Source organism: Rheinheimera maricola, assembly GCF_016918075.2.
GTDB classification, from domain to species: domain Bacteria; phylum Pseudomonadota; class Gammaproteobacteria; order Enterobacterales; family Alteromonadaceae; genus Alishewanella; species Alishewanella maricola_A.
On the sequence record NZ_JAERPS020000006.1, the window covers coordinates 230,687 to 346,029 of the forward strand.

The 115,343-nt window shown below is 48.8% G+C and carries 100 protein-coding genes and 1 pseudogene (2 of these 101 running past the window's edge); 44 read left to right on the plus strand and 57 right to left on the minus strand.

What is annotated here, in order from left to right; translation table 11 throughout:
* The 3 genes from I4W93_RS16590 to I4W93_RS16600 form a co-directional block, all read left to right on the plus strand.
* Positions 1-100, plus strand: partial view of a PA2404 family protein gene (locus I4W93_RS16590; RefSeq protein ID WP_205311909.1) — the 3' portion only. It extends 365 nt beyond the left edge of the window; the window shows 100 of its 465 coding nt (coding positions 366-465); the start codon falls outside the window, past its left edge; its stop codon occupies positions 98-100.
* Positions 101-178: 78 nt separating this feature from the next.
* Positions 179-295 carry a helix-turn-helix domain-containing protein gene (locus I4W93_RS20560; protein ID WP_205311910.1) on the plus strand — a complete coding sequence of 39 codons (117 nt, stop codon included), beginning with the start codon at positions 179-181 and terminating at the stop codon, positions 293-295.
* A gap of 119 nt (positions 296-414) precedes the next feature.
* Entirely contained in the window at positions 415-1,668 is a 1,254-nt protein-coding gene (locus I4W93_RS16600; RefSeq protein WP_205311911.1) for a phospholipase effector Tle1 domain-containing protein, read from the plus strand.
* 14 nt (positions 1,669-1,682) lie between these two features.
* On the opposite strand, the gene I4W93_RS16605 is transcribed toward I4W93_RS16600, so the two are convergent.
* Genes I4W93_RS16605 through I4W93_RS16615 form a run of 3 tightly spaced genes read right to left on the minus strand, consistent with a single transcriptional unit; the run spans position 1,683 to position 4,270 of the window.
* Positions 1,683-2,411 carry an ABC transporter permease gene (locus I4W93_RS16605; protein ID WP_205311912.1) on the minus strand — a complete coding sequence of 243 codons (729 nt, stop codon included), beginning with the start codon at positions 2,409-2,411 and terminating at the stop codon, positions 1,683-1,685.
* Positions 2,408-3,322, minus strand: coding sequence for an ABC transporter ATP-binding protein (locus I4W93_RS16610; RefSeq protein WP_205311913.1), 915 nt, complete (start codon positions 3,320-3,322; stop codon positions 2,408-2,410). The genes I4W93_RS16605 and I4W93_RS16610 overlap by 4 nt, the downstream gene beginning before the upstream one ends.
* A 9-nt stretch (positions 3,323-3,331) precedes the next feature.
* Positions 3,332-4,270, minus strand: coding sequence for an alpha/beta fold hydrolase (locus I4W93_RS16615; protein WP_205311914.1), 939 nt, complete (start codon positions 4,268-4,270; stop codon positions 3,332-3,334).
* A gap of 193 nt (positions 4,271-4,463) precedes the next feature.
* Here I4W93_RS16615 and I4W93_RS16620 point away from each other — a divergent pair, with 193 nt between their 5' ends.
* The 5 genes from I4W93_RS16620 to I4W93_RS16640 all read left to right on the plus strand — a co-directional run bounded on the left by I4W93_RS16620 (position 4,464) and on the right by I4W93_RS16640 (position 9,793).
* The gene (locus tag I4W93_RS16620; protein WP_205311915.1) at positions 4,464-5,540 is read left to right on the plus strand and encodes a sensor histidine kinase; all 1,077 of its coding nucleotides are present in this window, start codon (positions 4,464-4,466) and stop codon (positions 5,538-5,540) included.
* Entirely contained in the window at positions 5,537-6,133 is a 597-nt protein-coding gene (locus I4W93_RS16625; RefSeq protein WP_205311916.1) for a response regulator transcription factor, read from the plus strand. The genes I4W93_RS16620 and I4W93_RS16625 overlap by 4 nt, the downstream gene beginning before the upstream one ends.
* Positions 6,134-6,185: 52 nt before the next feature.
* Entirely contained in the window at positions 6,186-7,082 is an 897-nt protein-coding gene (locus I4W93_RS16630; RefSeq protein ID WP_205311917.1) for a DUF2785 domain-containing protein, read from the plus strand.
* Between the two features lie 113 nt (positions 7,083-7,195).
* Positions 7,196-8,647 carry a dGTPase gene (gene dgt / locus I4W93_RS16635; RefSeq protein ID WP_205311918.1) on the plus strand — a complete coding sequence of 484 codons (1,452 nt, stop codon included), beginning with the start codon at positions 7,196-7,198 and terminating at the stop codon, positions 8,645-8,647.
* Between the two features lie 168 nt (positions 8,648-8,815).
* Positions 8,816-9,793: an aldo/keto reductase gene (locus I4W93_RS16640; RefSeq protein WP_205311919.1), complete on the plus strand. Its 978-nt coding sequence runs from the start codon at positions 8,816-8,818 to the stop codon at positions 9,791-9,793.
* Positions 9,794-9,797: 4 nt separating this feature from the next.
* Here I4W93_RS16640 and I4W93_RS16645 read toward each other — a convergent pair whose 3' ends face one another.
* Both I4W93_RS16645 and I4W93_RS16650 read right to left on the minus strand, forming a co-directional pair.
* Complete coding sequence (locus tag I4W93_RS16645; RefSeq protein ID WP_205311920.1) at positions 9,798-10,445, minus strand: TetR/AcrR family transcriptional regulator; 648 nt, start codon at positions 10,443-10,445, stop codon at positions 9,798-9,800.
* 2 nt (positions 10,446-10,447) lie between these two features.
* Positions 10,448-11,917 (minus strand): coniferyl aldehyde dehydrogenase, encoded by a 1,470-nt coding sequence (locus I4W93_RS16650; RefSeq protein ID WP_205311921.1) that lies wholly within the window; start codon positions 11,915-11,917, stop codon positions 10,448-10,450.
* Positions 11,918-12,084: 167 nt separating this feature from the next.
* Between I4W93_RS16650 and I4W93_RS16655 the strand changes: the two genes are divergently transcribed.
* Positions 12,085-13,287 (plus strand): MFS transporter, encoded by a 1,203-nt coding sequence (locus I4W93_RS16655; RefSeq protein ID WP_205311922.1) that lies wholly within the window; start codon positions 12,085-12,087, stop codon positions 13,285-13,287.
* Between the two features lie 134 nt (positions 13,288-13,421).
* On the opposite strand, the gene I4W93_RS16660 is transcribed toward I4W93_RS16655, so the two are convergent.
* The 3 genes from I4W93_RS16660 to I4W93_RS16670 are packed head-to-tail and all read right to left on the minus strand — an operon-like array spanning position 13,422 to position 17,163.
* Positions 13,422-14,426: a LacI family DNA-binding transcriptional regulator gene (locus tag I4W93_RS16660; RefSeq protein ID WP_205311923.1), complete on the minus strand. Its 1,005-nt coding sequence runs from the start codon at positions 14,424-14,426 to the stop codon at positions 13,422-13,424.
* 21 nt (positions 14,427-14,447) lie between these two features.
* A complete protein-coding gene (locus I4W93_RS16665; RefSeq protein WP_205311924.1) occupies positions 14,448-15,809 on the minus strand; it encodes a glycoside-pentoside-hexuronide (GPH):cation symporter in 1,362 nt (453 codons plus the stop codon).
* Between the two features lie 16 nt (positions 15,810-15,825).
* On the minus strand, positions 15,826-17,163 hold the full coding sequence (locus tag I4W93_RS16670) for a GH1 family beta-glucosidase (RefSeq protein WP_205311925.1): 1,338 nt from the start codon (positions 17,161-17,163) through the stop codon (positions 15,826-15,828).
* 155 nt (positions 17,164-17,318) lie between these two features.
* Here I4W93_RS16670 and I4W93_RS16675 point away from each other — a divergent pair, with 155 nt between their 5' ends.
* Together I4W93_RS16675 and I4W93_RS16680 are read left to right on the plus strand one after the other, a co-directional pair.
* Positions 17,319-18,566 (plus strand): sugar MFS transporter, encoded by a 1,248-nt coding sequence (locus tag I4W93_RS16675; protein WP_205311926.1) that lies wholly within the window; start codon positions 17,319-17,321, stop codon positions 18,564-18,566.
* A 10-nt stretch (positions 18,567-18,576) separates the two neighbouring features.
* A complete protein-coding gene (locus I4W93_RS16680) occupies positions 18,577-21,111 on the plus strand; it encodes a glycoside hydrolase family 3 N-terminal domain-containing protein (RefSeq protein ID WP_205311927.1) in 2,535 nt (844 codons plus the stop codon).
* Between the two features lie 138 nt (positions 21,112-21,249).
* Here the strand turns inward: I4W93_RS16680 and I4W93_RS16685 are convergent, their stop codons facing one another.
* Positions 21,250-24,225 (minus strand): TonB-dependent receptor, encoded by a 2,976-nt coding sequence (locus I4W93_RS16685; protein ID WP_224673512.1) that lies wholly within the window; start codon positions 24,223-24,225, stop codon positions 21,250-21,252.
* 26 nt (positions 24,226-24,251) lie between these two features.
* Entirely contained in the window at positions 24,252-26,885 is a 2,634-nt protein-coding gene (locus I4W93_RS16690) for a glycoside hydrolase family 16 protein (protein WP_224673513.1), read from the minus strand.
* 419 nt (positions 26,886-27,304) lie between these two features.
* On the opposite strand from I4W93_RS16690, the gene I4W93_RS16695 reads away from it, so the two are divergent.
* From I4W93_RS16695 to I4W93_RS16715, 5 genes are all read left to right on the plus strand, one after another.
* Entirely contained in the window at positions 27,305-28,147 is an 843-nt protein-coding gene (locus I4W93_RS16695; RefSeq protein WP_205311928.1) for a substrate-binding periplasmic protein, read from the plus strand.
* An 85-nt stretch (positions 28,148-28,232) separates the two neighbouring features.
* Complete coding sequence (locus I4W93_RS16700) at positions 28,233-28,883, plus strand: hypothetical protein (RefSeq protein WP_205311929.1); 651 nt, start codon at positions 28,233-28,235, stop codon at positions 28,881-28,883.
* Complete coding sequence (locus I4W93_RS16705; RefSeq protein WP_205311930.1) at positions 28,867-29,352, plus strand: DUF2269 family protein; 486 nt, start codon at positions 28,867-28,869, stop codon at positions 29,350-29,352. The genes I4W93_RS16700 and I4W93_RS16705 overlap by 17 nt, the downstream gene beginning before the upstream one ends.
* 9 nt (positions 29,353-29,361) lie before the next feature.
* Complete coding sequence (locus I4W93_RS16710) at positions 29,362-29,742, plus strand: MerR family transcriptional regulator (protein WP_205311931.1); 381 nt, start codon at positions 29,362-29,364, stop codon at positions 29,740-29,742.
* A 68-nt stretch (positions 29,743-29,810) separates the two neighbouring features.
* The gene (locus I4W93_RS16715; protein WP_205311932.1) at positions 29,811-30,389 is read left to right on the plus strand and encodes an NAD(P)H-dependent oxidoreductase; all 579 of its coding nucleotides are present in this window, start codon (positions 29,811-29,813) and stop codon (positions 30,387-30,389) included.
* 225 nt (positions 30,390-30,614) lie between these two features.
* Here the strand turns inward: I4W93_RS16715 and I4W93_RS16720 are convergent, their stop codons facing one another.
* The 11 genes from I4W93_RS16720 to I4W93_RS16770 form a co-directional block, all read right to left on the minus strand.
* Positions 30,615-31,379: a type 1 glutamine amidotransferase domain-containing protein gene (locus tag I4W93_RS16720; protein WP_205311933.1), complete on the minus strand. Its 765-nt coding sequence runs from the start codon at positions 31,377-31,379 to the stop codon at positions 30,615-30,617.
* A gap of 128 nt (positions 31,380-31,507) precedes the next feature.
* A complete protein-coding gene (locus I4W93_RS16725) occupies positions 31,508-31,741 on the minus strand; it encodes an addiction module protein (protein ID WP_205311934.1) in 234 nt (77 codons plus the stop codon).
* A gap of 127 nt (positions 31,742-31,868) precedes the next feature.
* Positions 31,869-33,698, minus strand: a complete 1,830-nt coding sequence (gene glmS, locus I4W93_RS16730) for a glutamine--fructose-6-phosphate transaminase (isomerizing) (protein ID WP_205311935.1) — start codon at positions 33,696-33,698, stop codon at positions 31,869-31,871.
* A 48-nt stretch (positions 33,699-33,746) separates the two neighbouring features.
* A complete protein-coding gene (locus I4W93_RS16735; RefSeq protein ID WP_205311936.1) occupies positions 33,747-34,514 on the minus strand; it encodes a DeoR/GlpR family DNA-binding transcription regulator in 768 nt (255 codons plus the stop codon).
* A gap of 67 nt (positions 34,515-34,581) precedes the next feature.
* A complete protein-coding gene (locus tag I4W93_RS16740) occupies positions 34,582-37,878 on the minus strand; it encodes a sensor histidine kinase (protein WP_205311937.1) in 3,297 nt (1,098 codons plus the stop codon).
* A gap of 267 nt (positions 37,879-38,145) precedes the next feature.
* Positions 38,146-38,904, minus strand: a complete 759-nt coding sequence (locus I4W93_RS16745) for a hypothetical protein (RefSeq protein ID WP_205311938.1) — start codon at positions 38,902-38,904, stop codon at positions 38,146-38,148.
* A gap of 54 nt (positions 38,905-38,958) precedes the next feature.
* Positions 38,959-40,263, minus strand: a complete 1,305-nt coding sequence (locus tag I4W93_RS16750) for a glycosyltransferase family 2 protein (protein ID WP_205311939.1) — start codon at positions 40,261-40,263, stop codon at positions 38,959-38,961.
* A gap of 10 nt (positions 40,264-40,273) precedes the next feature.
* On the minus strand, positions 40,274-41,677 hold the full coding sequence (locus I4W93_RS16755; RefSeq protein ID WP_205311940.1) for a TackOD1 domain-containing metal-binding protein: 1,404 nt from the start codon (positions 41,675-41,677) through the stop codon (positions 40,274-40,276).
* Positions 41,674-42,672 (minus strand): HlyD family secretion protein, encoded by a 999-nt coding sequence (locus I4W93_RS16760; protein ID WP_205311941.1) that lies wholly within the window; start codon positions 42,670-42,672, stop codon positions 41,674-41,676. The genes I4W93_RS16755 and I4W93_RS16760 overlap by 4 nt, the downstream gene beginning before the upstream one ends.
* A gap of 3 nt (positions 42,673-42,675) precedes the next feature.
* Positions 42,676-44,676 (minus strand): hypothetical protein, encoded by a 2,001-nt coding sequence (locus I4W93_RS16765; protein ID WP_205311942.1) that lies wholly within the window; start codon positions 44,674-44,676, stop codon positions 42,676-42,678.
* A gap of 685 nt (positions 44,677-45,361) precedes the next feature.
* Complete coding sequence (locus tag I4W93_RS16770) at positions 45,362-45,919, minus strand: YceB family lipoprotein (protein ID WP_205311943.1); 558 nt, start codon at positions 45,917-45,919, stop codon at positions 45,362-45,364.
* Positions 45,920-46,039: 120 nt separating this feature from the next.
* On the opposite strand from I4W93_RS16770, the gene I4W93_RS16775 reads away from it, so the two are divergent.
* Both I4W93_RS16775 and I4W93_RS16780 read left to right on the plus strand, forming a co-directional pair.
* On the plus strand, positions 46,040-48,919 hold the full coding sequence (locus I4W93_RS16775) for a bifunctional diguanylate cyclase/phosphodiesterase (RefSeq protein ID WP_368735634.1): 2,880 nt from the start codon (positions 46,040-46,042) through the stop codon (positions 48,917-48,919).
* Between the two features lie 134 nt (positions 48,920-49,053).
* The gene (locus I4W93_RS16780; RefSeq protein WP_205311944.1) at positions 49,054-50,193 is read left to right on the plus strand and encodes a dicarboxylate/amino acid:cation symporter; all 1,140 of its coding nucleotides are present in this window, start codon (positions 49,054-49,056) and stop codon (positions 50,191-50,193) included.
* Positions 50,194-50,365: 172 nt separating this feature from the next.
* On the opposite strand, the gene glmU is transcribed toward I4W93_RS16780, so the two are convergent.
* The 3 genes from glmU to I4W93_RS16795 all read right to left on the minus strand — a co-directional run bounded on the left by glmU (position 50,366) and on the right by I4W93_RS16795 (position 53,182).
* Positions 50,366-51,730, minus strand: coding sequence for a bifunctional UDP-N-acetylglucosamine diphosphorylase/glucosamine-1-phosphate N-acetyltransferase GlmU (glmU, locus tag I4W93_RS16785; protein WP_205311945.1), 1,365 nt, complete (start codon positions 51,728-51,730; stop codon positions 50,366-50,368).
* 232 nt (positions 51,731-51,962) lie between these two features.
* Entirely contained in the window at positions 51,963-52,847 is an 885-nt protein-coding gene (locus tag I4W93_RS16790; protein WP_205311946.1) for a TraB/GumN family protein, read from the minus strand.
* A 71-nt stretch (positions 52,848-52,918) separates the two neighbouring features.
* Entirely contained in the window at positions 52,919-53,182 is a 264-nt protein-coding gene (locus I4W93_RS16795) for a hypothetical protein (protein ID WP_205311947.1), read from the minus strand.
* 303 nt (positions 53,183-53,485) lie between these two features.
* On the opposite strand from I4W93_RS16795, the gene I4W93_RS16800 reads away from it, so the two are divergent.
* A complete protein-coding gene (locus I4W93_RS16800; protein ID WP_205311948.1) occupies positions 53,486-55,630 on the plus strand; it encodes a winged helix-turn-helix domain-containing protein in 2,145 nt (714 codons plus the stop codon).
* Between the two features lie 84 nt (positions 55,631-55,714).
* On the opposite strand, the gene I4W93_RS16805 is transcribed toward I4W93_RS16800, so the two are convergent.
* From I4W93_RS16805 to mioC, 14 genes are all read right to left on the minus strand, one after another.
* The gene (locus I4W93_RS16805) at positions 55,715-56,131 is read right to left on the minus strand and encodes a F0F1 ATP synthase subunit epsilon (protein ID WP_027670541.1); all 417 of its coding nucleotides are present in this window, start codon (positions 56,129-56,131) and stop codon (positions 55,715-55,717) included.
* A 23-nt stretch (positions 56,132-56,154) separates the two neighbouring features.
* Complete coding sequence (atpD, locus tag I4W93_RS16810; protein WP_173502589.1) at positions 56,155-57,540, minus strand: F0F1 ATP synthase subunit beta; 1,386 nt, start codon at positions 57,538-57,540, stop codon at positions 56,155-56,157.
* Positions 57,541-57,573: 33 nt separating this feature from the next.
* On the minus strand, positions 57,574-58,437 hold the full coding sequence (gene atpG / locus I4W93_RS16815; RefSeq protein ID WP_173502588.1) for a F0F1 ATP synthase subunit gamma: 864 nt from the start codon (positions 58,435-58,437) through the stop codon (positions 57,574-57,576).
* A 53-nt stretch (positions 58,438-58,490) separates the two neighbouring features.
* Positions 58,491-60,032 carry a F0F1 ATP synthase subunit alpha gene (gene atpA, locus I4W93_RS16820; protein ID WP_205311949.1) on the minus strand — a complete coding sequence of 514 codons (1,542 nt, stop codon included), beginning with the start codon at positions 60,030-60,032 and terminating at the stop codon, positions 58,491-58,493.
* A 14-nt stretch (positions 60,033-60,046) separates the two neighbouring features.
* The gene (gene atpH, locus I4W93_RS16825) at positions 60,047-60,580 is read right to left on the minus strand and encodes a F0F1 ATP synthase subunit delta (RefSeq protein WP_205311950.1); all 534 of its coding nucleotides are present in this window, start codon (positions 60,578-60,580) and stop codon (positions 60,047-60,049) included.
* A gap of 11 nt (positions 60,581-60,591) precedes the next feature.
* Entirely contained in the window at positions 60,592-61,062 is a 471-nt protein-coding gene (gene atpF / locus I4W93_RS16830) for a F0F1 ATP synthase subunit B (RefSeq protein ID WP_205311951.1), read from the minus strand.
* 44 nt (positions 61,063-61,106) lie between these two features.
* On the minus strand, positions 61,107-61,340 hold the full coding sequence (gene atpE, locus I4W93_RS16835) for a F0F1 ATP synthase subunit C (RefSeq protein WP_166838264.1): 234 nt from the start codon (positions 61,338-61,340) through the stop codon (positions 61,107-61,109).
* A gap of 50 nt (positions 61,341-61,390) precedes the next feature.
* Positions 61,391-62,251 (minus strand): F0F1 ATP synthase subunit A, encoded by an 861-nt coding sequence (atpB, locus tag I4W93_RS16840; RefSeq protein ID WP_205311952.1) that lies wholly within the window; start codon positions 62,249-62,251, stop codon positions 61,391-61,393.
* A gap of 15 nt (positions 62,252-62,266) precedes the next feature.
* Positions 62,267-62,647, minus strand: a complete 381-nt coding sequence (locus I4W93_RS16845; protein WP_205311953.1) for an ATP synthase subunit I — start codon at positions 62,645-62,647, stop codon at positions 62,267-62,269.
* A 144-nt stretch (positions 62,648-62,791) separates the two neighbouring features.
* Positions 62,792-63,667, minus strand: a complete 876-nt coding sequence (locus tag I4W93_RS16850; RefSeq protein WP_205311954.1) for a ParB/RepB/Spo0J family partition protein — start codon at positions 63,665-63,667, stop codon at positions 62,792-62,794.
* Positions 63,668-63,695: 28 nt separating this feature from the next.
* The gene (locus tag I4W93_RS16855) at positions 63,696-64,490 is read right to left on the minus strand and encodes a ParA family protein (protein ID WP_205311955.1); all 795 of its coding nucleotides are present in this window, start codon (positions 64,488-64,490) and stop codon (positions 63,696-63,698) included.
* Between the two features lie 19 nt (positions 64,491-64,509).
* Entirely contained in the window at positions 64,510-65,127 is a 618-nt protein-coding gene (gene rsmG, locus I4W93_RS16860) for a 16S rRNA (guanine(527)-N(7))-methyltransferase RsmG (RefSeq protein ID WP_205311956.1), read from the minus strand.
* Positions 65,128-65,140: 13 nt separating this feature from the next.
* On the minus strand, positions 65,141-67,030 hold the full coding sequence (gene mnmG, locus I4W93_RS16865) for a tRNA uridine-5-carboxymethylaminomethyl(34) synthesis enzyme MnmG (protein WP_205311957.1): 1,890 nt from the start codon (positions 67,028-67,030) through the stop codon (positions 65,141-65,143).
* A 585-nt stretch (positions 67,031-67,615) separates the two neighbouring features.
* On the minus strand, positions 67,616-68,053 hold the full coding sequence (gene mioC / locus I4W93_RS16870; RefSeq protein ID WP_205311958.1) for an FMN-binding protein MioC: 438 nt from the start codon (positions 68,051-68,053) through the stop codon (positions 67,616-67,618).
* Positions 68,054-68,216: 163 nt separating this feature from the next.
* Here mioC and I4W93_RS16875 point away from each other — a divergent pair, with 163 nt between their 5' ends.
* The 6 genes from I4W93_RS16875 (at position 68,217) to I4W93_RS16900 (ending at position 75,418) form a co-directional block, all read left to right on the plus strand.
* Positions 68,217-69,992, plus strand: a complete 1,776-nt coding sequence (locus tag I4W93_RS16875) for a DEAD/DEAH box helicase (protein ID WP_205311959.1) — start codon at positions 68,217-68,219, stop codon at positions 69,990-69,992.
* Between the two features lie 157 nt (positions 69,993-70,149).
* Positions 70,150-72,645, plus strand: coding sequence for a M1 family metallopeptidase (locus tag I4W93_RS16880; protein WP_224673515.1), 2,496 nt, complete (start codon positions 70,150-70,152; stop codon positions 72,643-72,645).
* Positions 72,645-73,133 (plus strand): DUF6702 family protein, encoded by a 489-nt coding sequence (locus tag I4W93_RS16885; protein ID WP_205311960.1) that lies wholly within the window; start codon positions 72,645-72,647, stop codon positions 73,131-73,133. Before I4W93_RS16880 ends, I4W93_RS16885 begins: the two co-directional genes overlap by 1 nt.
* Before the next feature lie 65 nt (positions 73,134-73,198).
* A complete protein-coding gene (trxC, locus tag I4W93_RS16890; protein ID WP_438646779.1) occupies positions 73,199-73,621 on the plus strand; it encodes a thioredoxin TrxC in 423 nt (140 codons plus the stop codon).
* 25 nt (positions 73,622-73,646) lie between these two features.
* A complete protein-coding gene (locus tag I4W93_RS16895; protein ID WP_205311961.1) occupies positions 73,647-74,138 on the plus strand; it encodes a YbhB/YbcL family Raf kinase inhibitor-like protein in 492 nt (163 codons plus the stop codon).
* A gap of 92 nt (positions 74,139-74,230) precedes the next feature.
* Positions 74,231-75,418 (plus strand): YbfB/YjiJ family MFS transporter, encoded by a 1,188-nt coding sequence (locus tag I4W93_RS16900; RefSeq protein ID WP_205311962.1) that lies wholly within the window; start codon positions 74,231-74,233, stop codon positions 75,416-75,418.
* A gap of 133 nt (positions 75,419-75,551) precedes the next feature.
* Here the strand turns inward: I4W93_RS16900 and I4W93_RS16905 are convergent, their stop codons facing one another.
* From I4W93_RS16905 to rpmH, 6 genes are all read right to left on the minus strand, one after another.
* The gene (locus I4W93_RS16905; protein WP_205311963.1) at positions 75,552-76,202 is read right to left on the minus strand and encodes an NYN domain-containing protein; all 651 of its coding nucleotides are present in this window, start codon (positions 76,200-76,202) and stop codon (positions 75,552-75,554) included.
* Between the two features lie 518 nt (positions 76,203-76,720).
* Positions 76,721-78,097, minus strand: a complete 1,377-nt coding sequence (gene mnmE / locus I4W93_RS16910; protein WP_205311964.1) for a tRNA uridine-5-carboxymethylaminomethyl(34) synthesis GTPase MnmE — start codon at positions 78,095-78,097, stop codon at positions 76,721-76,723.
* Between the two features lie 181 nt (positions 78,098-78,278).
* Positions 78,279-79,913, minus strand: a complete 1,635-nt coding sequence (yidC, locus tag I4W93_RS16915) for a membrane protein insertase YidC (RefSeq protein ID WP_205311965.1) — start codon at positions 79,911-79,913, stop codon at positions 78,279-78,281.
* 3 nt (positions 79,914-79,916) lie between these two features.
* A complete protein-coding gene (gene yidD / locus I4W93_RS16920; RefSeq protein WP_205311966.1) occupies positions 79,917-80,180 on the minus strand; it encodes a membrane protein insertion efficiency factor YidD in 264 nt (87 codons plus the stop codon).
* Positions 80,135-80,503, minus strand: coding sequence for a ribonuclease P protein component (gene rnpA, locus I4W93_RS16925; protein ID WP_205311967.1), 369 nt, complete (start codon positions 80,501-80,503; stop codon positions 80,135-80,137). The genes yidD and rnpA overlap by 46 nt, the downstream gene beginning before the upstream one ends.
* An 18-nt stretch (positions 80,504-80,521) precedes the next feature.
* Positions 80,522-80,659, minus strand: coding sequence for a 50S ribosomal protein L34 (rpmH, locus tag I4W93_RS16930; RefSeq protein WP_046553411.1), 138 nt, complete (start codon positions 80,657-80,659; stop codon positions 80,522-80,524).
* Positions 80,660-81,098: 439 nt separating this feature from the next.
* Here rpmH and dnaA point away from each other — a divergent pair, with 439 nt between their 5' ends.
* The 9 genes from dnaA (at position 81,099) to I4W93_RS16975 (ending at position 92,797) form a co-directional block, all read left to right on the plus strand.
* A complete protein-coding gene (gene dnaA, locus I4W93_RS16935; RefSeq protein ID WP_205312013.1) occupies positions 81,099-82,469 on the plus strand; it encodes a chromosomal replication initiator protein DnaA in 1,371 nt (456 codons plus the stop codon).
* A 12-nt stretch (positions 82,470-82,481) separates the two neighbouring features.
* Positions 82,482-83,585, plus strand: a complete 1,104-nt coding sequence (dnaN, locus tag I4W93_RS16940; protein WP_205311968.1) for a DNA polymerase III subunit beta — start codon at positions 82,482-82,484, stop codon at positions 83,583-83,585.
* A 3-nt stretch (positions 83,586-83,588) separates the two neighbouring features.
* Positions 83,589-84,707, plus strand: a complete 1,119-nt coding sequence (gene recF, locus I4W93_RS16945; RefSeq protein ID WP_205311969.1) for a DNA replication/repair protein RecF — start codon at positions 83,589-83,591, stop codon at positions 84,705-84,707.
* Positions 84,691-87,108, plus strand: a complete 2,418-nt coding sequence (gene gyrB / locus I4W93_RS16950; RefSeq protein WP_205311970.1) for a DNA topoisomerase (ATP-hydrolyzing) subunit B — start codon at positions 84,691-84,693, stop codon at positions 87,106-87,108. Before recF ends, gyrB begins: the two co-directional genes overlap by 17 nt.
* 61 nt (positions 87,109-87,169) lie before the next feature.
* The gene (glyQ, locus tag I4W93_RS16955; RefSeq protein ID WP_205311971.1) at positions 87,170-88,093 is read left to right on the plus strand and encodes a glycine--tRNA ligase subunit alpha; all 924 of its coding nucleotides are present in this window, start codon (positions 87,170-87,172) and stop codon (positions 88,091-88,093) included.
* Positions 88,093-90,150: a glycine--tRNA ligase subunit beta gene (gene glyS / locus I4W93_RS16960; protein ID WP_205311972.1), complete on the plus strand. Its 2,058-nt coding sequence runs from the start codon at positions 88,093-88,095 to the stop codon at positions 90,148-90,150. Before glyQ ends, glyS begins: the two co-directional genes overlap by 1 nt.
* A gap of 109 nt (positions 90,151-90,259) precedes the next feature.
* Entirely contained in the window at positions 90,260-91,786 is a 1,527-nt protein-coding gene (locus tag I4W93_RS16965; RefSeq protein ID WP_205311973.1) for an alpha/beta hydrolase, read from the plus strand.
* A gap of 113 nt (positions 91,787-91,899) precedes the next feature.
* Positions 91,900-92,421, plus strand: a complete 522-nt coding sequence (locus I4W93_RS16970) for an RNA polymerase sigma factor (RefSeq protein ID WP_205311974.1) — start codon at positions 91,900-91,902, stop codon at positions 92,419-92,421.
* Between the two features lies 1 nt (position 92,422).
* Complete coding sequence (locus I4W93_RS16975; protein ID WP_205311975.1) at positions 92,423-92,797, plus strand: DUF6768 family protein; 375 nt, start codon at positions 92,423-92,425, stop codon at positions 92,795-92,797.
* A gap of 106 nt (positions 92,798-92,903) precedes the next feature.
* Here I4W93_RS16975 and I4W93_RS16980 read toward each other — a convergent pair whose 3' ends face one another.
* The 4 genes and pseudogenes from I4W93_RS16980 to I4W93_RS16995 all read right to left on the minus strand — a co-directional run.
* Complete coding sequence (locus tag I4W93_RS16980; protein ID WP_205311976.1) at positions 92,904-93,407, minus strand: GAF domain-containing protein; 504 nt, start codon at positions 93,405-93,407, stop codon at positions 92,904-92,906.
* A 158-nt stretch (positions 93,408-93,565) separates the two neighbouring features.
* On the minus strand, positions 93,566-94,360 hold the full coding sequence (locus I4W93_RS16985) for a response regulator (RefSeq protein WP_205311977.1): 795 nt from the start codon (positions 94,358-94,360) through the stop codon (positions 93,566-93,568).
* 84 nt (positions 94,361-94,444) lie between these two features.
* The gene (locus I4W93_RS16990; protein ID WP_205311978.1) at positions 94,445-95,506 is read right to left on the minus strand and encodes a GGDEF domain-containing protein; all 1,062 of its coding nucleotides are present in this window, start codon (positions 95,504-95,506) and stop codon (positions 94,445-94,447) included.
* A gap of 489 nt (positions 95,507-95,995) precedes the next feature.
* Positions 95,996-96,208: pseudogene (locus I4W93_RS16995) on the minus strand (type II TA system antitoxin, ParD family); the annotation flags it as partial.
* Between the two features lie 93 nt (positions 96,209-96,301).
* On the opposite strand from I4W93_RS16995, the gene I4W93_RS17000 reads away from it, so the two are divergent.
* Positions 96,302-96,508 carry an excalibur calcium-binding domain-containing protein gene (locus tag I4W93_RS17000; RefSeq protein WP_224673516.1) on the plus strand — a complete coding sequence of 69 codons (207 nt, stop codon included), beginning with the start codon at positions 96,302-96,304 and terminating at the stop codon, positions 96,506-96,508.
* A gap of 18 nt (positions 96,509-96,526) precedes the next feature.
* Here I4W93_RS17000 and tusA read toward each other — a convergent pair whose 3' ends face one another.
* The 3 genes from tusA to fadB all read right to left on the minus strand — a co-directional run bounded on the left by tusA (position 96,527) and on the right by fadB (position 100,364).
* Positions 96,527-96,775: a sulfurtransferase TusA gene (gene tusA, locus I4W93_RS17005; protein ID WP_205311980.1), complete on the minus strand. Its 249-nt coding sequence runs from the start codon at positions 96,773-96,775 to the stop codon at positions 96,527-96,529.
* Positions 96,776-97,030: 255 nt separating this feature from the next.
* A complete protein-coding gene (gene fadA, locus I4W93_RS17010; RefSeq protein WP_205311981.1) occupies positions 97,031-98,194 on the minus strand; it encodes an acetyl-CoA C-acyltransferase FadA in 1,164 nt (387 codons plus the stop codon).
* A 16-nt stretch (positions 98,195-98,210) separates the two neighbouring features.
* Positions 98,211-100,364 (minus strand): fatty acid oxidation complex subunit alpha FadB, encoded by a 2,154-nt coding sequence (gene fadB, locus I4W93_RS17015; protein WP_205311982.1) that lies wholly within the window; start codon positions 100,362-100,364, stop codon positions 98,211-98,213.
* Between the two features lie 198 nt (positions 100,365-100,562).
* Here fadB and I4W93_RS17020 point away from each other — a divergent pair, with 198 nt between their 5' ends.
* The 3 genes from I4W93_RS17020 to I4W93_RS17030 are packed head-to-tail and all read left to right on the plus strand — an operon-like array spanning position 100,563 to position 105,312.
* On the plus strand, positions 100,563-102,467 hold the full coding sequence (locus tag I4W93_RS17020) for a transglycosylase SLT domain-containing protein (protein ID WP_224673520.1): 1,905 nt from the start codon (positions 100,563-100,565) through the stop codon (positions 102,465-102,467).
* A 45-nt stretch (positions 102,468-102,512) separates the two neighbouring features.
* Positions 102,513-103,838 carry a Xaa-Pro dipeptidase gene (pepQ, locus tag I4W93_RS17025; protein ID WP_205311983.1) on the plus strand — a complete coding sequence of 442 codons (1,326 nt, stop codon included), beginning with the start codon at positions 102,513-102,515 and terminating at the stop codon, positions 103,836-103,838.
* A 22-nt stretch (positions 103,839-103,860) separates the two neighbouring features.
* Positions 103,861-105,312, plus strand: coding sequence for a TrkH family potassium uptake protein (locus I4W93_RS17030; protein WP_205311984.1), 1,452 nt, complete (start codon positions 103,861-103,863; stop codon positions 105,310-105,312).
* Here the strand turns inward: I4W93_RS17030 and trkA are convergent.
* Genes trkA through def form a run of 4 tightly spaced genes read right to left on the minus strand, consistent with a single transcriptional unit; the run spans position 105,309 to position 109,479 of the window.
* On the minus strand, positions 105,309-106,685 hold the full coding sequence (gene trkA / locus I4W93_RS17035; protein ID WP_205311985.1) for a Trk system potassium transporter TrkA: 1,377 nt from the start codon (positions 106,683-106,685) through the stop codon (positions 105,309-105,311). The two genes, I4W93_RS17030 and trkA, sit on opposite strands and share 4 nt — an antisense overlap.
* A complete protein-coding gene (rsmB, locus tag I4W93_RS17040; protein ID WP_205311986.1) occupies positions 106,682-107,998 on the minus strand; it encodes a 16S rRNA (cytosine(967)-C(5))-methyltransferase RsmB in 1,317 nt (438 codons plus the stop codon). Before rsmB ends, trkA begins: the two co-directional genes overlap by 4 nt.
* Positions 107,995-108,951: a methionyl-tRNA formyltransferase gene (gene fmt / locus I4W93_RS17045; RefSeq protein ID WP_205311987.1), complete on the minus strand. Its 957-nt coding sequence runs from the start codon at positions 108,949-108,951 to the stop codon at positions 107,995-107,997. Before fmt ends, rsmB begins: the two co-directional genes overlap by 4 nt.
* A gap of 12 nt (positions 108,952-108,963) precedes the next feature.
* Positions 108,964-109,479 carry a peptide deformylase gene (gene def / locus I4W93_RS17050; protein ID WP_205311988.1) on the minus strand — a complete coding sequence of 172 codons (516 nt, stop codon included), beginning with the start codon at positions 109,477-109,479 and terminating at the stop codon, positions 108,964-108,966.
* A gap of 123 nt (positions 109,480-109,602) precedes the next feature.
* Between def and I4W93_RS17055 the strand changes: the two genes are divergently transcribed.
* Genes I4W93_RS17055 through I4W93_RS17070 form a run of 4 tightly spaced genes read left to right on the plus strand, consistent with a single transcriptional unit; the run spans position 109,603 to position 112,867 of the window.
* A complete protein-coding gene (locus I4W93_RS17055; protein ID WP_205311989.1) occupies positions 109,603-110,718 on the plus strand; it encodes a LysM peptidoglycan-binding domain-containing protein in 1,116 nt (371 codons plus the stop codon).
* Positions 110,719-110,744: 26 nt separating this feature from the next.
* Positions 110,745-111,836 carry a DNA-processing protein DprA gene (gene dprA, locus I4W93_RS17060; RefSeq protein ID WP_205311990.1) on the plus strand — a complete coding sequence of 364 codons (1,092 nt, stop codon included), beginning with the start codon at positions 110,745-110,747 and terminating at the stop codon, positions 111,834-111,836.
* A 2-nt stretch (positions 111,837-111,838) separates the two neighbouring features.
* Complete coding sequence (locus tag I4W93_RS17065) at positions 111,839-112,312, plus strand: DUF494 family protein (protein ID WP_205311991.1); 474 nt, start codon at positions 111,839-111,841, stop codon at positions 112,310-112,312.
* A 15-nt stretch (positions 112,313-112,327) separates the two neighbouring features.
* Entirely contained in the window at positions 112,328-112,867 is a 540-nt protein-coding gene (locus I4W93_RS17070) for a DNA topoisomerase family protein (protein WP_205311992.1), read from the plus strand.
* A 16-nt stretch (positions 112,868-112,883) separates the two neighbouring features.
* On the opposite strand, the gene I4W93_RS17075 is transcribed toward I4W93_RS17070, so the two are convergent.
* Both I4W93_RS17075 and purE read right to left on the minus strand, forming a co-directional pair.
* A complete protein-coding gene (locus I4W93_RS17075; protein ID WP_205311993.1) occupies positions 112,884-114,017 on the minus strand; it encodes a 5-(carboxyamino)imidazole ribonucleotide synthase in 1,134 nt (377 codons plus the stop codon).
* A complete protein-coding gene (gene purE, locus I4W93_RS17080) occupies positions 114,014-114,505 on the minus strand; it encodes a 5-(carboxyamino)imidazole ribonucleotide mutase (RefSeq protein WP_205311994.1) in 492 nt (163 codons plus the stop codon). The genes I4W93_RS17075 and purE overlap by 4 nt, the downstream gene beginning before the upstream one ends.
* 119 nt (positions 114,506-114,624) lie before the next feature.
* Here purE and tsaC point away from each other — a divergent pair, with 119 nt between their 5' ends.
* Together tsaC and hemF are read left to right on the plus strand one after the other, a co-directional pair.
* Positions 114,625-115,179, plus strand: a complete 555-nt coding sequence (gene tsaC / locus I4W93_RS17085; protein ID WP_205311995.1) for an L-threonylcarbamoyladenylate synthase type 1 TsaC — start codon at positions 114,625-114,627, stop codon at positions 115,177-115,179.
* 1 nt (position 115,180) lies between these two features.
* Positions 115,181-115,343: the 5' end (the start) of an oxygen-dependent coproporphyrinogen oxidase gene (gene hemF, locus I4W93_RS17090; protein ID WP_205311996.1), read on the plus strand. The gene runs 770 nt beyond the window's last position; the window shows 163 of its 933 coding nt (coding positions 1-163); its start codon is at positions 115,181-115,183; the stop codon falls past the right edge of the window.

Sequence of the window (115,343 nt, forward strand, 5' to 3'; positions counted from 1 at the left end):
GCATTTAAGCAATACAGATAAAGTCTGGCTGACGCTGCAAACCTGGCAGGGTACAACACTCACCACCAGCTGGCGTTTACCGGCAGAGTTACTGCACTAAATTGCCATCAACCCGGCAATGCATTAGCCTGCACACCGGCAATTGCTACTAGTGTTTTGCATCCAGTAGCGCTTGTAATTGCTGCAGCTGTCGTTACAACTGGCGCAGGGTAACAAAACACAGGCCGCCAAATTATTGCAGTTGCCTTACAAAACGCTGCTGTACCGGCTGGAAAAATATCAGTTAAGTCATTAGGTAAGCTGTAACCCACATCGCAGCGCTCATTTTTTAGCCAGCATGCACTATACTTAGCCCTGCAACCGCGCCGTCACTAAACCCAGTGTGGCAGGCTATTGTTACTCAGGAGCTTCGCTATGACAGCTGCAAAACGTATTATTATTTGTTGTGACGGTACCTGGAACGCGCCAGACGACGACCCAACCAATGTAACCAAATTGGTACGCAGCATTAAGCCGCAAGCCGCAGATGGTATGCATCAAGTGGTGTTTTACGACAACGGTATTGGCACCGGTGACGCGGTGGATAAATATATTGGCGGCGCCTTTGGCTATGGTATGGAGAAAAATGTACTCGATGGCTACCGCTTTCTGGTGCACAACTATCACTTGGGTGATGAATTATATTTTCTTGGTTTTAGCCGTGGCGCTTTCACAGCGCGTGCACTGGTGGGGTTGGTCAGTAGTGTCGGCCTGATAGAGAAAGATGGCTTAGATCAGCTTAAAAACGCCTATCAGTATTATCGCACTGCTCCGGAAAAACGCCCAACCTCGCAATATGAAAGCAACTACAAACCTGACATTCAAATGGTAGGCGTGTTTGATACCGTTGGTGCTTTGGGTGCGCCAACTCGGTTGCTAGGGAAACTAACCAAGCCGTGGGTTGGCTTTTACAACACCCATATCAGCTCATTGGTAAAACATGCTTACCATGCCCTGGCGCTGGATGAACGGCGCGGCCCGTTTATTCCAGATTTATGGACCGGCAGTCTAAAGCCGGACCAGGTGATGGAGCAATGCTGGTTTGCCGGCGCTCACGCCGATATTGGTGGTGGCTATCAACAATGTGGTTTGTCTGATATTACGCTACTTTGGATGGTTAATAAGGCACGCAATCTCGGGCTGGATTTTAATCAACATTACCTCGAGACGTTGTGCAAACCTGATCTACACATGCAACCACATAATTCCTATTCTTTCAGTTATAAAATTCTGGAAAAACTCGGTGGCGGCGAATCGGTGCGAAACATTTACGGCGAGGCTGATAATCCGCCAATTAATATCAGCATTCATGACAGCGTTTATCAGCGCATTGCTGCAGGCGCCTATCAGCCGCAAAACCCCGACTTTCCAGCTGCAGATAAACTAGCTGACCGGCGCGGGCAATCCCGTTATCTGGCCGGAAATGCTCCGGCTAGCTTGCAATGGCAAGAGACTGCAGCCAGTTGCCAGTTACTTGACATCAGTAAAGGCGGCGGGGCGCGTATTTTGTTTCAGGGCAAACTGGATACCGGTGACGAAGTCGCGCTGGACAGCGAGCAGTTTGGCCATAACAGCGCGCGTTGTGTATGGAAAAAAGGCAATCAGTACGGCTTGCAGTTTGCCGCCTGATGCCTGGTAAAGGTTTACAACTGGCGAAAGCGTCTGGCGCAGGCCAAGGCAAGCAGCAAGGTGGTTACCAACAGTACCAACAGGTGCCACCCAATAGCCACGCCCTGATCCTGCGCTATGACCTTTAAACCCAGCTGTGACAAATGAAAGCTGGGCCAAATCCAGGCCAATTGCTGCAGCCAACCGGGAAACAGAAACAACGGTAGCCACAAGCCAGACAAAAACGCCATTGGCAGATAGAGCAAGTTCACTACACCCGGCGCCGCTTTATCTGACAAACTTAACCCCAAAAGCAGGCCCAATAATGCAAACGGCAGGGTGCCCAGCAGCATCGTCAATGCCAGCAACAGCCACTGTGACGTGTGCAGCTCGACCTTACCCAAAAGCGCGCCAGCGCTAAATAGTAGCAGCAAAATAACCATTGAAAACACTAAACTGGTACTAAGCTTGCCCAGCAAATAAGCACTAAACGGCATTGGCGATAACTGCTTTAGCGTTAACCAGCCATGAGCACGGTCGCTGGCAATACCGGCCGCAAAGTTAAACATGGCCGGGCCCATAATACCAAAGCAACTATAGGTAACCAGCAGATAATCGGCACCGGCACCGCCACGAAAAAACACGCCGAAAAACAGGTAAAACATCAGTGGAAAGGCCAGTGCTGGTAGCACAAAAGCCGGCGTGCGCACTATACTGAGTAAATCGTAACGCGCCTCTTTGTAATACAGACTTAAACCGCTCATGCTACCTCCTCTTGTGTCGTCAACTGTAAAAACGCCTGCTCCAGCGCTACCGCTTTCACTTCCAGCGCGCTGACATTGGCATCGGCCTGCAATAGCGCCAACACCGTTTGCTCGGCCGCCTGGCTTACCAGACAAATGCGGTGCTGTTGCCGCTCAAGTTGCACCACCGCCGGCAGGGCCAGTAACTGTTGATCAGACAACAGCGTGTGGCAGTAAATCTGTTTACCGCTGATTTGTGCAGTTAGCTGAGCCGGGCTGCCCTGCGCCACAATCTGCCCACCTTGCAATACTGCTATGCTATCGGCTAGTTGCTCAGCTTCTTCCAGATAATGGGTGGTTAGCACTATGCTGACACCACTTTGCTTAAGCTCACGAATTTGCTGCCATAACGCGCGGCGGGCCTGCACATCCATGCCCAGAGTAGGCTCATCAAGAAACACTAAGTCTGGCTTGCCCGCCAGCGCCAAGGCAAACAACAAACGCTGCTTCTGGCCACCAGACAGCAAGCCAAAACGGTTATGCGCTTGCGCTTGCAAACCGGCTATCTGTAGCAGTTCCGCCACCGTTTTGCCGTTACGGTAGTAACTGGCAAACAAATCACACTGCTCGGCCACCGTTAAATTGGCACTGGCCGTGCCAATCTGCATCATCACACCCAGCCGCTGGCGCAGCGCTGAGCTGCGTTTGCTGCCCTGTTGGCGCTGGCCAAACAAGCTGATGTCGCCGCCATCAACCTTTACCAGCCCCAAAATGGCGGAGATCAGTGTGGTTTTACCGGCGCCATTGGGGCCAAGTATTGCCAGAATTTCACCGGCAGCAAGGTCAACCGACACCCCCTGCAGTACCGGCTGGCGGTTATAGGCTTTGTGCAGTGTATTCACTGCCAGCACCGCCTCGGTATTTGCTTGCATGCTGCCTCCTTAACCTTGCTGTTTAGCCAAAAACTGCTGAATTTGCTGATTCAGCCAGTCTGGTGCGTCCGCCATAATAAAATGCTTGGAATCACGGGCAAAAGCGAAGCGGTGAAACTCTGCCGGTGCATTGGCTAACTGCGTCTCGTAATTAGCCTGTACCTGCTCCGGCGTGCTATAGGGTGCGCCATGCTGCAATGCACCCAAGGTCAGCACAGGTACGCGGATCTTGCCAAGCTGAGGCCGTAAATCTGCCCGCATCAGTTCGCCCATTACCCGACCCGAGGTAGCACCGTCTGAGCGGTACATATCTGCCACTATGCGTTGCTGCCATTGCTCATTGCTGGCCATACTTTTTGCCATACTCATTGGGTCAAAGCCGCCGCGGTTTTGCTGTGGTTTGTTATCGCTTGTTGTGCTGCTGGTTTGCCCGTTACCTTGCGCGCTGTTTTGTTTGAAGAGGGCCCCCAATGCCGGTAAGCCGTCAACATTGATAGCAGCTGCAATCGTTTCAGGTGCGTTAGCGGCCAAGGCTAGTGCCAGGTAACCGCCCAGTGAGTGGCCAATTACCACCGGTTTATCCAGCTGTTGTTCACTGATATAACGCAAAATAGCCTGTTGTTGCGTGGCCAGGTAGCCCTCGCCCCAGCTTTGCATTGGTAGCGGTTTTACCCCGGCAAAGCCGGCCAGAGTAAAGATATGCAGTTGATAGTCGGCTTTTAGCAGGTCAACCGTGCTTTGCCATACCTCACCAGATGAAGCCACACCCGGAATAAGTATAACGGCCGGGCCCTGGCCAACGACGGTAACGTCGAAGCAGGCGCAGGCTTGCTGCTGCACCACTGGCGCCCTGTCAGCTTGAGCCGCGCTGGAGCTAAAGCTAACTAAGCCGCCCGTTAAACCTAAAGCCAGAACCAGTGTGCGTAGTGTTGTGTTAAATGCTTTCATGTTGGGTACCCCGTAAATGTTGTTTGGTTTGTTTTGTTGATGAGGCCAGTGTATGCGGCTGGGCTTGGTCACACAGCTAACGCTTGTCAGTAAATGCACATGACAATTGCCACCAAGTAATATGACCTTTGTCACTGGCGCTGCCTGCGGGATCCTGAGTACACTGAGTGCCGGCAAAGTGCGGGAGCAATAAATGGCGCCATACGATAAATTGGAAAGTAAACTGAGCTGGGTTTATCTGATAAACCTTATTTTTTATATTATTCCGTTGTTTACCGTGCGCTTTGTTTTGTGGCAATACGTCAGCATGGCCATGGCACTACTGTTGTTTTTGCTGTGTTACTTTTGGGCGTATCGTTGCAGTCGCAATGACATGCACTGGCCGATTGCCGGTATCGTGTTAGTGGCGACGCTAATCACCCCGGTGAATCCCGGCTCTGTTGCCATGTTTGCCTATGCAGGCTTCTTTATCGGCTACGCTTATTCGCTGCGTCATTTCCTGTGGCTGATGGCAGCGCTGGTTGCTGTGTTGTTGCTATTGGAACTAACCCTGACAATTCCGTGGCGGCTGTTTTTGTACATGGGTGTGCCGATAGTATTGGGCGTGAGTTTTCTCGGCCGTGCCGAACAAGCCAAGCAGCGGCATCGCGCGGCCGAGCTACAAAGTGAAGATGAAATAAAACAATTGGCAACCATGGTAGAGCGCGAACGCATAGCCCGTGATTTGCATGATATTCTTGGCCATACCTTATCCAGCATTATTCTAAAGGCCGATTTAGCCGAAAAACTGCTGGCGCGTCAGCAGGCGGATGCCGCGCAACAGCAACTGACCGAGCTAAGCCAGATAGCACGTGATGCGCTGGGGCAGGTACGGCAAAGCGTGTCGGGTTATAAACATCAAGGCTTGAGCGTAGCAGTCACTAAATTGCTCAGCCGTTTGCGAGATGCCGGTTTTCAGGCTGTGCTAAAAGGCGAAATACCGCAGCTGGATGCCAGACGTGAAACTGCATTAATACTGGCCCTCACTGAATTAGTGACCAATGTGATTCGTCATAGTAAAGGCGACAGTTGCAGCCTGAGTTTTTTGCAGCAAGGTAGTGAGTTTAGCATTTGCCTGAGCGATAACGGCCAAAGCGTTGCCATCACAGAAGGTAATGGCATTTCTGGCCTGCGCGAGCGCTTAGCGGCTATTGGCGCTAGCCTGACGTTGCAGCAACAGCATGGCGTCTCAGCCCTTATACAACTGCCGCAACAGGAGAACGCGCAATGAACATTTTACTGGCTGAAGATCAGGCGATGATCCGCACCGCACTGGCCAGCTTATTGCGCCTGGAAGCTAACTTTACGGTAACTGAAGCGGCCGACGGCACTGCGGCACTTGGGCTTTTAAAACAACAAGCCTTTGATTTACTGCTAAGCGATATTGAAATGCCCGGCCAAACCGGCATTGAACTGGCGCAGTTCGTGCAACAGCAAAAGTTAGCCACCAAGGTGGTGATTATTACCACCTTTGGCCGCGCGGGTTATGTAAAGCGAGCGATGGATGCCGGCGTGGGTGGTTTTTTATTAAAAGATGCCCCGGTAGAGCAACTGGTGCAGGCGATAAAGCAGGTAATGGCCGGTAAGCGCGTGGTCGACAGCGAATTGCTGTTAAATTCACTAGGTGAACAAGACCCGCTAAGCGAAAAAGAGCGCCAGGCACTGCGGCTGGCGGCAGATGGTCAAAGTACCAGTGAGATTGCCGCTGCGCTGTATATTGCCGAAGGCACCGCGCGCAATTACTTATCTGAGGCCATCAGCAAACTCAATGCCGCCAACCGCATTGATGCCGCGCGCATTGCGCGGCAAAAAGGCTGGCTGTAGTATAAAAAGTGGCTTCACGCGCCAAGCAATTAACAAACAAGGACAGCCAGCAATGCAACGGTTCTTATTCATTATTTTCGCACTGCTATGCAGTAGCTGTGCCCTGGCAAATTCTGCCTGTAACAATACTATTAGTGATGCACAGCTGGTTAATTTAAAAGCCAACCAGTTTCAGCCCGCTAAAGGGCAGGTAATTGACCAAGTCGCGCTTAGTTTATTGCCTTGCGTTGGGCATACTAATCCGGCTATTCGCGATGGCGTGGTGTATGAGGCTTACCAGCATTGGCTGCGCAGCAATCTACTCAGTACCAACACCGTGCAACAACTGTTGCAGGCACTACTGCTAAACTTGCAAAACAGTGCCAACGATGCAGAGCAGTTTCGTACTGCATTTTCCGCGCTGATATTGGCAGAGGTCGTCCGGGTTGACCGGATGCAACCCTACCTGAATGCCAACGAGCGTCAGCAGGTGGTCGATAAAATAGCCCAATTTATGACCGCTATTGCTGATTACCGGGGCTTTTCTGAGCAGGAAGGCTGGCGACATAACGTTGCCCACACCGCCGATGCCATATTACAACTCAGCCTGAACAAAGCGCTAAGCGCAGCGCAGGGCCAAACACTGCTGACCGCACTTTTGAGTCAGGTTGCACCGCAGCAGCACTTTTACCATTTTGGCGAACCTAAGCGGATAGCCTTGCCAGTGTTATACCTGTTACTGCAAGAAAAAATCGACCAGCCAGCCTTGCTAAAACAACTGCAAGACCTAGCCAGCCCGGCTCCATTTGCCAGTTGGCAGGCGGTGTATCAAAGTGAACAGGGGCTAGCAAAACTGCATAATACCCGCAGTTTTTTTCAGACACTTTACTTGCTTACCAGCAGCAGCCAAAACACTCGCTTACAAGCTTTAGCCCCTGCTGTGCTGGAGTTAATTCAAAGCATGGGCTAGTCGCGCCAATCAGGCCAGAAACCGGCATTTACCCTTGCGCGCTAGACAACGGCTTTACAAGCTATTGTGGTTTACGCCACACTGAGCCAACAGGGTCAATTCCGGGATATTTGATGGACTTTCACAATAAAATCAAAGCAGACCGCCCACTACAAAGCCGCAGCGGCGAATTGCACAGCGCGTTAGAGAGCGATCGTGGCCGTATTATTCATTCTGCTGCGGTAAGGCGTTTGCAACAAAAAACCCAGGTATTTCCGCTCGAGCGTAATGCCGCGGTACGCAGTCGCTTAACCCATTCACTGGAAGTGCAACAATGCGGCCGTTTTATTGTGCAATCGGTGTTTCGTAGCTTAACAGCAGCGCAATGTGAGCAATATGGCCTTAGCGAATTGGAGCGGCCGGTAGAATCCTTGGTAGAAATGGCCTGCCTGCTACACGACGTGGGCAACCCGCCGTTTGGTCACAGCGGCGAAAGTGCAATAAATCAGTGGTTTAGCGACGCATTGCCTGAACTCACCCAGCAGCACCAGCTGCAACACAATCCGCAGTGGCAAACCTTGTGCACTGAGCTGATGCAATTTGAAGGCAACGCGCAAGCAATCCGGCTGGTGCACAGCTTACAACAGATGAATCTGACTTTTGCGCAAACTGCCTGCATTTTAAAGTACACCCGCTGCGCCACCAGCGGCACACCCGATAAAATACATCCACTTAGCTACCTGCAAAAAAAACCGGGCTATTTTTACAGTGAGCAGCAATTTGTCGAGCAATTGTGGTGCGAACTGGCTACAGCACCAGGCTGTCGTCACCCGCTGACATACATTATGGAAGCCGCTGATGATATTTCGTATTGCCTGGCCGACATTGAAGATGCGGTAGAAAAAGGCTTGTTTAGCTTAAAAGAGCTGGCGCATCAGCTAAATACTGCCTTTGCTGAACTAGAGCCAGATGGGCGCTTAATTAAGACTGAGCGCGGCGGTAGTGCCAGTTTTTCAGCACTCATTAAAGCCGCCTTAGATAGTGCAGAGGCTGAGCCGGTGAATGCCGCCTCAACCTTTTTTATCAAACTACGTGTCATGATGATCCACCCATTGGTGCGCCATGCTGCAGCGCAGTTTATCAGTAACATTGCTCAGGTGTATGACGGCACATTAAACCGTGCTTTGCTTGAAGATAACAGCCAGTATCATGCTATTACCGCCACCTTTAAACAGGTAGCGCGTAAGTTCGTGTTTAATCAGAGTGAAGTTGAAACCCTGGAACTGCAGGGCTTTCGCATTATTGCTGGCTTACTACACAGTTATCAACCACTACTACAATTATCACGCGCAGACTTTACCGCTGTACTGCAAGACCGCGGCTATCACTTGTGCCAACAACAACGGCTGGCGCATCGACTGCCCAATAAGCATGTTGCTGCCTATCAGCAGGCAGTAGCGCAAATAACACCCGACGATACGGCGTTAGAATTGTATTATCGCTGTCGTCTGCTGCAGGATTTTATCAGTGGCATGACAGACCATTTTGCTTTTGATGAATATCAAACGCTGGTGCAATGCGCTTGACACTGCGGCTGAATAAATCAACCGTTGCAGCTAAAGCCCAGCACAATACTGTGTTGGCCCACCTGTAACTCCGCTGGATATGTTTCATATACCACGACAACAGCGCTGTCGTGGTAAGCTGATTGGCATTGCACTATAACCGCCCCTTCGCCAGAAACAGGATAGCCTATGCCATCGCCTACTTACCCATTAAGTCATTACGTTTCAAATAATAGCGGCTTGCTGTTTGGCTGTATGAACCTTGGTGGTGGCTGGAACCACAACCCTGTTAGTGCCGCAGATCTGCGCCAGGCCCATCAGGTGATTGATGCGGCGCTAGAGGCAGGTATCTGTGTGTTTGACCATGCCGATATTTACACCTTTGGTAAAGCAGAACAGGTATTTGGCCAGGTGCTGCAGCAGCGACCAGAGCTACGCGAGCAAATCAGCCTGCAATCCAAATGCGGTATCCGTTTTGCCGATACCAACACGCCACAGCGTTACGATTTTTCCGCCGCCTGGATCCAACAATCCGTAGATAACATTCTGGCGCGGCTGCAAACCGAGCAGCTGGATATCCTGTTGCTGCACCGGCCTGATCCGCTGATGCAACCGGAAGAAGTCGCCGACATCTTCGCCCGGCTGCAGCAAGCTGGCAAAGTAAAACACTTTGGTGTGTCTAATATGCAGCAACATCAAATAGCGCTGCTGCAGGATGCTATGCCTACGCCACTGGTGGTGAATCAGCTGGAGCTAAGCTTAAGCCATCTGGCTTGGCTGGACGAGGGCACAACTGCGGGTTGCAGCGGTGAAACCGGCGTTAATTTTAGCAGCGGCACCATTGAATACTGTCGCCGCAATAAAGTGCAGCTGCAGGCCTGGGGCAGCTTAAGCCAGGGGCTGTTTAGTGGTGCTGATATTAGTAACCAGCCCCACGCAGTGCAGGCTACGGCCGAACTAGTGGCACAGTTGGCAGCAGAATATCAGCTTAGCAAGGAAGCGATAGTATTGGGCTGGTTAATGCGCCACCCGGCACAAATTCAACCTGTTATTGGCACCACTAACCTGCAGCGCATTAAAGCCTGTGCCGAAGCGACTAAGCTGCAGTTGAGCCGCGAGCACTGGTATGCCTTGTACCTGGCCGCACGCGGTAAAGCCCTGCAATAACGCTTTAACCCTGCACAGCACCCAGCCATAAGCGGCGGACAGCCGCGCTCAACTCAGTGGCAAAATCACGCTGCAATGCCGTAAGCCCCGCTTGTTGCACCAACAACATTACCGCGGCAGGCATACGGGTGCTTTGATACAGCCCCAACGTTAATGCATAGCTATGCAGCAGTAACTGGCTGGCACTGGCTGCTGTTAGCTCAGAAAAACGTGCAGCCAGTTGTGCCCCCAGGCCATCCAGCGCTTGTGCCAGTTGTTGTTTAAACAGCAGCAACTGTTGCTGCGGCAGATTTTGCTCCAGCACGGCATTTAACAACGCCAGCAGCGGCAGCAAGCTGTCTGACTGCTGTAATCCTTTGAGGTAGGCGCTGGCAAAGGGCGCCGCGGCTGCCGCTAAAGGCTGTGGCAGCTCTGCGATAGTGCTTTGTAGCTGGCGAAACAAGTGACTGAAATCTTCGCTTAACAGCGCCAAAAAAATTTGTTCTTTGCTTTTGAAATAGCGATATACGGTACCTTTGGCTAAACCGGTAGCCATAGCAATATCGGCCACGGCCGGCAAGCGCTGCTGCTGTAAAAACAGCTGTCTGGCAGCGGCCAGAAAATCCTGGCGTCGCTGCGCTTTGGCTTCGGCACTAATAGCATTCTGTTTCATGCTTAGCCTTTAAATTTAATCAGCCAGTCGGTCATTTTTTCTGCCAGCTTGCCGTAGGGTGGCAACAGCATGCTGACACTGTTATACGCGCCTTGCTTAAATACCGGCCTTAGCTTAGAAAAGGTAACAAAACCTTCGTAGCCGTGATAATGCCCCATGCCGCTGTCGCCAATGCCACCAAACGGCAAATCATGCTGGCCAACATGCAAAATAGCGTGGTTAATGGTAACGCCGCCGGACATCACTTCGTTGATGTAACGCTGCTGCAATGCACTGTCGTGCGTAAAGGGGTAAAACGCCAGTGGCCGTGGCCGGGCATTAATGTAGTTCACCACTTCAGCTACATCGGTGTAGCTTTTTACCGGCAACAAGGGGCCGAAAATCTCACGCTGCATTACCTGCATGTCATCGCTGACATTAAACAGCAACGTTAACGGAAACTTGCGCAGGCCCGGCGTCGGGGTTTGCCCCGGCATCAGGTTTACCGCGGTAGCGCCTTTGGCAATGGCATCGTCCAGCGTGTGCTGCAACCGCTGGTAAGCACGTTCGTCAATGATGGCGGTGTAATCGTTACTATTTATGTCGGGGTAGCGCTTAGCCACCAACTGCAGCGCCAACCCAGTAAAAGCCTGCTCGCTACCTTGTGGTAAAAACAGGTAGTCGACATTAGTACAAATTTGTCCGGCGTTAAAAGCTTTGGCCCATAAAATACGGTCGGCAGCCTTATGTAACGGGAAATCTGCCGCTACCACGGCCGGCGACTTGCCGCCTAACTCCAGCGTCACCGGGGTCAGGTTTTTCGCCGCGCTGGCCATTACCGCCCGGCCGGTTTGCGCCGAGCCGGTAAAAAACAAATGATCAAATGGCTGTGCCGAAAAGGCCGGGCCACTGCCACCGTTGTCGGCAAACACCTGCAGTTTTTCTGCCGGGAAATATTGCGGCACTAACTTGATTAACAACTGTGCCAACTGTTCTGAGTTTTCTGACATCTTGATCATAGCGCGGTTACCGGCGGCAAAAATGGCCACCAACGGCGACAGCGACAGCATAATAGGAAAGTTCCACGGCACTATTACGCCCACAACCCCCAGCGGCTGTGGCACTACTACACAGCTGGACGTCGGAAACAACAACCGGTCGATATGCCGTTTTTGCGGCTTCAGCCATTTTTTCAACTGCTTCTGCGTGCGGCCAATGTCTTCCAGCACCATCAGTATTTCCGAAAAACGGGTTTCAAAGCGGCAGCGACTGCCATAATCGGCATTGACGGCCGCAACCAGGGCGGCTTCGTTATCACGGATCAGCGCTTTAAGCGCGTCCAACGTTGCCAATCGCTGCTGCAGCGTGGGTACCGGATCGGCATGATAGGCACGGCGTTGCAGTGTTAGCGCCGTAGCGAACTGGTCAAAAGCCGGGCTAGTTTGCGCCGGGTTGGCCGAAGTATGATCTGCAATGGCGTTGGTTTGATACATAGCTAACCTTAAAAGTGACTAATGGTCATTTATGCTTCACAGATTAATGACCAATGGTCATTTTGTCAAACAGGCGGCATAACTAAGACTTAAAGCCAGTAACATTGGCCGGCACAAGCTGCTATGCTGCACGCTTTCACAGCCTATAGCCTCCCGCTGGAGTTGCCATGTCATCGCGTTCACAATCTGCGTTTTATATTATGCTCGGCGGCTCGCTGGTACTAACCATAGCGCTTGGCATTCGCCACGGCTTTGGATTGTTTTTATCACCCATGAGTGATGAATTTGGCTGGGGCCGCGAAACCTTTGCGCTGGCAATAGCGCTGCAAAACCTGATCTGGGGCCTGACCCAGCCGTTAACCGGCGCCCTGGCCGACCGCATTGGTGCCAAAAAAGTGGTGCTGGCTGGCGGCCTGTTTTACGCAGCGGGTTTAGCCACCATGGCAATGGCCAGTAGCGGCGTAACGCTGGCTTTAAGCGCCGGCGTGTTGATTGGCCTGGCGTTGTCTGGCACCTCTTTTACCATCATTCTCGGTGCTATCGGCCGCGCTGTGCCGGTAGAAAAACGCAGTATGGCGATGGGCATTGCCAGTGCGGCGGGATCTTTTGGCCAGTTTATTATGTTACCCGGCACACTGCTGTTGATTACTCAGCTGGGCTGGGCGGCCGCGCTAACGGCATTGGGGGTGATGGCATTATTAATAGCGCCACTGGCTTTTATGTTAAAAACGCCGCTATCTGACAGCACTGGCGGGCCGGAGCAAAGCCTGGAGCAAGCGCTGCGGCAAGCGATGGCGCATAAAGGCTTTTGGCTGTTATCGCTGGGCTTTTTTGTCTGTGGTTTTCAGGTGGTGTTTATTGGCATTCATTTACCGGCTTATCTGGTCGACATGCAATTAGCGCCGCTGGTTGGTACTACCGTGCTGGCGCTAATTGGGTTATTCAATATTTTTGGCACCTACACTGCCGGCTGGCTGGGCGGGCGCATGTCAAAACCGCTGTTGCTCAGCGCGCTATACGGTATCCGCGCTGTGGTGATTATGGCCTTTATATTGCTGCCACTGACAAATTGGACGGCGTACATTTTTGGTATGGCGATGGGGCTGCTGTGGTTATCAACGGTTCCGCTGACCAACGGTACCGTGGCGAGTATTTTCGGCGTGCGTTATTTGTCGATGCTGGGCGGTATCGTGTTTTTGTTCCATCAGCTGGGCGCGTTTTTGGGTGGCTGGTTTGGTGGCTATGTGTACGATAAAACCGGCAATTATGATCTGGTGTGGTATATCGCTATTGGTTTAAGCGTGCTGGCCGCGGTGCTAAATTTACCGGTAAAAGAGCAGGCAGCGCTAGCCAGGCCGGTAACCGCATGAAAAATCATTGGAAAAAATTATTACTGCTGGTCTTGGCGGCACTGCTGGCTGCAGGCTGGTGGGGCTGGCAGGCTGGTGGTATGCAGTTACTGCAACCCGGCCTTGCGTGGTGCTAACACAGTGCTAATTTAGCGCTAGCGAACCGGCGCAGCGGCCGATTCACGCCATACCACTACCGGTTCAAACACGTTTTTCAGCTGCAACGCCTGCTGTTGGTAGATATTTTTCAACACCCAACGTGCGGCCATCCGGCCCATCTCGCCGATGGGATAGTCAATAGTGGTAAGTTTGGGATGGATATAACGCGCCAAAATCAGGTTATCAAAGCCAACTATTGATAACTGCTGCGGCACCTGCAAGCCATGCTCTCGTGCCACTTCCATAGCGCCAGCTGCCATTTCATCGTTGGCACACACCAAAGCAGTAAAAGCCTGACCTTGGGCCAGTAATTGTTGCATGCAGCTGCTGCCACTACTGTCCTGAAAGTCGCCCTGGGCAAATAACAGTGTGTCAAACCGCACCCCGAATTCGGCCATCGCACGTAAATGACCGGCATAACGGTCTTTGGCATCACTTTTCCACATTGGCCCGGAAATATAAGCCAGCTGGGTATGGCCCTGCGCCAGCAACTGTTTAGTGGCCAGATAACCGCCCAACTCATTGTTCAAACAAATGCAGTTGTCTTGCAATTGCGGGATATAACGGTTAATTAGCACTATTGGCAGGTTGCCCGCCGCCAACTTGATTAGATAGTCATCAGACACTGCCTCTACATGCAAGATTAACGCATCACAGCTGCGGCTGATTAAAAACTCGATGCCGTCTTTTTCACTGGCCTCTTCACTATGGCCGGCGGCAATAATTACGTGCTTACCGGCAGCCCGGCATTCGTTTTCAATACCGCTAAGCATCTCACCATAAAACGGGCCATGTAATTCAGATACCAGAATACCTACACTGTTAGAGCGGTTCGACGCCAGCGATTGCGCTATCGAGTTGGGCCGATAGCCCAGTTGCTCCATCGCTGCCAACACTTTATTGCGTGTGGCTTCACTAACACGGGCATTGTTATTCATTACCCGCGACACGGTCGCCAGTGACACACCCGCCAGTTCTGATACCTGATAAATCGTTGCCATTGCCTGCCTGCACTGAAAGTATTAAGCCTGCACTTTATCATGCCCCGACGTTGTGTCGCCAGCACGGCGCTGTAGCTGCTGATGAATATCCAGCACCCGGGCACTGTTAAGGCGATAGCGGCTCATCACTAGTGCCACCAGCACCGAACCAATAGCCGGCAGTAGCGTGAAGCTAAGCAATATACCCTGCTGTGTGGCTGCGGTTTGTGCCACGTCAGCCTGATAGTTGTAAAACGCCAGTAGCCAGCCCGCTAGCGCACCGCCCAGCGCCAGGCCAAGTTTGATAAAAAATACGATAGAGGAATACACCAGGCCGGTAATGCGGATACCGGTTTTGTAGTGGCCATAGTCCACCGCATCGGCCATTTTTGCCCATAACAACGGGGTGGCCATTTGTAAAAAGAAACCCCAGAAAAAGTACAGTGCGAAGGCCAGCACCACCTGATCCGGCGTGATAAAAAAGCTCAGCATGCAAATGCCAGCAGATATAAGCTGCAGGCCAATATAGGCTTTTACTTTATCAACATAACGGTTAAGCCGTTGCGCCAGGGCGCAACCGGCAATATTGCCCAGCATACCCAGCGTAACAAAAGCGGTAATTAACTCTTCGCGGCCTAAAAAATACTTCACATAGTAAATTGCCAGCGTGCTGCGAAGCACCATACCTGTTAGCAGAAAAAATGCGGCAACACACAAAATACGCCACTGGTCGTTTTGCCATAATGAGGCAAAACTGCCACGCAAGGTCAGTTGCTGGTCCGGTGGTGTCGACACCCGTTCACGGGTACCGGCAAAGCACAGCAAAAATAGCACCAGGCCCAGCGCACTCATGACGGCAATAGTTAACTGATAGCCTTTGGCGTTATCGCCGTTACCAAAGAAATTTACCAGCGGTAGGGTGCAAGCCGTAACCAGTAAACCGCCTAGCATGCCAAATACAAACCGGTAAGATTGCACCGACACCCGCTCAGTCGGGTCAGCTGTTAACACCCCGCCTAATGCGGAATAAGGAATATTAATGGCGGTATAGGCCAGCATTAGCAAGGTGTAGGTAGCAAAGGCGTATATCACCTTACCATTTGCCGATAAGTCTGGTGTGGTAAACGCCAGCACACTACACAGCGCAAACGGTAGTGCCAGCCAGAGTAAGTAGGGCCGGTATTTACCGTGCCGGCTTTGGGTTTTATCGGCCAGCGCGCCCATTAGCGGGTCGGTAACCGCATCGATAATACGTACCAGTAAAAACATACTGCCGACTACCGCCGGTGAAATACCAAAGATATCGGTATAAAAAAAAGTTAAAAACAGCATCACCGTCTGAAACACAATATTACTGGCAGTGTCACCCAAGCCGTAGGCTACCTTTTCGCGCTTACTCAGCATGCTGTATGCCCCTGTTTTATCGTTGTATTCGCGCGGCGAACAGATCGCGCAATGCGATGGCGCTGACTTTTAGCGTGCGCTGTTGGCTCTGATAATCAACATACACGATACCAAAGCGTTTGGCATAGCCCTCGGCCCATTCAAAGTTGTCCATCAGGCTCCAGGCAAAGTAGCCATCAATCCTGACACCGGCTTGTATTGCATCTTCTGTGGCCTGCAAATGCTGCTGAAAATAGCTAATGCGGGCAGTATCCTGCACCTCGCCTTGTAGCAGGATATCGGGCATAGCGGCGCCATTCTCGGTAATGTACACCGGCGGCAGAGTGTATCGCTGATGCATAGCCTGCAAAATTTCGGTTAATCCCTGCGGGTAAATTTCCCACCCCATATCAGTCAATGGCGGCTGTGTTGGCGGCACATCACTAAACCAGTCTTTACTGTTGCCGCGGTATACTGTGCGGGTGTAGTAATTAATTCCCAGAAAATCCAGCGGTTGGGCAATAATCGCCATATCACCGTCAGCGATATCCGGCTGTTCAGCATCAGCCAGTTGCGCCAACAGCGCCGGATAGCAGCCTTCAAGCAAAGGCTGAATATACCAGTGGTTATGGTACTGATCCGCCATCTCAGCCGCACGGCGGTCAGCGTCGGTATGACTGGCAGGATGGCAGGGGCTAAAATTCAGCACTATGCCGTTTTGTGCCTGCGGGGCATTTTTTTGCAATACCTGCATCGCCAAACCATGCGCCAGCAATAAATGGTGCGCCACCTGGCGGCCTTGTTTGCGATTTTGTACACCGGGTGCATGAATGCCAGCTTCATAACTTAAGTAAGCACTGCAAAAGGGTTCATTTAACGTGGCGTAAGAATACACCCGGTTACCAAAAGCACGGCTCACCACATCGGCATATTCGGCAAATTTATACGCAGTGTCACGGTTTAGCCAGCCGCCATTATCCTGCAGGTATTGTGGCAAATCCCAATGATACAGAGTAACAAAGGCTTTAATGTTGCGCGCTTGCAGGGCATCCAGCAGCTGCAGATAGAAATCGAGCCCAGCCTGATTAATGCTGCCATCACGGCGGATAACCCGGCCCCAGGCAATGGAAAAGCGATAGGCATCTACGCCCAGTGCCGCAATCAGTTCAACGTCTTCACGCCAGCGGTTGACATGGTCGCAGGCTACCAGGCCATCTGAGCCATCTTTTATCCGGCCCGGTGTGGCACAAAAGGTATCCCAGATACAGGGCTCGCGGCTGTCAGCAGCGCCTTCAATTTGAAAAGCGGCAGTGGCCACGCCAAATACGAACTCTGGGCGTAGCAGGGGTGAGGTTTTCGCTAAAGTTATCTTCATCTGTTTTGCTATCTTCCGATCAGGCTGTTGCTAGCGGCAATACAACAAAAAATATTGCCAACAGCGGGATATATGCTATAAATGAAAGCGCTTACATTATACTAGACGGCTGTTTTGTCGCCGTCAATTAAAAACACAAATCGCCGGGGGGCAAGATGGCAGCATCACCATTAACTAACGACGCCGTGGCAGAGTCTACGCCAGGTCAGACGAATTACCGCTTTGCGCTGACGTCGCTAACGTCGCTGTTTTTTATCTGGGGTTTTATTACCTGTCTGAACGACATTTTGGTGCCCTATTTAAAAGGCTTATTTGATTTAACTTACACTCAAGCGCTGTTAATTCAGTTCTGCTTTTTTAGCGCTTATTTTGTTGTGTCAGTGCCGGCCGGCATTCTGGTAAGCCGTATTGGCTATCAGTCTGGCATTGTTACCGGCTTGCTGATTGCCGGTGCGGGTTGCTTGTTATTTTACCCGGCTGCTGCCGCACACTATTACCCACTGTTTTTAATCGCTCTGTTTGTGCTGGCTGCCGGCATCACCATATTGCAAGTTGCCGCCAACCCTTATGTCAGTGTGTTAGGTAAGCCAGAAACTGCCTCCAGCCGTTTAACTATGACGCAGGCCTTTAACTCGCTGGGCACCACAGTGGCACCGTTTTTTGGTGCCTGGCTTATTTTTGGCGGTATGGACGCACCTAAACCGGGCGAAGTGACCGAGTCTACCGTGCAGTTACCTTATTTGTTGTTGGCCGCAGCCCTAATTGTTATGGCACTGATTTTTGCCTTTTTGCGCCTGCCTAAATTGGGCAAAAAGGATGCTGAAATAACTATCACCGGCAATGCCTGGCAATATCGCCATCTGGTGCTGGGTGCACTGGGTATTTTTGTTTATGTCGGGGCAGAAGTAGGCATTGGTAGCTTTTTAGTCAGCTTTATTACCCAGCCGGATATTGGTGCGCTGGAAGCGAAAACTGCTTCACATTACATTGCCTGGTATTTTGGTGGCGCTATGATGGGGCGCTTTATTGGCGCTGTGGTAATGCAATATCTGGCGCCAGGCAAGGTGCTGGCATTTAATGCGGTGTGTGCTGCGGTCCTTTTGGCGGTCACCATTGCCACCGGCGGCAGCCTGGCCATGTTTGCCATTTTACTGGTTGGTTTGTGTAACTCTATTATGTTCCCCACCATTTTTAGCCTGGCCATTGCCGGCTTAAAACAGCATACCAGCCAGGGCTCTGGCATTTTATGTCTGGCAATTGTCGGTGGCGCCGTATTGCCACTGGCGCAAGCAGCGCTGGCCGACAATTTTGGTGTCCAGCTGGCCTTTATTATCCCGCTGTTATGTTATGTCTATATTGCCTGGTATGGCGCCGTGGGCAGCAAGCCGCGCACTACTGTTTAAGGAGTACCGCATGAGATCTGAGTTTAAACCTTCATTGCTGGCGCTAAGCTGTGCGCTGGCGTTGTCGGCCTGCAGCCAGCCGCAACCGCAGGCGACTGCCGGCAGCAGCGGCACTGACCGTGCTGCCGCTATCTGGCCACAACTGACACTGCCGGTGGTGCAAGATGTGGCAATGGAGCAACGTATCAGTGCTATGTTGGCAAACATGACCCTGCAACAAAAAGTTGCGCAGATGATCCAGCCGGAAATCCGCGATATTACTGTCGAAGACATGCGCAAATACGGCTTTGGTTCATTTTTAAACGGTGGCGGCGCGTTTCCAAACGATAACAAACACGCCACCCCGGCCGACTGGATAGCACTGGCTGATGCCATGTATCAGGCCTCCATTGACGACAGCCTCGACGGCAGCACTATTCCCACCATGTGGGGCACCGATGCGGTGCATGGCCACAACAATGTGATTGGCGCTACGTTATTTCCGCACAATATTGGTTTGGGTGCGGCGAATAACCCGGCGCTAATTGAACAAATTGCCCGGGTTACCGCACGTGAAGTAATGGTGACCGGTATCGACTGGGTTTTTGCGCCAACCGTAGCAGTGGTGCGTGACGATCGCTGGGGCCGCACTTATGAGGGCTACTCGGAAGATCCTGCCATAGTGCATGATTACGCTGCGGCTATTGTTACCGGTTTGCAGGGCGCCGCCGATAAAGATTTCTTAGGCGATGAGCGTGTAATCAGCACAGTAAAACATTTTGTTGGCGACGGCGGCACCGTGGGTGGCGACGACCAGGGCGACAATATTGCCAGCGAGGCGGACTTGTTCCGTATCCATGCTCAGGGCTATGTTGGTGGTTTGCAAGCAGGTGCTCAGTCGGTGATGGCGTCGTTTAACAGCTGGCAAGGCAGTAAAATTCATGGTGACAAATACCTGCTAACCGATGTGCTGAAAAACCGTATGGGTTTTGATGGCTTTATCGTTGGCGACTGGAACGGCCATGGCCAGATCCCGGGTTGCAGCAATGACAACTGCCCACAAGCAGCACTGGCCGGCTTAGATATTTATATGGTGCCAACCCAAGCATGGAGGCCACTGTATGAAAACCTGATCAGTCAGGTGGAAGCAGGCGTGATCCCTTTAAGCCGCATTGACGATGCCGTGCGGCGTATTTTGCGCGTTAAACTGCGTGCCGGCTTGTTTGACAAGCCCAGCCCAGCCAACAGGCCATTATCTGGCAAAACAGAACTGATTGGCTCAGCTGAGCATCGCGCCGTAGCGCGTGAGGCAGTGCAACAATCTTTGGTACTGCTGAAAAACAACGACAATCTGCTACCGCTTAAGCCCACACAGCGCATTTTGGTGACCGGTGAAGGTGCCGACAATATCGGCATGCAGTCTGGTGGCTGGACTATCAGCTGGCAGGGCACCGGTAATACCAATAGCGATTTCCCCGGTGGCAGCTCTATTTACGCCGGGATTAAGCAAGCGGTTGACGCCGCTGGCGGCAAGGTAGAACTGAGCGGCGATGGCAGCTATCAGCAAAAGCCCGATGTCGCTGTAGTGGTGTTTGGTGAGCAGCCCTATGCCGAGGGCAATGGCGATTTAGATAACCTGGAGTACCAGCGTGGTAATAAAACCGACTTAGCCCTGCTGCGCAAACTGCAGGCCGACGGTATCAAGGTGGTGTCCTTGTTTATCAGCGGCCGGCCGTTGTGGGTTAACCCTGAATTAAACGCTTCCGACGCCTTTGTCGCGGTGTGGTTACCTGGCAGCGAAGGTGGCGGTGTCGCCGATGTCATCATGGCCAAAGCCGACGGCAGTGTAAATAAAGACTTCCACGGCAAACTGTCATTTAGCTGGCCGGCCACGCCACAACAGCATGCTAATGTCGCTGATGCCGATTACCAGCCGCTCCTGCCTTATAGTTTTGGCTTAACCTATGGCCAAGCCAGCACGCTAAGCAACAGCCTGAATGAGCAGGTAGCCGCAGATAACAGCCTCGACGCTTTAGTGCTGTTTGAGCGCGCGGTTAAACCGCCGTATCAGCTGGTTCTGCACAGTGGCGATAGCAGCCAAACCATGGACAGCAGCGTCGCCCAGCTGGGTAACATTGCCGTGCGCACCTTTGATAACAAGGTGCAGGAAGATGCCCGCCGCTTAAGCTTTAGCGGCGCTGCTAAAGTCAGTTTAACCAGTGCCTTCCCGGCCGATTTACGCTCGTACCATGAAGCAGGTAGCGCCTTGGTCGTTGAGCTGCAGTACAGCGGTAATGTGCCGGATAGTGTGTTACTTGGCATGAACTGCGCCAAAAACTGTGCCGCCAGCATTAATATTGCCTCCCAGTTACGGGCACTGCCAGACGGCCAATGGCATAGCCTTAGCGTCGATTTAAGCTGCTTAGCTAAACAAGGTGCTGATTTTAGCCAAATCTTCACCCCGCTGTCGGTGCAAACCGACGGCCCGTTGCAATTAAGCTTCAGCGATATCCGTCTGGTACCGGCACAAGCGGCCAACGCCAGCCTTCGTTGTCAGGCAGAGTAAGCTCAGCATCTGACAACCGTTTCTCTCGTGTGTGTTTTCTGCCAGCATTAGCTGGCAGTTTTTTTACTTGCCACAAAACAGCAGACATAAAAAATGCCCGGCTAGCGGGCATTTTAGTTTTAGATACAGTTCAAGCTATCAGAAACTATAGCGTGCACCGAGTGTATAGCGTGGACCATACTGTCGGGCAAACAGGAACTGCTCTTCATAGCGGCCGTAAGCCTCTTCGGTCTCGTTAGTCAGGTTAATACCTTCAAAGAATACCGTCAGTTGCTCGTTAACATCATAGTTCACACTTAAATCCCACTGCGCGTAGTCTCTACCAAACTGCGGTGGGTTGTCTGACGAACCCTGGCCCTGGCCCACGCCAATCAGGTAGCTGTCACGCCAGGCGTAAGTAGCCTTAACCGACAAGCCATCTTTTTCGTAGAACAACTGCAAGTTTGCTGAATCACTTAAACCTTCCAGCGGCGACTGCTGCACCAGGCTGTTAGAATCAAACTCGACATCGCCATCAACAATAGTCGCATTGACGCCAAAGCCGAAACCGGTATCACCAATCAGGTGTTGCCAGGCAGCTTCTATACCTTGCACAGATTTTTTGTCGGTGTTTCTGGGCTGGCTAATGCTCCATACAATCAATGGATCGGCACTGGTCGGTTCAATCTTGCCTTCAGCATTACCATTGCCGTTCGCCAGCATTTGCTCAAATATTGCTGTGCTGGTAGCTTGCTCACCGCGCGCTTCAATATCGGCAACCGCTTGCATATAACGCGGGCCATTCAAAATGTCGTGTAAACCTTCGATGGTAATATCGGTAATGCCATTAGAAATAAAGTTGTCTACACTTTTATGGAAGTAACCAATAGAAGCGTAACTACCTGCGGCATAGTAGTACTCTAAACTCAGATCAAAGTTAGTTGACTCAAATGGCAGCAGATTAGTATTACCCTGGCCACCACTACGTGAACCCGGCTTAGGGCTACCACTTAAGCTACGGCCACCGGCCAGCGCACCCAACGGCGCCCGGGCAATGGTTTTACCCCAGGAAAAACGGCTTACCACATCGTCGGTTAGGTCCACTTTTACGTCAAACATAGGCAGCAGTACGTCATGCTTACCGGTCAGCGTAAGGAAATTATCAGCACCACCCTGCTCGTACTGCATTATCCATTCTGACGCACTTTCCCAGTTTACCTGACGCTCAACGCGTTGGCGCACCGTGCTGGAAACATCGGTTTCTTCGTAGCGCAAACCGGCATTTAGAAATACCGGATAACCGGCGACTTCAAAATCCCAGTCGGTTTGCACATACACACTGGTGGTAACTTCTTCAACATAGCTTTCGCTATCTATGCCATCAAAGTAGGCATCCGGCACGTACACATCAGAGCCCATTACCGCTTCGGTTAAAAAGGCAGCCTGACGCTGCACTGCCTCATCAAAATCATAGGTGTAGTAGTAATTACTTAACAGACCGCTGCCACCACCCTGAAACTGATCAAGGAAGCCGCTGGTGCTGTTGCGGGTAAACATACTGTCTGGGAAAATCTCAGTAAAAGACGGGCTAAAACCCGGACCGCCGCGCAAGCCACTCCAAGCATTCCAGCCACCCATGGTTTGCTCGGTGCGGGCAATACCGCCGGTAACTTTTTCCAACGGGATATTATCAAACACCGAATTAAACCAGGTACCGTCCAGCTGCAGCTGCTGCACATCAGACTCACCCGGCGAATGGGTAAACTGGCTGAAGTTAGAGTCAATCTCACCCGGCTGTAACTCGTTGGTACCGTTGCGCCAGCGCACATAGGCCTGCGGGATGTCGCCGGTGCGATAATCATACACTTTGCTAAGCAATTGATCTGAGCCAAGAATAACCTGACCAGCATTGCCACTGCCCTTATCCGCGCCGTTGTCAGTTTTATTGTTGGAATCATGGTAGTCGACCGAGATATCGAAATCTTCCGTCAATTGCCAAGCCATATTAAAACCAATAGAGCTGGCTTTTACTTCCGTGGTGTTTCTGTTGGCCGTAAAGGATGCATCATTGCCACTGATATCGGCAAATACTGCTGTGCCATTTTCATCCAGTTCATAAGCATTGATATTACTGCCAAATTCGTTCCAAATACCCCAACCGAAACTTTCAGCGCCGGTGATGGCGCGGCTCGCGGTATAGTCCAGTGTAAATGTCATGGCATCGGTAGGGGCAAACTGCAAGGTAAGCTGGCCATTGGTGCGTTCACGCTGCACATCTTCAAAGCCATAGTTCATATCTTTGGGGAAAAATGCCGGACCACGGTTGCCGTTGGCATCCACTGGCCGCGCATCCACCACCTTTGACGCATCCAGCTCTGGCAGCTGGTTAGAGGTATTAGTGTCTTGCACCTGCCAGCCCTGAATGTTGGCTTGCTGCGATTGGAAGTCTCGGCGATGATGTGACACGGACAGTGCAACACCAAACTTATCGTCAGCAAAGGTATTGCTGTAAATACCAGCCACTTCAGGTGTAATGTCATCGCCTTTTACGTTAGAGCTGTCGTGCAGGGCTTTGGCCATAACCGACATTTTCTGTCCCGGGCTGGATAACGGCTTAGCGGTAACAATATTTACCGTCGCGCCTAAACCACCACTGGGGTTGGCGGCACGGGCAGTTTTTTGCACCTCCAGCGCGCTAACACCTTCCGAGGATAAATTCTCCAGATTATATGAGCGTGAGTAACCGGTGCCTGGCATCTGCCGGCCATTTAACGTAACCAGGTTAAACGCCGGGCCAAAACCGCGCACCGTGATCTGGCTACCTTCACCGTTGGCCCGGCTTACCGACACACCGGTAATGCGCTGCAGTGATTCGGCCAGATTGGTATCCGGAAACTTACCCATCTCTTCAGCAGAAATGGCATCCATAACACCGGTGCCCTGACGCTTCATATTCATTGAACGCGCCAGTGAACCACGAATACCTTTGATTTGAATAATTTCGACGTTAACGTCTTTTACTTCCTGCTCGGTAGCTTCAGCTTCTTGCGCCTGCAGTGGCAATAACAGGCCTGCAGTCAGCACAACAGAAACGGCGATAGCAACCTGACTTTTATTAAATAATGTTGGTTTCATAATCTTTTTACTCTCGTCGCACTGAATTAGTTATTAGAAATTTCAACGTTATCAATCTGATAAACTGCGCCTTGCCCGGTACCCCAGGCTGGAAACATCATTAACACGTTGATGTCACTGATATCTAAACCAGCGTCAAACAGACTCTGCAGGCTAAAGCTATAGCGGGCCCACTGTCCAGTAACCGGTGCCTGCCCGTTGTTGCCATTAGCCAGCGGTAATTCAACTGCGGTGGCGGCACCAGAAGACTCAATTTTGAACAACCAGGTTGAATCCGGATTAGCCGGCGCATCTACCACACGCAGGTCAAAACTGACAGCACCACTACCTAGCAATGCTGATGCGTCATAAGCGCCGCCTTCTTTCGCCAGGAAGCCCTGCACCGTTTCCGGTGAACCTAATACAGAAAACTGAGCCACTGCGCCATAAGGTGCATCAGTGCTTACAACTTGAGGCGTTGAACCGGCACAACAATCCCACAAATTCCAGTTGGCGTTAATGTCATCACGGAAAATGCTCAGGCTGTTACTTACCGCATTCGGGTTGTAAATACGCGCATTGTCCAGGCGGAAAACCGCGCCTTCACCGGTGCCCCAGGCTGGGAATACCATCAGTACATCAATGGCACTAATGTCCAGGCCAGCATCAAACAGGCTCTGTAAACTGAAGGTGTAAGTCGCCCACTCTCCGGTTACCGGCGTCTGACCGGCATTACCGGCACTTAGCGCTAACTCAACCGCAGAGTCACCACCAGCAGCTTCAATTTTAAACACCCAGGTTGAATCAGGGCTTGCCGGTGGGGTAACGACTTTCATATCAAACTGCACCACACCCTCAGTCAGAATTGAGGCGGCATCAAACGGCACACCAGAACCCAGTGGTGAACGGTTATAAAAACCTAGCACTGTTGGCGAAGCGCCTACGGTAAATTCAGCGGCAACACCACGGCTTTCGTCTTCATCAGTGACCTCAACTGGGTTACTACCTCCACAACAATCCCACATTGGCCAATCCGGGTTTTCGCCATCAGTAAACATTACCAGCTCAGGAGAAGAGGTTGCCGGCGCCGCAATTTTTACGTTATCTACCCGGTATACCGCGCCATTGCCGGTATCCCAGGCTGGGAAAATCATCACTACATCAATAGCGGATAAATCCAGGCCAGCGTCAGCTAACATTTTTAGCGGGAAGGTATAGCTTTGCCATTGGCCTGTTACCGGGACAACACCTTCGCTACTAGCAGTAATCGGCAGTTCGGCGAAAGTGGTGTTTTCGTTGCTTTCGACCTTGAATATCCAGCTGGAATCCGGATTAGATGGCGCAGAAACCACTTGCATATCGAAGGTGATACTGCCGGTTTCCAATAACGGCGAAGCATCAAACGGGCTGGCAACCCCAGGCGCAGTGACAAAAGCGCTGCGGCTAATAAAACCATTTACGGTGGGCTGTGGCCCAACTAAAAATTCATATACCGTGCCACGATCAGCATCTTCTACCAGAGCTGGTGTTGAACCACCACAACAATCCCAGGCTGGCCAGTTAGGGTTTGCCGCGCCGTCAAAAATAGTCAGGTTTTGAGCAATACCTGTTGAAGGTGGTGATGGAATAGGTGCTTTACCTTCTACCAGGGTGTCAGCATCTTTATAGCCTGCACGCACCGTTTCACAACCTTTGCCGCTGTCTAAATCCTGGCCACACTGGTACACACGGACATAATCGATGGCATAAGTTTGGCCATTAGCAAAAGCTTCGGCATCAATTCCCAGATTGTTAACATTTTCTGGCCAGTTACCGCCGACTGCCAAATTCAGCAGCAGATGAAAGCGTTGATCAAAAGGTGCCGCGTTCCACTGGGTTTCCAATGCACCGGTAGCTATGTTGTAGTATTCGGCAAACCAGCCGCGATGGCTTAAACCAATAGCTTCGTCACGGCTGTTAAAACGTACTTTAGACGCCATCTGGGTTTGATACAGGTAACCATCAATATACCAGCGGATTTCACCTTCCTGCCATTCAATAGCATAGGTATGAAAGTCGTCGGCCGGGTTTATATTGTCTGGTAGCAAGTAGGCTTTGCCGGAGTTTTCGTTGTTAGGCCAGTCGCGGCCATAGTGTAAAGTGCCGTAAACATTGGCCTCCACCACGCCTTCGGCATTAACGGTTTTAAGGTTAACGGCTTCCATGATGTCGATTTCGCCTGACTTTGGCCAACCGCCATAAACTTCATCAGTCGGTAGCATCCAAAACGCTGGCCAGGCACCCTGGCCTGAAGGCAACTTGGCGCGCACTTCAAAGCGGCCATATTTAAAGTCACCCTGATATTTAGTATTTAACCGTGCCGACGTATAAGGTTGCGGCGAACCCTCAGCGGCTGGAAGGGCAACTATGTGTAATTTACCGTCGGCAACAAAAGCGTTTTCCGGACTGTCGGTATAACATTGCTTCTCGTTATTACCACCACCGGCACAATTAACCTCACGGGTCCATTTGCTGCTGTCGATGCCACTGCCGTCGAACTCGTCACTCCACACCAGCTGCCAATCACTGACTGGCTCGGTGGGGTCAACCGCGGTAAAATCGGATTTAGTGGCCACATCGCCGCCACAACCGGCTAAGCCTGCCGCCATAAGCAAGGCGGTTAACGTTGAAAGTTGTTTCATTTTTATAATCATCCCCTGGGTTTTGCTACCTGCTGACTGAAACGCCATACCATGAAGGTACCTGCAACATAAATGTAAGCGCTTACAAAAGGTAGATGATTAAATTTCAATCGTCAATAGCACGCCACTAAAAAGCCTAACCAAAGTAGGGCGAAATGTGTCAACTAAATGATTTTTTCATTACATTTCAAAGAACAAGGATGCACCAAATAAAAATCTTATTAATTAATTTGCCAAATTATGGTGCATCACAACACGCGCCGAACATGCCAGCGGCGCGCTATAACAAGGTTTGGAGATCAATCGGCTATTGGTGCATACTTAGCCACATATCCATTTAGTTGTTTTAGCGTGTACTGAGACCCATTTTGTTTCCAAATCGATATCATTCTCGCATACCGCTTGGCGGCCTAATTAGTATGCTGCTGTTGTTAAGCGCAGTGCTGACGCCAAGCGCGGTCGGACAAGACACGCCAACATTAAGTACGGTGTACTATGCTGGCCAACCTCAGCAGGATTACTACACTGATTTACTGCGTCTGGCGCTAAGCTACCCCTGCCAGCAGCATTATAAGTTAGAGGCTTCAAAGCTGGATTTGCCGAAAAAGCGCGCCTTTGACCTGATGAACGCCGGCCAGGGCATTGATGTAATGTATGGTAGCGCCAGCACAGAACGCTTAGCGCAATACCGGGCGGTACCTTTTCCAATACTGCGTGGTTTAATGGGGTTGCGCATCGCGCTGGTTAGCGCTGAGGGAAGAGACAAACTGGCACAAATTCACAGCTTGCCCGCGCTATCACAGCTAAGAGTAGGCCAATATGTAACCTGGAGCGACACCGCAATTTTACGTGCCAATGGCTTTAACCTGGAGACCGGCAGTGATATTGACGGCCTATACCAGATGCTGGCACTGGGCAGAATAGACTACTTCCCACGCTCAGTACTGGAAGTACAACAGAATCAGCAACAATATGCCGCTCTGCAGTTACACATCGACCCGCATATTTTGCTGTATTACCCCACCGCAACTTACTACTACGTTGCTAAACACAATACTGCACTGGCCGAGGCGTTATTATGCGGCTTAGAGCATGCCCAGCAGGACGGCCAATTAAATCTGCTATTTGACCGCTATTATGGCGGCTTGCTGCAGCAGCTGGGTATTGATAAACGCCGGGTATTTAGCTTACACAATCCGTTGTTACCGGCGGGTGTGCCGCTGCAACGGCCAGAACTATGGTATACATTGCCAGATAACTAAGCCGGTGAGCGCCAGATTGGCACGATGATCCCGCCTAACAGTAACTTAATTTTTGCAATTGAGCTTTTGGAAGTGCTGACCAGAGATGACTAAACCATCCTACTTTTACGCCACGCTGTCTATTGCGCTGCTGATTTTTATTGCCTGCATTATGATGAACGGCCCGATGCGACCAGGCCTACCGGTAGGTGATGACCTTGCTACCAGGCTTAATTACATCAATAACAACCTGCTGCTATGGCAACTGGGCTGGCTAAGCTGGATGGCAGCCGCGCTTAGTTTACTGGCGTTTGCGGTAATGCTCTCCACCGAGCTGCAACCCTGTGCCGCCCGCCAGTATGGTGTGTTGTTGGTGGCACTGGGTATGGCGCCCGATCTGATGGCCGAAACGCTGTATGCCTTTGTTATACCGCATATCGCTATTGAGCAACTGGCCTTGCTGCAGTTTATCGACGTACTGGCCATGCACCTGACCGGCTTTTTGGGTAACGGCTTATACAATATCGGCGGCATGCTGCTGACACTGGCGCTGTTAAAGCAGCAACCGGCGTTAAAATTGTGGCTTTATCCGGGCCTTGTTGCCTGGCTGCTCGGTTTGGGGTTATCGGTTACTATTGCGCTACAGCAGCTGAAACTGGCGGAGTATTTTACCGCCGCCAGTATGGTGCTCAGCACCGGCTGGTTTGTGCTGATCGCCTGGAAATTATGGGGAACCGCGCATGTACGCCGCGCTTAAGGTAATTCATCTCGGCTCACTGGTAATGTGGTTAGGCCCGGCGCTTGGCTCCTGGCTGGTACTGCGTTATATGCAGCAGCAAGAGGGCGAGCTAGCGCCCGCCACGGCCAAAGTGTACCGGGTGTTTTTCTGGACGCTAACGCTGGAACATATCGCCTTAGTTAGCCTGCTGCTAAGCGGCGCCACTATGGCATTAATGTACGGCTTTATAGCCATGCCGTGGCTGCAACACAAGCTATGGCTGGTGCTGCTAATCATAGTGCCGCTGGAGATTGTCGATATCTGGCTGGGTAACTGGAAGGTAAAGCGGCTAATCGCCGCGCGTAGCGCCGGTACAGCCTTAACACCGCGCCAGCAGGCATTAGTGCAGTTTTACCATAAAGGCTTTACCAATCTGGCGCTTTTAACCCTACCCGCCACAGTGCTGGTAATTATGTGGTTAGCTGTGTCGAAACAAGCGCTGTGGTGAGGGGTGCAAATGTATATTGGCGCAGTAGTAAAGCAAACCGGAGCTTCGGCAAAAGCGGTACGGTTATATGAAACCTTAGGTTTACTTGGGCCGGTACAGCGTAAAGGGGCCTATCGCTATTACAGTGCTAACCAGCTAAACCAGATTATGCTGATCCGTCAGGCACAGCAGTTGGGCTTTCGCCTGGCCGAACTAAACGAGGTGTTAGGCCCGGATGCTAATGACCCGGACTGGCCGGCATTATTGCAGCACCTAGCAGACAAACAGGCAGCAGTGCAATTGGAAATTACGCGCCTGCAGCAATTGCAGCAGCAACTGCAACTGGCTATGCAAGACATAATGCAGTGCGCCAGCCTGGTACCAAAGCCACCGGTCACGGCCTGCGCTTGACTCTGCCCTAAAGGGCAGACTGTATGCTGTTATCCGACAGGTACAACTTAACCTAACGGAGCAGCAAATTGAGCAGTAAAAATGTATTAATTATCAGCGTGCACAGCGACGCCGAACGGCTTGGCCAGGCGTTAGCGGCAGCCTATGCCGATGCCGCAACGGCAGCAGGGCATAATGTAAGATGGCTACAACTGGACAAGCTTAATTTTAACCCCATATTCCCCGGCTATCACAATGCACCGCCGTTAGAGCCGGATTTACAAGCGGCACAGGCCGATCTGCTGTGGGCAGAGCATATTAGCCTGGTGTATCCCATTTGGTGGGGCAGCGTACCAGCCTTGCTAAAAGGCTTTCTTGACCGCGTATTACTACCGGGCTTTGCCTTTAAGTACCAACCCGACAAAAAATACCCGCAACCGCTACTGACTGGCAGAACCGCGCATTTGCTACTGACCATGGACACCCCGCCCTGGTACTTTCGCTGGATATACGGTGCTCCGGGTTTGCATCAAATCAGCCGTACCACGCTGGCATTTTGCGGTATCAAGCCACTAAAAAGCCTACTGTTGGGGCCGGTGATCAGCTCGACACTGTCGCAGCGCCAGCGTTGGCTTAAGCAAGTCAGCAAACTGGCGCACAGTTTATGACTTAAAAACTGTTGCGCCCATTCCGCTATTAGCCGCGCAACAGGATAAATGGAAGGAAAACCGAAAATTGCCGCACGCCGCACCTGTGCGGCCTTAACGCCGCGCCAGCAGGCCTTGGTGCAGTATTACCATTAAGCTTTTACCAATCTGGCGCTGATCACGCTGCCTGTTACGGTGCTGGTGATTATGTGGCTGGCAGTGTCGAAGCAAGCGCTGTGTTGAGTGCTAATTACCCTGCTGCTGGTGCAGAATAATCATTTCTTTGGCGACCAGTGCAGCTGAGGGTAAAAACATCGTTGATACTAAACGTTGATCAATGACCACATCGTGCTTATCCGCCAGTGTCTCTTTGTTCTGTGCAATAGCGCCATTGTCGCGTAACCGGCTTTCAAGCAGAAAAGGTAGCAAGGTGCCATTTTTCGCCCAGTTTTTTTCCAGCTCGGTTGAATTAGGAAAGCTCGCCACCTTTTTGCTTTTTACTAAAAATTCACCACTAGACAGCTTTACATTGGCGATACTGGCCGCACCGTGGCCGCCAACACCCACAATGCCACCCGCTTGGTATATGCTGGCAATAATGGCCTGGATTTCGGCATTTTGTGCTACATCAAACATCACGCCATAGCCACCACCGCTAAAAACAGCCCAATACTGCTCCGGTTTAACCTGCGCAGGTGTTAGTGAATTGCTGGCTTTTTGCTGAAAGTTTTCATACTTGATGGTGTAACTGGCAATACCCAAAGGGTCGCGCATAAAGGGCACTGCGCCACCCTGTGGCGAGACAAAATCAACCTCATAGCCATGGCTTACAAACACATGGTAAGGCGGGGCAAACTCAAACAAGTCGTTACGGGCTTCATGCTTTTCAACATCGCCCATATCAACCCTGTTAGACGCCACTATCAGCACCTTTTTAACCGGCTGCGCCGCAGCGGCAGGAACAGCACACCAAACACAGAGTAAACACAAAAGCACAGTGAACAATCGCATAACCTTTCCTTAGTAAGTAACAACACAATCAGGTTTGTCGCGGTTAAGGGGCAAAAGGTTTAAATGCAGGATTCAGTTGTATGCATCGGCAATATCTTGATAAACCGCAGGGTGAAACTTAAGCGGCGTCATTTAGCCTGATCTTTACCCAGCTGCTGTTTAATCTCTTGCCAGGAAACGCCAGTTACATAACCGGCTTCAATTTCACTCACCCGCTGTTCAGTTGCTGTCAGCCATTGCTGTTCTGCATCGTCGTCTTGCTGCTGATCGAGGCTGGCAATCAGCGCATGCGCCAACCTGGCTCGTTCATCTGCAGTCAGGTTTTTACTTGACGCCAGTGCTTTCTCGAATAACGTAGTCATTTTTTACTGCCGTAACTATCAGGATTTTTGATTGTAGCAGCTTGATTTACTGAGCCAAACCGGGGAAAAACAATAAAAAAGGCCATCACAGTAAACTGTTGATGGCCTTAATATTTTTAACCGTAAATTATTCTACCGTAACACTCTTCGCCAGGTTACGTGGCTGATCTACGTCGGTGCCTTTGATAATGGCAACGTAATAGCTTAACAGCTGCAGTGGAAGGGTGTAGACGATAGGTGCCAGGATGTCGGCGACGTGTGGCACGTTGATTACCCGCATGGTGTCGTCAGACTGGAACTTGGCATCGGCGTCGGCGAATACGTACAGAATACCGCCACGGGCGCGCACTTCTTCGACGTTCGATTGCAGTTTTTCTAACAGTTCGTTGTTTGGCGCTACTACAATAATCGGCATTTCAGCGTCAATCAGCGCCAGCGGGCCGTGTTTTAACTCGCCTGCGGCATAGGCTTCGGCGTGAATGTAAGAAATTTCCTTAAGCTTTAACGCACCTTCCATCGCAATGGGGTATTGATCGCCGCGGCCTAAGAACAGCGAATGGTGCTTGTCGGCAAACTCTTCTGCCAGCGCTTCAATTTGCGGCGCTAAGGCCAAGGTTTGCTCCAGCTTGGCAGGCAGGCTCTTTAAGGCATCGGTCAGTTCGCGCTGCTGCACGGCAGTTAAACCGTTGTACTTACCAATGGCCATGGTCAGCATCGCCAAACCCACTAATTGCGTGGTAAAGGCTTTGGTTGAGGCTACGCCAATTTCAGCACCGGCACGGGTCATAAAGGCTAAGTCAGACTCGCGCACCAGTGATGAACCGGCAACGTTACAAATGGTTAAGCTGCCCAAATAGCCGGCTTCTTTGGCTAAGCGCAGTGCGGCTAAGGTATCGGCTGTTTCGCCTGATTGCGAAATGCTCACCAGCAGGCTGTTTGGCTGCACGAACGATTTGCGATAGCGAAACTCCGAGGCAATTTCAACGTTGCAAGAAATGCCACCCAGCGATTCTAACCAGTAACGCGCCACCATACCGGAGTGGTAACTGGTGCCACAGGCGACGATTTGTACGTGCTTTACTTTTTTAAATAGCTCTGCCGCGCCGTTACCAAAGGTTTCGTCCAGCACAGAATCGGCACTTAATCGGCCTTCCAGGGTGTTGTTAATCGCGTGCGGCTGCTCGTAAATTTCTTTTAGCATAAAGTGGCGGTACTGGCCTTTGTCGCCAGCGTCGTAGCTGACGTTCGACTCGTGCACTTCACGCTCAATCGCGTTGCCGTCTTTATCGAAAATACTGACGCTGTGGCGGGTAATTTCAGCCACGTCGCCTTCTTCTAGAAACATAAAGCGGCGGGTTACTGGCAACAATGCCAGTTGATCAGAGGCGATAAAGTTTTCGCCAATACCTAACCCGATTACCAACGGGCTACCAGAGCGGGCTACCACTACACGGCTGCTATCGGTTTTGTCCATTAATACCGTGCCGTAAGCACCGTGCAATTGTTTAACGGTTTTTTGTACCGCGGCCAGCAGGCTGCCAGCGGCTTTTAATTCTTCTTCAACTAAGTGCGCGATAACTTCAGTGTCGGTGTCTGAGGTGAACACATAACCTTTGGCTTTTAACGCGTCACGCAGTGGGCTGTGGTTTTCAATAATGCCGTTGTGCACCACGGTAATGTTGCTGGATACATGCGGGTGAGCGTTGCGCTCGCTGGGCTCGCCATGGGTAGCCCAACGGGTGTGGGCGATACCGGTGCCGCCAGCAACCGGTTGCGCTGCTACCGCATCAGATAGCTCTTTTACCTTACCTAAACGGCGCAAGCGGGTTAACTCACCCGCTTCGGTTACTACTGCCACGCCGGCTGAGTCATAACCGCGGTATTCTAAGCGGCGTAAGCCTTCTACCAGAATATCGACTACATCACGTTGCGCTACCGCGCCTACTATTCCACACATAATCTTGCTCCAAAAAAGAATGTTAAGACATTAACGCGCGCAACTGACTCAGGCCTGAACCCGAATAACCTGCACGCCTTGTTGTTCAATTTGTGCCGCATCAGCTACGGCTAAACCTTCGTCGGTGATCAACACTTTGACCATCGCCCAAGGCAATTCCAGATTGTGAATTTTGCGCCCCAGCTTGTCAGATTCCAGCATCACGATAACCTCACGAGCTACTTCTGCCATCACCCGGCTTAAACTGTATAACTCGTTGTAGGTGGTGGTGCCGCGGGCTAAATCTATACCGTCTGCACCGATAAACAGCTGGTCAAAGTCGTAATTACGCAGCATTTGTTCGGCCAACTGGCCCTGAAACGCTTCGGATTGTGGGTCCCAGGTGCCGCCGGTCATTAATAACGTGGGTTCGTTTTCCAGCTCGCGCAGTGTATTGGCAATCGCCAGTGAGTTGGTCATCACCACCAGACCACGTTTGCCAGCCAGCTCAGGCAGTAAGGCGGCAGTAGTACGGCCGCTGTCGATAATAATGCGGTAGTGATCTTTGATCAGGCTGGCGGCGGCTTTGGCAATCGCCAACTTTCGCTTTGAAACTTTTTCTAAGCTACTGTCACTGACAAAGTCCTGCGGTACCGGTACAGCACCACCGTAACGGCGCAACAACAAACCAGCTTGTTCCAGCACAGTTAGGTCTTTGCGGATGGTTACTTCCGAAGTATTAAACCTTGCGGCCAGTTGCTCTACCGACAATTCGCCCTGTTGCTGCAGCTGGCTGACTATTAAATGTCGGCGTTGTTGGGTGTTTCGTTTATTCATTTCTTTCGATTAAGTTTCAAAACGAAAGTTATTTTAATACTTATTTCGTTTTTTGCAAGTTATGGTATTAATCTTTTGTCATTCGTAGCGGCAGCCAGATTGTGTATTGCAAGCCCATCCCTGGTGGGCTGCTAACCTCTATGCGGCCATTAAACCTTACCGTAACCAGGTTATAAACAATATGGCTACCTAAGCCGGTGCCGCCCTGATGCCGTTTAGTAGTAAAGAACGGGTCAAATAAACGCGCCAAATCGGTTGCAGACATGCCGCACCCATTGTCACTGTATTGCAAAAGCAATTGTTGCTGCTGTTGTTGCAGGCTGATAACAATTTGCGGCTGCGCTACATCTTGCAAGCCATGATGCAAGCTGTTCATCACTAAGTTAGTAATAATTTGTGCCAGCGCGCCTGCGTCGGTATACATTTGTAACTGCTCTGGTGCGTCAAGTTTCACCTGACAAACCCGTTTTTTTAGCTGTGGCTGCAAAGACAACAATACATCATGTATGTAGCTGATAAGTTCGATATTACGCACACTATCGTAGGATTGATCGACAGAGATTTGTTTGAAGCTGTTTACTAAATCTGCAGCTCGCCCGGTATTACTTTGTAGTATGCGCACACCATCGGTCACTCGCTGTAAAAAGCGATCGAAAGCACTCTTTTGCATACCACCTTTAGCATATTGCGAAGTAATGCTGTCTAATTCTGCCTGTAAGTGGCTGGCGGCGGTTACGCAAATACCCAATGGCGTGTTGATTTCATGGGCGACACCAGCTACAAGGGCACCAAGTGACGCCATTTTTTCCTGGATCACAAGTTGCTGTTGAGCTTTTTTTAACTCAGCGTATGAATCTTGTAACGCCTGATGCTGCTGCTTTATTTCTTCGGTGCGGGCTGCCACTTCGCGCTCCAACCTCACTCGTAGCTGCCTCTCGTTGGCAAAACGCCACACGATAACCACGGTTACCGTGCCAACTAGCACAATACCCAGCATAAAACGGAATCCCAGCGTCATCCACCAGGACGGCAATACGCTGATTTGCAGTGATTGTGGCTGCTGCCAGTCACCACCTTGATAGCGTGCACTGAGCAAGAAACTATATTGGCCGGGTGGCAGCCGGGTATAAGTGGCAACACGGTTATTATCATGCACTGCCAGCCAATCACGATCAAAGCCTTCTAGCCGGTAACGATACTGTAACAGTTGCGGCTGCAGAAAGTCAGGCGCGGTAAAATGCAGACTAAACATATCCTGCAAATGGTTAAATATCAGCTGTGTGGTTTGGCTTAGCGGTTGTGGTAACACCATATTCAACCCAGGCTGTACTGGCTGATTAAACATACTGAGTTGATGCAAAACAAGTTGTGGTGTTGGAAATTGCCGCTGCGCTAATTGCAGTGGATAAATATCCAGCCCTTGCCGGCCGCCACGGTACACGTTACCAAAGGCTACCGCGCTGGACGCTATCCAGGTAGCTTCTTGCACGCCATGGCGGGCGCCAAGTTGGATAAAGCCCTGGTTAGCGTCCGACCAGATAAAGCGATACATCAGATTAAAGGCTGTCGCCTGCTTCAGCTCCTGATCAACATCATCATGCTGCTGATAAGCTTTGATACCCGTTATCTGGCGTGGCTGCTTACTGCTGCGCAACACCCGGTGCTGCAAATTGCCGGCCCGGACAAACAAATGGCCATTTTCTTCAATAATGGCCTGTACGCCGTTGTAAACCAGTCCGGTGCCGGTTGGCATATTTTGCTGCCAGCGCTCAACACTGTCTAAGTTAGCAGAAACCCTTGCCAAGCCCTGGTCAACTGAACCCAGCCAGATGTCTCCTAGCTGGTCTTCATACAACACGGTAATACTGTTAAACGGCAGTGCTTGTCCATTGCTGTTTAGATGTAGATGCTTTAACAACCGAAAGCGATTATCTAACACAAATACGCCATCGGTGCGGCTGGCCAACCATGTGCGTTGCTGCTGATCAATGTAAATAGCACTGATATGGGGCTGGCGCTGCAGTGGTAACCGTAATAAGGTCCAGCTATTGTCTGGCAGCAAACGGAACAAACCCTGATCGGTGCCTAACCAGATTTCATCAGCCACTTTTTTAACCGCGCGAGCCAGCGTTGGTTCGGCGCCGGGCATGTCTGACCGCGGCAGTGGCCATTTTTGTAGTTCCCCACTATGCGGATTAAAGCGTGCTAAGCCAGACTCGCGATTAGCCAACCATATTTGATCTGGTGCTACCGCATCAATCCCAAAGACATCATTACTGGTTAACAAGAGATCATTATCCGGTGCTGCCGGTAACACTTGGATCTGGCGGGCAAAAGCACTTAACTGGCTAAAGCCGGTATGACTGATAAACCAGATGCTTTCTGCTTGATCCTGAAACATAGAGAAAATAGCGTTAGATTGCAGCCCATCCCGCAGCAAACCTTCGTGCCAAAAGTGCCGCCACTTGCCAGTGTCCGGTTGAAAATGCCAAACTCCACGATCAAAGCTGCTTACCCATAACTCTCCAAATGAGTCAGTCAGGATATCGGTTAGTTGGCTTTGATTCAGTTCAGCAGGCGCCGTGAACGCTTGCAATATATCATCTTGCTGTAGCAGCCATATACCGCCGCCAAAGGTCGTAAGGGAAAGCTCTGATGACGGCATCCAATGTAAACGGGTGATGTGATCTACCGGTAAATTTGAATTTCGGCTATGCCAATGCGTTACAGTTGAACTCGCAAGGTCTACTCGTACTAAACCAGACACTTCATTACCTGGCCTGCGCTGTGGTGCTTCTCCCAACGCAAGATAAAGGCGATTGTCTCGTACGGATAAGTGATTAATGTAACGAAAATCAACCAACAGCTCTGGTAAAAAGCGTTTTAGCTGGCCAGCGCCTTTTGCCAGCGTAGCCACACCACCACCATAACTGGCTACCCAAAGCGTGCCGTTGTTATCTTCAACCAAGGCGGTAATTTCGCTGTTGTCGGCATCCGGCCAGTTAAACCGGCTGAACTGTTCGGTCGAAGGGTTAAACCGGTTTAAACCGCCATAACGGGTGCCCACCCATAAAATACCGTCGCTATCCATTAATAAGCTGGTTATCCAACCTGACGATAAGCGGTCGGCCTTAGTACTGTCCGCCGGATAATGCTGCAAGGTTACGCCGTCAAACCGATACAACCCATGATGCGTCCCCAACCAGAGAAATCCTTGTTTATCTTGCAGCATACTGGTTGCAAATGGCGAAATAGCTTGGCTATCGGCGAGATGGGTAAAACGGGCATAAGCGGGTGTAACAGCAATACCAGCAGCACAATGCCAGCTGCAAAGTAGAAACACTAAACTAGTGAAAATTGCCATCACTCTACGCATTCTACAAAGCCATACTCAATACTATTTGTTAATTATGAGGACTTTGCTTATATCCGCAAATGTAATATTCAACTATATGAATGCTATAAACTGATCCTGCAACAGAAAAAATACCTTTAAGTAAATAGCAAAAGGAGAGACATCCTCGGGCATGGCATTGTCTTAGCGCAGAGCTGAAGCGCTGGAAAACAAAAAAGCACATACCTATTTAGGTATGTGCTTTAGTAAAGCGGGTCAACGAATACGTGGAGGCTGTTAAGCGGCCGCTACCGAAGCTTGTGCTGACACGCGCTGTTTGCGTGACTGCCGCGACGCTGCTACAACAAGAAACAGACCAGAAATAAATACCACTACACCAGGCTCGGCAACCGATGACACATCTAACGGCGGTGTACTGGCACTTAACTGCCAAAAGCGAGCTGTCTGGCTTTCAGTATAAACGCCAACCCGGCCGCTGGTGAACGTTAAATCTTCCAGACTAAACGTCTCTGTGCCAAAGTTAACATTAAGCTGACTACCCTGGCGGCTTACATTAAAGCCATAGCTTGTATTATCTTCCCAAAACAAGTCGCTAATGTTAAACAATGTATTTGATACACCGCCAACTTCACGGATTAGATATAAACCGGTGCGGCCAGTGATATCTCTATACGATTGATCATCATTAGTACCAGCACGCTGAGTCTGGCTCCAGCCCACACGGTAATGGTTTTGCTCGTCCTGCCAGCCAAACACCAAGCCCACGATATCATTGTCATCGTAATCAACAGTGGTTGGCGAGAAGAATCCGCTAAACAAAAAGTCGCCGAACAGCTGAAAATCACTGACTAATGCGCCAGAGGTATTGCCTCTCTTTTCTGGTGCCTGGCTTTTTAAACCTACCCAAGTACCGGTATTTCGGTCATTAGAAGGACCAACCACAGCAGACCACTTGGAGGTGTCTACATTAATGATCCCGGCGTTTGCACCAAGGGACAAACAACTCAGAAGACAAGCAATTAAAACTTTTTTCATTTTAACTATCCATTGTTAAAAATAGGGAGACTAGATAATGACTGTTCAATTATCCTACAGTTTGTTGCGCTTTGCAATCTTAGATACTTTCCACGGGTTCCATTTATCAACATAAGAACTTTTATGCAACAATTCCATAATATATGCAAAGGTACGTACCAATCTTAAGTATGTACCTGTATATATCGGCATCAACGGGACAAACATTACAGATTTATAATTTGGCTTATGTCCCAAGCTACGCTGCATAATTATTGAAAATAACCATTGCGCTAAATTTGCTAAGAAGTAGAACACATAATTAATGATTAAAAGAAAAGCGATATAAGCCGAGCTTAGCTGTACAATTTGGAAAAAATAAATAACCCACTTTATATCTAACAGTAAATTGAAGAACAAATTATCTACGACTGAGATAAAGTTACTCCATTTAAATTCGGCTGAAGGTAGCAAAATATCCCGATGCTTACGTAAGCGAAAACGGATCATCGATTTGTCCCAGCGATAACGTTGCTTTGCCAGGCGCCAAAAGTTTTTCGGCGCATTGGTGTAGCATACGCTGCTAGGTTCATGCACTACCTTATATCCTAGCTTGCGAATTTTTAGCGTAATGTCACCATCAAGCCCAGGGCCAACGTCCCAACCGTGGATCTTATTCAACACATCTTTACGAAATGCGCCATAAGCACCAGAAACAATACGCAAGATACCCAGTTGCGAGGCAACCGTACGCCCCAGCATCAAACTTTTTGTATATTCAATACCTTGAGTTTGTGTGGCAAAGCTATCACTGTAATTTGCCACACGCACATCGCCACCCACACAACCGACCTCATCGTCCATCAAAAACGGCAACATTATATTTTCCAGTGCGTCGGTTGCCATGTGTGAATCGGCATCAATGTGAACAATATAAGGACCGTTAGCGAATTGCAGTGCAGTATTGGCAGCCGACGCTTTTCCGCCCCGAATAGCATTTCGGATAAAGCAATCGATTAAGCCCTGACGCTCAAGTTCACGACATATCAGTGGTGTTGTATCGTCTGAGCCGTCATCTACGACGATTAGTTCGAAAAAGGGATAGCTTTGGTTGCGTAACGTTTGCACCAACTTAGGTAAGTAGCGACCTTCGTTTTTACCCGGCACAATAATCGAAATCAGCGGCTTTTCTTTAAAAAGCCGCCGTCTTGCCGCAGCATAACGCGGCGCCATGCGCTTTCGCTTCGGCAGGTAGTACAGCAGCACCACCCCTTCAATCAGCACATAGCGCACCATATCCAGCATAAAAAATGGCCAGAAATAGCCTAGTAGCTGCCATGCATCCAGATTGATAAAAAATACAAACGCCTGTTCAAGCAAAAATACGACCTCAATTATTTAAAAACTGTTCCAACGTCTGCTTTACTTGCAATTCTGCTTCAACATTGACGGCCTGTATTTGCATGTCCAGAGTTCTATCAAGGTTTTCACTAAATAAACGCTCCACGGCTTTATTTAGTCTGTTCAACGCCAGGTCTGCTTTGTCCTTGCTGGTTTCGGTCATCAATATAGCGAACACACTCTCGTTATAAGCCGTTACCACGTCGGTATCTCTGAGCACTGCCTTAAAAATACCGGCAAGTTCAGAGAATACTTGTTTTGATTTACTACCCAGCTCAAAGTGAATCTTATCTAACCCAATCAAACGCACAATAGCTAAGGCACTTTGTGATTTGCCGTAACGTGCAATGCGGGCGGTTTCAATGCTGACAAACAATTCGAACTCGCGTAATGATACCAGCTGCAGCTCTTCTTCCAATATGTTGGTAAAGTAGGTTTGCAGGCCGTAGAACGCGGCATTAAGGCCGACAGATGTCAGTTGATAACGATTTACCCTCCGAAGATCGAGGAATTTTGTTTCTGTTGAACAGCCACAACTAAAGCACTTAGCCATCACATTGGCGTCTTGGCTAACATGCTGGCAAACACGACACTTGTTAACCACTGATGGTTTGTCGTAATCAACACCTATGTGTCGCAGTTGCTTATCACATTTGGGGCATACCAGGCTGTCACCACCGCGCTTGAAGCGGGAAATATCGGCAGTAAACGCACACTTAAAGTGATGCACCAGCTCGACAACATCTAAGTCCTGCGAGCCGCATTCAATACATGTTTCTTTAAAATTCAAAAATGCGCTGTCGCAATGGGGACAGAAATGGGCACGCTCAAACAGCGTGGGTGATAACAACCTTTGCTCTTCAAGAAACGCCAGCATTTGTATTGCGCCCATGTCTTGCTTGGTAAATAAGGGCTGCAACAACGGATAAATAAAGCCAGTGCAGATGTCGGCTGAGGCCAAAGGCGCCGCATCAATTTGCCGACTGGCCAACAAGCGCAGTAATCTGACGGGTAAATGACCATCCACAGCACCAGCAATGACCGGCAATGTGTCGATCCAGCGGTTGATACCTTCAAGCTGTTCTGACCAGACAGACCAATCAATGGCATGGTCTGTATCTTTCTCAATCACTGCGTCTGCCGCTTGCCATTGCCAGCCTTCCCGGGAGCCTTTAGCTGCAACAAACACAATGGGGCGCAAATAAACCTGCGGTAAAGCCTGCTGACGTAACTGAACCAGAGCGGCATAAGCAGCAGACAAATTGGTGGCATCCAAAACCAGGAAGGATACCTGCTGCCAGTTAATTTGTTCGAGTTGCGACAACGTTATGCTGTGCTCTAGTAATACAGCATTAGTTTCTGCAAAAATAAACTGAAAGGGACTTTTTTTCATCTTACACCTCGAACAGATACCGGTAACCTTTCAAACGTGCGCCACAACGCATTATCAGCAGGATCCATAGGCACCAAAACCATTCTCAACGAAACTTTATCCAGACCGAGCAGATCATTTAAATTGCCACTTACCTGGCTGGCAATAGACTCAATTTGGGCAATACGCGCCAGACTTTCAGCACCATCAGGAAACGTAACAACCAATTGCGGCTGTTTTGCAAAAGAGCGATACAAATTAGCATCCGCCAGGAATACCACTCGCGCTTTGGCATCGGCTGATAAATATTTCAAAATTGGCCGACCTTTTTCGGCATAAGTTTGAGACGTCACACGCATATCGGTTACGGTACCGTCTTCAAATGCCCATACATCTTTTGCCGTACAATCTGCGGCTACAGGCTTATCGTCAAAGGCAAGCTGCAAACTCTGACGCCGCGCCGCCATGATGGCTAGCTTGTCTTTCGCCCGCTGAATGTCTAATTTCAATTTTTGCTGTGCTTGTTGCACGCTTTGTTGCTCTTTCTGCTGCGCCTGAAACAGAGAGGCATTTACTTCCAGCGCACGTAACATACCGGTTGACGGCTGCTGTATTGCAGCAACATAGTTTAGCTCTTGCTGCAGAGCTTTAATGTCAGTTGCCAGTACATCCATGTCATAGCCAAGCTTGTCAGCTTGCGCGTTATCTTCAGGCAAACATTGTTTTTCTGCTGCGATGCGGGCCAATAGCTCGCCTTTTTTAAACGGTTGATTAAGGCCAACAAACACATCCTGTAACACGCCAGAGCGTTCGGCGACAATCTCTTTTACCTCAACATCGACCAAGCCTTGCGCTTCAATCATGTAGTAAGGCTTCAGTAACAAATAAACTAAGTAGCCAACCATCAAGGCTACCAAGATAAAATAGATCCACTGCGTAATGCTGGATTTACTCGACGGAGACGGCTGCCCCTCTGGCGCAGCACTAATAAGGCTTTTGCGATTATATAATTTCACTGGCTACTCCTGCGTAAAAATACCAAGTTTGTGCACAGCAAATTGTGTCACCCCGGTCGACTGGCTGAGTGTTTCTATTGCGTTTTCAAGCTGCAACTCATCACTAAATTCTTCTTTTCTTAGGGCAACAACCAGTTTATCCATTGGAATAGATGACAGCACCTGCTTTATCCTGGCACTGATTTGGTCAAGATCGGTTGTTTCATACGCCATCAAATACACTTGATCGACATAGTCATTTAACGACAGCAACACTTCCCGAGGCCAATGGTGCGGTACGGAAATTGATAAATTAAGCATAGGATTGCGCAAACGTATCGACGCTAACAGGGCTATGTAGTCATTTAGCACCGCAACTTTATCCTGTTGGTACTGCGCTAACATATGCGGCTCAATATCCAGGTGAATGGAATTACCGTACTGGCTACGCGCCTCGACAGCAGCGAGAGCGCGTTGATGATTCTCAGGCAATGCCCAATGCCCCTCACCAAGTAATTGACTTACTTGCAGCTGATAACGGTCAGCTTCTTTAAGAAATTGAAATAGTTTGGCCTGGTTTACCTTATCACTAGCACTAATCACAGCATGCTTTATGGCTTTGGTTTGCAGTAAAACAAAAAGCTCTTGGTTAGAATAGCGATTAAACTCTTCTGACCATATATAGGCTGATCGTTGCCCAGGGCGAGAACGGTGATTTGTTTCATTTAGCGCGTTAATTTTTATAAACTTATCACTGTATTCGACTCGCGATACCAAAAACATTTCATTCACACGCCGGTACAATTCTTCTTTTACCTGAATAAGCTCGATCGCCGCATCAAGATAGTTTTTCAAGCGTACATTGACTGCAGCAATGTCCAATGGCACGTCTAACGTGGCGTAACTTAACACCCGACGCATTCTTTCTTGCGCTCGTAACAGACGGTATTGCTGCGTTGTCGTGCGCTCTAACTGTTCTTGCAATGATTGATAGGCTGCACGCGTGCGGGCAATAAGCTCCCAATGTTCGTGTGAAAGATCATTTTCCAGTTGATTTAGACGTGATTCAGTTTGCGAAGCAGCTGAACCAAACGTTAGCGGTAACTGAAACCTTAAACCAGCAACAAGCTCATCATTACCCGTTCTGGCCAGATCAAATTCTTTTCTCAGAAACAACCTAAACCGGCTGCCTGCCAAAAATGATTCATCACTTTGGTATTTGTCCTGGATACGCAAACGCTCTAGCCGGCTAATTTCAACAAAGTCTTTATTCTCACGAATTTGGCTTAGCAGGGCCGCTAAATCGACATCAATAGAAGGTGGGTTCACCAGGCTCTCAAGGCTTTTTTGCCAATAAGGATCCGCATTTAAGCGTGCCAGATTTTGCCGCGCTAATAGAATGTCCTCTTCTGAGATCAGTAGCTCATCAAGATAACTCGCACCGGAAAAATAGGCGTCTTTTTCGACGCGATAAACTGACTCCATAAACTCGAGTTTAATAGCGTTAAGATAGGCCTGCATACCCGAAAAGTGTTTTGCTACGTTGTAACGACGGCATTGATAGTTGAATTCATGTTTTTTCAACTTTCCAGACAGGGCTTGAATTGCTGCCTGACGACGAAAATCAGTGGCTTTATATTGGTTGTCCAGGTAACCGTTGCGCAATACGTCCCAAGACAACTCCATGTAAGTATTGCCATCATCATTGTCGGCGCGTTGTTCTATATTGCTGCTGGTATATCCACCCCGCAATTCCAGCCCGTAATTTTTACTTAAGGATGAAGATTGGCCCTCTAATGCCGCCACTTCATGCTTGTTAGTCCATTCCAAATCACATTCTGCGGACAAAATACGAGACACATCTTCATTGTTGAAGCTGCGCGCCAGACTCTGCTGGGCGACATCGAAAGACGCCAGGGCATTGTCCCATAGTACCTGCTCAGCCGTTTTCGCCGCCACAATAGAAGCGTTGAACGCCAATACGGTAAAACTAACAAACAAAATACGGGATACACAAAATCTCATATCACATCCATTCATAAAATATTGCCAAAAACTATCAGTACCGTTGACCGCTTAATACATAAAACCACAGAAACAACCTCTTGGTTTCAATGAAAAGGCAATCATCGCAACTATTGTTAAACTTCTATCATGCTAATCAGCATAAATTCACTAGCCCGTGACAAAGCCCCGAGCAGCATTAGTGCTTTATAGCGTTAATAAATGCGGCTTACTTTCGACCAATTAAATCTATTGCCGCAGCGATAAACAATAAGTGGCATTGTACTGATTGTTGATAAAGTTTGATGGTTAGTAAACCATTAAGAATGAGGGAGGCGGTAACTAAAAAACCAAAAAATGACATCGCAAGAATTCCCTTCCCAAACGAACACAAATATGCAACAAAAAATAAACAACATTCTACATATCAACCGCTTAGCCGTATTATAACCACAACGTGTGCAAAAAAGAATCAGCTATGCAATTTAATCACTCGCATGTAAATGAAAACTATTTGCATTTACATGTGGGTTGTATTATAGTTTTCAGCGTCAACGGACTGATTGTGGTTACCAGCCCCAGGACGGGCTTCTCTGGTCGTTGTTTTACTTGTCTTGCACGTTAAGGGGTGGGTTATGCCACCCCTGTTTTTTGCTTGAAATTTTGTGTCACCGCACCTGGCAAAACACTACCCGCGCCCTATGCACTAGTTTTTAGCCGGTGTAAAACTGATACGGCCATTCTGCACCGCCATATTCAGCGGCACTGCAGTGAGCAGCTTTACCGTCGGGTTAGTAGTATCCAATTTATACACCGGGTTATTGGCTAAATAACCATTTACCAGCTGCAACAGCTCATTACTGACCGGCGCCAGATTACCGCGATAGCCAGACGCTTCAATGCTGGAGTCCAGTAGCTTAACCGAGCGTAAATACACGGCTTGTTCTGTGCCATCGTAATAAGGTACTCCTTCAACATCAAGCTGCAGCGTAGCCGGGTAACTCAAACCGAACAACGATAATGTTGCCGTAGCGCCGGTATTAACCCGTACACGGTCAGAATTGTCCGGGCCGATATCCACTTGCATGGTATCCACTTTCATATTGAGCGGAATACCCGCCACATTTGCCTGCCGCGTTAATCCTGGTATTTGCTGGCGCAATATCTGTTCAAGATCTGCTGCTGATACAGAGTATGTCGACATTTGCTGTAATTGACTGCAGCTGACTAACAGTAGCAATAAAATTAATGATACCAATCTCATACACTCTCCTAAATATTGCCTGCTAATACACGTTTTTCACCACTATGTTATATCACTTCTTCTACTAATCTTTATAACTAGACACTTGAATAAACACCTAAAGTGCCTATTCTTGCAGTAATGCAATCCCTTTTGACATGGTATACGCTATTGCCTAACCCAGATCAGCCGCAACGGATTTCTTTAAAGTCGTTACCGATAATAGCCACCATATTAATTCTGCTGGTTGTGTTGGCAGTCAAGTTAGTGCCCTATCTATTAGATAGAGCGTTACCACAAATAGCTTATAACGTTTTTTTACCGTTACATACGATATTGGAAGTTATTGCTGTGGTGCTTGCCGGCATGACATTTGCTGTTATCAGAGAGCAAGCACTTGCTAAAATGACTCTCAGAGGGGCAGTCGTTGCCTGTGCCTTTTTTGCCGTATTCTGGCTGGATCTGGCACATTTGCTGTCGTTTCCTGGCATGCCGGCATATTTCAACGAAAACTCGACGGAAAAAGCCATTAACTTTTGGCTTGTTGCACGCTTGCTCGTTGCGACAACACTGTGTTTTGTTGTATTGCCAGTTGCAGATAAAAGTACCGGCTTAAAACAGTATTACCTGATGCTGATAACGGCAATAGTTCTTGTCGTCTCGTGCCACTATTGGTTTATTAAGTATCCGCAGACAATACCGCACACCTATTTGGAAGACAGTGGACTTACCCATTTCAAAATTATTGTAGAGTACGGTGTTATTATTATCAGCGCACTCACCGTTTTCCTGATTGTGCGCTATCGCCATTTGCGCCGAGCCTTTCATGCACCAGCTCTATTGGCTGCAGTATTGACCACAATATTTAGTGAGCTCTGCTTCACGTTATACAACCAGGTAAATGATTTTTATAATGTTATTGGTCATTTGCTCAAGTTGATTTCGTTCTTATTTTTATACCGGGCACTGGTTTACGAAACGCTGGCGGCGCCTTACGCACAACTACTGCGCTCTAAAGCAGAGCTCGCCGCGACCCTGTCCGCAACACCGGATATCCTGCTGGATATAGACCAAAATGGTATTTTACACCGCATACATTCTCGCCCAGACAGCAATGTAAACATCGCATCAAAACAATTCATCGGACACCAGGCCAAAACCGTGTTGCCGCCAGATATCGCTAACACCCTGCTAAAAGCCATTGAACAAGCGGCACACAGAAAAGGCTGCTCAGACACATATCAATGCGCTTTAAACGGAGACAGTATTGATACGCCAGTTTGGTTTCAGGTGATTGCCGCCATTAAACCCAATAGTGCTGAGGTGCAACGCTTTATCTTATCTGTGCGTGATATTTCTGCACAAAAAAACTTACTTGCTTCAGAACAGCTCAATGCGCTGGCGTTTCATACGCGTGAAGCGATTATGATTACCGATCCAGAGCAACGCATTATTCGGGTTAACCCCGCGTTTACTGACATCACCGGCTACAGCGAAGCAGAAGTTGTTGGAAAAACCCCTTCCGTACTCAGTTCAGGGTTACACGATAAACTGTTTTACCAGCGACTATGGAAAGCGCTTCATGAATTTGATGTGTGGAGCGGCGAAATTTATAACCGGCGTAAAAATGGTGAAGTCTTTCCAGAGCATGTGATCATCAATGCACTTAAAGATGATAATCAACAAGTTACGCACTATATCGCCAGTTTTAACGACATAAGCAAGTCAAAGGCCGATCAGCAGAGGATACACCGTTTAGCGTTTTATGACCCGTTAACACACCTACCCAATCGACGTTTATTGTTAGATGACATAGTGAACACCCAATCTGAAAATCAGCGAAGCGGGCAATTTTCGGCGTTATTTTTTATCGATTTAGATCATTTTAAAAGTCTAAATGACAGCTTAGGCCACTCGTTTGGGGATGAACTGTTACGTCAGCTTGCTGACCGACTGCAACTAACCATCAGAACCAACGATATACTGGCGCGGCCGGGCGGTGATGAATTTATTTTACTCGCCAAATTGCAAACCACAGATAGCACCGCCGCAGCGCTTAGTGCGCAAGAGCTTGGCAATAAGATACTGGACGAAATTCGTAAACCTTTCATGCTTAAAGACCACCAATATAGTATCACTGCCAGTATTGGCGTTGCTTTATTTAATAACAACACCAATGCCGTAGACGAGCTGATGTCTTCAGCAGATTTGGCGATGTACCATGCCAAAGAAAATGGTCGCAACCAGCTATTTTTCTTTGAACCTCAAATGCAGCAAACATTAAAACGGCGCCAGCAGATGGAGCTAGCTTTAAAACAAGCGTTAGTGAAACAAGAATTTCAGGTGTTCTATCAGCCCAAAGTGAATACGTTCGGAACAATTATTGGCTATGAAGCACTGATAAGATGGCAGCATCCTGAATTTGGCCTGGTTAGCCCAGATAGTTTTATTCCGCTGGCAGAAAGCACAGGCCTTATCATCGACATTGATAGCTGGGTATTAGAAAATGCCTGTCAGCAAATTAATAAACTTTCGTCTCAGGGACAAGCGCTTTCTATTGCTGTTAATGTTAGCCAGCGCCAGTTAGCCCGTAAAGACTTTGTAGAGTTGGTCAGCAATATTGTCGTTGCTAGTGGTATTGACCCCACACTACTTGAGCTGGAAATTACCGAGAGCATGCTCAATGATGACCTTGAAAACACGCGAAAAAAATTAGACGCGCTCAGCCAACTTGGCATCCTGTTTTCACTTGACGATTTTGGCACCGGCTACTCATCGCTCTATTATTTGCAAAAGCTTCCGATGAATGTCCTTAAAATTGATCAGTCTTTTGTGCGAGCGTTTTTAACACAAGAAACGGATTACGCTATTGTTAAAACCATTATTGCTATGGCAAAAGCATTGTCGCTTAAAGTGGTAGCTGAAGGTGTCGAGCAACAAGAACAATATGAAGCGCTGATTGCTTTAGAATGCGATTTTTTTCAAGGCTACCTGTTTGGCAAACCTGCTCCTCTGGTATGACATTTGCGCTTATTGCTCCACGTGAAACAGCGCCGACCAGCAAGGCACCGTCGCGGTGAAGCAGCCACAACATTTAAGTTGTGATATGCTCAAACGCGTTCACGGGAACCTATACAACATAACGAGAAAAAACCATGTCCTTGATCCTTAAACTGATTGCCGGCATCGTGCTAGGCATGCTGTGTGGTTTATATGCACCACATTGGCTCACTCAACTACTTATTACCTTTAAAGGCCTGTTTGGTGAGTTACTGTTCTTCACTGTACCATTACTCATTTTGTTTTTTATCACCAGCGGTATAGCTGCCTTACCACGCAACTCGGGCAAACTACTAAGCCGTACTCTAGGTTTTGCCTACTTATCAACCGTAACTGCAGGCACACTGGCATTTTTGGTTGCCAGCGTCATAGTGCCCATGCTAACCAGCGCCAATTCAGCCACAATATCAAATGAAGTAGTGCATTTAACTGCTTTTATTGAAATGGACATTCCGCCAGCTATCAGCGTAATGACGGCGCTGGCGCTGGCATTTATTTTTGGTTTAGGCATCGCTGCAACACAGTCACAGCAGCTAAAACAGTTATCTGATCAAGGCCGTGATGTTATCCAATTGATGCTGGAAAAAGTGATTATTCCGTTTTTGCCACTGTATATCGCCGGTGAGTTTGCTCAAATGGCAGCAGCGGGCACGGTATTCGCAACACTAAAAACCTTCGGCATTGTGCTGGTGCTAGCAGTTGCTATGCACTGGTGTTGGATTATTACCCTGTATACCCTTGCTGGCATTAAAGCGGGCAAGTCTCCGTTTGCGTTGATTAAAAATATGATGCCGGCTTACTTTACCGCGCTGGGTACCATGTCCAGTGCTGCCACTATTCCGGTATCACTGCAAGCCACTAAAAACAACGGTATTAAGCCAGATGTAGCCAACTTTACCGTACCGCTGTGCGCCACTATTCACTTATCAGGCTCTACTATTACTATCGTTACCTGCGCCATGGCCGTTGTTACTATGGTAAATGGCCTGGAGATGCCGTCGTTATTAACCGTACTGCCGTTTATTTTTATGCTGGGTGTAGTGATGCTAGCCGCACCGGGCGTACCCGGCGGCGCGGTAATGTCAGCCGTAGGTTTACTCGGTTCTATGTTGGGTTTTGGCGATGCAGCTATCGCGTTAATGATAGCGCTGTATATGGCACAAGACAGCTTTGGTACCGCCTGTAACGTTACCGGCGATGGTGCTATTGCCGTGCTGGTGGATAAGGCAGAGTAAGCTGGATTCAAAGAGTAAAGGTTGGAATCCCGATTTGGGCGTCACAGAGTGTCTGAGCCCTGCCGTAGGCAAAAGGCGAGTTGCTGTGACGAGCCAAAGCGGGAGTTGCAACCGGTACTTTTCAGCTGAAGTTAAACAAAAGCCCGCATTTTGCGGGCTTTTTTATCGGCTATTACTTTTTAATTTTCACTGGCCGTTGCCAGTCTGCAATATGTCGTTGTTTAGCACGCGCTACCACTAACTCTCCGTCAGCCGCATCGCGGGTTAATACCGAGCCTGCTCCGACAGTGGCATTAACGCCCACTGTGACCGGCGCCACTAACGAGCTGTTCGAACCAATAAAGGCACCGTCTTTAATGGTGGTAACAAATTTATTCGCACCGTCGTAGTTACAGGTAATAGTGCCGGCACCCACGTTCACTTTATCACCAATAACTGCATCGCCCAGGTAGGTTAAATGGTTCGCCTTAGAACCTTTACCCAGTGTGGTTTTTTTCATTTCAACAAAGTTGCCGACGTGGCTGTCATCCAGCATCACGCTGTCTGGTCGCAGCCGGGCAAAAGGGCCTACCGAGCAATCGGCACCAACACTGGCTTTTTCAATCATCGAATTCGGTTTTATCTCAGTGTTGTCACCGATAATGCAGTCTTTCAGAATACAATTAGCACCAATGGTGACGCCTTTACCCAGCACTACCTTGCCTTCGAAAATCACGTTAACGTCGATCATCACATCATTGCCAACGCTAACCTCGCCACGTACATCTATCCGTGCCGGGTCACGCAGGTTAGCACCGGCAAGCATTAATTCTTCGGCTTTACGCTGCTGATAAGCCCGCTCCAGTGCCGCCAGTTGCACGCGGTTGTTGGCGCCTTCTACTTCCATCGGGTTCTGCGGGTGCGCGGTAGTAATGGCCACGCCTTCACTGTGTGCCATAGCGATAACGTCAGTTAAGTAATATTCACCCTGGGCATTGCTGTTAGATAAGCGGCCCAGCCAGCTTTTTAACTGTTTGCCGGGCAGCGCCATAATGCCGCTGTTTACTTCAGCGATTTTTAGCTGCTCTGGCGTGGCATCTTTTTGCTCGACAATGCCAGTGACTTTGCCGTTGTTACGCATTATGCGGCCATAACCGCTAGGGTTTGCCAGGTTTACCGTTAAAATGGCCAGGCCATCAGCCGGCTTAACCGCCAATAATTGTTGCAGCGTTTCTAAGCGGGTTAACGGCACATCGCCATACAGCACCAGTACAGTATCGTCATCAGCGATATTCGGTATCGCCTGCGCTACCGCGTGGCCGGTGCCCAACTGCTCGGCTTGCAGCACCCAATGCAGGCTTTGCTCACCCAGCGCAGTTTTTAATGCCTCGGCGCCGTAGCCATACACCAGTTGCGGTTTGTCGGCACCTAAGGCGCGGGCGGTATCGATAACATGCTGCACCATCGGCCGTTCGGCGACCTTGTGCAGTACCTTGGGTAAGTCTGATTTCATCCGCGTGCCTTTTCCGGCCGCCAGAATCACTACATTTAATGCCATAGAAGAGTCCCTGTAATCATGCGTCTTATCGCTAGTGCGGTTATTCTAATAGATAACGCCGCAGATTACAGGGGCAGGGTGAAGTTTTGCTGAATACCGGCTAAACAAATATGTTTAAACTTTGCAGTAGTTGCAGGTTCAACCAGGTCCACAGTGTTATCCAGCAACCCGCGGCAAGCAACACACCGGCAAGGTCTTTATTGAACGCACGGCGCAGTGGCATAACTGCCTCCTAATTAACCTGCTCTACCTTGTAACCGGCCTGCTGCAGCAGTGCCAGCACGCTATGCTCACCAGCCAGATGACCGCCGCCGACCAGCACTAGCTCTTTACTGTTATTGCCGAACATTTGCTTAATTTGCGGTAACCAAGCGTTGTTGCGCTGCACAAACAAGGCTTGATACAACACCGGGTCCATATCACGGGCAGGTTGCACGGCCAGTTTTTCCAGCTCGTTCATATCACCAGCGCGCCAGGCGGCAACCATGGCGGCAAAATAGGCTTTAAAGTCACCAAACTGTTCCAGGTTCATTTTCATAAAGGCGTCTTCGTAACCGTCGCCCATATTGGCCAGCAGATTGATCTGGCTCTCTACACTTTCCAGATAGGCCAGCGTTTTGCCATCGGCTTTGGCTTTTTTATCAAAATAACTATCGACACCCTCGCCAGACATTTGCGCCTTCATCATCTCCAGCGCCAGCATTTGTAACATAACAAAGCCCGGTTTATAGCCATCTAACTGCTGCAGCTGCACGCCATAAGGAGCAAAATAATCTGCCACCTGCTGATACACCTCTGGCGACAGCACTTTAGACAAACTGCGACCATCGCTGTACGCCATGGCCTGCATCAAAGCAGTTTGCATAGCAGTATCGTTAGGCTCGGGCATTTTAGTTTCCAGTACCAGCTTATCGGTCGCCGCATAAGCTTGGTCAAACTCTGCCGGTAAAGGAAAGGCTGACTGAGGCAATAAATGTACCGTGCCGCCGATGTATAAATAGTCACTGCCTTTGCTGACTTTCCACATCGAAGTTTCAGCAAGCGCTGGCGCTGCTGCCATGCTGATTGCTAAAAATACTGCACCGCCAGTTAAGTTAAAAAACTTCTTTATTATCATGGTTTATGTCCCTGTTTAATTATTTTGATTGCACTACAACGCCAGCTGCACTGTAACATCAATGAATATGCTTAAGGCAGCATTGCCTTAACAGACTGCACCACATGGCTTAATGCCGAACTGGCTTGTTGCGTAATGCTGTCCGTAAGCTGCTGCTGTAAATCTTGCAGTAGCTCGGTTTTAATAGTGTTCAGTACAGTGCCAGATTCCGCTTTTGCTTCAGCTACAACCGCTGGTGATGTCGCAGGTTCAGCCTGCTCGGCTTTAACGGCCATAGCAGAAAATAAGGTGCTAACCATAACAATCCGAGCGATATTAGATGTTAATGTCTTCATAATGTTTGTCCTTGTAATCAGTAAGTATCGTTTTGTCTTGGGACAACTGCGGACTCACTGCTTGTCCGTTAGGTTGTTGAGCTCACTTTAGCCAGCTGCTACTAAAAAGTCGCTTATCAGAAGCTAAGCAATATATTGCTAAGAAAGCTTCATATAACAGCTTGTTTTTAAAGGGCTATGGCAAACCTTATGAAAACCTTATCTTGTAATCCTAAGCTTTAGCAGGCAGCTTTATTTCGCTTGAATCACTATTTGCTTCTGTTAAAGTTACAGCCTATTTAAAACAGGAAGCATAATTAACAAATGGACACGATGCAGCTGGGCCCCTGGACTTTTACGCCAACCGATTTCAGTATTAGTGATGGTACACAGCGCAAAGAATTGGAGCCGTTGTTAATAAAATTGCTGCTGTGTTTTGCCAAAGAGCCGGGTCGTATTGTGTCACGGCAAGAGCTGATTGATACCATCTGGCAGCAAAGCTTTGTCGATGACAATGCAATAAATCGTGCCATTTCCGAATTGCGCAAGGCCCTGCAACACCCGGGCTTAGCACAGTCACCCATTAGAACCCATCACCGTAAAGGTTACAGCCTGCAACTACCAGCGATTAGCGCAGCAAATACTGTAATCATGCAGAGTAATAACAACACTACACCAAACACTGTAGCAATAACGTCGAGACCACTGATATGGCTGGCTAGCATTGTCGCAGCAGTAATGCTAGCTATAGGTATCTGGTGGTATCAATCACCGGTAGCATTAGAAAATAATAACAATACACACCAACCGCCAGTGCGCGAACTTACTATGCAGAGCCGCCAAAATGTAACCTGGTTCAAAGGTATAGAATCGCGACCGCTGCTGTCACCCGATAAACAATTACTGGCATACAGCCACTCTCAACCCGGTGGGGCCATGCGGGTAATGATCCGCAAGTTAGGAATAAATGCCGGCAATGTGCTGCAGGAAGTGGCGTTAGAACAAGCAAACCTACTTTACAGCGTGCACAGCTGGCAGCCAGAAAGCCGTAATTTATTGGTACAGGTCATCAGTAAAGACGGAACAAGCTGCGAATATCAGCATTATGACTTCAGCCAATATCCACAGTATCAACAAAACCGGCTAGCCGGTTGCGACGGTTTTGTATTGGGAAACGCTCAGGTCAGTAAAGACGGGCAGTGGTTGTATCATAGCCAGGGCAATGGCGGTATGTATGCCAGCAAAGCCTTAGTCGCAGAAAATCTAATCAGTGGCGTTAAACAGACTCTTCTGGCAGCGCCTTCCGCCGGTTTTGGTGTAACAATGCTGGCTATGTCAGCAGATGGCAGCAAACTTGCTTACGTATTAATGCCTGAGTCAAATAAACCGGATATCTACATTTATGAACCGGACAGCCGTGAACATGAACGTGTTGCCAGCCTGCCGTTTTCACTGCTATTACTTGGTCTAGAGTGGAGCATAGATCAGCAAAGCCTGCTGTTACCCGGTGCTGACTCCATCCTGCAAATTAATCTGGCCGACAAAAGCCAACAGATTCTCAAGCTGCCATCCGATATTGTTGTCGGTGAGTTATCTTTGCTTACTGATAATCAAGCTTACACCTCCGGCCTTACCGCAGGCAGCAGTACGCAGTCAGCAATGCAGTTGGTAAAAATAATGCAACCATTTGACGACAACGCACGTAAAGTCAGCTTTTTGCACAACGCCTCTGGCAGCACCCTGGCACTAGCGGTATCACCAGTTACACCAGATAGCTATGCCTTTTCCGCCAATTGGACCGGCGGTTGGCAACTGTGGTTGAACAAACAGGGCGAGCAAATCCAATTAACCGAACTGGTGAACGATGAGCAACCTATCAATGCTATTCGCTGGTCAGGCGACGGCCGCTATATTGCGTTTACCAAGCACGGTAATCTGTATCTGTACGACAATCAGCGCCAACAGCTGATCAACAAACTTGAGAATAATGATGTCGGCCACCCGCTATGGCTGCCAGACAACAGCGGCCTGATCCTGACCCGGGTGCAAGCTGACAACCAGAATCTATGGCAGTTAGATTTAATCAGTAATCAATTAACGCAGTTGACCTTTACCGCCGGTAGTTTCGCCCAGTACAACGCCCAAGACCAGTTGCTGTATCACAAAGAAGGCAAACTGTATCAGTATGTCGATGGCTCCAGGCAGGATATCCTGTTACAGGAAAATCCTGACGCTAATTTTATGGCAGTATGGTTACACCAAGGCCAACAGCAATACCGCTTCAGTATGTTGGGCCACCTTGAACAGCGGGATTTAATTAGTGGTGAAACGCGTAGCACTCAGCTTCCCTATCAGTTAATCGCGGTGCACCCAAACCCGCATAACTCAGAAGAGCTTTATGCTACGGTCTATGTTACGCCAGAACTAGGGCTGGAATTTATTCAGTGGCAGTTAGGAGAAGGAAAATAGCGAACACATTCAGCTCCAGCAGAGCTGTTTAATACAACAAAAAAAGCCACCCTGAGGTGGCTTTTTCTATTTCGGAACCCGAACTTATTTTTTACGCATTTTCTGAATAATACGTAGCTGGGCAATGGCTTCGGCCAGTTGCGCCGCAGCTTCAGCATAGTTGAAGTCTGCGCCAGCGTGTTGCATCGCTTCTTCGGCACGTTTTTGTGCGTCTAAAGCGGCTTGCTCGTCTAAGTCTTCGCCGCGTACCGCGACATCGGCTAGTACAGTGATAGTATCAGGTTGTACTTCAAGTACACCACCGGCTACGTATATCACATGTTCTTCGCCAAATTGTTTCACGATACGGACCATGCCAGGTTTCAGGGTGGTCAGTAACGGGGCGTGAAAAGGTAAAATACCTAACTCGCCCTCACTGCCTGTGACCTGCACGGATTCGACAAGGCCGGAGAAGATTTTTTCTTCGGCACTTACTACATCCAGTTGCACTGTCATCGCCATCTCCGCTCTCCTAAAGCCTGAACTTACAGTTTCTTCGCTTTTTCGATCGCTTCGTCGATAGAACCAACCATGTAGAACGCCTGCTCTGGCATATGGTCGAACTCGCCGTCCAGAATGCCTTTAAAGCCACGGATAGTTTCTTTCAGCGGTACGTACTTACCTGGTGAACCGGTAAATACTTCTGCTACGAAGAAAGGCTGTGACAGGAAACGCTGAATTTTACGCGCACGGTATACTGTTGTGCGGTCTTCATCAGACAGTTCGTCCATACCCAGAATCGCGATAATGTCTTTCAGCTCTTTGTAACGCTGCAGAACAGACTGTACGCCACGTGCCACTTCATAGTGCTCTTTACCGATTACCAGTGGATCTAACTGACGAGAAGTCGAATCCAGTGGGTCGATTGCCGGGTAAATACCCAGTGAAGCAATGTTACGGCTCAGTACTACGGTCGCGTCTAAGTGCGAGAACGTAGTAGCTGGTGACGGATCCGTTAAGTCATCCGCAGGTACGTATACGGCCTGGATTGACGTGATAGAACCGGTCTTGGTAGAAGTGATACGCTCTTGCAGGGCGCCCATCTCTTCTGCCAGCGTTGGCTGGTAACCTACTGCTGATGGCATACGACCCAGAAGTGCAGACACTTCAGTACCGGCCAGGGTGTAACGGTAAATGTTATCAACGAAGAACAGTACGTCACGGCCTTCATCACGGAATTTCTCCGCCATGGTTAAGCCGGTTAACGCTACGCGCAGACGGTTGCCTGGTGGCTCGTTCATCTGGCCGTACACTAACGATACTTTATCCAGTACGTTAGAGTCTTTCATCTCGTGATAGAAGTCGTTACCTTCACGGGTACGCTCACCTACACCGGCGAATACGGAGTAACCGCTGTGCTCGATAGCGATGTTACGGATCAGTTCCATCATGTTTACGGTTTTACCTACACCGGCACCACCGAACAGACCAACTTTACCACCTTTAGCGAACGGGCAAACCAGGTCGATAACCTTGATACCGGTTTCCAGCAGGGCGTTAGACGCCGCCTGATCTTCGTAGCTTGGCGCAGCGCGGTGAATAGGCATACGCTCTTCTTCACCGATTGGGCCTGCTTCGTCGATTGGCTCGCCTAATACGTTCATAATACGGCCCAGTGTGGCTTTACCCACCGGAACGTGAATTGCTTTACCGGTGTTAGACACGGCAGCGCCGCGACGTAAACCGTCTGTTGTACCTAACGCGATAGTACGTACTGTACCGCCACCCAGCTGCTGCTGAACTTCCAGCACTAAACCAGCCAGATCACCGTCAGTCACGTTTAACGCGTCATAGATACCAGGTACCGCATCTTGTGGAAAATCGATATCCACAACGGCGCCAATGATTTGGACGACCTTACCTTGACTCATGATGTTTCCTCAAATTTCTCAAAACTGTTTACCTTAGCCTACAGCTGCCGCACCTGCGACGATCTCGCTAAGCTCCTGGGTAATCGCGGCCTGACGTGCTTTGTTGTACACCAGCTTCAGGTCGTCCATCAGGTTACCGGCGTTGTCGGTTGCAGCCTTCATAGCTACCATCCGCGCCGCGTGCTCACTGGCAGAATTCTCTACCACACCCTGATACACTTGCGATTCGACGAAACGGTCCAATAACATATCTAAAATAGGTTTTGGATCCGGCTCGTACAGGTAATCCCAGTTATGTGCTTTTTGCTCAATATCTGCTTTTGGCAAAGGTAAGAGTTGATCGATCACTGGCTCTTGCTTCATGGTGTTTACAAATTGGTTGTACACCAGAAATAAGCGGTCAATCCGGCCTTCGTTAAATGCGTTAAGCATCACTTGTACCGAACCAATCACATCAGCCAAACGTGGTACGTCACCTGAACCCGCCTGTTGCGCTACTACCTTACCGCCAAAACGCTTGAAAAAGGCCGTTGCTTTGTTGCCGATAACAGCAAACTGCGCATCCACACCTTTGTCTTTCCAGCTTTTCAGCTCAAGGGCAACTTTTTTAAACTCGTTGGTATTCAGGCCACCGCAAAGACCACGATCAGTAGAAATGACAATATAACCAACCCGTTTTACTTCACGATCCGCTAGATACGGATGGCGATATTCCAGGCTGCCATTGGCAAGGTTCCCGATCACTTTGCGCATACCTTCAGCGTATGGGCGTGTTGCAGCTACACGGTCTTGCGCTTTGCGCATTTTGCTGACCGCAACTTTTTCCATAGCACTGGTGATCTTGCGAGTATTGTTAATACTCCCGATCTTACTTTTTATCTCTTTACCACCGGCCATGACTGTATCTCCGTTTCATTCAACGAATGGGGTGGCATAGCCACCCGCATTGCTTACCAGGTCTGCGTTGCCTTGAATTTCTCAATGGCAGCTTTGAACGTAGACTCGATTTGGTCGTTGTAGTTACCGGTTTTATCGATATCAGCCATCAGCTCAGCGTGTTCTGCTTTCATGAAAGCGATTAAGCCGGCTTCAAAATCCAGGATTTTGGCCACGTCGACATCTTTCATAAAGCCTTTTTCGATAGCGAAAATAGACACACCCATTTCAGCAACGCTCATTGGGCTGTACTGCAGCTGTTTCATCAGCTCAGTTACCTTTTGGCCGTGCTCTAACTGGGCGCGGGTTGCTTCGTCAAGATCAGAAGCAAACTGCGCGAACGCCGCCAGCTCTGAGTACTGGGCTAATGCCAGACGAATACCACCGCCTAATTTCTTGATGATCTTGGTTTGTGCTGCACCACCAACCCGCGATACCGAAATACCGGCGTTCACCGCAGGACGGATACCAGCGTTGAATAAGTCAGTTTCTAAGAAAATCTGACCATCGGTAATCGAAATTACGTTAGTAGGTACGAATGCAGAAACGTCACCAGCCTGAGTTTCGATAATTGGCAGCGCGGTTAATGAACCGGTTTTGCCTGTTACTTCACCCTTGGTGTACTTCTCTACATAGTCAGCGTTAACGCGTGATGCGCGCTCCAGCAAACGTGAGTGTAAATAGAATACGTCGCCCGGGTAAGCTTCACGGCCTGGTGGACGGCGTAACAGCAACGAGATTTGACGGTAAGCAACAGCTTGCTTAGACAAATCATCGTATACGATCAGCGCATCTTCACCGCGGTCACGGAAGTATTCGCCCATAGTACAGCCAGAGTAAGGTGCCAGGAACTGCAGCGCAGCGGCTTCTGAAGCAGAAGCTACAACCACAATAGTGTGTGCCAGTGCGCCGTGCTCTTCCAGCTTACGTACTACGTTAGCAATGGTAGAAGCTTTTTGGCCCACAGCAACATAAACACACTTAACGCCGGTGCCTTTCTGGTTGATGATCGCATCGATAGCCAGTGCCGTTTTACCGGTCTGACGGTCACCGATAAGCAGCTCACGCTGACCACGGCCGATAGGGATCATCGCATCAACTGACTTATAGCCAGTCTGCATTGGCTGATCTACCGATTGACGTTCAATTACGCCTGGCGCAATTTTTTCTACCGGCTCAAAACCAGCAGCTTCAATCGGGCCTTTACCGTCGATAGGTGCACCTAAGGTGTTAACCACACGGCCTAATAACGCCGGGCCAACCGGTACTTCTAAGATACGGCCGGTGCTTTTTACTTTAGTGCCTTCAGTTAAGTCCGCGTACGGGCCCATAACTACCGCACCAACTGAGTTGCGCTCTAAGTTCAGCGCGATTGCATAGCGGTTGCCAGGAAGCTCAATCATCTCGCCCTGCATACAATCTGCAAGACCGTTGATACGGATAATACCGTCAGTTACCTGAACGATAGTACCTTCGTTACGAGCTTCACTGACCACTTCAAACTGAGCAATACGACTTTTGATCAGTTCTGATATTTCAGTGGAATTCAGTTGCATTCTCTGTTCCCCAATTACGACTGCAGCGCAGTTGCTAAACGATCCAGCTTACCGCGGATCGAGCCATCAATTACCATGTCACCTGCTTTGATTAGCATGCCGCCAACCACTGCAGGATCTTCGCTACAGTTCAATTTAACTTTGCGTGCCAAACGTTGCGATAATGCCGTGGCTAACTTGTCTTGTTGTGCTTTAGAAAGCTTGGTAGCAGAAACCACAGTAACGTCGATTTCTTTTTCAAACTCGGCTTTCAGCGCAACAAAGGCAGTTAACACTTCAGGCAACGCCAACAAGCGATGATTTTCTGCCATCACTTTAATAAAGTTCTGGCCGTGCTCATTGAGTTGCTCACCACATACCTGAATAAACAGACCGGCCTGCTTGTCAGCAGCGCCGTTGGCGCCTAAATAAGCGCCAACCTGGTCGTTCTTTGCTACTTCTGCAGCAAAGGCCAACATCTGTAACCAGGCGTCTAACGCTTTTTGCTCAACCGCAAAATCGAAAGCCGCTCTGGCGTAAGGACGAGCAATATTAGTCAAATCAGACATAGCTCATCCTCTTACAGTTCTTGAACCAGTTTTTCCAGAATGTCGCTGTGAGCAGCTTCATCAATAGAACGTTGCAGAATTTTCTCTGCGCCGGCTACTGCTAATGCAGCAACTTGCTTGCGCAGTTCTTCGCGTAAACGGTTACGTTCCGCTTCCAATTCTGCTTTTGCCTGCGCCAGAATATTGTCACGTTCGGCATTGGCTTTGTGCACGGCTTCATCAATCATCTTGGCTTCGCGTTTTTTCGCTTGCTCGATGATTTCTGCTGCTTGGGCTTTAGCGTCTTTTAACTGATCTTTGGCCTTGTCCTGGGCTAATGCCAGGTCTTTTTCCGCACGATCAGAGGCCGCTAAACCATCAGCAATTTTTTTCTGGCGCGCTTCAATTGCATTATTCAACGGCGGCCATACAAATTTCATACAGAACAGCACGAACACCGCAAATGCGATTAATTCGCCTAATAGAGTGGCGTTTAAATTCACGACCGCTCCTCCTTAATAGTAAGTTGTTCGAATTCGCCCGTTAATTACAGAACGAACAACAATACCATCGCGATACCAACACCGATCATCGCAACAGCATCGATCAGACCTGCCAGGATGAACATTTTAACTTGCAGTGAAGGAGCCAGTTCTGGTTGACGCGCACAAGATTCTAAGAACTTACCACCCATGTTACCGAAACCTATTGCGGTACCGATAGCACCGAAACCGATTAACAGAGCAACTGCGATATATTTAAGGCCTAATACTAGTTCCATTTTTTATCTCCGATATTTCAATAGTTAAAGTTAAAGTAAAGCAAAATTGATTAATGATTGTCTGAACTGGCCATACTTAAGTAAACGATGGTCAGCATCATAAACACGAATGCCTGTAGCACGATTACCAGAATGTGGAATACAGCCCAAATAAAGTGCAATGGCAACTGTATTAAGCCTACTGCGCCAATCAGGATGAAAATCAGCTCACCAGCATACAAGTTACCAAATAGCCGCAGTGCCAGTGAAAATGGCTTAGCAACTAAAGCTATGGTTTCCAACAGTAAGTTGAATGGGATCAATAAGATCTGAACAAATAGATTTGATGAACTAAACGGATGCAGTGTCAATTCCTTAATGAAACCAGTTACACCTTTAATTTTTACCGAATAACCGATCATTAACACAAATACACCGATTGCCAGTGCCGCAGTCATATTGATATCGGTAGTAGGTACAATTTTCATGTACACATCATGGCTATCCATGGCAAAAACCTGTTCACCAACCAAGCCGGCAAAAGCAGGTAAGAAGTCTACCGGAATTAAATCCATCAGGTTCATTAAAAACACCCAGACGAAAATCGTTAACGCCAGTGGTGCAATTAATGCACTTTTACCGTGAAAGGTATCTTTAACGTTCGCAGCAACAAACTCTACGACCATTTCTATGAAGCACTGAAACTTACCCGGCACGCCAGTAGTGGCTTTGGTTGCGGCACTGCGGAAGACCCACAAAAACAACAAACCCAGGCCAATAGACCATGCTAATGTATCAATATGCCATGTCCAGAAACCTGCCTCACTACACGCTTTATTAAATGCAACGCTACCATCAACGGTACACATTTTGGCGTTAGTAAGGTGGTGCTGAATATGGCCGGAGAGAGTTAACTCTTCACCTGCTGCCATGTTTCCATCCCAATTTTAATGTTTAAAGAAAAACGTAGCTGACCATTGTGCAAGTAATGTCATCGTAAAACCCACGGTAAAAGCGGCTGCGACATTATCAGGCTGCTGCAATACCAGTGCACAGAGCACAACAATCAAAATCATTTTTACTGAATGGCCGCGCAACAGTGCTAATCTGGCCAGCTCAGGGTGCTCTGCTGCATTCACCCTGAATGCCAGCAAAGCAAACACAAAATTTGCAATCGCCGCTACCAAACCACCTTTAAAAGCGGATTTGGCTGCTACTAAATCAGCAGCTAAAAAAAAAGCCAGTGCGATAACCCCGGCTACTGCTAACTGGCATACTGCCAGTTTGTAGGCTGATTTTCGCGCAATTTCAGCACTTTTATCAGTCACTGTAAGTCCCCCTGAAATAACCCATGACGGGGGTATAAAAAGCTTGCGAAAGTATACTTATCTGCCTTTAATTTGCAACAAAAAGCGGCAGCAGCTCTGCGATAGTGCAAGTCAACTAGCCAAAATTGAAATATTTTAAAGTAATTAACCTTCAGCAAGGTTTAATTTACCTATAATGCCATCTAATTCGTCCAGGCTGGAATAACTGATTTCCAGCTTACCTTTGCCCTTAATGTTGTAACTAATCTGCACCGGTGCGGCAAAACGCTCGCTTAGGCGTTGTTCTAATGAAATCACATCCGGATCACGAGGCTTTTCGACAACCGCTGGTTTGGGTTCCAGGATCCGGCGTACCAGATTTTCTGTTTCCCGTACTGTCATTTGTTTAGCCGCAACTAAACGGCCGGCATCAGACTGTTCGTTATCTTTTAACGCCAACAACGCCCGGGCATGGCCCATTTCAATATCACCATGCTCCAGTAACAGTTTTACATCGTCGTTTAACTGGTTTAAGCGTAATAAATTGGTGACTGACGCCCGCGATTTTCCCACGGCATCAGCTACCTGCTGGTGGGTAAGGGCAAATTCGGTTAGTAAACGGTCCAATGCGACGGCTTCTTCCATCGCGTTTAGATCTTCGCGCTGAATATTTTCAATTAACGCAATTGCTACTGCAGCTTCGTCTGGTACATCTTTGACGATACAGGGTACTTCAGCCAATTGGGCTAATTGGCTGGCCCGCCAACGCCGTTCGCCGGCAATGATCTCAAATTTGTCTTTGGCTAGGGGCCGCACAACGATAGGCTGAATAATACCCTGAGCACGAATAGAGCTGGCTAAATCTTCCAGCGCTTCTTGTGACATATCTTTACGCGGCTGATATTTGCCAGGCGTAAGAAATTCTACCGCTAATAGTTGCAATTCACTGCTACTGTGGTTTGTAGCGCTACTATTGCTGGTTCTATTGGACGTTAGTAAGGCATCCAGACCCCGGCCAAGGCCGCGTTTCTTTACCGACATTACATCGTTTCCCTAAATAGTATTTTTCTCAGCCTGAGGCAGTGCTGTTAACCGTCTTTTTGTCGGCACGGCGCAACATTTCGCCTGCCAATGCCAGATAGGCCTTTGCCCCGGTAGAGCTTTTGTCGTAATACATAACTGGCGCGCCAAAACTAGGGGCTTCAGCCAGACGCACATTACGTGGGATCACTGCGCGGTACACCTTATCCCCAAAATGCTGTTTTAACTGTTCCGAAACGTCATTAGCCAGCCGGTTACGAGGGTCGTACATGGTCCTTAATATACCTTCGATCTTTAACTGTGGATTAACTGCTGCAGCTAATTGGTTTATCGTTTCAACCAACGCAGTTAAGCCTTCAAGTGCGAAATATTCACACTGCATCGGCACCAAAACACTGTCTGCGGCCGCCATGGCATTAACCGTTAACATGTTCAGCGACGGTGGACAGTCGATAAAAATGAAGTCGTAGCTATTGCGGTAGTCTTTTAAGGCGTTGCGAAGCCTTAGTTCACGGGCAAATAAATTCATTAACCGCACTTCAGCGGCTGTTAAATCTGCGTTTGCTCCTACCAGATGATAACCACCACTAGTGTCTTTTACTATGACATCGAGTAAGGGTTTGTCATCAACCAGTAATTCATAGGCTGTAGCGGGCAAATCGTATTTATCGACTCCGCTACCCATAGTGGCATTGCCCTGAGGATCCAGATCCAATAGTAACACCTTGCGTTTAGTTGCTGCCAGTGACGCGGCCAGATTCACTGCTGTGGTGGTTTTACCTACACCACCTTTCTGGTTAGCTATTGCGATCACTTTCGCCACAAGATGTCCTCGTTATCAGTTAGCAGGGTTCCAGTATTACCAAATGCCGTTGTGCTTGCAACTGCGGTACAGCAAGTGATTGAACGGCCGCTACTTTAACAAAATCAGGCAAAGCTGCAATTTCTTCTTGCACTGCCGCTCCCTTCATGGCGAAAAAGCGCCCGTTTTGCTTTGGTAAGTGCTTGCACCAGGTCAGCATATCATTGATTGAAGCAAAGGCGCGGCTTATTACACCGTCGTAGCCAGTTTCAGGTTGGTGATTTTCTACTCTGCTTTGTATTGGTTGAATGTTAGCCAGTTTCAGCTGTAACTTTACCTGGTTTAAAAAACGGATGCGCTTACCCAAGCTATCAAGCAAAGTAAAGTGCTTTTCTGGGTAATAGATGGCCAGCAATACACCCGGTAAACCAGGTCCGGTGCCGACATCAATAAAACGTTGACCGGCTAAGAAGGGCGCTACGACTAAGGAGTCCATCACGTGTTTTACCAGCATTTCTTTGGGGTCGCGAACTGAGGTCAAGTTGTAAGCACTGTTCCATTTGTCCAGTAGCTGCACATAAGTAATACATTGCTGTAGTTGATTCTCTGTAAGCTTGAGCTCAGTCTGTTTTACCAGTGCCCGAAGTTGTTCTAACATTGTGATCCTTTTTTCATGCTGACTTACGCAGCAGTCCCTGCTTTTTTAAATAAACCAACAATAGCGAAATAGCAGCTGGGGTAATACCGGAAATACGTGACGCCTGACCCACTGTTTGCGGCTGTGTTTGATTTAATTTAGCAATAACTTCGTTTGACAGCCCTCTTACAGATCCATAATCAAACTGTTTTGGTAACAATGTCTGTTCGTTACGCTGTTGTTTAGCAATTTCGTCTTGCTGGCGATGGATGTAGCCCTCGTACTTAATTTGGATCTCAACCTGTTCAGCTGTAGCAGGATCTTCTAAGCCAGGACCAAGATCGCTAATTTGCATAAGCTGAGCATAAGTAACTTCTGGTCTGCGGACCAATTCTTCCAGGCTGGCTTCCTTGCTAAGTGGGGTTTTGACCAGAGCATTAACTGCTGTCAGCGCAGCATGTTGCGGATGAACCCAGCTTTGCTTTAAGCGTTGGCGTTCTAACGCAATCTGTTCCATTTTTTCATTAAAGGCTGCCCAGCGTGCGTCGTCAACCAGACCAAATTCACGGCCTTTTTCGGTTAAACGTGAATCGGCATTGTCTTCACGCAGCATTAAGCGATATTCAGCCCGGCTGGTAAACATGCGGTACGGTTCTTTCGTACCCATGGTGGTTAAATCGTCTACCAGTACACCAAGGTAGGCTTGTTCGCGGCCGGGTGACCAGCTGTCTTTATTCTGGCTAAACAGTGCAGCGTTTAAACCGGCTAATAAACCTTGAGCACCCGCTTCTTCGTAACCTGTTGTGCCGTTTATTTGGCCAGCAAAAAACAGGCCTTTAATAAATTTGGTTTCCAAGCTGTTTTTCAGATCGCGTGGATCAAAAAAGTCATACTCTATGGCATATCCTGGCCGGGTTATATGGGCATTTTCCATGCCTTTAATCGAGCGAACTATGCTTAATTGCACGTCAAAAGGCAAACTGGTAGATATGCCATTTGGATAGACTTCATGCGTGGTTAAACCTTCAGGTTCGATAAAGATCTGGTGCTTATCTTTATCGGCAAAACGGGTAATTTTATCTTCAATAGAGGGGCAATAACGTGGGCCTATGCCTTCAATAACACCAGTATACATTGGTGATCTGTCTAAATTATTGCGAATAACGTCATGCGTTTTTTCATTAGTAAAAGTGATGTAGCACGGTATTTGCTGTGGTTGATCACTGTGTTTGCCCATAAATGAAAACACTGGCGTTGGATTATCACCTGGTTGCGGTTGCATCTGGCTGAAATCGATAGTTCGGGCATCAATACGCGGTGGAGTACCGGTTTTTAAGCGATCTACCCGAAATGGTAATTCTCGTAGTCTTTTTGCTAACGCGATCGATGGTGGATCACCTGCTCTGCCACCAGAATGGCTTTGCAAACCAATGTGAATTTGGCCGCCTAAGAAAGTACCGACTGTTAGCACTACAGACTTAGCCTTAAATTTTAAGCCCATCTGCGTTACGACACCGGTAACCTGATCGTTTTCAACGATAAGATCATCACAGCTTTGCTGGAAAATACTTATATTAGGTTGGTTTTCCAGTATTTGCCTGATTGCTGCGCGGTACAGTTGGCGGTCTGCCTGGGCACGGGTAGCGCGAACTGCCGGACCTTTCGAACTATTCAGAGTTCTAAATTGAATGCCGCCTTTGTCTGCAGCTATGGCCATAGCGCCACCTAAGGCGTCAATTTCTTTTACTAAATGACCTTTGCCAATACCACCAATGGCTGGATTACAAGACATTTGGCCTAAGGTTTCTAAATTATGAGTCAGCAACAGGGTTTTACGTCCCATACGTGCAGCTGCCAGAGCGGCTTCAGTGCCAGCATGGCCTCCACCTACAACGATAACGTCGAATGTCTCTTGGTACAGCATAGTTGCCTCTGTTTCTGCGATTAATCAGGTTGATCCAAATTTGGTCGGCTATTGTACCGTGATCTTCGTTGAAGTGGAATGCTGCAGCCGGCTTAGGATCTTCTAAATTAAATAAGATCTTTTTAGAGATCTTTTTATTATTTTTACTATTAAGCAGCGATGTTTCAGTGGATAAGCGGATCTTTAAAATAAGGATCAATTGCTTATAAAGGATCAGATCCTGTGATCAAGCTAGGATCTACTCACGGTAAACCGGTTGATAATATGCATGGTTATCCACAGATAAGAAAAATATTTTTTTTATAACTAGGATAAATACAGCTTAATAACCGGTTTAAAGTTAAGTTATGCACATTAATTTATGTTTATAAGTAAATTTGTGTATAAGTATGTATAGCGGGGTTTTGCTTGCGTTATCGCCTTTATCAGACCTTTATCATTTACTTATCAAGACATCGAGCATTATTCAATTTACTGTGCGTACAAGTTGGTTTTATTGCTGAGGCCAACCTGGGAGAGACTAACGTTATCCTGATCTTCCTGAGATATACTTGTGTTTGCGGGTGGCGTTTGCCACCCGCTTTTTTATGCCAGACATTTCATCAGTTTGGGCAGCCAGGCTAGCGCAATATCTTCGGGAAGTTCTGCTTGCTGTGCATCAATTTCCAGACTGTTAATAAGGCTGACAGCTCCTTTTGCTGAGAGCAAATTAGCTAGTCTTCGGCCGGCTTCGCAAAAAGTATCGTATGAAGAGTCACCTAAAGTGATCACGGCATAAGAAAGTGTGTTAAGATCACGCCGATCTTGTGCTATTTGATCCGCAAAGGGTTGAATATTATCAGGCAGATCTCCTGCGCCATAGGTGGATGTGATCACTAACCAAACCCCGGAAGGGTTAAGGTGATCCAGTTCGGGTTTCAGATGAACGTTAATCTCATAGCCCGCTTGTACCAGTGTTTCAGCAACTTGTTCTGCCACATATTCCGCTGCGCCCATTTGGCTGCCAACGAGGATGTCTATCATGATATGCCTCTTGTCATAAGAATGTTTGGCTATACTACTGGAATAAAATCAGCTAATGCTACGGCTTTGGCATGATTTACGTGTTTTTACTGCTCTGCAGGCTAAGTAAAAACAACAATAGCACTACCACTACGCCTGCGTGTTATTGAGGTTTAAACAACGTATGTCTGACACTGTGTCATTTTCCCAGCTAATGCTGCCTGAAGCTATTGTTCGTGCTGTTACTGAACTTGGCTATGAAACGCCGTCGCCTATCCAGGCTGCTGCTATCCCTAAATTATTAGCTGGCGAGGATGTATTAGGCCAGGCGCAAACCGGTACCGGTAAAACCGGTGCTTTCGCGCTGCCTTTATTAGCACGGCTTGACCCTGCGCAAAATGATCCACAAATTCTGGTGTTGGCACCAACGCGCGAGCTGGCCATTCAGGTTGCTGAAGCGTTCCAGGCTTATGCCCGTTATATGCCGGCATTTCATGTACTGCCATTATACGGTGGTCAGAGTTATACTAACCAGCTGAAATCACTAAAACGTGGCTCTCAAGTTATAGTTGGTACGCCTGGCCGTATTCTCGATCACTTAGACCGTGGTACATTAAAGCTGGATAAGCTGCGTGCTATCGTGCTGGATGAAGCCGACGAAATGCTGCGCATGGGCTTTATCGACGACGTGCAAACCATTATGGATGCCACTCCGGCCGGCCGTCAGGTAGCGATGTTCTCTGCTACCATGCCACCGCAAATCCGCGCTATTGCGCAAAAGCATTTAAAAAATGCTGAAGAAATTAAAATTGCCTCAAAAACCAGCACTGTTGAGCGTATTACTCAGCGCTATGTCATGTTAGATGGCAACCAGAAACTGGATGCATTAACCCGGTTGTTGGAAGGCGAAGAGTACGATGCCACTATCGTGTTTGTGCGTACCAAAAGCGCTACTGAAGAAATTGCCGAAAAACTGGGCGCCCGCGGTTATGCTGTTGCTTGCTTAAATGGTGATATGAATCAGGCGCACCGCGAACTGACCATTCGTAAAATGAAAGCAAACCAGTTAGACGTGATTGTTGCTACTGATGTTGCCGCCCGTGGTTTGGACGTAGAGCGTATCAGCCTGGTAGTAAACTACGACATTCCGTATGACAGTGAAGCCTATGTACACCGTATCGGCCGTACTGGTCGTGCCGGTCGCGAAGGTAAAGCGATTTTATTCGTTTCGCCACGCGAGCGCCGTTTACTGCGCACCATTGAGCATGCTACCAAGCAGCCAATTGAGCAAATGTCTCTGCCTACCGGCCGTGTTATTGAGCAGCGTCGTATTGAATCTTTCCGTGAGCAGTTAGCGCAAACTATCGAAACTCAAGATTTAAGTTTCTTCCAAACGTTAATTAACGATTGGCGTGAGAAGATTGAAACCACTGAAAACGACTTAGCTGCAGCCTTGCTGTTTTTAGCACAGAAAGATCAGCCGTTAAACGTGGCCAATCAATTCCCGGAAATCCGTGAACCACACTCTCGTGGTGGTGAGCGTGATGACCGTCCGCGTCGTGAACGTAGTGATCGTCCTGAGCGTAGCGGCGAGCGTCCGGACCGTGGCCCACGTGTTAAGCGCGAAATGAAAGGCGATTACCAGACTTACCGCATAGAAGTAGGTAAAGAGCATGGTGTACGTGCCGGTGATATCGTTGGTGCTATTGCCAATGAAGCCAATATCGACAGCCAGTTTATCGGTAATATTAAGCTGTTTGATCATTTCAGCACGGTTGAGTTGCCGGCAACTATTCCGAATGAAATTTTCCAGCACCTGAAAAAAGTTTATGTGCGTAAGCAAAAGCTGAATATCACGGTAGACAGCGGAGCAGCACCAGCTGGTGAGCGTCGTCCGTCTAACGGCCCTGGTCCGCGCCCGGGTGCAGCGCCACGCGCACCGCGCAAACCACGTGACTAAGTTTCATACTGTTTAATAAAACCCTGCTACGGCAGGGTTTTTTATTGGCGACAGATTAACCACCAGGCGTGTTGAACGACGCTTGTTTGCACCGCCGAAGTTTCTTATTGTAGAGGGCTTGGTTCTTGCCATTAAAACAATAAGAGACTAGCTCATTATGCCAACCGTTTTGTCCCGTGTGACCTTAACAACCTTACCTTTACTGAGTTTACTGGCGACACTGCTGTGCAGTACGGTTGCAAACGCTGATGCTATCCGCCAAACCAAAGGTGACTTTGAAGATAAGTTTCGCCAGTTAGAAGAAGTGTTACCAACACCCAATGTGTACCGTAATGCTGCCGGTGAGCCCGGTCAGCAATACTGGCAGCAGCAGGTAAACTACAAAATGGACGTTGAGCTTGATGAAGCCAAACGCCGGCTCAGCACTAAGCAGCAAATTAGTTATAAAAATAACTCCCCATATAGTCTGAAGTATCTTTGGCTGCATCTGGATCAAAATATCTTTAAAAACGATTCGATGGCCGAAATGAGTACAGACTTTGGTGGTATTGGCCGCCGTGGCCCGGCTACTTCTATTGGCGATGGCGACATTAGCGCCCGTCTAAGCCTGGAAGAGCTGCGCCGGCAGCAGTTTATGGCCGATAACGAATTGGGCTTTGTTATTAGTAATGTAAAAAGCAGTAGTGGTAGCACATTGCCGGCGACCATTGTCGGCACCTTGATGCGTATCGACTTGGATAAACCATTAAAACCGGGCCAATCTGTGGATTTCAGCCTGGACTTTGCTTACAACATTGTTGAAGAAGATGCGGTATCGGCGCGCGCAGGTTACGAACATTTCCCTAAAGACGCTCGTGAAGGCGGCAATGATATTTTCTTATTGGCGCAGTGGTTTCCTCGTTTAGTGGCGTACACCGATTATGAAGCCTGGACCAACAAAGAGTTTTTAGGTCGTGGCGAGTTTACGCTGGAGTTTGGTGACTATGACGTTAAATTAACGGTACCAAGCGATCATATCGTATCGTCCACGGGTGAGTTACAAAACAGCAGCAAGGTATTAACCAAACAGCAGTTAAGCCGACTGGAACAAGCCAAAACGGCGAAACGGCCGGTGTTTGTGGTTACCGAAGCGGAAGCGTTGGAAAACGAAAAAGCCGGTACAGACAGCAGCAAAACCTGGCATTTTAAAGCGAAAAATGTGCGCGATTTTGCCTGGGCTTCATCGCGTAAGTTTATCTGGGATGCCAAAGGCTATCAGCAAGGTGGCACCGAACAGCCGTTTGTGATGGCGATGTCGTTTTACCCCAAAGAAGGCGGCGATTTATGGCAGAAGTATTCTACCGAAGCCATAGTGCATACCATGGAAGTGTACTCGCGGTTCTCGTTTGATTATCCCTATCCGGTAGCGCAATCGGTAAATGGCCCGGTTGGCGGCATGGAATACCCGATGATCACCTTTAACGGCCCGCGCACCAAATTGCAGGATGATGGCAGCCGCACCTACTCGCAAGCCGAAAAACGCTTTTTAATCGGCGTGGTGATCCACGAAGTAGGTCATATTTATTTCCCGATGGTGGTAAATTCCGACGAGCGGCAGTGGACCTGGATGGATGAAGGCTTAAACAGCTTTTTAGACGGTGTTGCCGGTCGCGAGTGGGACCCGACAATTCCATGGGGCGTAGAGCCGCGCGATATCGTCGACTATATGAAATCCGATGTGCAGGTACCGATTATGACGCAGTCTGACAGCGTGCTGAAATTGGGGCCTAATGCCTATACTAAGCCGGCGGCCGCACTGAATATCCTGCGCGAAGTGATTTTAGGCCGCGAACTGTTTGATTTTGCCTTTAAAGAATACGCTACACGCTGGAAGTTTAAGCGGCCAACACCGGCAGACTTTTTCCGTACCATGGAAGAGGCCAGCGGCGTCGATTTAGATTGGTTCTGGCGTGGCTGGTTTTACACTACTGACCATGTAGATATCTCGCTGGATAAAGTGTTTCAGCTGCGCTTAGACACCAAGAACCCGGACATTGATTTTCAGCGCCAGCGTCAGCAGGAACTTGATAAACCGATGCCATTGTTTGTTGAGCGCAACAACGCAGAAGGCAAAGTACTGTGGATAGATAAAAACCCGGATGTGCGCGATTTCTACGACGAAAATGATCGCTTTACCGTCACCAACAAAGAGCGTAATGCTTACAGCAAGTTCCTGCACGATTTAGAGCCGTGGGAGCGCACCGCCTTTGAGCGTGCGGTGGTAGAAGATAAAAACTATTATGTACTCCAGTTTAGCAACAAGGGCGGCCTGGTGATGCCGATTTTGCTGCAGTTGAACTATGCCGACGGTAGCAGCGAGCAGCAGTATATTCCGGCTGAAATTTGGCGCCGCAGCCCCAAGGCAGTGAATAAACTGATTGTTACTGCCAAAGATAAGGTATTGCTGGACGTAGTAGTCGATCCTAAATGGGAAACGGCGGATGTGGATATTGAAAATAACTTTTATCCGCGCCGTATTATCCCGTCACGCATAGAAGCGTATAAAGCTGACAAGAGTAAAGCTAAAGTCAGCCGCGATATTATGCAGGACAGCAAAACCGAACTGAAAGATCCGGCGAAAAAGTTAGAAGACGGTCAAAAGGACAATAATTGATGTGTAGGCTGTTAGCCTTGTTGCTACTGGCCGTGTGCAGCGGTCAGTTAGCGGCACATGAAATGAAAGCTGCGCTGACTAAGGTGGTATTTAACCAGCGCAGTGGCAATATTGAAGTAATGCACCGCTTTTATGTACACGACGCCGAACACGGTGTTAAACAACTATTTGATAAAAGCGCCGATCTGTTAAACAGTGAGCAAACCCAACAAATATTCAGCCAATATGTCAGTGAACATTTTGCGCTGACAACCCCAGCGGGTGAAGCTATCAGTTTAGCACTGGTTGGCGGGCAACTGGACGGCCGGTTTTTCTGGGTGTATCAGGAAGCGCCGATGCCAACTGAGCTGAAAGGCTTGCGCATTAAGCACAGCGCTTTGCAGGCCTTGTGGCCGGCACAGGTAAATACGGTAAACATCGAAGGCCGTGGGGAGGTTAAAAGCCTGAGCTTTGACAATAAAACCGGCTGGCAGCAACTAAGTTTTTAGCTTGGCTTTAAAAGCAACCGGCCAGGCGCCATATATCAGCCGGTAGACAACATCTGGAGCTGCGTATGATTATCGCCTGTCCGAATTGTAATGGCTTAAATCGTTTGCCGACTGAGAAGCCGGCGCTTGAAGCGCGTTGTGGTAAATGCAAACAGCCATTGTTTAGTGGTCAGCCACTTGAACTGACGGCAGTCAACTTTACTGCCCATGCCAATAAAAGTGAATTGCCGTTGGTGGTAGATTTTTGGGCCAGTTGGTGTGGCCCTTGCCAGAGCTTTGCGCCGGTATTTAACCAGGCAGCGGCAGAACTGGAACCGCACTTTCGCTTTGGCAAAATCAATACCGAGCAGCAGCAAGCATTAGCGACGCAGTTTAATATCCGCTCTATTCCAACGTTAATGCTGTTTAAACAAGGCAAGGTGGTGGCACAACAAGCGGGTGCTTTTCCCAAACAAGCCTTTTACCAATGGTTATCTCAGTATAAGTAAGTGTTTACTCACTTTTGGAGGCAAGATGACACCACAGGTTTTTACGCTTAGCAGTGCAGACATTAAAGAAGGCCATTTTATGGCCAAAGATCATGAGTTTGATGGCTTTGGTTGCAGCGGCAAAAATGTATCCCCTGAACTGCAGTGGGCCAACGCACCGGCCGGTACTAAAAGTTTTGCTGTTACCGTATTTGACCCGGATGCACCCACTTGCTCAGGTTTTTGGCACTGGTTGGTCACTGATATTCCGCCAGCGGCGACAGGCTTAGCCCGCGGCGCCGGTAAAGGCAGTTTGCCACCGGGTTGTCGCAGCTTTAACAATGATTACGGTAGCGAAGACTTTGGCGGCGCCTGCCCGCCCGAGGGCCATGGTATGCACCGTTATCAGTTTACTGTCTGGGCCTTACCGGAAGAAACCCTGCCGGCAGCTGATGGCGCAAGCGCAGCGGTGGTGGGCTTTATGCTGAACGCCATGGCGCTGGGCAAAGCCACGTTAACAGCAACCTATGCCCGTTAGGCGTTAAAAAAGGTACATCAGACTAAGGCCGTATATCACGGCCTTTTTAGTTATATTAAGCTGGTTTTTTATCTCAGGGATGCGCTTAACAGATGAGCATACCGCAGCGGTATTATGTGTTATTGGCCGGGTTTTTCAGCCAGTTACTTTGTTTAGGCGTGGCTCGTTTTGCTTATACACCGCTGTTACCGTTAATGCAGCAGCACCAGTTACTGAATGATGCCAGTGGTGGTTATCTGGCTGGAGTTAACTATTTAGGCTATATGGCCGGCGCTTTGCTGGCCGCGAGCCTGAACAACCTTCAATTAAAAGACAGCCTGTACCGGCTGGGATTGATTTTAGCGGTATTGAGCACCTTGGGTATGGCGTTAACTGATAACGTCTGGCTGTGGTCGCTGTGGCGTTTTATCGCCGGCTTAAGTAGTGCCGGCTCTATGTTGATTGCCTCTGGCTTGATAATGCACTGGCTGTTAAGCCACAAACAACGGGCTGAACTGGGTATCCATTTTGCCGGGTTGGGCTTTGGTATTGCCCTGGCTGCACTGTTGGTTGAACTGATGCTAAGCCAGCAGCTGGACTGGCGTGCCCAGTGGCAATATTTTGCTCTATTTGGTTTGTTATTGGCTATTCCTGCCTGGTGCTGGTTACCGCGCCCGGCTACCGTTGCACTGTCGACGCAGCATAGCGCTGTTGATACCCCACCGGCCAAGCGCTTTGTCCGGCTGATGCTGGCCAGTTATTTTTGTGCCGGTTATGGCTATGTCATCAGTGCGACCTTTATCGTCACCATTGTTGAGCGTATGCCGGGCTTAAGTGGCAGTGGCAACCTGAGTTTTATTGTTTTAGGTCTGGCGGCCACACCTGCGGTATTGTTGTGGGATTTAATCGCGCGTAAAACCGGCTATCTGAAAGCCATTATGCTGGCGTTACTGGCACAAAGCGCGGCAATTTTATTGCCATTGTGGTTTAGCTCACTCGCGGCGGTTTTGTTAAGCGCGGCGTTGTTTGGTGCGACCTTTATTGGCGTGGTGAGCTTAGTGCTGACGATGGCAGGGCGCTTGTATCCAAGTAAACCGGCAAAGTTAATGGGAAAAATGACACTGGCCTACGGCAGTGCTCAGGTACTGGCGCCGGCCCTAACCGGCTATCTGGCAGAAGTGACTGGGCAGTACAATATTGGCCTGTATCTGGCAGCCGGTTTTGTGGCTGTCGGGGCATTGCTGTTAGCGGTGCTTATCGCAACAGATAACACCGCGCAGCAGTTAGATGCGTTGAAGTAATTATTTACCAATACAGAATGTATAGAATCATTTTAAATCAATTCTTTATGTTGATTTGTGGTGACTGTAGGTGGGCAGTTTTCGGATAAGAAAATATCATGATAGGCAAATATTAGCTTTTGGTCGGTAGTTGTTACCTCTTTCCGTTTTTCGATACGTAGTCAGCATATGCTTGTGCGTGGATAAGGACTAATTTTGCGGTATCAACATCGTCGAGTAAGTCGATTGCCGGAGATGGCAAGTCAGGAACTCCATCGATAGCATTCTTTACAGGCTGTTGTTCAAGCCATTGGTAAACCTTATTTCGCTTTTCCATAGCCGCAAAAAGAGTTTCAAAGATCTGACCCGATAACTCTTTAGCGCCGAACCATTCTAATGGCTTTCTGATACTTGATTTGAGCTCTGTCCTGACAGAGCTGTCGATTCTTAGCGCTAGCTGAGCCGCTTTGAGTTCTTCCGCTTTAATTTCTTTTTTTGCCCAATCAACTCGACAAGCAAGGTCTGTTGCTTGGTGCTGATAGATGCCATCAACCGGAGCAATGACCCCCGTTTTTATATGTTCCAGTTTTTTTAGAGCATCAAGTAGCGGGCATAGATCGGTATCGTTAGAAACGAATACAAAGTGTTGAGGCGATGGATCGTTGAATGCGTCCATTAAAGCGTGGACTGCAATATTGATATCAGTTTGTTTTTCTTCGATCCGCCAAACGTTTACTTGTGGACATCCTGCGTGTAGTTCTTTGGGGCGCAATGGGTCGACTTGTCGTAAAGTCACAGGATTCACGGTATGGGTTCCGAGAATAATGGTGAACATTTCTTCGGGATAAATGCATTGTAACGCTTGGTGGTAAGCTTTTTGGTCGGTTTTAGCTGTTGCTGAAAATGTAATTTTCGGGATAACTTCGGAAGTGAAGTACTTCGTAATTACTACGCTACCTAGTTCTGCCAGAATTTTTGCCGGAACGGAGTTTGTGATTGTACTTTTGACCAGCTCAATCGGGTCTAACCATTTATAAGGGGGTGTTTTTTAGGACACCGTAATACAGGTTGTAACCGTCGATGTAGATGCGAGTCTTCATTTGTGCTTTCCATAGCCACATGCTGTAAAAACGAAAAAACCGGCATAGAGCCGGCTTTTTCCCCCTCATCTCGCAAATCGCAATGCTTACGTAGATTTCGGGTTAGTTGTTAAACACATATTAGCAGTACTTTTGCACCCATCTGATCTAACCAGTTTGGTTTTTCTTTCGAAACCTGTGCTTTGTTAAGCATAATATTTAATTATTATAAATAAATTGTGGCTTATTTACCGATACAAAACGAGCTAAAAATCTTACCGAGTAAATCATCCGAACTAAATTCGCCGGTTATTTCGTTCAGGTGTTGCTGGGTTAGCCGCAGCTCTTCGGCCAAAATCTCACCGGCGATAAAGCTGTGTAGTTGCTCCTGGCCGATAGCAAGGTGCTCGGCGGCGCGATCCAGTGCATCCAGGTGGCGGCGGCGGGCGAGGAAGCTGCCCTCGGTACTGGCGTCAAAGCCGATACATTGCTTTAAATGCTCGCGCAGCGCGTCTATACCATCCCCGGTTTTGGCCGATAAGCGATATACCGGCGCTTTGGCGGTTAAGTCTGCGGTCGACTCTGGATTGAGCATCTCGCCGGTAATATCGGCTTTATTGCGAATTACCGTTACGCCCAAATTGGCTGGCAAGCGGTCGATAAAGTCAGGCCAGATATCGTGTGGATCGGTGGCGTTGGTGGTGGTGCCGTCGACCATAAACAGTACCCGGTCGGCTTGCTCTATTTCTTTCCACGCCCGTTCTATACCGATTTGCTCCACCTGATCGGTAGCGTCACGTAAACCGGCGGTGTCGATGATATGCAGCGGCATGCCGTCGATATGAATATGCTCACGTAGTACGTCGCGGGTAGTGCCGGCAATCTCGGTAACAATAGCGGCTTCGCGGCCAGCAAGGGCATTCAGCAAGCTGGATTTACCGGCATTGGGTCGCCCGGCAATAACCACTTTCATGCCTTCGCGCAAAATACTGCCCTGGGTGGCCTGTTTTCTTACCGTGGCAAGATAATCGATGATGTCTGCTAAATCAGATGCGACTTTACCGTCAGATAAAAAGTCGATTTCTTCATCCGGGAAATCTATCGCCGCTTCGACGTACATGCGCAGGTGGATCACTTTTTCGACCAGCTGATGAATGCGGTTCGAAAATTCGCCTTGTAGCGATTGCATAGCACTGCGTGCCGCTTGTTCGCTACTGGCGTCAATCAGGTCGGCTATGGCTTCGGCCTGGGCTAAATCGAGCTTGTCATTTAAAAACGCCCGTTCAGAGAATTCACCTGGCCTGGCGATACGCACATTGGGCAGTGCTAATACCTGCTTTAGCAGCATATCCAGTAGCATCGGGCCGCCATGGCCTTGAAGCTCCAGTACATCTTCGCCGGTAAACGAATTTGGCCCAGGGAAGAGCAGGGCAATGCCCTGATCCAGCACTTTGGCTTGGGCATCAAAAAACGGTAAGTACTCGGCATAGCGCGGTTTAGGTAACTTGTGCAGTATGGCCTGGGCTACGGCTTTGGTATTAGGGCCTGAGATGCGGATAATACCGACACCGGCGCGGCCGGGAGCGGTGGCTAAAGCGGCGATGGTGTCTGTAGTAAACATGTTGTTGCCTCTTAATGGAAAAAGCCTGTCAACGTGATGCGACAGGCTTAAGTTTTAACGGCAAGGGTAAGGAAATCATCATTTCGCCGCTTTCGACAGCACTTCCTTGTGCTGTCTCAATCTCCGCAACATCCCTGTTGCTGCTTCATGATGACACCTTACCCCTGCTTTTTGAGCTTGTTTAAGCCTTTTTAGTATGCAGGCCTTTCTTTTCCATACCGCGGTAGATATACAGCATCTGCGCCAGTGAAATCAGGTTACTAACAAACCAGTATAGTACCAGGCCACTCGGGAACCAGAGGAAGAATACTGAAAACGCCACCGGCATCCACATCATAATCTTCTGTTGCATTGGGTCGGTAACCTGCATTGGTGTTAGTTTTTGCATTAAGAACATGCTTAAACCAAACAGAACCGGCAGTACGTAGTACGGGTCTTGCGCCGACAAATCGTTAATCCATAACATAAATGGCGCGTGGCGCAGCTCTACGCTTTCTACAAATACCCAGTATAACGCCAGGAAAATCGGCATCTGAATGATCATCGGTAAGCAGCCACCCATGGGGTTAACTTTTTCTTTGCGATACAGTTCCATCATGGCCGGCCCCATTTTTTGCCGGTCATCTTTGTAGCGAGCTTGCAGCTCGTCTATTTTTGGCTTTAAGTTACGCATCTTAGCCATCGACTCGTACTGCACTTTGGTTAATGGGTACATGGCGCCTTTTACAATTAGCGTAATACAGATAATGGCGACACCCCAGTTCACCACAAAGCCTTGTATTGTGGTCAATAACCAGAATAGAGGTTGTGATATAAACCATAGGAAACCGTAATCAACGGTTAAATCCAGGCCATTGGCTATTTTAGCCAGGCTGTCTTGATCTTTCGGTCCGGCATAAAAAGTACTGGCGAGGGTTACTTCAGCGCCCGGTTCGATATTAATTGCCGGGCCTTTAGCGCCAACAACGCCCTGGCCGTTGCGCACCAGACTGTATAATTGGTTATCAGCTTGTTGATCAGGTACCCAAGCCGAGACAAAGTAGTGTTCTAGCATGGCAACCCAACCGCCAGTTGTGGCTTCCAGCAGGTTTTTGTCTTGCATGTCATCGAAAGCGTATTTGTTATAGCGCTCAGATGATGTGCCGTAGGCACCGCCGCGATATATCGGCATCATCATGCTGCTGCTTTCACCATTGTCGATACTTTGAACCAAATGCTGATAAGGTTGAACGGTTTTAACTTCGCCGCTTTGGTTATGTAGAAAATATTCTACCCGGACATCATATTGGCCGGCAGTAAAGGTAAATCGTTTTTCAATTTGCAGGCCATTGTGGTTAAACATTAACGGCACTGCTAATTCTGTAGCACCTTCGGCTAGGCTATAGCTGTTTTGTGCTGTGCTGTACACCGGGCGGGCATTGCGGCTGTCGTCCGGGCCGTCACGGCCAATCAGACCGCTTTGTGCCACATACTCAAATCCGTTCAAACGACGCATCAGTGGGTAGGCTGCTGCTTCGCCTTTTTTCAATTCAAATGCCGGTAGTTGTAAATCGACAATATCGCCACCGCGGCTATCAATACTCAGCTGCAGTACATCTGTGCTAACGGTAATGCTGCGCGCCGCTGCTGCAATGGCGGCAATGGGCTGTTCGGCATCGGCGGTGGTGAGTTGCAAGTCGGCAGAACTACTGCCACTTGGGCTTTGTTGGGTAACCGGCGTAACAGGTTTGGGTGCAGTGTCTATATTCCACTGCTGCCAGAGTAAAAAACTGACTAGTGCCAGACCTATAACTAATAAACTACGTTGTGATTCCATGGCTTAGCTTTTCTCATTGGGCTTTTCAGGAACAGGATCATCACCGCCTGCATGTAGGGGATGACATTTTAATATACGTTTTGCTGCTAACCAACTGCCTTTTAGCACGCCAAAGCGCTCTATTGCGGTGATAGCATAATGTGAGCAGGTTGGCTGAAAGCGGCAACTTGGCCCAAACAGCGGGCTAATCAGTCTTTGGTAACCCTGAAGTAGCGTTAGGGCTAGGCTGACTGCAGCGCGGTGTATTGGCGAGCGATCTTGCGCCATAACTTTTCCAGTTGCCTATGTAACTCATCATTAGCTGTGTTGCTAATATCACCTTTTACCATCAGTACTAAATCGACGCCAGGCAACTCATGTTGATGCAAACGAAAACTGTCACGCACGCAGCGTTTTATACGATTGCGGTGCACGGCTAATTTAACACGTTTTTTCGCGATAGTAAGGCCTAATCGGGGATGGGGTAGATCATTGGCTTTTGCCAGGATGGTAAACAGCGGAGAAGAAACTCGGAAAGGGAGTTTGAATACATTATCGAACTGACCGGGAGTTAACAGGCGTAACTCCCGACCAAATTTCAGGCTGACCACTCAGCGGATAACCGCTGATTAAGCAGATAAACGCTGACGGCCTTTAGCACGGCGACGCGCTAATACCTGACGACCACTTTTAGTAGCCATACGAGCACGGAAACCGTGGTTACGCTTGCGCTTTAATACGCTTGGTTGAAAAGTTCTTTTACTCATGATTTCATCCGTCCGGTCGAAATATTTACTAAAGGTTTCTGTGTTTTAGCAAATATACCAAAACGCAGCTGACAAAAATGAGCGCGAATTTTAAGTAGTCTGCGTACTAAAGTCAATCTGATCCTGCGTTTTATTACACACTGATCATCTCTGATCCTGTTTTCCCTAAAGTTTTCCACAGGCGCGGAGGTGCTTGTTGAATAAAGTGTGTATTATTTTCTGGTTAGTTCAAATTTCGCCAACATAAAGCATCGGTATTATTAAAAGGTATAAGATAAATATATTGATACTATACAGAGGTTTATGTGTTTATCTGGTGGTGTGGTGTAAATTTGAAAAAGTCAATATTGAAGTTGTGGATAAGATAGTACCATAATGTGCCCTTCGTTTACTTACGCCAGCCTTTTTCATCACAATAGTTAAGGCTTCAGGAGATATGGTGTATCAGTCCGTTTGGCAAAATTGCCTGCAAGCGTTGCAAACCGAATTGCCCGCACAGCATTTCAGTATGTGGATCCGCCCACTGCAAGCTGATAGTTCAGATGCAGGCCTAACCTTGTATGCGCCAAACCGGTTTGTGCTGGATTGGGTACGTGAAAAATATTTGAGTCGGATCTTAGAACTGATCCAGGATTACTGCGGTGACGATGCGCCGCGCTTAAAATTTGACGTTGGTTCTAGCCAAAGTAATAAAGCCCGGTCTAACGTCCCTGCACCAGCCTTAGCAGCAGTGCCACAAGCCATGCCGGTGCAGCGAGAAGCGCCGGAGCCTGCACCTAAAACGATTGTAACCAGTAATGTGCGGGCGAATTATACCTTTACTAACTTTGTTGAGGGTAAATCGAACCAGTTAGCGCGCGCGGCTGCCAGCCAGGTGGCTGATAACCCCGGCACGGCGTACAACCCGCTATTTATTTACGGCGGAACCGGTTTGGGTAAAACCCACTTGTTGCACGCGGTAGGCAATGGCATTCTGGCGAAGAAGCCAGATGCTAAAGTCATTTATATGCACTCTGAGCGCTTTGTGCAGGATATGGTAAAAGCATTACAAAACAATGCTATAGAAGAGTTTAAGCGCTATTACCGTTCGGTTGATGCACTGCTTATCGATGACATTCAGTTTTTTGCCAATAAAGAACGCTCACAAGAAGAATTTTTTCACACCTTTAATGCTTTGCTCGAAGGCAACCAACAGATCATTTTAACCAGCGATCGTTATCCAAAAGAAATCGACGGTGTTGAAGACCGGCTGAAGTCGCGGTTTGGTTGGGGCTTAACCATTGCGATTGAACCGCCAGAACTGGAAACCCGAGTGGCGATCCTAATGCGTAAAGCGCATGAGAACCAGATCCGCCTGCCAGAAGAAGTGGCGTTTTTTATTGCCAAGCGCTTGCGCTCTAATGTGCGTGAATTAGAGGGCGCGTTGAATCGGGTTATCGCTAACGCTAACTTTACCGGTCGTCCCATTACCATCGATTTCGTGCGTGAAGCACTGCGTGACTTACTGGCGTTACAAGATAAGTTGGTTACCATTGAAAATATTCAGAAAACAGTGGCTGAATACTACAAAATCCGTGTCGCCGATTTATTGTCAAAGCGGCGTTCGCGCTCGGTGGCCCGGCCACGGCAAATGGCAATGGCATTGTCAAAAGAGTTGACTAACCATAGCTTGCCAGAAATTGGTGATGCCTTTGGCGGGCGCGACCATACCACGGTGCTGCATGCTTGTCGTAAAATCGAGTCGTTAAAAGAAGAAACACACGAAATAAAAGAAGACTTCCAGAATTTAATTCGCACTTTGTCATCGTAAAGGGACTTGGTCATGCAATTTTCCATCAACAGAGACGCCTTACTTAAGCCATTACAAATGGTGTCTGGTGCTATAGAGCGCCGCCATACACTACCTATTTTATCCAATGTGCTGCTTGATGTTAGCGAAGCAACAATTTCGCTTACTGGCACTGATTTGGAAGTAGAGCTTGTAGCGACGACCGACAGTTTAACTGTACAAAGCCCCGGGCGTATTACGGTGCCCGCGAAGAAGCTACTGGATATTTGCCGTAGCTTGCCAGAAGGTGCCGACATTCGCGTACAGCTGCAGGGTGATAACTGTGTGCTGACCTGTGGTAAAACTAAGTTTACCTTGTCGACGTTAAGTGCGTCTGAGTACCCTAATTTAGAAAGTTGGCAGGGCGAGGTGGATATCCAGCTTAGCCGTATGCAGTTGCGTAAGCTGCTAGACGATACCGCTTTTTCGATGGCAAACCAGGATGTGCGGTATTACTTAAACGGCTTGTTGTTTGAGGTAGATAATGGCGCGGTAAAGGCGGTAGCTACCGACGGTCACCGTTTGGCGCTCAGCAGTCTGGAGCTGCCGGGTTTAATTGCCCAGCAAAAACAAATTATTATTCCGCGTAAAGGTGTACTAGAAGTGATGCGCTTGTTGGCCAGTGACGACCAATTGGTCACCCTAAGCTTGGGCCAGAACCATATTCGCTTAACCGACAGCAGTTTTGTTTTTAGCAGTAAGCTAATTGACGGCCGCTTCCCTGACTACCGTCGTGTATTACCACGTAATAGTACTAAAATGGTTACGGCGCATCGTAGCGCGTTAAAAGATGCCTGTACCCGTGCTTCAATCTTGTCTAACGAAAAGTATCGCGGCGTGCGTTTTACGTTAAACAGTGCAGAACTGCAGATAGTGGCTAATAACCCCGAACATGAACAAGCGGAAGAAATTATAGAGGTAGAGTATCAAGGTGATACTCTTGAAATTGGTTTTAATGTCGGTTATTTACTCGACGTATTAAATACGTTGGCAACCGATTTGGTGATCCTGCATTTGAACGACGCTAACTCCAGTGCGCTGGTAGAGGGCGTAGGCAATGTTGGCGCTTCCTACGTTGTTATGCCAATGCGCTTATAAATTATGTCACTGCTGTTTGTCAGCGCCAGTCAGTTTCGCAATCTGACGGCAGTGTCGTTAAGTGCACACGGCCAATTTAATTTAATTGTTGGTATGAATGGCTCTGGCAAGACTAGTTTGCTGGAGGCCATTTATTATTTAGCGCATGGTCGATCATTTCGCACTAGTCGTTCACAGCGTTTGGTGCAGCATGAAAAGGACGCTTTTACCTTACATGCGAAAGTGTTTAACCAGCAACAAACGCATAGCATGGGTTTGCAACGCGACAAGCAAGGCGAACTAGTATTACGTCTGAATGGCGCAAACGTGACACGCTTGGCGGAGTTTGCTAGCTTGTTACCCGTGCAGCTGATTACGCCAGACAGTTTTCGCTTGTTCTTTGGTGGACCAAAAGAGCGGCGACAGTTTTTCGATATGGGTTTGTTCCACGTGGAACCAAAGTTTTTCGACAGCTGGCTTCGGTTTAATAAGATACTTAAACAACGTAATGCCTTGTTAAAGCGCAGTCGTCAGTATGATAGCCAGTTTCAGTACTGGGACGAGCAATTTGTGTCGTTGGCGTTTGAATTGCAGCAGTTACGGCAGGCATATATTGATAAATTAGAGCAAGCCTTTCGCCAGCTTACGTTGGCTGACGAGCAGATGCTGCAGTTAAGCTTTCAGTTACAGCAAGGTTGGCCTGACAAAATTACCACGCCTGAGCAGCTACTGCAGCTACTGCAACAAAGCTTTAGCCAAGATTGCCGGATGGGATTTACGCTGTATGGTCCACAAAAAGCCGATTTGAAACTAAAAAAAGACCAATGGGCAGCAGAAGAAGTGTTATCCCGTGGTCAGTTAAAAGTGTTATTATTTGCGCTTAAAATTGCGCAAAACAATGTTATTCGTGACAACGGTCAGAAACAACCGCTGTTGTTGATCGATGATTTGGCGTCGGAATTAGACCAGGAGTCTACCCGACAGATATTTAGCTATTTACGCGATATAAACTCACAGGTTTTTATTACTGCAATTAACGCTGACCAGGTTTCACCATTTATCGCCGCCGGGCAACTGGCGATGTTTCACGTGGAACATGGACAGCTAACAGCACGGACAGATGACGATGGCCGAACAAAATAACTACGATTCCTCGAGCATAAAAGTATTAAAAGGACTGGATGCAGTTCGTAAAAGACCAGGCATGTACATCGGCGATACCGATGACGGTTCAGGCCTGCACCATATGGTGTTTGAGGTGGTCGATAACTCTATCGACGAAACCTTAGCGGGTCACTGTTCTGATATCTGGGTAACCATTCACAGCGATGGCTCGGTTTCGGTGCGCGACAACGGTCGTGGTATCCCGACTGATATGCACGAAGAGGGTGTATCGGCAGCAGAAGTCATTATGACGGTACTGCACGCAGGCGGTAAGTTTGACGATAACTCCTATAAAGTGTCTGGCGGTTTGCACGGCGTAGGCGTATCTGTGGTAAACGCACTGTCTGATAAGCTGGAGCTAACCATTCGCCGCAAAGGCGAAGTTTACCAGCAGATTTATCACCTCGGCGTGCCGCAAGCACCGTTGGCGGTAATTGGTGAAACTGAAGATAAAGGCACAACTATTCGTTTTTGGCCCAGCCCAACCGTTTTTACCGATATCAATTACCACTTTGATATTCTGGCAAAGCGCTTACGTGAGCTGTCATTTTTAAACTCCGGTGTCAGTATTATTCTTACTGACGAGCGCAATGATAAGAAAGACCATTTCAAATATGAAGGCGGCATTGAAGCCTTTGTGCAGTATTTAAACCGCACCAAAACCAGTGTCCATCCGAAGGCATTTTATTTTACTGACCAGCGCGACGATGGCATTTCAGTTGAAGTAGCCATGCAATGGAACGACAGTTATCAGGAAAACGTATTCTGTTTTACCAATAACATTCCGCAGCGTGATGGTGGTACGCACTTAGCAGGCTTCCGAGGCGCTTTAACACGGGTATTGAATAGCTACATTGAGCATGAAGGTTACGCCAAGAAGATGAAGGTGCAAGCCTCTGGTGATGACGCTCGCGAAGGCTTAACCGCTGTTATCAGTGTAAAAGTACCAGACCCCAAATTCAGCTCGCAAACCAAAGATAAGCTGGTATCCAGCGAAGTACGCTCAGCGGTAGAGAGCGTAATGGGCGAGAAACTGAATGAATACCTGTTGGAAAACCCGAACGATGCCAAGATTATCGTTGGCAAAATTGTCGATGCCGCCCGTGCCCGTGACGCCGCCCGAAAAGCGCGCGAAATGACGCGACGTAAAGGAGCGCTGGATATTGCAGGCTTACCGGGTAAACTGGCTGATTGTCAGGAAAAAGACCCAGCGTTATCTGAATTGTACATAGTAGAGGGTGACTCTGCGGGTGGTTCTGCTAAGCAGGGCCGCAACCGCAAAAATCAGGCAATCCTGCCGTTAAAAGGTAAGATACTTAACGTAGAAAAAGCTCGTTTCGACAAAATGTTGTCCTCACAAGAAGTTGGTACTTTAATCACAGCCCTGGGCTGTGGTATCGGCCGCGAAGAATACAACCCGGATAAAACCCGCTACCACAGCATTATCCTGATGACGGATGCTGACGTCGACGGCTCGCATATTCGTACCTTGTTGTTGACCTTTTTCTACCGCCAAATGCCGGAGCTTATCGAGCGCGGCTATATCTATATTGCTCAGCCGCCACTGTATAAAGTGAAGAAAGGCAAGCAAGAGCAGTATATTAAAGATGAAGCGGCGTTAACCGAATATCTGACTACCTTAGCACTGGACGAAGCAGCACTGCACGTAAATGCTGAAGCGCCTGGTATCGGTGGTGCTGCATTGGAAACCCTGGTTCGCCAGTACCATAAGGTATCTGCGACTATAGTGCGCTTAACACGCAAAATTCCGTTTAATTTGTTAAACGAGCTAATCTATGTACCAACGTTGGACGTTACAAAAGCGAAATCAGCAGAGTATAGCGAGCAGTGGGCGAAAACCCTGGTGCAGCGTTTAGATGATAAAGAAGGCGATGGCTCAAGCTACAGCTATGCGGTACACGAAGACCGTGAGCGGCAGCTTTTCCTACCGAAAGTGATTATTCGTCAGCACGGTATTGATAATGAATACCTGCTGCATTACGACTTTGTTACTTCACGTGACTATCTAAGTATTGCCGCACTGGGTGATGCAATACGCGACCTGATAGAAGAAGGCGGTTACATTCGCCGTGGTGAAAAAATCAAACCGGTAGAGACCTTCCTTGAGGCACTGGAATGGCTGATGAGCGAATCAAAACGCGGCCTGTATATTCAGCGCTATAAAGGGCTAGGCGAGATGAATCCGGATCAGCTGTGGGAAACCACCATGGATCCACAAAGCCGCCGTATGCTACAGGTAACCATTGAAGACGCCATTGGCGCTGACCAACTGTTTGCTACCCTGATGGGCGACCATGTAGAGCCGCGACGCGCCTTTATTGAAGAGAACGCGCTCTATGTGGCCAACCTGGACGTGTAGTATTGTCGACTAATACCTAAGGGGCTTCGGCCCCTCTGTCATTTTAACGAGTTAGAAGCGCATGCAAAAATACGATATGAAAACCTTTCAGGGCTTAATTTTAGCGCTGCAGGATTATTGGGCACGCCAGGGTTGCGTGATAGTGCAGCCACTAGACTTAGAAGTCGGTGCTGGCACCTTTCATCCAATGACCTTTTTACGCTCGCTGGGGCCTGAGCCAACCAATGTCGCCTATGTGCAGCCATGCCGCCGGCCTACCGATGGTCGTTACGGTGAAAACCCCAACCGCTTGCAGCACTATTACCAATTTCAGGTGATTTTAAAGCCGTCACCAGACAATATTCAGGAGCTGTATTTGGGCTCTTTGCGCGAGTTGGGCATCGATACGCTGGTGCATGATATTCGTTTTGTTGAAGATAACTGGGAGTCGCCAACGTTAGGTGCCTGGGGCTTGGGCTGGGAAGTGTGGCTCAACGGTATGGAAGTGACCCAGTTTACTTATTTCCAGCAAGTGGGCGGCTTAGAGTGTCGGCCAGTTACCGGTGAAATTACTTACGGGTTAGAGCGGTTGGCCATGTATATTCAGGGCGTTGACTCCATCTACGATCTGGTATGGGCTGATGGTCCGCTGGGCCGGGTTACCTATGGCGATGTATTCCATCAAAATGAAGTTGAGCAAAGTACTTACAACTTTGAACATGCTGATGTTAGTGCCTTGTTTGCTTCTTTTGATCAATGTGAAAAAGAAAGCCAATACCTAATTGAGCAGGGCTTAGCTTTGCCGGCCTATGAGAAAGTGATGAAGGCCTCGCACGCATTTAACTTACTAGACGCGCGGCATGCTATTTCAGTAACGGAGCGGCAACGTTATATTTTACGTGTCCGGGCGCTGGCAAAGGCCTGTGCTGAGGCTTACTACGCATCGCGTGAGAAGCTCGGTTTCCCGCTATGTAATAACAACAAAAATGCTAAGCAGGAGGCATAATGGCAGCGCAAGATTTTTTTGTTGAAATTGGCACCGAAGAGCTGCCCCCTAAAGCACTAAAAACCCTGGCGACGGCTTTTGCTGATAATCTCCAGGCAGAACTGGGCAAGTTAGAGCTGGGCCATGCCGACGTGCATTGGTACGCTGCACCACGGCGTTTAGCGGTACGTATTAATGCCCTAGCTGCGCAGCAAGCGGACAAAGTGGTAGAAAAACGCGGTCCGGCTATCGCCTCTGCCTTTGACGCAGAGGGTAAGCCAACCAAGGCGGCTCAAGGCTGGGCCGCAGGCTGTGGTATTACCATTGAGCAGGCCGAAAGGTTAGAAACCGATAAAGGAGCTTGGTTGTTGCATAAGGCGCAGGTAAGGGGCGCTGCTACAGTAGCGTTGCTATCCGATGTTGTCAGTCTGGCGTTGGCAAAGCTACCCATTGCCAAACCAATGCGTTGGGGCAATTCGACTGCAGAATTTATCCGTCCTGTGCATACCATTATTATGCTGTTTGGTACCGAGTTGGTACCGGCGACTATACTTGGCCGTGACAGTGGCAAGCAAACCTATGGCCATCGTTTTCATGCGCCAGAAAAAGTCACCATTAATCATGCCGACGACTATCTGGCTACTTTGCGCAGTGCTTTTGTGGTAGCAGACTTTGCTGAGCGCAAAGCTTTTATCGCGGCTGAAGTAGCAAAAACAGCAGCTTCACTTAATGGTAAGGCATTAATGGATGACGCCTTACTGGAAGAAGTGACCGCATTGGTGGAATGGCCAGTGGTGCTAGTAGGTAGTTTTGAGCAAAGCTTCCTGCAGGTACCGCCAGAGCCACTTATCTCTACCATGAAAGACAACCAGAAGTACTTCCCGTTGTTAAATGACGCGGGCGAGCTACAGAACAAATTTATCTTTGTCGCAAACATTGCCAGCAAAGATCCGCAGCAGATTATCAGCGGCAACGAAAAGGTTGTGCGGCCGCGTTTATCTGATGCACAGTTTTTCTTTAACACCGATCGCAAACAAAAGCTGGCACAGCGTTTAGATAGCTTGCAAACAGTGCTGTTTCAACAGCAGTTGGGTACCTTAGCTGAAAAGTCTGAGCGCATCAGTAAAGTTGCCGGTTATATTGCAGGTAAAATTGGCGCGGATGTGGCCGCCGCTGAGCGTGCTGGTTTACTATCAAAGACCGACTTAATGACCAATATGGTTGGCGAGTTCCCGGAAGTGCAAGGCATTATGGGTATGCACTATGCTCGCTTGGATGGTGAGCCTGAGGCCGTAGCACTGGCACTGAACGAGCAGTATATGCCACGTTTTGCCGGCGACGAACTGCCAAGTAGACTAGAAGGTGCAGCGGTAGCCATTGCCGATAAGCTGGATACCTTAGTGGGTATTTTCGGCATTGGCCAGGCGCCAAAGGGTGACAAAGACCCATTTGCGCTGCGCCGTGCAGCTATTGGCGCACTGCGCATTATGGTTGACAAACAACTGCCGGTGGATTTAGTCGATGCGATTGCGTTTAGCCAACAAACGTTCGGCACTAAGTTAAGCAATACAAAAGTGGCTGACGAGGTATTGGACTTTATGCTGGGGCGTTTCCGCGCCTGGTATGAAAGCGAAGGCTATGGCGTAGACGTAATACAAGCTGTACTCGCTCGCCGGCCCACCAACCCGGCTGATTTTGATCGTCGCGTTAAAGCCGTGGCACAGTTTGGTAAACTTGACGCTGCCGCGGCTTTAGCGGCAGCGAACAAGCGGGTAGCGAATATTCTGGCCAAAGTGGAAGGTGACATTGCTACGACGGTGAATAGCGCTTTACTACAGGAAGAGGCCGAGCAGGCACTGCACAGTGCTATTGTGGCCGAGCAAGCCCATCAGGCTGGTGTACAAAGCTATGCCGAAGGTTTAGCGCATTTGGCCGACATGCGCGAAGCGATTGACAGCTTCTTCGATAAGGTGATGGTAAACGCCGATGATGCCGCGGTACGGGCTAACCGACAGGCGTTGTTGAAGCAATTGCGCGAGCTGTTTCTGCAGGTTGCTGATATTTCTGTTTTGCAGTAATGCATTGAAATGAATATAAAAATCCAGCTTTACAGCTGGATTTTTTGTATCTACCAGCCTTATCATGACAATAAAGCGTTGGTGATAACAATACTACGGGAGCTCCATTTTGGACGGATCTAAGCAGCGCAGCAAGGTTTGGCTACTGTCGTGGGTTGTAATTCTGCTCGCGTTTATTGGCTGGTATTTTTCCAATCACTTCAATTCAGCACCACAACCCTTGCAAGCCGTTGATTGTTGGTTTACCTCGGCTGCAGATTGGCCAAGAAGTCAGTGTTACCGTTTTACATTACCGGAGCAACATGACACCGCCAACTCAAACCAAATCAGTATACCGGTAGTCATATTTTTCACTGACGCTACCGAAAATACAGCGCCTCCGCTGCTGCATCTTGGCGGTGGCGGCCCGGGCGCAGCTATGTGGTTGGATGATGACGAAATGGTAGAACTGACCTGGAAAAGCTTTTACAGCGCCAGTCTGCTGCAAGGGCGAAACCTTATTTTGATAGATCCCAGAGGAACCGGACTGTCTTCCCCTTCATTGAATTGTGAGCTGTACCGCATTAATCAGACTAAACGATTTAGCCAGCATTTAACGTTGCAACAAAGCTTTGAACAGAGCAAGCAGGAATACCAGCAGTGTATAGTGCAGCTGCAAGCTGAGGGTATAGTGTTGTCTGCCTACAATAGTTTATCAGTAGTGCAAGATATCGAGCTGTTAAGACGGGCGCTGGGCATTGAAAAATGGTCTTTATATGGCGTGTCATACGGCGCTGTCTATGCTCAATTGCTGGCGAGATATTATCCGCATACAGTAGAGGCAATGATCTTCGATAGCGCCGCGTTTATTGATGCTAAATTAAATCGCAATGACGCAGACTACTATCTTGCGCCTTACCAGATGCTGGAGCGCTATTGTCAACACGTTGCTGACTGCGACAAACCATTACCAGAATTCACTCATCGTCTCACGCACCTGATAGAAAAGCTGAATAAAAGCCCGGTAATACTAGATCTGTCGGATTATGATATTAATGGTGTAAGTGAGGTGCTGCTAGACGGAAACCTCCTTATCAGCGCTATTATGGATGGGCTTTACAGTGCCGACATTTATGCCAGCTTGGAGCAAATAGTGCTGGAATTGGAGCAAGATAACGGTGATGCTGTTACACCGTTTGTCGCGATGTATATCTGGCTTCTCACCGATCCCAGTTTCGCCGATATTAGTATGATGAGTCATTTTTGTGCTGAAGAAGTGCCGTTTTGGCCGGCGCAGCAACTGCAACTAACTATGTTGTTGTTGCCAGAGGGGCATATCCGAGATATGGCAAGCCTGCAGTTACAGTGGCCAGACACTCAGCATTGCCAATTAATTGGCGCTAAACCAGCACCCGTAGAATTGAACCAGCCACTGATAACCGATATCCCAACGTTATTTTTGCAAGGGAATTTAGATGTTGTAACACCACTAATCGATTTACAGCAGCGATTAGATAATTTTGGTAATGCAAAGGTAGAGCGCTACAACCTGGGCCATGGTGTTGTTGGTATTGAGCCATGTGCCAGTGCCAGAATGGCAACATTTATGCGTCAACCAGCGCTCAATCCGACAGGGCCTGAATGCAAACCGGACTAACACAAACAGTCAGTTCGTTGTGGCTAGAGATAGAAAATAAAATGCGGTTATGCTGAACCTGCTCGCTTAGTGTGTCGTCTTTTACTGGCAAACAATAATAATACGGGCTACCAATGCAACAGGCGCAACTGGATTTACTGGTACTGGCTATGCAAAGTGGCGACAAGCGAGCCTTTTCGCTGTTGTATCGCCATTTTCATCGCGACTTGCGCCGATTTGCGGCCTATCTACTATCTAACCCGGCCGCAGCAGAAGATTTGGTACAAAATGTGTGGCTTAAAGTAAGCCAACGTATTGTGCGCCTGCAAGACCCAGCAGTATTTAGCTGCTGGCTTTATCGCGCGGTACGCTGGGAGGTGTTGGATTATCAGAAGCTAGCCAATCAACGTTTGACTGAACCCTTATTGGCGCAGCACGAACCATGGACAAACTGTGAATCGCTGCCAGACAACACTTTAAGCTGCGCTATTAGCGGCTTGCCAGCCGATGTACGCGACGTGGTGCAGCTGTACTATCTGCATGAGCTGGCCTTGCAACAAATTGCGCTGATACTGGATATTCCAGAGGGTACAGTAAAATCTCGTCTGCATCGCGCCCGTAGTTTGCTACAACAGACCCTGACTGAGGAGAGCTAACATGACACAGCAACATAATACTAATGACAACGAGATTAAACGCGAACTTGCCCGGCAAGCCGCCGAGTTAGACAAGCTGATGCGAGAAGAGCAGGGGCTGGAAAAACTGCTTTTATCAGGCTTTAAAGGCGGCTTGGGAGCCATAATGGCTACGGCCTATTGTTTAGCTATATTGCTGGCGATGGCGATTTTTTACTGTGGCTATCAGTTTCTTACGGTACCGCAGGCGGAGCAAAACTTTTGGGGGGTTGTGTTGCTATTAGTGTTTCAGGCACAGGTTGCCACTAAGTTGTGGATCTGGCTGGAAAGCAACCGCAGTTCAACACTTCGTGAAATAAAACGACTTGAACTTGCGGTTGAAAAGCTGCAACGCTAACTGAGCTAACCGCTGTATCACTTTGAGACGATTGATACAGCCTGTTCAGAACATGCACAGTAAAAACCAGTGTAGGGCTGGCTTTTTTACTGGCGCTATCGGAAAGCTAGGGTTGTGAGGCATACAGTGGTTGATAAAGACGGCTCAGCGCCGTAACAAACTGTATTTCTTCTTCAGTCCAATGCTTGATTACCTTGGTATGTTCGCAGCAAATTATGCCAATTAGTTTATTGTCCTGTAGTAACGGCACATCAAGTAAAGAACGAATTTCCAGCGGGCGTAAGAATGCATCATACAGTTCTTTGGTCGCAGCATCATTGTACGCATCGGCGGCGCATATAATGCCTTTTTGGTCGAGTGTGCGAAAGTACCCCGGAAAACTCCAGCGATCTATCATCAACGGCTCTTGCGCCATGCCGTCGGTTTTGTCTAATAGCATGCGGCACGACAGCAAATCATCGTCAGTACTTAACCATACGCTGGCGCGTTGCACTTGCAGAACATCGAGACAGCTTTGTAATAGCGACATAGTGGCGTCGTGCATACTGATGTTGCCGGTTGTTAAGCGGGCAGTTAGTTCTGCTAAAGGTAAAGCAAAAGAAGTGGGCATAGCGTGAATCGCTTCCATTACAAAACAACATTGACTTATAAATAACCATGACTGCATTACTGCGGAAAATCAACTTTTTTATCGGAAATGCAGTTGCCGTCGCGTGGAAAACCCGTTTACTAAACTCGCAGTACATTAGGCATACCGCAAAACGTTTGCTAATGATCGAGCAAGCGATACAGTAGTTGCTTAACGGCGTCTGGCTCAAATGGCTTGTCACACATTGCATTGACACCGCTTTGGGCAATATTGGCCAGGTGAGTGTCGTTAGCTTCACTGGTTACCATTAATACTGGTATATGCGATAGGGTGCTATGTTCACGGATATATTCGGTCAACTCCCTGCCGTTTACTTCAGGCATGTTGTAATCAGTAACGACCAAATCAAACATCTGTTGTTGCAGCTGGCTAATTGCTTGTTTGCCGTCTTCGGCTTCAACAATAGATTGCATGCCCAGGTTACTTAGTACCCTGCGTATATGGTTACGCGCCAGTCGGCTATCATCAACCACCAGTACTCGTACATCATGTACATCAAACAAGGTGAGTTCCAGCTCGGCTGGGCTGAGCAGGTCAACGGCGGCGTTTAGTGCTCTGCCCAATTGCATAGCGTCGAACGGTTTAGGCAAAATAGCTACTACCCCAGATTGTTTAAAAGCTTCGAGCTGAGCTTTGCGGGTTTCGCTGGAAACTAACAAAAACGGAATTTCAGCGGTGCTAGGGTCTGCTTTTAGCTGTATCAATAATTGTTCCGCGGTGCCATCGGCAAAATGCAGTGCACAAGCTATAGCATCCGGTTTATGTTGCTGTATTTTGTTTATTGCACTGGCAAGGCTATCGGCTTCCTCTACCTGAGTTACTTGCTCTTCTGCGAGTTTTTTACGAATAATTTTTCGCTGCACCTCTGATGGCTCAACCAGCAAAATATGTAAATTAGCGGGGGATAAATGCATAACGCAGCTCCATAACAGCCTTAAGACAAGTATCTTGCCATAGCAGTACTTGTTTGGATATGTGTAAATAAGACGTCGCTTAGCTCAATTAACCTGGTTACGGCCATTACGCTTAGACAAATACATTTGCTCATCGGCGTGTTTTACTGCCTGGGTAAAGTCTTCGGCATTGTCGCACAGTGCCACACCAAAGCTTGCAGTGATGTGGTATTCGGGTTGGTTTGCCAGCAGTGCCTGCTGCGCAAGCTGGCTTCTGATCTTTTCTGCCACTAAGAAGGCATCGGCACTGTTGGTATGTGGCAAGATAAGTAAAAACTCTTCGCCTCCAGTACGGCAGGCAAAATCATGCTGGCGCAAGCATTTGCGAAATAACTGAGCTACTGCCTTTAATACGTCGTCACCGGCGTCATGACCGAAGCGGTCATTCAGCTGCTTAAAGTGATCGATATCACACATAATAAGCGACAATGGAAAAAACTGTGCCGGTTGTAATGCCAGGCTAGGCAACAAACTGGCATCGATAAAGCGGCGGTTAGCTAATTCAGTTAGTGCATCAGTGTTGGCTTGCATTTCTTTGCTTTGCTGCAGCAAATCCATTGCTTGGTGACTGCGCTCACGGTAATGGTCGTTAATCCAGCAAACGATAATAACAATAAGCAGTGAGGCTATAAAGCGGCTGGCTTCGGCGTCTTTGTATTGCGCCAGTATAAGGTCGGGTATAAACAGCATAATGCAAAGCATAAGCACCAGCAGGGCGTTACTTAACAGTGCGATGCGCACACCAAGCAAACCAAACAAAATGGCAGGAAACGGAAATACCCAGTACAGGGCGGTGTTGTTAAAGCCTCCCTGATACACCAGGCTTAATACAAAGCCACCAACCAGCACAGCCTCTATGACACAAGCGCGTTGTAAATTACGGCTTAAATGAAACCAAAGGATATTTAGTAAAAAAGCTAAGCCAGTACCAAACAGAATAACCGGTAATAATACCTGTTCGGAATATAGATTTTTAAAGCCATAAATAAACATCACCGCGCTGGTTATATAACTGACAAAAGCCAGGATATAACGCCGGCGGCGCTCGTCTATTTTTTGAGCTTGCCTGTTGTTTGGGCGCTGTAATACTGCGTGCAAAGCTGCCATTCTTGTTATCTGCAGATAGATTGATGCTAGCACAAAAAAACAGCATTAAGGCATCAATTTAGCCATCACAAACTAACCAGTAAAACTCGTTTAATCACAACGTGTAGTAAATGTTGTTGTCGCCACGCTAACAAAGGCTGGTATTGCTGCGACGGAAACTTATATGGTAACTGCATTTCGGTATTCAGCTTTTACAATATTGGTGTGCACAGTACTTTGATTGCGCCAGAATGAGTGTTAACTGCAGCACATAACGACAGTGATAGAGCCAAACTCAGCTCATCCGATGGTTTCCTGCAAGATGGCATGACAGCAGAAAATCTGCCGGGTATATGTGCATCGATAAGTTTGAAAACGCCGGTTTAATCTTTGAAGTGACAAAGTACCAGTACACCTGAACTGCTTTGTGCTATATCCCCGGTTTAAACAGTATATCGGGCGATATACTGCAGATCTTGAACAGTCTAAGCAGTTAAAAAATAACGCTTTTTAGCGCTTACCATGGTCTGCTATCGCTTGCTCAAAGATATCGGTAACGCTTTGCTCAGAATAGTTGCCGTTATAGGCGCTAGATAGCCGCTGTTGCGTTAGAGTTTCTAACTGCTTCACAGAGCAGTTTCGCGGCGGCTCCTCCGCTTGCTGTGGTAGCACCTTATCCAGAATAAAATCTTTAATGCTTTTACCCTGCAATGCCGGCATCGCTTTTAATAGCTGTTACTTATCGCACTGGTTGCCTTCGGCGCGTGGAATTACTACCAAAAACAAAACACTACACCAGTGGCAGAGCCTGTTGCTGTGCCAAAAGTATTACCTGATTACACCGTGGCAATTAACAAAGCCCGCGCCGTGGCCAGTGCATCACAGTTTCGCTGCGATGGACGCCAGCATTGCAGCCAGATGACCTCACGCGCTGAAGCCGAGTTTTTTATCCGCAACTGTCCTGCTACTAAAATGGATGGTGATCGGGATGGGGTACCTTGTGAGAATGATTCGAGGTGGTAAGTAAATTAATCAGGTAGGTTAACCGCTAACCTTTTTTACCAAATACCGATACGGCAATTCAGTAGCATCACTGCCCACCAACTCATGATCCATAAAGCGACAAAATGCCGGGATATCGCGGGTGGTGGCCGGATCGTCGGCGATAATAAGTAAAGTTTCACCCACCTGCATTTTACGCAGTTGCAGCCGTACCATCATTACCGGCTCGGGGCAGCGCAGGCCTAAGGCATCGAGGGTTTGATCTGCGTTGCTGAAAATATCTTCCATTGTTACTCCGGTAGAAAATCTTTGCTTTGTTTACGTAGTGTCGGCGCAAATTCCCGCTGTACTCGCCACAGCGGGGCTTCGGGCAATCCTGCCCTTCAGCCGTGCGCTGGCGTTCCAGACGCCAGCTATTGCCGCATTCGCTATGCTCGTGGGTCTGTGGCTGCGCCAGCGGGATTTGCGCCTAATCTTTGCGCCAATAAATAAGGGCCGTAAAAACGGCCCTTATTCTATGCGATTGTGCTTATTGCTGCCAGCTTATGGCCGTTCAAACACTGTAGCAATACCCTGGCCTAAACCGATACACATGGTTGCCAGGCCAAACTTGCCACCTTTATCTTCCATCACGTTAATCAGCGTGGTGCTGATACGTGAACCTGAGCAACCCAGCGGGTGGCCAAGGGCGATAGCGCCGCCGTTCAGGTTTACTTTCTGATCGGCAACTTCCAGTAAGCCTAAATCTTTCATTACTGGCAGAGCCTGAGCTGCGAAAGCTTCGTTCAGCTCGGCGTAGTCGATATCGTTGATGCTGATACCGGCCATTTTCAGCGCCTTTTTCGACGCCGGTACCGGGCCGTAACCCATAATAGACGGGTCGCAACCGGCTACACCCATACCGCGCACGTAAGCACGAATTGGCAGGCCCAGTGCTTTGGCTTTGTCTTCGCTCATGACTAACATGCCAGAGGCGCCGTCAGATAATGCTGAAGACGTACCGGCAGTTACCGTGCCGTTGGCCGGGTCGAATACCGGGCGTAGTTGGCCCAGCGCTTCTACTGTGGTTTCCGGGCGGATAACTTCATCGTAATCCATAAGTTTTAACACGCCGTCGGCGTCGTGGCCTTCAGTGGGGATAATTTCGTTTTTAAAGCGGCCTTGCAGGCTGGCTTCCTGCGCTAAGCGGTGTGAACGCGCGCCGAATTCATCCTGCTGCTGGCGGCTGATGCCGTGCATTTTACCCAGCAATTCTGCGGTTAAACCCATCATACCGGCGGCTTTGGCTACCGAGGTGGATAAACCCGGGTGAAAATCGACGCCGTGGTTCATCGGCACATGGCCCATGTGTTCAACACCACCAATTAAATACACCTCACCCATGCCGGTTTGTATGGCGCGCACGGCGTCATGCAAGGCTTGCATTGATGAGCCGCACAAGCGATTAACGGTAACGGCGGGTACCGAGTGCGGAATGCCGGCTAACAATGCCGCATTACGCGCCACGTTAAAGCCTTGCTCTAAGGTTTGTTGCACACAACCCCAGATAATGTCGTCAATGTCGCTTGGGTCTAATGCTGGGTTACGGGCCACCAGTGATGCCATAACATGGGCAGATAACTGCTCGGCGCGCACGTTGCGGTACATACCGGCTTTGCTGCGGCCCATTGGCGTGCGGATACAATCTACAATAACTGCGTGTTTCATTATTCTGCTCCTGCGCTTAAACCGGGAAGAAACGCTGGCCGGCTTCGGCCATGGCGCGGGTTTTATCTGTTACCTGATAAATTTCGCCTAAATGGGCGTATTTATCGGCCAGGGCGACAAAGTTGGCTAAACCGATGGTATCGGCATAACGCAGCGGGCCACCGCGGAACGGAGGGAAGCCTAAGCCGTAGATTAAGCCCATATCGGCTTCAGCCGCGCTGGCCACTATGCCTTCTTCCAGACAACGAATGGTTTCGTTAATCATCGGTACCATGACACGGGCGATAATGTCTTCCGCGCTAAATTCTTGCTTAGTTCCGGCGATGCCAGCCAATAGGCTAAGCGCGGCAGGGTCGATATCTTTTTTCGGCTTACCTTTGGCATCTTTGCTGTAAGCATAGAAACCAACGCCGTTTTTCTGGCCATAGCGATCGGCTTTGTACATCGCCGCTACAGGGTCATCATTCAGCTTTGCCATACGGGTAGGGAAGCCGGCAGCCATTACGTCGGTGCAGTGATAGGCCGTGTCTAAACCGACGACATCCAACAGATAGGCTGGACCCATTGGCCAGCCAAACTGTTTTTCCATAACTTTATCTACCTGAGCAAAGTCGGCGCCGTCTAATACCAGCTTACTGAAACCGGCAAAGTAGGGAAACAGTACACGGTTAACAAAGAAGCCCGGGCAGTCATTAACAACGATAGGGGATTTACCCATCTTGGCAGCGTAAGCCACCACAGCAGCTACGGTTTCTTCACTGGTGTCTTTACCGCGGATAACCTCTACCAACGGCATACGGTGTACCGGGTTAAAGAAGTGCATACCACAGAAGTTTTGCGGCCGGCTTAAATTTGCTGCCAGTGAGTCAATTGAAATGGTTGAGGTGTTGGAGGTTAAAATGGCGTCATCACTTAATAGTGCTTCTACTTCTTTTAACACTGCGCCTTTTACTTTCGGGTTTTCTACTACGGCTTCAACCACAATATCAACGCCTTTAACGTTTTCATTGCTCAGCGTAGGAGTAATAGACGCAATAACCTTCGCCATACCAATAGCATCGAGCTTTTTACGTTCTACTTGCTTACCCAACAGCTTGGTGGCTTCGCCCATACCCAATGCTAAGGCTTTATCGGCGATATCTTTCATTACCACCGGTACGCCTTTTAACGCAGACTGATAGGCAATACCGCCGCCCATAATGCCGGCGCCCAATACTGCGGCTTTGTTGATGGCTTTAGTAGCGATTTTGGCGGCTTTTTTCGCCTTGCCTTTTATAAGCTGGTCATTTAAAAACAGGCCGATTTGTGCAGTAGCAGCATCGGTTTTCGCCAGTTTGGCAAAGCCAGCGTTTTCCAGTGCCATGGCACCGGCGCGATCCAGCGTGGCAGCCGCTTCAATGGTAGTAACTGCCAGCATAGGCGCCGGGTAATGTTTACCGGCGTTGGCAAACACCATGCCTTTGGCGGTGCTGAAGCTCATGGTCGCTTCGGTCTTATTCAGTTTTAGTGGCTGCAGTTTAACTGCGCGCTTTTTGCGCCAGTCCAGTTTGCCGGCAATGGCGTCTTCTAGCATGCTCAGCGCTGCTGCTTCCAGTTTCTCTGGCGCCACTACGGCATCGATTAAACCAAACTTTTGTGCCTGGTCAGCACTGTGGTCTTTACCGGTGGTGATCCACTCCATCGCATTGTCTGCGCCAATAATGCGTGGTAAGCGCACGGTACCGCCAAAGCCTGGCATTAAGCCTAGTTTTACTTCAGGTAAACCAATACGGGTAGTGGTGTCGGCGACGCGATAATCAGTAGTAAGTGACCACTCACATCCGCCACCCAGTGCAAATCCTTTGATGGCGGCAATTGTAGGGACCGGTAAATCTTCGGCCAGATCAAAAATATCAGAAGCTTGTTTGATCCACGGAATAAGCTCCGCCTCGGGCCGTAAAAACGTGTTCAAGAATTCAGTAATGTCAGCGCCAACGATAAAAGCGTCCTTGTCACTGCAAAAAATAACACCTTTTAACGCGGTATCGCTGTGCAGCAGGTCTAAAGCTGTCTTACAATCAGTAAGCGTCTGCTGGTCAAATTTATTAACTGAGCCCTTGGCATTAAAAGCAAAGCGGGCGATACCAGGCTTGAGGTAGGCAACAGTAATGTTGTCACTCTGGTAAATCATAACGGTGCTCCTTGGTCGCGTATTTTAGGGTTCTTCGCAACTGGTACGATGAGGTTGTCTTGTTCAGTGTGTCGCGGTTTGCAAAAAAATTCAACCGTTATTTAAACGCGTGTTTGAATCTGCTTGCGACGTTTCGCAGTAACTATAGGTGCTATTTTTCTTTTTCGTGGTTTTATCGGGGTTATCACAGTGAAACGAATGGTTTTAATGTTGAGTAACCTGCTACTGATTCCGCTGGCAGCGGCGTCGGTGTCTTCAGAAGCAGCGTTACGTAAAGAGTTTTTACAAGCAGAGCGACAGATTGGCAGTGTCAGTTATGAACAGGCACAGAAGCTGCTAAAAAAGTTTGCTGATTATCCGCTACAACCTTATTTGCAGCAGCAGCGCTTGCAGCAGTTTCTTACGGCGGATGAGCTTATTGCCGATTTTTTGCGGCGTTATGAAAAAACGCCGATGGATTGGCCGCTGCGTAAGCCCTGGTTACTGGATTTGGCTAAGCGGCAAAAGAGTCAAACTTTTCTCGCCAACTACGCGGGGTCAAGTGATGCCGAATTGGAGTGTCATGCACTGCGCTTTAAGTTGGCTGGAAAAAATGCCGACAGCAGTAATTTATGGCCCCGGGTTAGCAAGCTTTGGGTGGTGGGTAAGTCTCAACCCAAAGCGTGTGACCCGTTATTTGCTGCATGGCGCAAAGCTGGCCAACAAACGCCAGAGCTTACCTGGCAGCGCATCCGACTGGCTGCTGAGGGTGGCGATACCAGTTTAATACCCTACCTTAAAACTCAGTTACCGGGTGAGCAGCAATATCTTGCTGATATGTATCTAAAAACGCGGCGCAATCCAGCGGCTATAACTGCGGCCAAGTTTTTTCCACTGAAAAAAGTGCATGAGCGTGATGTATTGGCATACGGCTTAAAGCGGCTTGTTTGGCGTAATCCTAAGCAAGCGCTGGCATTGTGGCAGAAGTTCGTCAACGATCCGTACTTTACCGCAGCGCAGCGTTTAGATGTGCAGCGTCAGTTTGCCATTGCACTGGCCAGTAAAGGTGATGAGCAGGCTGCTGTCTGGCTTAGCACTTTGCCACCGGAGTTGCTTGATCAAACTTTGGCTCATTGGCAGGTTAGCCACGCATTGGCAGAACTGGACTGGCACCGGGTGCAGCAGGTTATCGAAGCTTTTCCGCCAGACATCGGTAAAGATAACAGTTGGAGGTACTGGTTAGCACGTGCCTATGAAGAACAGGGCCAAGCTGACAAAGCTAAACCCATGTTTGAACAACTGGCATTGCAGCGACATTTTTACGGCTTTATGGCTGCGGCTAAACTGGGGATGCCGCCCAGCCTGGCGCATGCGCCGGTAACGGTGTCTGAGCTGGAGCTGAAAACCTTGCAGCAACATCCTGCCGTGCGTCGGGCGCAAGAGTGGCTGGCCCTTGGGCGCTTAACGGAAGCGCGGCGTGAGTGGAACCATTTGCAGGATACGTCTGACGAGCAGCAAAAACTGGTGTCAGCTAAATTGGCGCATCAACTGCAGTGGTATGAACGGGCCATTTTTTCCTTAGCAGATGTCGGTTACTGGGATGATGTCGAACTACGCTTCCCGCTGGCTTTTCAGGCTGAAATTGACACCTCGGCAGCCAAGTTTGACATTGAGTCAGGCTGGGCCATGGCGATTGCACGGCGCGAAAGCTCTTTTATGGCCGACGCGGCATCACCGGTGGGCGCTCGTGGCTTAATGCAGCTGATGCCAGCTACTGCTCGTGAAATAGCGAAAAAGCCAGTGCAGTTAGCGCAGTTGTACAACCCGGTCACCAATATTGACTATGGTACAGACTACTTAAATTATTTACGTAAACGTAACGACGGCAATTTGCTAATGGCAACAGCGGCCTACAATGCCGGTTATAGCCGGGTTAAACAGTGGATCCCGAAGGATTATGCGGTGCCAGCTGATGTGTGGGTAGAAACCATACCTTATCGCGAAACCCGCGAATATGTAAAAGCAGTGATGGCTTACTACCAGATCTACAACATCCGGTTAAATACGCCGACCGACGTGTTCAAGCCACTAACCACAATGCGGATTGGGGTAGTGATAGAATAATGTTATGATGCCACGCACAGTTTTAAGCCAACAGGTCAGACACTTATGACAGCTTCTTATCAAAGCCTGTATCAGGCACATATTGCCGAGTTACAACTGCGCAGCCGCCGTTTATTAGAGCGTGAAAATCTCGATGCACTGGTGGTTCACTCTGGCCAGACTCAGCGCAAGTTCCTTGACGACATGGACTACCCGTTTAAAGCCAACCCATTGTTTAAAGCCTGGCTGCCAGTTATCGATAACCCACATTGCTGGTTATTGCTTGATGGCGTAAACAAGCCGAAGCTGATTTTTTACCGGCCAAAGGATTTCTGGCATAAAGTACCGGACGAACCACATGATTTCTGGGCTGAGCATTTTGATATTCAATTGCTGGACAAGCCAAACAAAGTAGAAACCATGTTGCCATATGATAAAGCCCGGCTAGCGTACCTGGGTGAACATATTGAAGTGGCTAAAGCACTCGGTTTTACCGAAATTAACCCTGAGCCGGTGTTAAACTTTATTCATTTTTACCGTGCGTATAAAACTCCCTACGAACTGGCTTGTCTGCGTATTGCCAACCAGATGGCTGTAGCCGGCCACAATGCTGCCAAGGCTACATTTTATAATGGTGGCAGTGAATTTGATATTCAGTTGGCTTATTTGGCAGCTGTGCGCCAAACAGAAAACGAAGTACCTTACGGTAATATTATTGCCCTGAATCAGAACTGCGCTATCCTGCACTACACGGCGCTTGAGCGCAAAGCGCCACTGCAGCATCATTCTTTTTTAATTGATGCCGGCGCAGAGTTTCATGGCTATGCTGCCGATATTACCCGTACTTACAGCTTTAACCCACAGGATGAGTTTGCCCAGTTAATCAGTGCGGTAAACGACATCGAGCTGGAACTGGCCGGCGCTTTAAAGCCCGGATTAAAGTACGGTGATTTGCATGTGAAGTGCCATCAGCGTATTGCTGAAATATTGCAGCGATTTGATTTTGTTCGCATGTCAGCCGACGCAATTGTCGAAAACAAAATTAGCCGTACCTTCTTTCCGCATGGTTTAGGCCATCACCTGGGTTTGCAAGTACATGATGTAGGTGGCTTTATGGCCGATGAGCGCGGTACCCATGTTGCCGCACCCGACAGCCATCCATACTTGCGTTGCACCCGCACCATAGAAGCAAACATGGTATTTACTATTGAGCCAGGTTTGTATTTTATCGATAGTTTACTGGCGGATTTGGCGACAACCGAGTTTGATAAGTACATCAACTGGCAAAAAGTCGATGCATTCCGTCACTATGGTGGTATTCGCATTGAGGATGATGTGATAGTGCATCAAGACCGCAATGAAAATATGACTCGTGATCTTAAGCTGGCTTAAGCGCAAGGAGCGCAGCTAAGGTATGCAATACCGCTCGATAATTCGTATTCTGGGCCTGCTGATCGCAATTTTCAGTATCAGCATGGTGCCGCCTGCGTTTGTAGCTTATGGCTACAAGGACGGTGCCGGTGTGCCGTTTATACTGTCTTTTGTGCTGTGTCTCGTTATTGGGTTTTTGATCTGGTACCCCAACCGGCGTTTTAAGGCGGAGTTGAAAGTACGCGACGGATTTCTGATCGTGGTATTGTTTTGGATAGCACTAGGTGCTGTTGGTGCTATCCCCTTTATGTTGGCAAGCAACCCACATTTAAGCTTAGCCAGCGCTATGTTTGAAGCGTTTTCCGGATTGACGACCACTGGTGCTACGGTGCTAACCGGCATTGAGTTTTTACCCAAAGCAATATTGTATTACCGTCAACAACTGCAATGGCTGGGTGGTATGGGTATTATCGTGTTGGCTGTTGCCATATTGCCGATGTTGGGGGTAGGTGGAATGCAGTTGTACCGCGCCGAAACACCTGGCCCGGTTAAAGATAACAAGATGACGCCGCGTATTGCCGATACGGCCAAGCACCTGTGGTATATCTATCTGGCGCTAACCTTGGCTTGTGCCTTGGCTTTTTATCTGGCGGGCATGAGTTGGTTTGACGCCATCTGCCATGCTTTTTCTACTGTCGCTATTGGTGGCTTTTCGACCTACGATGCCAGCATTGGCCACTTCCAAAGCCCGATCATTAATGCTATCTGTGTGATTTTTTTACTGTTGAGTGCGATTAATTTCCCATTGCACTTCGCTGCCATTCGCGGCAAAAGTGTTAGCACCTATTTTCGCGACCCCGAATTTAAAGCTTTTTTGTTTATCCAATTTGCCTTGATCTTTGTTTGCTTTGCCGTGTTGCTGCATACCAATGTCTACAGCAACAGTGCCGATGCATTAAACCATGCAGCTTTTCAGGCGGTGTCTATTTCTACTACCGCTGGTTTTGCCACTGATGGCTTTGCTGCCTGGCCATTGTTTTTGCCAATATTGTTAATATTTTCTAGTTTTATTGGTGGTTGTGCTGGCTCTACCGGCGGCGGATTAAAGGTGGTGCGGGTCGTATTGCTGTTTTTACAAGGCACGCGGGAGCTCAATCGCTTGATCCATCCGCGGGCGGTATATTCGATAAAGTTGGGTCGTCGCGCGGTGGCAGACCGTATCGTCGAAGCAGTTTGGGGCTTTTTTGCAGCTTATGCTCTGGTGTTTGTCGTTATTATGTTGCTGTTGTTGCTAACCGGCTTGGATAACATCACTGCTTTTACTGCAACCGCAGCCTGTTTAAATAACCTGGGACCGGGTTTGGGTGAAGTAGCCGCGAACTTTGGTAGTATTCCTGATGTGTCGAAGTGGATCCTGATCATTGCCATGGTATTCGGCCGGCTGGAAGTGTTTACCTTGTTGGTGTTATTTACGCCGGCCTTTTGGAAAGATTAGATAAAAATTGCACTAACCTGAAACAGCTTCTCTACTTCGACAATGTGTTTTTTATCGACCATAAACAATATGATGTGGTCATCAGTTTCAATAACCGTGCTGTCATGAGCAATTAGCACTTCTTCACCACGCACTATGGCACCGATAGTCGTACCTGGCGGCAGTTTGATGTTGCCGATGGCTTTGCCTACCACTTTACTGGTGCTGCTATCGCCATGCGCGATGGCCTCTATTGCTTCGGCGGCGCCACGGCGCAACGAATACACATTAACAATATCGCCGCGGCGGATATGGGTTAACAATGCAGAAATAGTAGCTTGCTGTGGCGATACTGCGATGTCAACTTCGCCGCCTTGCAGCAAGTCAACGTAGGCGCCGCGTTTAATCAGCACCATCGTTTTCTGTGCGCCCATCCGCTTTGCCAACATTGCTGACATAATATTAGCTTCGTCATCATTGGTAACGGCAATAAACACATCAACTTGCTCGATGTTTTCTTCTTCCAGCAGTTCTGGATCCGAGGCGTCACCAACATAAACCACGGTGTTATCCAATGCGCTGGACAAAAACTCGGCGCGCTCTTTACCGCGTTCTATTAATTTAACGCTATGGGTTTTTTCCAATGCCCGGGCCAAACCAAAGCCAACATTGCCGCCACCGGCTATCATGATGCGGCGGTAGCTGCGCTCCAACTTTTGCAGCTCGCTCATTACGGCTCGAATATGCTTGGTCGCTGCAACGAAAAACACTTCATCGTCTGCTTCAATGATCGTGGTGCCTAGCGGTTTAATGGCGTTGCCACGGCGGTATATTGCCGCCACTCGGGTTTCTATGTTTGGCATATGCGCTTTCAATGCCGATAACGCATGGCCTACCAGTAGGCCTCCATAATAAGCCTTAACGGCCACCAAGCTCACTTTACCGCCGGCAAATTCCACAACTTGCAAGGCACCGGGGTAATCAATTAAGCGGCGAATGTAGTTGGTTACCAGTGCTTCGGGTGCAATAAAATGATCAACCGGCATATCGTCTTTGTGAAACAGTTGGTCACGGTATTTCAGATACTGGTTGGTGCGAATGCGAGCAATCTTTAGTGGGGTGCTAAAAATGCTGTAAGCCACCTGACAAGCGACTATGTTTACTTCGTCGCTGTTAGTTACGGCGATAACCATGTCCGCATCTTCAGCACCGGCCTTTTTCAGGATGTCTGGGTGTGAGCCATGACCATGCACCACCTGTAAGTCAAAGCGGTCTTGCAGAGCGCGTAACTTATCAAAGTTGCTGTCAACAATAGTGATATCGTTTTGCTCGCCGACCAGGTTTTCTGCCAGTGTGGCTCCAACCTGGCCTGCGCCTAAGATAATAATTTTCATGTTGTCTCGCTGTTTGTCGCTATTTTGAGCAAACGAGCATAGAAGAAACCGTCCATGTCGTGCTCGCCCGGTAATAGCTGCCAGCCATTTTCCTGCGTTGTATGTTGTGGCAGTTCGTCCAGCCTGGCATCACTATTTTGCTGCAGAAAGGTTGCGATCTGGGCGCCATTTTCATCGGGCAATATACTGCAAGTAGCATAAAGCAGGATGCCGCCCGGTGCCAGCAACTGCCAACATTGCTGCAATATACGCTGTTGTAGCTCGCACAAGGGTGCGATATCTGCCTTTTTACGTAGCCAGCGAATATCCGGATGGCGGCGGATCACGCCGATAGCGGAGCAAGGTACATCAAGTAAAATACGATCAAACAACTTACCCTGCCACCAATTGTCAGGGACGGCAGCGTCGGCGGCTATTACGTTAGCTTTAAGCCCAAGCCGAAACAGATTGTCATGCACACGAACCAGGCGCTTTGGTTCTTTATCCAATGCTGTGAGTTCGGCATCTGGTGCCAGCTCGAGAATATGACAGGTTTTGCCACCTGGCGCGCAACATGCGTCCAGAACACGGTGATGGTTATCCACCTGCAGCAAATACGCGGCATACTGGGCGGCAGCATCCTGTACTGAGAACCAGCCTTCAGCGTAGCCGGGCAGGCTAGTGACATCCTGTGCTTGAGTCAGCTTAATAGCGGCGGGTAAATCGGCGATTGGTCTTGAGTATTCGATGCCGGCACGGGTTAGGGCGGCGGCATAGTCAGTTGGACTAAGTTTGTTACTGTTAACGCGCAGCCACAGAGGCGCTTTTTGCTGATTGGCTAACAGTATTTGTTGCCATTGGTTGGGGTAGGCCTGACGCAGCTTTGTGATGAGCCAGCCGGGATGGTTATGTTGCACGGCGTCGGGAGCGTTGTCGAAATCGAACAATGCGGGTTGGCGTTGCACATTTCGAAGCACGCCGTTGATCAACTTGGTTAACGACTGGCCTTTCAATTCACGGGCCGCTTCCACAGTTTCACTGATAGCCGCATGGTCTGGTATACGCATAAATTTGAGCTGGTAAATACCCACGTACAATAAAAATTGTAGCGGCCTTAGCTGTTTTACCAGTGGTTTACTCATTAATTGATTGCAAACGGCTTCCAGTTGCGGCAGATAGCGCATGACGCCAAAACAGATTTCCTGCAACAAGGCTTTATCCAAAGCGTTATCTAATAATGCTTGCGATTTAGGTAGCACTTCAGACAGTGACATACCCTGATCTACAACATCAAAGCAGCTGCGCGCTGCCAACACTCGCACATTTTGGCTCATGCGGGTTGGCCAATAATGGTGCCAATGCTAAACCACTCAGCTCGGCCATTGAGAAAATCGGCTGCTGACATGGCTTTTTTCCCCGGTGGCTGCAGTTGGGTAATCGTTAACACACCTTCGCTGCAAGCGATGCGGATCCCCTGTTTGGTTGCGCTTAATATGGTACCTGGTGGCTGGTCGGCTAGGGTATCTTCAGCCACGGCTTGCCATATTTTAACACTGCCCTGAGCTAACGAAATATAGCTTACCGGCCATGGATTAAAGGCACGTATCTCACGCTGTAATGCAGCTGCGGTTTTGTCAAAGTTGAGCAGAGCTTCATCTTTGTGTAATTTTTCAGCGTAGCTTGCCTGGGTATCGTCCTGTACTTGTGCTTGCAATTGCAGGAGTGGCAAATTGACCAGTGCGGCCAGCAGCGCTTGGGGGCCTAATTGAGCCAGTTTGTCGTACAGAGATGCACTGGTATCACTATTGCTGATATCGCAACAAACGGTGTTTAACATGGCACCGGTATCAAGCCCGGCATCCATTTGCATAATGGTAACGCCTGTTTGGCCATCGCCAGCCCAGATTGCCCGTTGTATCGGAGCCGCGCCGCGCCAACGCGGCAGCAAAGAACCATGCACATTTATGCAACCCAGACGAGGTGAATCCAGCACTTTTTGCGGCAAAATAAGGCCATAAGCTACAACCACCATGACATCGGCATTAAGTGTGGCAAGCTCGGCTTGTGCGGCGGCTTTCTTCAGCGATTTTGGTTGATACACCGGAATTTGGTGTTTCAATGCCAGTTGTTTTACTGCGCTGGGTTGCAATTGCTGGCCGCGCCCTGCAGGGCGATCAGGTTGAGTGTATGCCGCAATTACCTGATGTTCCGAATCAATCAGTGCCTGCAGGTGCGTAGCCGCGAAATCCGGAGTCCCGGCGAAAATAATGCGTAATGGAGTGGTCACTATGTATCCTGCTTACAGCGCGTGGCGCTGCGCCATTTTGGCTTCTTTTTCCAGCTTTTTGCGAATACGATCGCGTTTTAACGGCGATAAATAATCAATAAATAATTTGCCTACCAGGTGGTCCAGCTCGTGCTGCAGACAAATTGCCAGCAGGCCGTCGGCTTTCAATTCAAAGGTATTGCCATTTTTGTCCAGCGCTTTTACTGTTACTTCTGCTGCGCGTTCTACTTTGCCATAGCTTTGTGGCACCGACAGGCAGCCCTCTTCGTAGCTAGTGTCGCCGCCGCGGGCAATAATTTCAGGGTTAATAAACACCATCGGCTCGTTGCGGTCTTCAGATACATCAATGACCACGACACGTAGATGAACGTTTACCTGAGTGGCGGCCAAACCTATGCCTTCTTCGGCATACATGGTGTCCAGCATGTTAACCACTAATTGCTGAATTTCGGCGTTAACAGTGGTTACGGGTTTGGCGACGGTGCGTAACCGGTCGTCCGGATAATGTAAAACATGTAAAACAGTCATAACACCTACAAAAATATGCTTTGTTTCAAAGGTTGTGGTATGTTTTAATTTTAGCCATTAATCCGCTGTATTAACAGCTTAGTGTGCAATAATTACAACAAGATTGAGCTCAAGGATGCAGGCATGCTGAAAAAATTTGCAATTGTCGCCACTCTACTGGTTATGAGTGGCTTTATAAACGTGTTCGCTGATGTATTAACCATCCGCGAAGGTGCTCCTGCTAGTTATGTTGTTAAAAAGGGCGATACGCTGTGGGATATCTCTGCTTTGTATCTTAATGAGCCCTGGCTGTGGCCGCAGCTGTGGCAAATGAACCCGCAGGTAGACAACCCACATCTTATTTACCCCGGCGATACGTTGACGTTAACGTATGACGCAGAAGGGAGACCGCGCCTAGCCGTTAATGACAATGTAAAACGCTTGTCACCCACTATTCGTAAAACGCTGAAGGGTGATAGTGCCGTAACCACGCTACCATTGAGTCTGATTCGCCACTACTTAACTTTTGAGCAAGCGCTTTCAGAAGAGCAAATTAACGCACTGCCTTATGTGTTAGGTTCTAATGCCAACGTGAAAAATTCGGTCAGCGACCATATTATTTACGCCAAAGGCGTGTTAGAAACGGGGGCTTCTTATGGTGTCTATCGCCAGGGGAAACCCTATTTTGATCCAGAGACCGAAACCATTCTTGGTTACGAGACCAAACTTATCGCCACCGCCAGAGCTTTTAGACCGGGGCGTGAAGTGTCAGAAGAAACCGAGACACCGGCTGAAGCTTCATCACTAAATGTGTTAAGTGTTAAGCGAGAGATAAAGCAGGGCGATCGCATATTGCCTGCATTGGAAGGTCAGTCTCTACCTGCATTTTTTGTGATGAGCCGGCCTGGTTTTGATATTAACGGCTTAATTATTGATACCACATCAGATTTACGTGAGTTTTCAAAATGGGACATTGTCGTACTCAATCGCGGCACTCGGCAGGAATTAAAAGCTGGTCATATGTTGGGTATTTATCGCAACTCGCCCATGGTGATAGATGGCCCTGATGGTCCGGTATATGTTGAAGATGCCAACAGACTGCAAAAAATGTTTCGTAACATCAGTGAAGATGCTATTCAGTTACCGCGAGAAAAAGTGGGTGAACTGATGGTGTTCAAAGTGTCAGAGCAGACTAGCTTCGCTATTGTGACCAAAACTCAACGACCAATTCGTGTTGGAGATTTAATCGCCAACTTATAACATATGTTTGATGGAGCCAGTTTGCCATGGAAGAACTATGCAGCTGGCTCGCTTTAGCCACTGTGCATGGCCAAGATGGCCTGAAGTTCCAACGACTGAGCGAGCAAATATCGATAGCTGAGCTGGTTAAACTACCAGCCAGCACCCTCCGTAATATCGGCTTCACCGAGCGCCAAGCTTATTTGTTAACACAAGAAGCACAACCGAAAGTTGCTTATGCGCTACGTTGGTTGGAGCAAAGCGATACTCATCACATTATTACTTATATTGACCCTCGTTACCCTGCGCTGCTTAAACAGACCAAACAACCGCCATTGCTATTGTTTGTAAAAGGTAACCCACAGGTGTTAGCGCAACAACAGCTGGCGATGGTGGGCAGTCGTACGCCTACACCAACAGGGCGAAAGGTGGCGCACAGCTTTGCTGCAGAGCTATCGCAACAAGGTTACATTATTACCAGCGGCATGGCGCGGGGCATTGATAGCGAAAGCCACAAAGGTGCATTGCAAGCTGGTGGTTTAACTGTTGCGGTATTAGGGCACGGCTTAGAGCAAGTGTATCCTTTATCAAATAAATCCTTGGCCCAAGCTATTTCAGAGCAGGGCGCTTTGGTGTCAGAGTATTTCCCCGACGTACAAGCCCGGGCGGAGTGGTTTCCTCAGCGCAATCGCATTGTTGTTGGGCTTAGTATTGGCACTATTGTGGTTGAGGCCGGACTGAAAAGCGGTACTTTGATCAGTGCAAATTTGGCAGCAGAGTACAGTCGTGATGTATTCGCTGTACCAGGCTCAGTGTTCAGCCCACAATCGGAAGGCTGTCATCAATTAATTCAGCAAGGTGCTAAATTAGTCACAAAAGTTGCCGATATACTGGAAGAATGGCACTTTTTTGGTAAAAGTTGTCTTAAAGAAGGCTTGGAGCAAGAAAAAAGTCAGCAAACAGACTTGTTTGCAAGTCAGTTGTTGGCTAACGTAGGAGACGAGGTTACCGCAGTTGATCTTATTGCACAGCGCGCCAGCTTGGCGATAGCCGACGCCACTATCGCGCTGTTACAGTTGGAATTAGCTGGTGAAGTAGCAGCAGTTCCCGGTGGCTACATAAGAGTGAGGAGTGCCTGAGTATGTTTGATATCCTCGTTTATCTGTTTGAAAACTATATCCACAATGAATCTGACATTTACGTTAATCATGCCGATCTGACCAAAGAGTTAAGCCGGGCAGGTTTTCATGACGATGATATCTTCAAAGCGTTAAAGTGGCTCGATAACCTGTCTGCATTGCAGGAAAGCCATGTTAAACCATATCTATCTAAGGTTATTTCCAATGCCACCCGCATTTACAGTGCGCCAGAATTGGCGAAAATGGATGTAGAGTGTCAAGGGTTTCTGTTGTTTTTAGAGCAAGTCAATGTTTTGGATCCGGTTACCCGAGAAATGGTTATCGACAGGGTGATGGATTTGGACAGCCACAGTATTAGCCTGGAAGATTTAAAATGGGTGGTATTGATGGTGCTGTTTAATGTACCCGGCCACGAAAATGCTTATGCCCAGATGGAAGATTTAATTTTTGATGAACCTGAAGGGCCACTACATTAAGCGGCCTTACCCTTTATGACCGAAGATTCCGCTTTGTTTGAACTGCCGCAACAGCAGCAGCTATGTCCATTATGCCAGCAGCCGCTGGCAATGAAATCAGGTAAAAATGGTCTCTTTCTTGGTTGCAGTGCTTATCCGGCCTGCAACTATATTAAGGCGTTACACCAGCATGAAACCAGCATAGTTAAAGTGCTGGACAGCGAGGCCTGCCCGCAGTGCGGCAATGCATTGGCGGTAAAAAACGGTCGCTACGGTATGTTTATTGGCTGTACAGATTATCCGCGCTGTAATTTTGTTGTGCATGAAGCCAATGAGCCAGCAGGAGCAGAGCGTTTAGCCTGCCCGAAATGTAAACAAGGCCAACTGACTGAGCGAGTAAATAAGTTTGGTAAAGCATTCTGGGGTTGTGGCAATTTCCCCAAGTGCAAATTTTTGCTAAATGATAAACCGGTTACAGGCAGCTGCATTAGCTGTGGCTTCGGCTTACTGGTAGAAAAGAAAGCGGCGTTTTACTGTGCCGATAAAAAATGTGGGGCAAAACAGCCGGTAGCCTGAACTACCGGCCGGCTTGTCAGTTTAACCGGTCTGCCATTTGTGCCAGCTCAGGAAAAGCCGCTGCGGGTAATAGCGCGATCAATTGTTCAAACCGTTGCTTCAGCTGTGCATTACCTGCTGCTGATAAATTAATATGCCCCATCTTACGACCGGCGCGTTTGCTTTTACCATACCAATGTAAGTGTAACCCCGGCAGTGCCAGAATTTGCTCCGGCACCCTGTCTTCGCCAAGAATATTGACCATTAAACTCGGACGAACCAGCGCTGTGCTGCCCAGAGGTAAATCGCACACGGCACGTAAGTGCTGCTCAAACTGGCAAACATCGGCACCTTGTTGGGTCCAATGGCCGGAGTTATGTACACGGGGGGCTATCTCGTTAACCAGCAGCTCACCGTTAACATCAAAAAACTCTATCGCCAGCACGCCAACATAATTCAACTGATTTGCTACTGCAGTAAACATTTGCTGTGCTTGCTGTTGCAGCTGCTCGTTGCCGCTAACCGCTAACGATACGCTCAGCACGCCATTTACATGATGGTTTTCTGTTAGCGGATATACCTGTACCTCACCGCTGCTGTTACGGGCGCCAATCAATGAGACTTCACGTTGGAACGGAATAAATTGCTCCGCCACTATAGCTTGTGTGCTATCGGCGGCCAAAAAAGCACTAATGTCCTGCCATAGCGCAGCGGCCTGTTCGGGCTGCTTTAGGCGCCACTGGCCTTTACCGTCATAACCGGCCAGTGCGCTCTTAAATACCAGCGGTAAACCCAGCTTGCTGATGGCGGCATTAAAATCGGCTTCACTATTAACAATATGATAGTTGGCAGAGCGCACACCGGCGTTGTCAAGTAATTGCTTTTCTAACCGGCGATCGCCACCAGCTTTAATCGCCGCTTCGCCAGGGAAAAACTTACCGCTTTGCTGGCACTGTGCCAATACCGGCAGCGGAATATGTTCAAATTCTGCGGTAACCACATCAGCATCAGCAATGGCATTGGCCAAACCTTTGCCCAAATTCTGCTGCGTTAGCGGATGTACTATGCTGTCGCTGTTGACATCATAAGCGCTGATACTGATGTTCAGCGGCGCACCGGCCAGTGCCATCATCCGCGCCAATTGGCCGGCGCCCAGCACTAATACCTTCATAACTGCACCTGTGCCGGATCGGGCTGGCTGAGTACCATATCGGTTTGTGCCTGGCGAAAGGCGTCAATTTTGGTCATCAGTTCCGGGCTGTGGGTAGCCAGTATTTGTGCTGCCAGCAAGCCGGCATTGGCGGCACCGGCCTCACCAATTGCCAGGGTGCCCACCGCAACGCCCTTGGGCATCTGCACGATAGACAGTAAAGAGTCTAAGCCTTTTAGCGCTTTGGACTGTACCGGTACGCCCAATACCGGCAGGCTGGTAAAAGCAGCGGCCATGCCCGGTAAATGTGCTGCACCACCGGCGCCTGCAATAATGACTTTTAGTCCGCGGCTGGCTGCGCTACTGGCGTAATCGGCCAGTAGCTGCGGTGTACGATGTGCGGAAACAACTTTGGTTTCATAGGCAATACCGAACTTATCCAGCATATCAGCGGCGTGTTTCATAGTGGGCCAGTCTGATGTCGAACCCATGATGATGCCAACTTGCATTGTTGTTTCCTTCTGTACGTGATGAACTAAAAGCGTGAAGGCGCTATTATAGCCAGTTGCGCAACTGAAGAAAATTTTAACTGTGTTTTTCGTACAATTATCCGGGGATATGGCAATAAATGGCAGAGCTGGCGTTGGTATTACAGGCTTTACAACAAGGCGGCGTGATCGCTTATCCAACCGAGGCGGTATATGGCCTTGGTTGTGACCCGGACAATGAGGCTGCGGTACTGGCGTTACTGGCGATTAAGCGGCGTCCGGTTGAGAAAGGTCTTATTTTAGTTGCGGCTAATTACTCGCAATTGCTGCCCTACGTCGATGACAAAGCCATACCGTTGGAAAAGCGCTATCAGATTTTTTCCAGTTGGCCGGGCCATATCAGCTGGGTGTTACCAGCCAGCAAGGCCGCGCCTAAATGGATCACCGGCCAGTTTGACAGCATAGCGGTGCGGGTGAGTGCGCACCCAGTGGTGCAACAGTTGTGTAGTGCTTATGGCAAACCTTTGGTATCAACCAGTGCCAATTTGTCCGGTCAGCCGGCCATCACCGACAAAGTTGTGCTGCAGCAAAGTCTCGGTGATAAGTTGTCTGCTATTATGCTCGGCGTACTGGGTGGGGCAACTCAGCCCAGTCAAATTCGTGATGCCATCAGCGGCGATATTGTAAGGAGTTAAGGTGACAAGTAACAAACCCCAGCAGCATTTGGCTGTAGTGCAGCAATTTTTGCAGCAATTGCAGGACAATATCTGTGCTGCGTTGGAGCAAGCAGATGGCTACGCGCAGTTTGTTGAGGATGCCTGGCAGCGACCCGAAGGCGGTGGTGGTAAAAGCCGGGTGC

Excerpts from the sequence above, each read along its gene's own strand:
- I4W93_RS16600 (WP_205311911.1), top strand. The coding sequence starts at position 415 with ATGACAGCTGCAAAACGTATTATTATTTGTTGTGACGGTACCTGGAAC.
- I4W93_RS16605 (WP_205311912.1), bottom strand. The coding sequence starts at position 2,411 with ATGAGCGGTTTAAGTCTGTATTACAAAGAGGCGCGTTACGATTTACTC.
- I4W93_RS16610 (WP_205311913.1), bottom strand. The coding sequence starts at position 3,322 with ATGCAAGCAAATACCGAGGCGGTGCTGGCAGTGAATACACTGCACAAA.
- I4W93_RS16615 (WP_205311914.1), bottom strand. The coding sequence starts at position 4,270 with ATGAAAGCATTTAACACAACACTACGCACACTGGTTCTGGCTTTAGGT.
- I4W93_RS16620 (WP_205311915.1), top strand. The coding sequence starts at position 4,464 with ATGGCGCCATACGATAAATTGGAAAGTAAACTGAGCTGGGTTTATCTG.
- I4W93_RS16625 (WP_205311916.1), top strand. The coding sequence starts at position 5,537 with ATGAACATTTTACTGGCTGAAGATCAGGCGATGATCCGCACCGCACTG.
- I4W93_RS16630 (WP_205311917.1), top strand. The coding sequence starts at position 6,186 with ATGCAACGGTTCTTATTCATTATTTTCGCACTGCTATGCAGTAGCTGT.
- dgt (WP_205311918.1), top strand. The coding sequence starts at position 7,196 with ATGGACTTTCACAATAAAATCAAAGCAGACCGCCCACTACAAAGCCGC.
- I4W93_RS16640 (WP_205311919.1), top strand. The coding sequence starts at position 8,816 with ATGCCATCGCCTACTTACCCATTAAGTCATTACGTTTCAAATAATAGC.
- I4W93_RS16645 (WP_205311920.1), bottom strand. The coding sequence starts at position 10,445 with ATGAAACAGAATGCTATTAGTGCCGAAGCCAAAGCGCAGCGACGCCAG.
- I4W93_RS16650 (WP_205311921.1), bottom strand. The coding sequence starts at position 11,917 with ATGTATCAAACCAACGCCATTGCAGATCATACTTCGGCCAACCCGGCG.
- I4W93_RS16655 (WP_205311922.1), top strand. The coding sequence starts at position 12,085 with ATGTCATCGCGTTCACAATCTGCGTTTTATATTATGCTCGGCGGCTCG.
- I4W93_RS16660 (WP_205311923.1), bottom strand. The coding sequence starts at position 14,426 with ATGGCAACGATTTATCAGGTATCAGAACTGGCGGGTGTGTCACTGGCG.
- I4W93_RS16665 (WP_205311924.1), bottom strand. The coding sequence starts at position 15,809 with ATGCTGAGTAAGCGCGAAAAGGTAGCCTACGGCTTGGGTGACACTGCC.
- I4W93_RS16670 (WP_205311925.1), bottom strand. The coding sequence starts at position 17,163 with ATGAAGATAACTTTAGCGAAAACCTCACCCCTGCTACGCCCAGAGTTC.
- I4W93_RS16675 (WP_205311926.1), top strand. The coding sequence starts at position 17,319 with ATGGCAGCATCACCATTAACTAACGACGCCGTGGCAGAGTCTACGCCA.
- I4W93_RS16680 (WP_205311927.1), top strand. The coding sequence starts at position 18,577 with ATGAGATCTGAGTTTAAACCTTCATTGCTGGCGCTAAGCTGTGCGCTG.
- I4W93_RS16685 (WP_224673512.1), bottom strand. The coding sequence starts at position 24,225 with ATGAAACCAACATTATTTAATAAAAGTCAGGTTGCTATCGCCGTTTCT.
- I4W93_RS16690 (WP_224673513.1), bottom strand. The coding sequence starts at position 26,885 with ATGAAACAACTTTCAACGTTAACCGCCTTGCTTATGGCGGCAGGCTTA.
- I4W93_RS16695 (WP_205311928.1), top strand. The coding sequence starts at position 27,305 with ATGCTGCTGTTGTTAAGCGCAGTGCTGACGCCAAGCGCGGTCGGACAA.
- I4W93_RS16700 (WP_205311929.1), top strand. The coding sequence starts at position 28,233 with ATGACTAAACCATCCTACTTTTACGCCACGCTGTCTATTGCGCTGCTG.
- I4W93_RS16705 (WP_205311930.1), top strand. The coding sequence starts at position 28,867 with ATGTACGCCGCGCTTAAGGTAATTCATCTCGGCTCACTGGTAATGTGG.
- I4W93_RS16710 (WP_205311931.1), top strand. The coding sequence starts at position 29,362 with ATGTATATTGGCGCAGTAGTAAAGCAAACCGGAGCTTCGGCAAAAGCG.
- I4W93_RS16720 (WP_205311933.1), bottom strand. The coding sequence starts at position 31,379 with ATGCGATTGTTCACTGTGCTTTTGTGTTTACTCTGTGTTTGGTGTGCT.
- I4W93_RS16725 (WP_205311934.1), bottom strand. The coding sequence starts at position 31,741 with ATGACTACGTTATTCGAGAAAGCACTGGCGTCAAGTAAAAACCTGACT.
- glmS (WP_205311935.1), bottom strand. The coding sequence starts at position 33,698 with ATGTGTGGAATAGTAGGCGCGGTAGCGCAACGTGATGTAGTCGATATT.
- I4W93_RS16735 (WP_205311936.1), bottom strand. The coding sequence starts at position 34,514 with ATGAATAAACGAAACACCCAACAACGCCGACATTTAATAGTCAGCCAG.
- I4W93_RS16740 (WP_205311937.1), bottom strand. The coding sequence starts at position 37,878 with ATGGCAATTTTCACTAGTTTAGTGTTTCTACTTTGCAGCTGGCATTGT.
- I4W93_RS16745 (WP_205311938.1), bottom strand. The coding sequence starts at position 38,904 with ATGAAAAAAGTTTTAATTGCTTGTCTTCTGAGTTGTTTGTCCCTTGGT.
- I4W93_RS16755 (WP_205311940.1), bottom strand. The coding sequence starts at position 41,677 with ATGAAAAAAAGTCCCTTTCAGTTTATTTTTGCAGAAACTAATGCTGTA.
- I4W93_RS16765 (WP_205311942.1), bottom strand. The coding sequence starts at position 44,676 with ATGAGATTTTGTGTATCCCGTATTTTGTTTGTTAGTTTTACCGTATTG.
- I4W93_RS16770 (WP_205311943.1), bottom strand. The coding sequence starts at position 45,919 with ATGAGATTGGTATCATTAATTTTATTGCTACTGTTAGTCAGCTGCAGT.
- I4W93_RS16775 (WP_368735634.1), top strand. The coding sequence starts at position 46,040 with ATGCAATCCCTTTTGACATGGTATACGCTATTGCCTAACCCAGATCAG.
- I4W93_RS16780 (WP_205311944.1), top strand. The coding sequence starts at position 49,054 with ATGTCCTTGATCCTTAAACTGATTGCCGGCATCGTGCTAGGCATGCTG.
- glmU (WP_205311945.1), bottom strand. The coding sequence starts at position 51,730 with ATGGCATTAAATGTAGTGATTCTGGCGGCCGGAAAAGGCACGCGGATG.
- I4W93_RS16790 (WP_205311946.1), bottom strand. The coding sequence starts at position 52,847 with ATGATAATAAAGAAGTTTTTTAACTTAACTGGCGGTGCAGTATTTTTA.
- I4W93_RS16795 (WP_205311947.1), bottom strand. The coding sequence starts at position 53,182 with ATGAAGACATTAACATCTAATATCGCTCGGATTGTTATGGTTAGCACC.
- I4W93_RS16800 (WP_205311948.1), top strand. The coding sequence starts at position 53,486 with ATGGACACGATGCAGCTGGGCCCCTGGACTTTTACGCCAACCGATTTC.
- I4W93_RS16805 (WP_027670541.1), bottom strand. The coding sequence starts at position 56,131 with ATGGCGATGACAGTGCAACTGGATGTAGTAAGTGCCGAAGAAAAAATC.
- atpD (WP_173502589.1), bottom strand. The coding sequence starts at position 57,540 with ATGAGTCAAGGTAAGGTCGTCCAAATCATTGGCGCCGTTGTGGATATC.
- atpG (WP_173502588.1), bottom strand. The coding sequence starts at position 58,437 with ATGGCCGGTGGTAAAGAGATAAAAAGTAAGATCGGGAGTATTAACAAT.
- atpA (WP_205311949.1), bottom strand. The coding sequence starts at position 60,032 with ATGCAACTGAATTCCACTGAAATATCAGAACTGATCAAAAGTCGTATT.
- atpH (WP_205311950.1), bottom strand. The coding sequence starts at position 60,580 with ATGTCTGATTTGACTAATATTGCTCGTCCTTACGCCAGAGCGGCTTTC.
- atpE (WP_166838264.1), bottom strand. The coding sequence starts at position 61,340 with ATGGAACTAGTATTAGGCCTTAAATATATCGCAGTTGCTCTGTTAATC.
- atpB (WP_205311952.1), bottom strand. The coding sequence starts at position 62,251 with ATGGCAGCAGGTGAAGAGTTAACTCTCTCCGGCCATATTCAGCACCAC.
- I4W93_RS16850 (WP_205311954.1), bottom strand. The coding sequence starts at position 63,667 with ATGTCGGTAAAGAAACGCGGCCTTGGCCGGGGTCTGGATGCCTTACTA.
- rsmG (WP_205311956.1), bottom strand. The coding sequence starts at position 65,127 with ATGTTAGAACAACTTCGGGCACTGGTAAAACAGACTGAGCTCAAGCTT.
- mnmG (WP_205311957.1), bottom strand. The coding sequence starts at position 67,030 with ATGCTGTACCAAGAGACATTCGACGTTATCGTTGTAGGTGGAGGCCAT.
- mioC (WP_205311958.1), bottom strand. The coding sequence starts at position 68,053 with ATGATAGACATCCTCGTTGGCAGCCAAATGGGCGCAGCGGAATATGTG.
- I4W93_RS16875 (WP_205311959.1), top strand. The coding sequence starts at position 68,217 with ATGTCTGACACTGTGTCATTTTCCCAGCTAATGCTGCCTGAAGCTATT.
- I4W93_RS16880 (WP_224673515.1), top strand. The coding sequence starts at position 70,150 with ATGCCAACCGTTTTGTCCCGTGTGACCTTAACAACCTTACCTTTACTG.
- I4W93_RS16885 (WP_205311960.1), top strand. The coding sequence starts at position 72,645 with ATGTGTAGGCTGTTAGCCTTGTTGCTACTGGCCGTGTGCAGCGGTCAG.
- trxC (WP_438646779.1), top strand. The coding sequence starts at position 73,199 with ATGATTATCGCCTGTCCGAATTGTAATGGCTTAAATCGTTTGCCGACT.
- I4W93_RS16895 (WP_205311961.1), top strand. The coding sequence starts at position 73,647 with ATGACACCACAGGTTTTTACGCTTAGCAGTGCAGACATTAAAGAAGGC.
- I4W93_RS16900 (WP_205311962.1), top strand. The coding sequence starts at position 74,231 with ATGAGCATACCGCAGCGGTATTATGTGTTATTGGCCGGGTTTTTCAGC.
- mnmE (WP_205311964.1), bottom strand. The coding sequence starts at position 78,097 with ATGTTTACTACAGACACCATCGCCGCTTTAGCCACCGCTCCCGGCCGC.
- yidC (WP_205311965.1), bottom strand. The coding sequence starts at position 79,913 with ATGGAATCACAACGTAGTTTATTAGTTATAGGTCTGGCACTAGTCAGT.
- yidD (WP_205311966.1), bottom strand. The coding sequence starts at position 80,180 with ATGGCGCAAGATCGCTCGCCAATACACCGCGCTGCAGTCAGCCTAGCC.
- rpmH (WP_046553411.1), bottom strand. The coding sequence starts at position 80,659 with ATGAGTAAAAGAACTTTTCAACCAAGCGTATTAAAGCGCAAGCGTAAC.
- dnaN (WP_205311968.1), top strand. The coding sequence starts at position 82,482 with ATGCAATTTTCCATCAACAGAGACGCCTTACTTAAGCCATTACAAATG.
- recF (WP_205311969.1), top strand. The coding sequence starts at position 83,589 with ATGTCACTGCTGTTTGTCAGCGCCAGTCAGTTTCGCAATCTGACGGCA.
- gyrB (WP_205311970.1), top strand. The coding sequence starts at position 84,691 with ATGGCCGAACAAAATAACTACGATTCCTCGAGCATAAAAGTATTAAAA.
- glyQ (WP_205311971.1), top strand. The coding sequence starts at position 87,170 with ATGCAAAAATACGATATGAAAACCTTTCAGGGCTTAATTTTAGCGCTG.
- glyS (WP_205311972.1), top strand. The coding sequence starts at position 88,093 with ATGGCAGCGCAAGATTTTTTTGTTGAAATTGGCACCGAAGAGCTGCCC.
- I4W93_RS16970 (WP_205311974.1), top strand. The coding sequence starts at position 91,900 with ATGCAACAGGCGCAACTGGATTTACTGGTACTGGCTATGCAAAGTGGC.
- I4W93_RS16975 (WP_205311975.1), top strand. The coding sequence starts at position 92,423 with ATGACACAGCAACATAATACTAATGACAACGAGATTAAACGCGAACTT.
- I4W93_RS16980 (WP_205311976.1), bottom strand. The coding sequence starts at position 93,407 with ATGCCCACTTCTTTTGCTTTACCTTTAGCAGAACTAACTGCCCGCTTA.
- I4W93_RS16985 (WP_205311977.1), bottom strand. The coding sequence starts at position 94,360 with ATGCATTTATCCCCCGCTAATTTACATATTTTGCTGGTTGAGCCATCA.
- I4W93_RS16990 (WP_205311978.1), bottom strand. The coding sequence starts at position 95,506 with ATGGCAGCTTTGCACGCAGTATTACAGCGCCCAAACAACAGGCAAGCT.
- tusA (WP_205311980.1), bottom strand. The coding sequence starts at position 96,775 with ATGGAAGATATTTTCAGCAACGCAGATCAAACCCTCGATGCCTTAGGC.
- fadA (WP_205311981.1), bottom strand. The coding sequence starts at position 98,194 with ATGAAACACGCAGTTATTGTAGATTGTATCCGCACGCCAATGGGCCGC.
- fadB (WP_205311982.1), bottom strand. The coding sequence starts at position 100,364 with ATGATTTACCAGAGTGACAACATTACTGTTGCCTACCTCAAGCCTGGT.
- I4W93_RS17020 (WP_224673520.1), top strand. The coding sequence starts at position 100,563 with ATGGTTTTAATGTTGAGTAACCTGCTACTGATTCCGCTGGCAGCGGCG.
- pepQ (WP_205311983.1), top strand. The coding sequence starts at position 102,513 with ATGACAGCTTCTTATCAAAGCCTGTATCAGGCACATATTGCCGAGTTA.
- I4W93_RS17030 (WP_205311984.1), top strand. The coding sequence starts at position 103,861 with ATGCAATACCGCTCGATAATTCGTATTCTGGGCCTGCTGATCGCAATT.
- trkA (WP_205311985.1), bottom strand. The coding sequence starts at position 106,685 with ATGAAAATTATTATCTTAGGCGCAGGCCAGGTTGGAGCCACACTGGCA.
- rsmB (WP_205311986.1), bottom strand. The coding sequence starts at position 107,998 with ATGAGCCAAAATGTGCGAGTGTTGGCAGCGCGCAGCTGCTTTGATGTT.
- def (WP_205311988.1), bottom strand. The coding sequence starts at position 109,479 with ATGACTGTTTTACATGTTTTACATTATCCGGACGACCGGTTACGCACC.
- I4W93_RS17055 (WP_205311989.1), top strand. The coding sequence starts at position 109,603 with ATGCTGAAAAAATTTGCAATTGTCGCCACTCTACTGGTTATGAGTGGC.
- dprA (WP_205311990.1), top strand. The coding sequence starts at position 110,745 with ATGGAAGAACTATGCAGCTGGCTCGCTTTAGCCACTGTGCATGGCCAA.
- I4W93_RS17065 (WP_205311991.1), top strand. The coding sequence starts at position 111,839 with ATGTTTGATATCCTCGTTTATCTGTTTGAAAACTATATCCACAATGAA.
- I4W93_RS17070 (WP_205311992.1), top strand. The coding sequence starts at position 112,328 with ATGACCGAAGATTCCGCTTTGTTTGAACTGCCGCAACAGCAGCAGCTA.
- I4W93_RS17075 (WP_205311993.1), bottom strand. The coding sequence starts at position 114,017 with ATGAAGGTATTAGTGCTGGGCGCCGGCCAATTGGCGCGGATGATGGCA.
- purE (WP_205311994.1), bottom strand. The coding sequence starts at position 114,505 with ATGCAAGTTGGCATCATCATGGGTTCGACATCAGACTGGCCCACTATG.
- tsaC (WP_205311995.1), top strand. The coding sequence starts at position 114,625 with ATGGCAGAGCTGGCGTTGGTATTACAGGCTTTACAACAAGGCGGCGTG.